105 protein-coding genes and 8 pseudogenes (2 of these 113 cut by a window edge) are annotated in these 112,166 nt (G+C 64.3%); 49 read left to right on the forward strand and 64 right to left on the reverse strand.

Features of this window, described 5'->3' with window-relative positions:
* From AC2ITM_RS23360 to AC2ITM_RS23420, 13 genes are all read right to left on the reverse strand, one after another.
* Positions 1-562 carry the beginning of an NAD(P)/FAD-dependent oxidoreductase gene (locus tag AC2ITM_RS23360; RefSeq protein ID WP_486470782.1) on the reverse strand. Its footprint begins 638 nt before the window's first position, so 562 of the gene's 1,200 nt are visible here — the first part of the coding sequence; it begins with the start codon at positions 560-562; its stop codon lies off the left edge, out of view.
* Between the two features lie 2 nt (positions 563-564).
* Positions 565-753, reverse strand: coding sequence for a ferredoxin (locus AC2ITM_RS23365; RefSeq protein ID WP_486470783.1), 189 nt, complete (start codon positions 751-753; stop codon positions 565-567).
* A 10-nt stretch (positions 754-763) separates the two neighbouring features.
* Positions 764-2,068 carry a cytochrome P450 gene (locus AC2ITM_RS23370; RefSeq protein ID WP_486470784.1) on the reverse strand — a complete coding sequence of 435 codons (1,305 nt, stop codon included), beginning with the start codon at positions 2,066-2,068 and terminating at the stop codon, positions 764-766.
* Between the two features lie 215 nt (positions 2,069-2,283).
* Positions 2,284-2,964, reverse strand: coding sequence for a TetR/AcrR family transcriptional regulator (locus tag AC2ITM_RS23375; RefSeq protein ID WP_486470822.1), 681 nt, complete (start codon positions 2,962-2,964; stop codon positions 2,284-2,286).
* A 48-nt stretch (positions 2,965-3,012) separates the two neighbouring features.
* Positions 3,013-3,792 (reverse strand): GntR family transcriptional regulator, encoded by a 780-nt coding sequence (locus tag AC2ITM_RS23380; protein WP_486470785.1) that lies wholly within the window; start codon positions 3,790-3,792, stop codon positions 3,013-3,015.
* A gap of 180 nt (positions 3,793-3,972) precedes the next feature.
* Positions 3,973-5,580, reverse strand: a complete 1,608-nt coding sequence (locus tag AC2ITM_RS23385; protein WP_486470786.1) for a class I adenylate-forming enzyme family protein — start codon at positions 5,578-5,580, stop codon at positions 3,973-3,975.
* Positions 5,581-5,602: 22 nt separating this feature from the next.
* Positions 5,603-6,544, reverse strand: coding sequence for an alpha/beta fold hydrolase (locus AC2ITM_RS23390; RefSeq protein WP_486470787.1), 942 nt, complete (start codon positions 6,542-6,544; stop codon positions 5,603-5,605).
* Positions 6,545-6,748: 204 nt separating this feature from the next.
* Entirely contained in the window at positions 6,749-7,450 is a 702-nt protein-coding gene (locus AC2ITM_RS23395; protein ID WP_486470788.1) for an ABC transporter ATP-binding protein, read from the reverse strand.
* On the reverse strand, positions 7,450-8,214 hold the full coding sequence (locus AC2ITM_RS23400; protein ID WP_486470789.1) for an ABC transporter ATP-binding protein: 765 nt from the start codon (positions 8,212-8,214) through the stop codon (positions 7,450-7,452). The genes AC2ITM_RS23395 and AC2ITM_RS23400 overlap by 1 nt, the downstream gene beginning before the upstream one ends.
* Positions 8,214-9,191 (reverse strand): branched-chain amino acid ABC transporter permease, encoded by a 978-nt coding sequence (locus AC2ITM_RS23405; protein WP_486470790.1) that lies wholly within the window; start codon positions 9,189-9,191, stop codon positions 8,214-8,216. Before AC2ITM_RS23405 ends, AC2ITM_RS23400 begins: the two co-directional genes overlap by 1 nt.
* 3 nt (positions 9,192-9,194) lie before the next feature.
* Complete coding sequence (locus AC2ITM_RS23410; RefSeq protein ID WP_486470791.1) at positions 9,195-10,118, reverse strand: branched-chain amino acid ABC transporter permease; 924 nt, start codon at positions 10,116-10,118, stop codon at positions 9,195-9,197.
* Between the two features lie 112 nt (positions 10,119-10,230).
* Entirely contained in the window at positions 10,231-10,632 is a 402-nt protein-coding gene (locus tag AC2ITM_RS23415) for a PaaI family thioesterase (protein ID WP_486470792.1), read from the reverse strand.
* The gene (locus tag AC2ITM_RS23420) at positions 10,629-11,636 is read right to left on the reverse strand and encodes a zinc-binding dehydrogenase (RefSeq protein WP_486470793.1); all 1,008 of its coding nucleotides are present in this window, start codon (positions 11,634-11,636) and stop codon (positions 10,629-10,631) included. Before AC2ITM_RS23420 ends, AC2ITM_RS23415 begins: the two co-directional genes overlap by 4 nt.
* A 220-nt stretch (positions 11,637-11,856) precedes the next feature.
* Here AC2ITM_RS23420 and AC2ITM_RS23425 point away from each other — a divergent pair, with 220 nt between their 5' ends.
* Both AC2ITM_RS23425 and AC2ITM_RS23430 read left to right on the forward strand, forming a co-directional pair.
* A complete protein-coding gene (locus tag AC2ITM_RS23425) occupies positions 11,857-15,486 on the forward strand; it encodes a hydantoinase B/oxoprolinase family protein (protein WP_486470794.1) in 3,630 nt (1,209 codons plus the stop codon).
* 263 nt (positions 15,487-15,749) lie between these two features.
* A complete protein-coding gene (locus AC2ITM_RS23430; RefSeq protein WP_486470795.1) occupies positions 15,750-16,919 on the forward strand; it encodes an ABC transporter substrate-binding protein in 1,170 nt (389 codons plus the stop codon).
* A gap of 103 nt (positions 16,920-17,022) precedes the next feature.
* Here AC2ITM_RS23430 and AC2ITM_RS23435 read toward each other — a convergent pair whose 3' ends face one another.
* Positions 17,023-17,367: a helix-turn-helix domain-containing protein gene (locus AC2ITM_RS23435; RefSeq protein WP_486470796.1), complete on the reverse strand. Its 345-nt coding sequence runs from the start codon at positions 17,365-17,367 to the stop codon at positions 17,023-17,025.
* Positions 17,368-17,650: 283 nt separating this feature from the next.
* Between AC2ITM_RS23435 and AC2ITM_RS23440 the strand changes: the two are divergent.
* Together AC2ITM_RS23440 and AC2ITM_RS23445 are read left to right on the forward strand one after the other, a co-directional pair.
* Positions 17,651-18,055, forward strand: a pseudogene (locus tag AC2ITM_RS23440) (IS110 family RNA-guided transposase); the annotation flags it as partial.
* Positions 18,056-18,639: 584 nt separating this feature from the next.
* Positions 18,640-19,191, forward strand: coding sequence for a hypothetical protein (locus tag AC2ITM_RS23445; RefSeq protein ID WP_486470797.1), 552 nt, complete (start codon positions 18,640-18,642; stop codon positions 19,189-19,191).
* 127 nt (positions 19,192-19,318) lie between these two features.
* On the opposite strand, the gene AC2ITM_RS23450 is transcribed toward AC2ITM_RS23445, so the two are convergent.
* Positions 19,319-20,095 (reverse strand): recombinase family protein, encoded by a 777-nt coding sequence (locus AC2ITM_RS23450; protein ID WP_486470798.1) that lies wholly within the window; start codon positions 20,093-20,095, stop codon positions 19,319-19,321.
* A gap of 477 nt (positions 20,096-20,572) precedes the next feature.
* Between AC2ITM_RS23450 and AC2ITM_RS23455 the strand changes: the two genes are divergently transcribed.
* The 3 genes from AC2ITM_RS23455 (at position 20,573) to AC2ITM_RS23465 (ending at position 22,999) form a co-directional block, all read left to right on the forward strand.
* On the forward strand, positions 20,573-21,127 hold the full coding sequence (locus AC2ITM_RS23455) for a hypothetical protein (RefSeq protein WP_486470799.1): 555 nt from the start codon (positions 20,573-20,575) through the stop codon (positions 21,125-21,127).
* A gap of 91 nt (positions 21,128-21,218) precedes the next feature.
* Positions 21,219-22,151 carry an IS5 family transposase gene (locus tag AC2ITM_RS23460; RefSeq protein ID WP_486466497.1) on the forward strand — a complete coding sequence of 311 codons (933 nt, stop codon included), beginning with the start codon at positions 21,219-21,221 and terminating at the stop codon, positions 22,149-22,151.
* A gap of 173 nt (positions 22,152-22,324) precedes the next feature.
* On the forward strand, positions 22,325-22,999 hold the full coding sequence (locus AC2ITM_RS23465) for an endonuclease/exonuclease/phosphatase family protein (protein WP_486470800.1): 675 nt from the start codon (positions 22,325-22,327) through the stop codon (positions 22,997-22,999).
* A 351-nt stretch (positions 23,000-23,350) separates the two neighbouring features.
* Here the strand turns inward: AC2ITM_RS23465 and AC2ITM_RS23470 are convergent, their stop codons facing one another.
* The 5 genes from AC2ITM_RS23470 to AC2ITM_RS23490 form a co-directional block, all read right to left on the reverse strand.
* Positions 23,351-23,626, reverse strand: coding sequence for a hypothetical protein (locus tag AC2ITM_RS23470; RefSeq protein WP_486470801.1), 276 nt, complete (start codon positions 23,624-23,626; stop codon positions 23,351-23,353).
* Between the two features lie 376 nt (positions 23,627-24,002).
* The gene (locus AC2ITM_RS23475; protein WP_486470703.1) at positions 24,003-24,965 is read right to left on the reverse strand and encodes an alcohol dehydrogenase catalytic domain-containing protein; all 963 of its coding nucleotides are present in this window, start codon (positions 24,963-24,965) and stop codon (positions 24,003-24,005) included.
* Between the two features lie 8 nt (positions 24,966-24,973).
* The gene (locus AC2ITM_RS23480) at positions 24,974-25,642 is read right to left on the reverse strand and encodes a type 1 glutamine amidotransferase domain-containing protein (RefSeq protein ID WP_486470702.1); all 669 of its coding nucleotides are present in this window, start codon (positions 25,640-25,642) and stop codon (positions 24,974-24,976) included.
* Positions 25,639-26,751: an alkene reductase gene (locus AC2ITM_RS23485; RefSeq protein ID WP_486470701.1), complete on the reverse strand. Its 1,113-nt coding sequence runs from the start codon at positions 26,749-26,751 to the stop codon at positions 25,639-25,641. Before AC2ITM_RS23485 ends, AC2ITM_RS23480 begins: the two co-directional genes overlap by 4 nt.
* 11 nt (positions 26,752-26,762) lie before the next feature.
* On the reverse strand, positions 26,763-27,263 hold the full coding sequence (locus tag AC2ITM_RS23490; protein WP_486470700.1) for a lactoylglutathione lyase family protein: 501 nt from the start codon (positions 27,261-27,263) through the stop codon (positions 26,763-26,765).
* Positions 27,264-27,360: 97 nt separating this feature from the next.
* Between AC2ITM_RS23490 and AC2ITM_RS23495 the strand changes: the two genes are divergently transcribed.
* The gene (locus AC2ITM_RS23495) at positions 27,361-28,245 is read left to right on the forward strand and encodes a LysR family transcriptional regulator (protein WP_486470699.1); all 885 of its coding nucleotides are present in this window, start codon (positions 27,361-27,363) and stop codon (positions 28,243-28,245) included.
* Here AC2ITM_RS23495 and AC2ITM_RS23500 read toward each other — a convergent pair.
* Both AC2ITM_RS23500 and AC2ITM_RS23505 read right to left on the reverse strand, forming a co-directional pair.
* Positions 28,242-29,123 carry an NAD(P)-dependent oxidoreductase gene (locus AC2ITM_RS23500; protein ID WP_486470802.1) on the reverse strand — a complete coding sequence of 294 codons (882 nt, stop codon included), beginning with the start codon at positions 29,121-29,123 and terminating at the stop codon, positions 28,242-28,244. The genes AC2ITM_RS23495 and AC2ITM_RS23500 overlap by 4 nt on opposite strands.
* Before the next feature lie 42 nt (positions 29,124-29,165).
* Positions 29,166-29,681, reverse strand: a complete 516-nt coding sequence (locus tag AC2ITM_RS23505; RefSeq protein ID WP_486470697.1) for an SRPBCC family protein — start codon at positions 29,679-29,681, stop codon at positions 29,166-29,168.
* A gap of 87 nt (positions 29,682-29,768) precedes the next feature.
* On the opposite strand from AC2ITM_RS23505, the gene AC2ITM_RS23510 reads away from it, so the two are divergent.
* Positions 29,769-30,710 carry a LysR family transcriptional regulator gene (locus tag AC2ITM_RS23510; RefSeq protein ID WP_486470803.1) on the forward strand — a complete coding sequence of 314 codons (942 nt, stop codon included), beginning with the start codon at positions 29,769-29,771 and terminating at the stop codon, positions 30,708-30,710.
* A gap of 23 nt (positions 30,711-30,733) precedes the next feature.
* Positions 30,734-31,666: an IS5 family transposase gene (locus AC2ITM_RS23515; RefSeq protein WP_486470804.1), complete on the forward strand. Its 933-nt coding sequence runs from the start codon at positions 30,734-30,736 to the stop codon at positions 31,664-31,666.
* Between the two features lie 65 nt (positions 31,667-31,731).
* Here AC2ITM_RS23515 and AC2ITM_RS23520 read toward each other — a convergent pair whose 3' ends face one another.
* Both AC2ITM_RS23520 and AC2ITM_RS23525 read right to left on the reverse strand, forming a co-directional pair.
* Entirely contained in the window at positions 31,732-32,295 is a 564-nt protein-coding gene (locus tag AC2ITM_RS23520) for a PIN domain-containing protein (RefSeq protein WP_486470805.1), read from the reverse strand.
* The gene (locus tag AC2ITM_RS23525) at positions 32,295-32,762 is read right to left on the reverse strand and encodes a helix-turn-helix domain-containing protein (protein ID WP_486470806.1); all 468 of its coding nucleotides are present in this window, start codon (positions 32,760-32,762) and stop codon (positions 32,295-32,297) included. The genes AC2ITM_RS23520 and AC2ITM_RS23525 overlap by 1 nt, the downstream gene beginning before the upstream one ends.
* Positions 32,763-33,011: 249 nt before the next feature.
* Here AC2ITM_RS23525 and repA point away from each other — a divergent pair, with 249 nt between their 5' ends.
* The 5 genes and pseudogenes from repA to AC2ITM_RS23550 form a co-directional block, all read left to right on the forward strand.
* Positions 33,012-34,196, forward strand: a complete 1,185-nt coding sequence (gene repA / locus AC2ITM_RS23530; RefSeq protein WP_486470807.1) for a plasmid partitioning protein RepA — start codon at positions 33,012-33,014, stop codon at positions 34,194-34,196.
* A complete protein-coding gene (gene repB / locus AC2ITM_RS23535) occupies positions 34,189-35,121 on the forward strand; it encodes a plasmid partitioning protein RepB (RefSeq protein ID WP_486470808.1) in 933 nt (310 codons plus the stop codon). Before repA ends, repB begins: the two co-directional genes overlap by 8 nt.
* Positions 35,122-35,336: 215 nt before the next feature.
* The gene (gene repC, locus AC2ITM_RS23540; protein WP_486470809.1) at positions 35,337-36,509 is read left to right on the forward strand and encodes a plasmid replication protein RepC; all 1,173 of its coding nucleotides are present in this window, start codon (positions 35,337-35,339) and stop codon (positions 36,507-36,509) included.
* A 261-nt stretch (positions 36,510-36,770) separates the two neighbouring features.
* The gene (locus AC2ITM_RS23545; RefSeq protein ID WP_486470829.1) at positions 36,771-37,169 is read left to right on the forward strand and encodes a hypothetical protein; all 399 of its coding nucleotides are present in this window, start codon (positions 36,771-36,773) and stop codon (positions 37,167-37,169) included.
* Positions 37,075-37,572: pseudogene (locus AC2ITM_RS23550) on the forward strand (transposase); the annotation flags it as partial. The gene AC2ITM_RS23545 and the pseudogene AC2ITM_RS23550, both read left to right, overlap by 95 nt.
* Before the next feature lie 247 nt (positions 37,573-37,819).
* Here the strand turns inward: AC2ITM_RS23550 and AC2ITM_RS23555 are convergent.
* A pseudogene (locus tag AC2ITM_RS23555) lies at positions 37,820-38,053 on the reverse strand (YnfA family protein); the annotation flags it as partial.
* A pseudogene (locus AC2ITM_RS23560) lies at positions 38,053-38,280 on the reverse strand (transposase domain-containing protein); the annotation flags it as partial. The pseudogenes AC2ITM_RS23560 and AC2ITM_RS23555, both read right to left, overlap by 1 nt.
* Before the next feature lie 43 nt (positions 38,281-38,323).
* Between AC2ITM_RS23560 and AC2ITM_RS23565 the strand changes: the two are divergent.
* Together AC2ITM_RS23565 and AC2ITM_RS23570 are read left to right on the forward strand one after the other, a co-directional pair.
* Positions 38,324-38,643: pseudogene (locus AC2ITM_RS23565) on the forward strand (transposase).
* Between the two features lie 498 nt (positions 38,644-39,141).
* Entirely contained in the window at positions 39,142-39,465 is a 324-nt protein-coding gene (locus tag AC2ITM_RS23570; protein ID WP_486470823.1) for a hypothetical protein, read from the forward strand.
* Here AC2ITM_RS23570 and AC2ITM_RS23575 read toward each other — a convergent pair.
* Positions 39,401-40,624 carry an IS110 family RNA-guided transposase gene (locus tag AC2ITM_RS23575; protein ID WP_486470810.1) on the reverse strand — a complete coding sequence of 408 codons (1,224 nt, stop codon included), beginning with the start codon at positions 40,622-40,624 and terminating at the stop codon, positions 39,401-39,403. The genes AC2ITM_RS23570 and AC2ITM_RS23575 overlap by 65 nt on opposite strands.
* A gap of 238 nt (positions 40,625-40,862) precedes the next feature.
* Between AC2ITM_RS23575 and AC2ITM_RS23580 the strand changes: the two genes are divergently transcribed.
* Complete coding sequence (locus AC2ITM_RS23580) at positions 40,863-41,039, forward strand: integrase core domain-containing protein (protein ID WP_486470811.1); 177 nt, start codon at positions 40,863-40,865, stop codon at positions 41,037-41,039.
* A gap of 8 nt (positions 41,040-41,047) precedes the next feature.
* On the opposite strand, the pseudogene AC2ITM_RS23585 reads toward AC2ITM_RS23580, so the two are convergent.
* Positions 41,048-41,305, reverse strand: a pseudogene (locus AC2ITM_RS23585) (IS66 family transposase); the annotation flags it as partial.
* 261 nt (positions 41,306-41,566) lie between these two features.
* Entirely contained in the window at positions 41,567-42,499 is a 933-nt protein-coding gene (locus tag AC2ITM_RS23590) for an IS5 family transposase (protein ID WP_486470812.1), read from the reverse strand.
* A 95-nt stretch (positions 42,500-42,594) separates the two neighbouring features.
* Here AC2ITM_RS23590 and AC2ITM_RS23595 point away from each other — a divergent pair, with 95 nt between their 5' ends.
* Positions 42,595-43,101: a DUF1403 family protein gene (locus tag AC2ITM_RS23595; RefSeq protein ID WP_486470824.1), complete on the forward strand. Its 507-nt coding sequence runs from the start codon at positions 42,595-42,597 to the stop codon at positions 43,099-43,101.
* A gap of 41 nt (positions 43,102-43,142) precedes the next feature.
* Here AC2ITM_RS23595 and AC2ITM_RS23600 read toward each other — a convergent pair.
* Positions 43,143-43,238 (reverse strand): annotated as a pseudogene (locus AC2ITM_RS23600) (ParA family protein); the annotation flags it as partial.
* A gap of 54 nt (positions 43,239-43,292) precedes the next feature.
* Between AC2ITM_RS23600 and AC2ITM_RS23605 the strand changes: the two are divergent.
* The 7 genes from AC2ITM_RS23605 to AC2ITM_RS23635 all read left to right on the forward strand — a co-directional run bounded on the left by AC2ITM_RS23605 (position 43,293) and on the right by AC2ITM_RS23635 (position 48,239).
* Positions 43,293-43,712 carry a hypothetical protein gene (locus AC2ITM_RS23605; RefSeq protein WP_486470813.1) on the forward strand — a complete coding sequence of 140 codons (420 nt, stop codon included), beginning with the start codon at positions 43,293-43,295 and terminating at the stop codon, positions 43,710-43,712.
* An 11-nt stretch (positions 43,713-43,723) separates the two neighbouring features.
* Positions 43,724-44,389 carry an IncC plasmid conjugative DNA transfer DtrJ family protein gene (locus AC2ITM_RS23610; protein WP_486470814.1) on the forward strand — a complete coding sequence of 222 codons (666 nt, stop codon included), beginning with the start codon at positions 43,724-43,726 and terminating at the stop codon, positions 44,387-44,389.
* A gap of 193 nt (positions 44,390-44,582) precedes the next feature.
* The gene (locus AC2ITM_RS23615) at positions 44,583-45,005 is read left to right on the forward strand and encodes a hypothetical protein (protein WP_486470815.1); all 423 of its coding nucleotides are present in this window, start codon (positions 44,583-44,585) and stop codon (positions 45,003-45,005) included.
* Positions 44,974-45,255 (forward strand): type IV conjugative transfer system protein TraL, encoded by a 282-nt coding sequence (locus AC2ITM_RS23620; RefSeq protein ID WP_486470816.1) that lies wholly within the window; start codon positions 44,974-44,976, stop codon positions 45,253-45,255. Before AC2ITM_RS23615 ends, AC2ITM_RS23620 begins: the two co-directional genes overlap by 32 nt.
* On the forward strand, positions 45,252-45,896 hold the full coding sequence (locus AC2ITM_RS23625) for a TraE/TraK family type IV conjugative transfer system protein (RefSeq protein ID WP_486470817.1): 645 nt from the start codon (positions 45,252-45,254) through the stop codon (positions 45,894-45,896). Before AC2ITM_RS23620 ends, AC2ITM_RS23625 begins: the two co-directional genes overlap by 4 nt.
* Complete coding sequence (locus AC2ITM_RS23630; RefSeq protein ID WP_486470818.1) at positions 45,893-47,455, forward strand: hypothetical protein; 1,563 nt, start codon at positions 45,893-45,895, stop codon at positions 47,453-47,455. Before AC2ITM_RS23625 ends, AC2ITM_RS23630 begins: the two co-directional genes overlap by 4 nt.
* Complete coding sequence (locus AC2ITM_RS23635; protein WP_486470825.1) at positions 47,391-48,239, forward strand: TrbC family F-type conjugative pilus assembly protein; 849 nt, start codon at positions 47,391-47,393, stop codon at positions 48,237-48,239. Before AC2ITM_RS23630 ends, AC2ITM_RS23635 begins: the two co-directional genes overlap by 65 nt.
* A gap of 198 nt (positions 48,240-48,437) precedes the next feature.
* Here the strand turns inward: AC2ITM_RS23635 and AC2ITM_RS23640 are convergent.
* The 5 genes and pseudogenes from AC2ITM_RS23640 to AC2ITM_RS23660 all read right to left on the reverse strand — a co-directional run.
* Positions 48,438-48,788 (reverse strand): annotated as a pseudogene (locus AC2ITM_RS23640) (relaxase domain-containing protein); the annotation flags it as partial.
* On the reverse strand, positions 48,785-49,894 hold the full coding sequence (locus tag AC2ITM_RS23645; protein ID WP_486470819.1) for a type IV secretion system DNA-binding domain-containing protein: 1,110 nt from the start codon (positions 49,892-49,894) through the stop codon (positions 48,785-48,787). The gene AC2ITM_RS23645 and the pseudogene AC2ITM_RS23640, both read right to left, overlap by 4 nt.
* 275 nt (positions 49,895-50,169) lie before the next feature.
* Entirely contained in the window at positions 50,170-51,615 is a 1,446-nt protein-coding gene (locus tag AC2ITM_RS23650) for a c-type cytochrome (protein ID WP_486470820.1), read from the reverse strand.
* Between the two features lie 2 nt (positions 51,616-51,617).
* Positions 51,618-53,228, reverse strand: coding sequence for a GMC family oxidoreductase (locus tag AC2ITM_RS23655; protein WP_486470649.1), 1,611 nt, complete (start codon positions 53,226-53,228; stop codon positions 51,618-51,620).
* A 24-nt stretch (positions 53,229-53,252) separates the two neighbouring features.
* A complete protein-coding gene (locus AC2ITM_RS23660; RefSeq protein WP_486470650.1) occupies positions 53,253-53,807 on the reverse strand; it encodes a sugar dehydrogenase complex small subunit in 555 nt (184 codons plus the stop codon).
* Between the two features lie 291 nt (positions 53,808-54,098).
* Between AC2ITM_RS23660 and AC2ITM_RS23665 the strand changes: the two genes are divergently transcribed.
* Positions 54,099-55,109, forward strand: a complete 1,011-nt coding sequence (locus AC2ITM_RS23665) for a LacI family DNA-binding transcriptional regulator (protein WP_486470651.1) — start codon at positions 54,099-54,101, stop codon at positions 55,107-55,109.
* A 376-nt stretch (positions 55,110-55,485) separates the two neighbouring features.
* Positions 55,486-56,817 (forward strand): IS4 family transposase, encoded by a 1,332-nt coding sequence (locus AC2ITM_RS23670; RefSeq protein ID WP_486470652.1) that lies wholly within the window; start codon positions 55,486-55,488, stop codon positions 56,815-56,817.
* Between the two features lie 192 nt (positions 56,818-57,009).
* On the opposite strand, the gene AC2ITM_RS23675 is transcribed toward AC2ITM_RS23670, so the two are convergent.
* Both AC2ITM_RS23675 and AC2ITM_RS23680 read right to left on the reverse strand, forming a co-directional pair.
* Positions 57,010-58,491 (reverse strand): NAD-dependent succinate-semialdehyde dehydrogenase, encoded by a 1,482-nt coding sequence (locus tag AC2ITM_RS23675; RefSeq protein ID WP_486470653.1) that lies wholly within the window; start codon positions 58,489-58,491, stop codon positions 57,010-57,012.
* The gene (locus AC2ITM_RS23680; RefSeq protein ID WP_486470654.1) at positions 58,484-59,992 is read right to left on the reverse strand and encodes a flavin-containing monooxygenase; all 1,509 of its coding nucleotides are present in this window, start codon (positions 59,990-59,992) and stop codon (positions 58,484-58,486) included. The genes AC2ITM_RS23675 and AC2ITM_RS23680 overlap by 8 nt, the downstream gene beginning before the upstream one ends.
* A 161-nt stretch (positions 59,993-60,153) precedes the next feature.
* Between AC2ITM_RS23680 and AC2ITM_RS23685 the strand changes: the two genes are divergently transcribed.
* The 5 genes from AC2ITM_RS23685 (at position 60,154) to AC2ITM_RS23705 (ending at position 66,883) form a co-directional block, all read left to right on the forward strand.
* Positions 60,154-61,329: a serine hydrolase domain-containing protein gene (locus AC2ITM_RS23685; RefSeq protein ID WP_486470655.1), complete on the forward strand. Its 1,176-nt coding sequence runs from the start codon at positions 60,154-60,156 to the stop codon at positions 61,327-61,329.
* Positions 61,330-61,727: 398 nt separating this feature from the next.
* On the forward strand, positions 61,728-63,620 hold the full coding sequence (locus AC2ITM_RS23690) for a TRAP transporter permease (protein WP_486470656.1): 1,893 nt from the start codon (positions 61,728-61,730) through the stop codon (positions 63,618-63,620).
* Between the two features lie 28 nt (positions 63,621-63,648).
* Positions 63,649-64,659, forward strand: coding sequence for a TAXI family TRAP transporter solute-binding subunit (locus AC2ITM_RS23695; RefSeq protein WP_486470657.1), 1,011 nt, complete (start codon positions 63,649-63,651; stop codon positions 64,657-64,659).
* A 102-nt stretch (positions 64,660-64,761) separates the two neighbouring features.
* On the forward strand, positions 64,762-66,036 hold the full coding sequence (locus AC2ITM_RS23700; RefSeq protein WP_486470658.1) for a DUF1254 domain-containing protein: 1,275 nt from the start codon (positions 64,762-64,764) through the stop codon (positions 66,034-66,036).
* Positions 66,037-66,085: 49 nt separating this feature from the next.
* Entirely contained in the window at positions 66,086-66,883 is a 798-nt protein-coding gene (locus tag AC2ITM_RS23705; RefSeq protein ID WP_486470659.1) for an SDR family NAD(P)-dependent oxidoreductase, read from the forward strand.
* A gap of 19 nt (positions 66,884-66,902) precedes the next feature.
* On the opposite strand, the gene AC2ITM_RS23710 is transcribed toward AC2ITM_RS23705, so the two are convergent.
* Positions 66,903-67,547 carry a TetR/AcrR family transcriptional regulator gene (locus tag AC2ITM_RS23710; protein ID WP_486470660.1) on the reverse strand — a complete coding sequence of 215 codons (645 nt, stop codon included), beginning with the start codon at positions 67,545-67,547 and terminating at the stop codon, positions 66,903-66,905.
* A gap of 176 nt (positions 67,548-67,723) precedes the next feature.
* Between AC2ITM_RS23710 and AC2ITM_RS23715 the strand changes: the two genes are divergently transcribed.
* The 5 genes from AC2ITM_RS23715 (at position 67,724) to AC2ITM_RS23735 (ending at position 74,343) form a co-directional block, all read left to right on the forward strand.
* On the forward strand, positions 67,724-68,920 hold the full coding sequence (locus AC2ITM_RS23715; RefSeq protein ID WP_486470661.1) for a CaiB/BaiF CoA transferase family protein: 1,197 nt from the start codon (positions 67,724-67,726) through the stop codon (positions 68,918-68,920).
* Positions 68,921-69,002: 82 nt separating this feature from the next.
* The gene (locus AC2ITM_RS23720) at positions 69,003-70,070 is read left to right on the forward strand and encodes a zinc-binding dehydrogenase (protein WP_486470662.1); all 1,068 of its coding nucleotides are present in this window, start codon (positions 69,003-69,005) and stop codon (positions 70,068-70,070) included.
* Positions 70,071-70,313: 243 nt separating this feature from the next.
* On the forward strand, positions 70,314-72,173 hold the full coding sequence (locus AC2ITM_RS23725; RefSeq protein WP_486470663.1) for a SulP family inorganic anion transporter: 1,860 nt from the start codon (positions 70,314-70,316) through the stop codon (positions 72,171-72,173).
* Positions 72,174-72,256: 83 nt separating this feature from the next.
* A complete protein-coding gene (locus AC2ITM_RS23730; protein WP_486470664.1) occupies positions 72,257-73,426 on the forward strand; it encodes an acyl-CoA dehydrogenase family protein in 1,170 nt (389 codons plus the stop codon).
* 77 nt (positions 73,427-73,503) lie between these two features.
* Positions 73,504-74,343 carry a TetR family transcriptional regulator gene (locus AC2ITM_RS23735; protein ID WP_486470665.1) on the forward strand — a complete coding sequence of 280 codons (840 nt, stop codon included), beginning with the start codon at positions 73,504-73,506 and terminating at the stop codon, positions 74,341-74,343.
* A gap of 45 nt (positions 74,344-74,388) precedes the next feature.
* On the opposite strand, the gene AC2ITM_RS23740 is transcribed toward AC2ITM_RS23735, so the two are convergent.
* The 7 genes from AC2ITM_RS23740 to AC2ITM_RS23770 all read right to left on the reverse strand — a co-directional run bounded on the left by AC2ITM_RS23740 (position 74,389) and on the right by AC2ITM_RS23770 (position 82,637).
* Complete coding sequence (locus AC2ITM_RS23740; protein WP_486470666.1) at positions 74,389-75,477, reverse strand: 3-hydroxyacyl-CoA dehydrogenase family protein; 1,089 nt, start codon at positions 75,475-75,477, stop codon at positions 74,389-74,391.
* On the reverse strand, positions 75,474-76,661 hold the full coding sequence (gene bktB / locus AC2ITM_RS23745) for a beta-ketothiolase BktB (protein ID WP_486470667.1): 1,188 nt from the start codon (positions 76,659-76,661) through the stop codon (positions 75,474-75,476). The genes AC2ITM_RS23740 and bktB overlap by 4 nt, the downstream gene beginning before the upstream one ends.
* Positions 76,662-76,763: 102 nt before the next feature.
* A complete protein-coding gene (locus AC2ITM_RS23750; RefSeq protein ID WP_486470668.1) occupies positions 76,764-78,197 on the reverse strand; it encodes an aldehyde dehydrogenase family protein in 1,434 nt (477 codons plus the stop codon).
* A 119-nt stretch (positions 78,198-78,316) separates the two neighbouring features.
* A complete protein-coding gene (locus AC2ITM_RS23755) occupies positions 78,317-79,978 on the reverse strand; it encodes a flavin-containing monooxygenase (protein WP_486470669.1) in 1,662 nt (553 codons plus the stop codon).
* Between the two features lie 23 nt (positions 79,979-80,001).
* Positions 80,002-80,820 carry an ABC transporter ATP-binding protein gene (locus AC2ITM_RS23760; protein WP_486470670.1) on the reverse strand — a complete coding sequence of 273 codons (819 nt, stop codon included), beginning with the start codon at positions 80,818-80,820 and terminating at the stop codon, positions 80,002-80,004.
* 11 nt (positions 80,821-80,831) lie between these two features.
* Entirely contained in the window at positions 80,832-81,575 is a 744-nt protein-coding gene (locus AC2ITM_RS23765) for an ABC transporter permease (RefSeq protein WP_486470671.1), read from the reverse strand.
* 45 nt (positions 81,576-81,620) lie between these two features.
* Complete coding sequence (locus AC2ITM_RS23770) at positions 81,621-82,637, reverse strand: ABC transporter substrate-binding protein (protein ID WP_486470672.1); 1,017 nt, start codon at positions 82,635-82,637, stop codon at positions 81,621-81,623.
* Positions 82,638-83,371: 734 nt separating this feature from the next.
* On the opposite strand from AC2ITM_RS23770, the gene AC2ITM_RS23775 reads away from it, so the two are divergent.
* Both AC2ITM_RS23775 and AC2ITM_RS23780 read left to right on the forward strand, forming a co-directional pair.
* Positions 83,372-84,661: an alkyl sulfatase dimerization domain-containing protein gene (locus AC2ITM_RS23775; protein WP_486470673.1), complete on the forward strand. Its 1,290-nt coding sequence runs from the start codon at positions 83,372-83,374 to the stop codon at positions 84,659-84,661.
* Between the two features lie 38 nt (positions 84,662-84,699).
* Positions 84,700-85,794: a Zn-dependent alcohol dehydrogenase gene (locus AC2ITM_RS23780; RefSeq protein WP_486470674.1), complete on the forward strand. Its 1,095-nt coding sequence runs from the start codon at positions 84,700-84,702 to the stop codon at positions 85,792-85,794.
* On the opposite strand, the gene AC2ITM_RS23785 is transcribed toward AC2ITM_RS23780, so the two are convergent.
* Positions 85,718-86,749, reverse strand: a complete 1,032-nt coding sequence (locus AC2ITM_RS23785; RefSeq protein ID WP_486470675.1) for a TniQ family protein — start codon at positions 86,747-86,749, stop codon at positions 85,718-85,720. The genes AC2ITM_RS23780 and AC2ITM_RS23785 overlap by 77 nt on opposite strands.
* A 155-nt stretch (positions 86,750-86,904) precedes the next feature.
* On the opposite strand from AC2ITM_RS23785, the gene AC2ITM_RS23790 reads away from it, so the two are divergent.
* A complete protein-coding gene (locus AC2ITM_RS23790) occupies positions 86,905-87,837 on the forward strand; it encodes an IS5 family transposase (RefSeq protein WP_486466467.1) in 933 nt (310 codons plus the stop codon).
* A gap of 75 nt (positions 87,838-87,912) precedes the next feature.
* On the opposite strand, the gene AC2ITM_RS23795 is transcribed toward AC2ITM_RS23790, so the two are convergent.
* The 9 genes from AC2ITM_RS23795 to AC2ITM_RS23835 form a co-directional block, all read right to left on the reverse strand.
* Positions 87,913-88,563, reverse strand: coding sequence for an aldo/keto reductase (locus AC2ITM_RS23795; RefSeq protein WP_486470676.1), 651 nt, complete (start codon positions 88,561-88,563; stop codon positions 87,913-87,915).
* Between the two features lie 358 nt (positions 88,564-88,921).
* A complete protein-coding gene (locus AC2ITM_RS23800) occupies positions 88,922-89,323 on the reverse strand; it encodes a Rid family hydrolase (protein WP_486470826.1) in 402 nt (133 codons plus the stop codon).
* Between the two features lie 42 nt (positions 89,324-89,365).
* Positions 89,366-90,166, reverse strand: coding sequence for an alpha/beta fold hydrolase (locus AC2ITM_RS23805; RefSeq protein ID WP_486470677.1), 801 nt, complete (start codon positions 90,164-90,166; stop codon positions 89,366-89,368).
* A 4-nt stretch (positions 90,167-90,170) separates the two neighbouring features.
* Complete coding sequence (locus AC2ITM_RS23810) at positions 90,171-90,941, reverse strand: ABC transporter ATP-binding protein (protein WP_486470678.1); 771 nt, start codon at positions 90,939-90,941, stop codon at positions 90,171-90,173.
* Entirely contained in the window at positions 90,938-91,750 is an 813-nt protein-coding gene (gene rutD, locus AC2ITM_RS23815; protein ID WP_486470679.1) for a pyrimidine utilization protein D, read from the reverse strand. The genes AC2ITM_RS23810 and rutD overlap by 4 nt, the downstream gene beginning before the upstream one ends.
* Positions 91,751-91,766: 16 nt before the next feature.
* The gene (locus AC2ITM_RS23820; RefSeq protein ID WP_486470680.1) at positions 91,767-92,600 is read right to left on the reverse strand and encodes an ABC transporter permease; all 834 of its coding nucleotides are present in this window, start codon (positions 92,598-92,600) and stop codon (positions 91,767-91,769) included.
* A complete protein-coding gene (rutC, locus tag AC2ITM_RS23825; protein WP_486470681.1) occupies positions 92,597-92,989 on the reverse strand; it encodes a pyrimidine utilization protein C in 393 nt (130 codons plus the stop codon). The genes AC2ITM_RS23820 and rutC overlap by 4 nt, the downstream gene beginning before the upstream one ends.
* Positions 92,982-93,722, reverse strand: coding sequence for an isochorismatase family protein (locus tag AC2ITM_RS23830; RefSeq protein ID WP_486470682.1), 741 nt, complete (start codon positions 93,720-93,722; stop codon positions 92,982-92,984). Before AC2ITM_RS23830 ends, rutC begins: the two co-directional genes overlap by 8 nt.
* 3 nt (positions 93,723-93,725) lie before the next feature.
* Complete coding sequence (locus tag AC2ITM_RS23835) at positions 93,726-94,733, reverse strand: ABC transporter substrate-binding protein (RefSeq protein ID WP_486470683.1); 1,008 nt, start codon at positions 94,731-94,733, stop codon at positions 93,726-93,728.
* 118 nt (positions 94,734-94,851) lie between these two features.
* Between AC2ITM_RS23835 and AC2ITM_RS23840 the strand changes: the two genes are divergently transcribed.
* The gene (locus AC2ITM_RS23840; protein WP_486470684.1) at positions 94,852-95,775 is read left to right on the forward strand and encodes a LysR family transcriptional regulator; all 924 of its coding nucleotides are present in this window, start codon (positions 94,852-94,854) and stop codon (positions 95,773-95,775) included.
* Positions 95,776-96,041: 266 nt separating this feature from the next.
* On the opposite strand, the gene AC2ITM_RS23845 is transcribed toward AC2ITM_RS23840, so the two are convergent.
* Positions 96,042-96,440, reverse strand: a complete 399-nt coding sequence (locus AC2ITM_RS23845; RefSeq protein ID WP_486470685.1) for a hypothetical protein — start codon at positions 96,438-96,440, stop codon at positions 96,042-96,044.
* 116 nt (positions 96,441-96,556) lie between these two features.
* On the opposite strand from AC2ITM_RS23845, the gene AC2ITM_RS23850 reads away from it, so the two are divergent.
* From AC2ITM_RS23850 to AC2ITM_RS23870, 5 genes are all read left to right on the forward strand, one after another.
* Positions 96,557-97,489, forward strand: a complete 933-nt coding sequence (locus AC2ITM_RS23850; RefSeq protein WP_486466497.1) for an IS5 family transposase — start codon at positions 96,557-96,559, stop codon at positions 97,487-97,489.
* Between the two features lie 269 nt (positions 97,490-97,758).
* Positions 97,759-99,153 (forward strand): MATE family efflux transporter, encoded by a 1,395-nt coding sequence (locus tag AC2ITM_RS23855; RefSeq protein WP_486470686.1) that lies wholly within the window; start codon positions 97,759-97,761, stop codon positions 99,151-99,153.
* Positions 99,150-99,581, forward strand: coding sequence for a glyoxalase superfamily protein (locus AC2ITM_RS23860; protein ID WP_486470687.1), 432 nt, complete (start codon positions 99,150-99,152; stop codon positions 99,579-99,581). Before AC2ITM_RS23855 ends, AC2ITM_RS23860 begins: the two co-directional genes overlap by 4 nt.
* Positions 99,582-100,054: 473 nt before the next feature.
* Positions 100,055-101,050: an AAA family ATPase gene (locus AC2ITM_RS23865; RefSeq protein WP_160897104.1), complete on the forward strand. Its 996-nt coding sequence runs from the start codon at positions 100,055-100,057 to the stop codon at positions 101,048-101,050.
* Between the two features lie 3 nt (positions 101,051-101,053).
* Complete coding sequence (locus AC2ITM_RS23870) at positions 101,054-103,384, forward strand: S8 family peptidase (RefSeq protein ID WP_311136201.1); 2,331 nt, start codon at positions 101,054-101,056, stop codon at positions 103,382-103,384.
* A 669-nt stretch (positions 103,385-104,053) separates the two neighbouring features.
* On the opposite strand, the gene cas2e is transcribed toward AC2ITM_RS23870, so the two are convergent.
* Together cas2e and AC2ITM_RS23880 are read right to left on the reverse strand one after the other, a co-directional pair.
* Positions 104,054-104,461: a type I-E CRISPR-associated endoribonuclease Cas2e gene (cas2e, locus tag AC2ITM_RS23875; RefSeq protein ID WP_486470688.1), complete on the reverse strand. Its 408-nt coding sequence runs from the start codon at positions 104,459-104,461 to the stop codon at positions 104,054-104,056.
* The gene (locus AC2ITM_RS23880) at positions 104,436-105,053 is read right to left on the reverse strand and encodes a TetR/AcrR family transcriptional regulator (protein WP_486470689.1); all 618 of its coding nucleotides are present in this window, start codon (positions 105,051-105,053) and stop codon (positions 104,436-104,438) included. Before AC2ITM_RS23880 ends, cas2e begins: the two co-directional genes overlap by 26 nt.
* A 262-nt stretch (positions 105,054-105,315) precedes the next feature.
* Between AC2ITM_RS23880 and AC2ITM_RS23885 the strand changes: the two genes are divergently transcribed.
* Positions 105,316-106,425, forward strand: a complete 1,110-nt coding sequence (locus AC2ITM_RS23885) for an alkene reductase (RefSeq protein WP_486470690.1) — start codon at positions 105,316-105,318, stop codon at positions 106,423-106,425.
* Between the two features lie 80 nt (positions 106,426-106,505).
* Positions 106,506-107,156 carry an NAD(P)-dependent oxidoreductase gene (locus tag AC2ITM_RS23890; protein ID WP_486470691.1) on the forward strand — a complete coding sequence of 217 codons (651 nt, stop codon included), beginning with the start codon at positions 106,506-106,508 and terminating at the stop codon, positions 107,154-107,156.
* 104 nt (positions 107,157-107,260) lie between these two features.
* Here the strand turns inward: AC2ITM_RS23890 and tnpC are convergent, their stop codons facing one another.
* The 6 genes from tnpC to AC2ITM_RS23920 form a co-directional block, all read right to left on the reverse strand.
* Positions 107,261-108,703, reverse strand: coding sequence for an IS66 family transposase (gene tnpC, locus AC2ITM_RS23895; protein WP_486470692.1), 1,443 nt, complete (start codon positions 108,701-108,703; stop codon positions 107,261-107,263).
* A gap of 54 nt (positions 108,704-108,757) precedes the next feature.
* The gene (gene tnpB / locus AC2ITM_RS23900) at positions 108,758-109,105 is read right to left on the reverse strand and encodes an IS66 family insertion sequence element accessory protein TnpB (RefSeq protein ID WP_486470827.1); all 348 of its coding nucleotides are present in this window, start codon (positions 109,103-109,105) and stop codon (positions 108,758-108,760) included.
* Positions 109,105-109,527, reverse strand: a complete 423-nt coding sequence (locus tag AC2ITM_RS23905) for a transposase (RefSeq protein WP_486470693.1) — start codon at positions 109,525-109,527, stop codon at positions 109,105-109,107. The genes tnpB and AC2ITM_RS23905 overlap by 1 nt, the downstream gene beginning before the upstream one ends.
* A gap of 106 nt (positions 109,528-109,633) precedes the next feature.
* Positions 109,634-110,956, reverse strand: a complete 1,323-nt coding sequence (locus tag AC2ITM_RS23910) for an NAD(P)/FAD-dependent oxidoreductase (RefSeq protein ID WP_486470694.1) — start codon at positions 110,954-110,956, stop codon at positions 109,634-109,636.
* Between the two features lie 99 nt (positions 110,957-111,055).
* The gene (locus tag AC2ITM_RS23915; RefSeq protein WP_486470695.1) at positions 111,056-111,943 is read right to left on the reverse strand and encodes a LysR substrate-binding domain-containing protein; all 888 of its coding nucleotides are present in this window, start codon (positions 111,941-111,943) and stop codon (positions 111,056-111,058) included.
* Positions 111,930-112,166: the end of a LysR family transcriptional regulator gene (locus AC2ITM_RS23920; RefSeq protein ID WP_486470696.1), read on the reverse strand. Its footprint extends 675 nt past the window's final position; the window shows 237 of its 912 coding nt (coding positions 676-912); its start codon lies beyond the right edge, outside the window — the gene reads right to left on this strand; its stop codon occupies positions 111,930-111,932. Before AC2ITM_RS23920 ends, AC2ITM_RS23915 begins: the two co-directional genes overlap by 14 nt.

The raw sequence follows: 112,166 nt of genomic DNA on the forward strand, positions 1-112,166 counted from the left end.
GCACGAGCGCCCGCGCCATGGGCCGGTCCGCCTGGTCGATCACCGTCACTTCCAACCCGCGCTGGCGGGCCGAGGCGGCGACCTCGCAGCCGATGAAACCGGCGCCGAGGATCACCAGGCGCTGTCCCGGCTCCAGTTCGGCGCCCAGCCGTTCGGAATCCGCGATGGTGCGCAGCACATGCACCCCGTCCAGGTCGGCGCCGGGCAGCGGCGGCAGGAAGGGGGTGACGCCGGTGGCGATCAGCAGCCGGTCATAGGCCAGCGTCGCGCCCGAGCCGAGCGTGATCTGGCGGCCGGGAATGTCCAGCGCGGTGGCCGGGCTGCCCAGGTGCCAGGTGACGTCCAGATCCTCGGCCAGGGGAAAGGCCAGTTCCGGGCGGCTCTGGGCCCCGGTCAGGATCTGTTTCGACAGCGGCGGACGGTTGTAGGGCAGATGGTCTTCCGCGCCCACCACGGCGATTTCCCCGCCGTAGCCGTTTTCGCGCAGGGCCTCGGCGGCCCGCAGGCCCGCCAGAGAGGCCCCGACGATGACAAAGCGGTCAGCAGCAGCAGGCGCGGCCATGGTCATTCCACCTTGATGGCCAGCTGCGGGCAGGCCTTGGCGGCCTTTTCGACGCGCGCGCGGTCCTCTTCGGGGACCTCGGTCTTGTAATCGAGGTCGTCATCCTCGGTGAACCAGAATTCCTTGGGTGCGACGAAGACGCATTGGCCGTGGAATTCACACAGGCTCATGTCGACGGTTACCTTGGGCATTTGAACCTCCTCAGGCTTCTTCGGTTTGCGGGATCGGATCGAAGGCGACATGCAGGGTCTGGAAGCCGCGCACGCCGTAGAGCGGGTTGCGCACCGGGGGCTTGCCCTCAGCCAGGCGCAGGTTGCGGGTGCGCGCCAGCAGCACCTTCAGCGCGATCAGCCCTTCGCGGCGGGCGATGGTCTGACCGGCGCAGGCGTGGATGCCGCGGCCGAAGGCCATGTGCAGCGTCTCGCGGTTGTCGCGGTCGATATCGAGCACCTCTCCGTTCTCGTAGAAGGCCTCGTCGCGGTTGGCGGAGCCGAAGTTGAGCATCAGCTTGGCGCCTACGGGGATGGTGACATCGCCCAGCTCGACGGGTTCCAGCGTGATCCGGTACATGGCCTGCAGCGGAGCCTCGTGGCGCAGGGATTCCTCCAGCAGGTTCGGGATCAGGTCCGGATCGGCGCGCAGCCGGGCCTCCAGTCCCTCGGTCGTGGCGATGGCGTAGACGAGGTTCGAGATGAAGTTGATCGTGCTCTCGTTGCCGCCGACCAGCACCTGGGAGCAGATATTGACCACCTCGGCATCGGTCAGCGGGCGTTCGTCTTCCGGCTGGTCGAGGAGCTTGCCGATGAAGCAGTCCGAGCCGCTCTCACGCACCTTGGCCATTCGGTCGAGCACGAAATCCTCGAAGACCAGCGTGTCGAGGGCGGCGTTCATCACCGTCTCTTCCGGCACATGGCCGGTAAGGGCGGCGAAGAAATTGTCCGACCAGCCCTTCATCCGGTAGACTTGTTCCTCGGTGACGTCGAAGATCATGCTAACCAGGGCCATCGGCAGCGGGATGGAGAACTGGTTGACCACCTCGAATTCGCCGCTTTCGATGAAGCGGTCGATGAAACCGTTGACACGGGCTTCGATGGTCGGGCCGAAGGCGCGCAGGGTGCGGGCCGGGGCCAGGGCGCGCTGTGCCACCTTTCGATGGAAGGCATGGACGGGCGGGTCCGCCAAGATCAGCGTGCGTTGGCGCGGCAGGGCGCGGGAGCGTTTCAGCACCTCCAGCGCTTCCGGGTAATCACGGTAGGCATTGCCGCTGGACAGCGCTTCCTTCGAGGTGAAATGCACGGGGTTGCTCAGCACCCAATCGACATCCTCGTAGCGGCTGACGATCCAGATGTCCTGGTCCGGCAGGTACTTCACCGGCTCCTCGGCGCGGATCCGGGCATAGGCGGGGTAGGGGCAGTCACGGGTTTCCGGATCCAGCAGGGAGATCTCCTGACTGGAAGAGGCGCCGGAAAAGGGGCAGCTCGCTTTGACGCTTGCTTCTTCTTGCATGGCTCTGGCCTTCCGTTTGGGGCGCGCGTGATCGGGCTTCTCCAAGAAACCGACCGTCGCGTCGGTCGGTACGCAAATTGGGTAGACTCAACCGGGCTAAGCTGTCAACGCTCACGTGCAATCAGGTCGGAAAAACTGGCTTCAGGCGCGCAGGAATCACCCACAGGTCCGCAGGATTGCCCTGCGGAAACCTGGGGGCCGGAAAGCGGTGGGGTTCAGGCTGCCGAAGCCGGCGTGACGCCCTGGCTGAGCATCATCCAGAAAGCATCCGCGATCTGCCGGATGTCGTGATTCCCGTCAGGCCGGAACCAGAAATAGGCCCAGCCGGTCATCCCGTCGAGCGCCAGCATCATCAGGTGGCTGTCGACTTCGGGCCGGACCTCGCCATTCCGCTTGGCGCGGTCGATGAGCGCGCGGACCCGGTGACGGTAATCCTCGGCCATGCGGGTCAGACCGTCGAAATCGCCGGAGCTGACGATGGCGCGTTCCTGCCAGGTGACGGTGAAGAGCGCCTGATGCTGGGCCACGGTCTCAAGCCGGGAGGTCACGTAGTCGCGCAGCTGGTTGCCGGGGCTCTCGTCCAGCTCCTCGACACGGCGCAGGTGTTCCAGCAGGAGTTCACCGGACAACCGAACGATGGTCTGCAGGATCGCTTCCTTGCCGGGCCAGTGGTGGTAGAGACCGGCCTTTGAGAGACCCACCGCGGCAGCGATCTCTGCCATGGAGACGGCGGCGAAGCCACGCTCGCGGAACATTGCCGCGGCCGCATCGACGGTGCGCCGGTGGTTTGACTCTTCCTCCGCCAGGTAGTGCTGGAGGGTGACCGTGGGCGGCGCGGTTTTGGTGACGAGGGCGATGAGACCTGACCTTGTTCCGGGAAGGGGCGGGCGGACGATAGGAGCGGCGCGGCGGTCCTGTCAATTGCCGCCCCGGCGGGACGGGGCCTAGCGAACGAATTCCTGGGGGGTGGACCGCAGCGGCTCACGCGCCACGACGAAGGCCGCGACACGTTCGCTGAAGAGCTGGGTGTGACGCTTGCTGAGCTCGTCCAGCGTGTCACCATCGCGGTCCCGGATGAGCTGGATCATCTGCTTGTGCTCCTGATAGACCCGCGAATAGTAGGTCTCGTAATGCAGGGGCTCTTGGCTGGCTTCCTCGAACATCAGGTAGGTCAGGCGGATGCTGTAATTCAGCGCGGCCTCGTAGGCCTCCGCGAGGAATCCGTTGCCCGCCGCCTTGCCGATGCGCATGTGGAACTGGTGGTTCATCTCCGTCATCGTCTTGTGGCTTCCGGCGGTGGCGGCCGCGTAATAGGCCTCGTTGATCCGTTCCAGGTCGGCCAATGCCTCTTCGGTCCGGCGCCGGGCGGCCAGCCGGAAGACTGCCGCCTGGTAGAGGTCGAGCGCCTCGAAGAGCCGGGGGATCTCGTCGATGTTCACGACTTCCACGAAATGGCCACGGTTTGCGGAGAACCGCACCAGCCGGTCCGACTGCAGCCGTATCAGCGCCTCGCGGATCGGGGTGCGAGAGACGCCGAAGCGTTTCTCCAGCAGGGATTCGTCCAGGTATTCGCCCGGCTGGGCCTCGAGCGTCAGGATTTCGTCGCGCAGGGTGTCATAGACGGTCTGGGTGGCCATGCCGCGCGGGCGGCCCCGTTTCGAGCGCTTCTCGATATCCTCGAGATTCGGGATATCCTTCTGTTTCGAGGCGGCAGCTTTGGCCATTCGGAACCCTTTCCGGAGACATGGAGGTTCAGGATACCGGATCCGCCGGAGGGGCGACACCGGAAAGACGGGCCGGCGCGCGCCGTGGCCGGAGAGCTGCGGCATTGCAGGGCAGATGGATGCGCACCCCCGCCCCGGGGACGGGCGGGGGCACTGCGTCCGGGGCCGGGGAGAAGGCGCTCAGACGTTTTCCTCTTCTTCCTCCAGCTTGCGCCGGATGTCGGAGACCAGCACTGGCTTGATGATCTTGCGCGTCGGGGTCATCGGCATCTCGTCGACGATTTCCAGCCGTTCGGGCCAGCGCATCTTGCCGATGTTGAGCCTGTCGAGGAAGGCGCAGATATCCGCAAGCTCCAGCGTCTTGCCGTCCTTGAGGGCGACGTAGGCGCAGATCCGTTCGCCCAGCACCGGGTCGGGCATCGGCACCAGGGCCGACTGCACGATGGCCTCGTGGGAATCGAGGATGCTCTCGATGTCGGACGGATTGATCTTGATGCTGCCGCGGTTGATGATGTCCTTGGAACGCCCGGTGATCATGATGTTCCCGGCCTCGTCGAGCGAGGCCAGGTCGCCGGTGCGGAACCAGCCATCCGCGGTGAAGGCGGTGGCATTAGCATCCGGGTTCTCGACGTATTCGTTGAACATCGAATAGCCGCTGATCTGCATTTCACCCTCTTCGCCAACTGGCAGGATCTGCCCCTCGGGCCCGACGATGCGGATATGCATGCCCTCGGCCATCTTGCCGACGGTGGCATGGCGGATTTCGGGCGGATCGGTGGGATCGGTCTGGGTGGTCAGCGTCAGCTCGGTCATCCCGAAGAGATTGCCGACGCGACCGTTGGGCAGGTGCGCCTCGAAGGCTGCGGCGACCTTGGGTGGGCAGATCGAGCCGCCGACGATCACGTCGCGGACCGTCACCGGGGGCTTGCGCTCCATCGCGCCGCTCTTGAGCGTGGCGGCCAGGTGGGCGGGAGCCGAATAGACCACCGTCGGGGCCAGCTCCGTCAGGTATTGTGCATAGACCTCCGGCGTGAAGAGCGGGACAGGCACGATGGTCGCGCCCACGTAGATCGCGTTGCCGGCGCAGCTCAGTCCGAAGACGTGGGTCAGCGGCGGGGCGATCATCACCCGGTCCTCCTTCGTCATGGAGAGCATGGAGGAGAAGAGCCGGGCGTTCTCGGTCATCACCGGGGCGGTACGCAAGACGGCCTTGGGCGCCGAGGACGTGCCGGAGGTGAAGCACATCACGCTGTCGATCTCCCCGGCCGGGGCCGGGGGGATCTCTTCCGTGACGTGGTCGGTGGAAAGGGCGGCAAAGGCAATGTGGCCGGCGTCATCGGGTGCGCCCACCACGATCACATGCTCGAGGCTCGGGATCTGGTCGGCCAGAAGCTGCATGGTCGCGGGGGCATCGTATCTGCCCACCTTGGCGGTCACGATGGCGCAGGGCTTCGCGAAGGTCATCAGCGGCCGCAGCTCCTCCTGGCGGTAGGGCATGTGCAGGGTCGTCATCACGCAGCCGGTTATCTGGCAGGCGAAGTAGGTGACCACGAACTCCGGAGAGGACGGCAGCTGGATCGCCACGCGGTCCCTGGTCCTCAGACCCAGCTTGCGGAAGCCCGCGGCCAGGCCGCGGGCATTGGCCAGAAGCTGGGCGTAGGTCAGGCTGCCGTGATCGGCGGTTTCCACCGCCAGCGCATCGGGCTGGTGCTCCGCCCAGTATTCCAGAGCTTGCAGAAGGCTTTCGAACCGGGGGGCTGCGGGTGTGGTCCCTGTCGGACATGTCATTGTCGTGTCTCCCTTGCGCGTTTCAGGGCTGGGTCCGGGCAGGTGCGCTGTCCGAGGCCGGTCTGGTGAATTCCATGATATGCCGGGCACAAAGGTCCGGCTGCTGCATTTGCATGAAGTGGTTGGTGCCGGGCACGGCACGGACCGGATAGCCGAAGTGGTCGGACAGGCAGTCCGACATTTCCGGCAGGTTCGGCATATCGTGCACGACTATATCGCCCACGATGATCTGGATCGGGACATCGACGGCAGAAAGCCCGTCCCAATAGCCTTTCAGGACCTCGGTATCGAAGTTGCGTGCCTCGGCCGCCGGGGTCAGGACCAGTTCCCAGGGCTGCTCCGGATCTGCGCCGCTACGGGTCATCGTGGCCTTGGCCAGCATCTCCAGCGCGGCATCAGGGATCCCGTTGAAGGTCGATGCCCGGCGGAAAGAGGCGGCCAGCTCGCCCGGTGCGGCGAAGTTCGAGCGACGGCGGGCGGCGCGGGCGGCCATGGCGCCCTGCACCTTGTCGAACCGCGCGCTCAGGGCGGGATCGGGGACCGGGGGCACAGGCGGCTCGAAGAGCGTGAGAGAGGCCCACGGCCGCGGAGTCAGCGACTGGGCGATCAGGGTGCAGGCAGAGGCCATGGAGTGGAAGGCGCCATGCGTTTCCTTCGGGCCGTATGTCGCCTCGATCGCGTCGAAGATCTGAGGGATATCGGCGATGTAGCGCGGCCAGGGGTTTTCCGGATGCGGGCCACGCGGGCTTTGGCCGTGGTTGCGCAGATCGAAGGCAATGACTTCGAACTGCTCTGCCAGTGCACGACCGAAGTCCCGGAACCCGTCGATCGCCAGGCCGTTGCCATGCGAGATCAGGATCCGGCGCCCAGCTTCCCCTCCCCAGCGACGAAAGGCGATCTGCGCTCCGTCGTCCATTCGGGCGACGTGGATGTCCTCGATCTGCAGGGGGGTCAGCACGGTCATCGCGGGTCCTTCCGATTCCTTTCAGCCCGGGAGTCAACTGGGCTTGGTAAATATTTAAATACGGCAAGTATTTTAAACACAAGGTGAAGCTTCGTTTCGGGGCCTTGCGGCGGGAGCTTCGTGGTCAGGCGCGGAATTTTCAGGCGGTCCGGGGCGCGTGGCGGTCCCGGACCGGCCCGTCACGGAGCGTCACGCCCCGTCCCGTCACAGGCTCAGGAACCGGCGCGCCTGGCTGCCCGGGTCTGCCAGCTCGGCCGAGCCGCCGGTCCAGGCCAGTGTCCCGCGCCGCAGGATGTTGTGGCTGTCGCCCAGCTTGCAGAGCGGCCGCAGGCTCTTGTCGATCACGAGGATGGTCAGGTCCTCGGCCTTGAGCGCGTTCAGGGCCGCCCAGATTTCCCGACGCACGACCGGGGCCAGCCCCTCGGTCGCCTCGTCGAGGATCAGGAAGCGCGGCCTGGTCATCAGAGCGCGACCGATGGCCAGCATTTGCTGCTCACCGCCCGAGAGGAGATTGGCAAAGGAGGTCTTGCGCTCCGCCAGGCGCGGGAAGAGGTCGTAGACCATGCTCTCCTGACGGGCACGCTCCTTGCCGCTGCCGGCGCGGGCGGTGGCGATCAGGTTTTCCACCACCGTGAGGGTGGGGAAGACCTGCCGCCCCTCGGGCACCAGGGCCACGCCCTTGCGGGCGATGCGATGCGGCGGCAGCCCGTTGATCCGCTCGCCGTCCAGGACGATATCCCCGGTGATCCGGCTGGTCAGGCCGAAGAGCGTGCGGATGGTGGTGGTCTTGCCCATGCCGTTCTTGCCCAGCAGGGTGGTCACGGTGCCGGTCTTCACCTCCATGGAGAGGTCGAACAGGACCTGGCTGTCCTCGTAGCTGGCGCAGACGCGATCGAGTGTCAGCATCAGAAATCCTCCTCGTCCGAGAGATAGGCGACCTGCACCGCTTCCGACGAGCGGACCTCGTCCGGGGTGCCGGTCATCAGGACCGTGCCATCCACCATGACCGTGATCCGGTCCGCCAGGCTGAAGACCGCGTCCATGTCGTGCTCGATCAGCAGGATCGGGGTGCGGCCGCGCAGGCGCTGGCGGATCATCTCCACCAGCGCCTCGGCATCTGCGGTGGAGAGCCCGGCAAGCGGTTCGTCCAGCAGCAGGACGCCCGGTCGGGCAATGATCGCCATGGCCAGCTCAAGCCGTCGCCGGTCGCCGTGGGACAGCGCGGCGGGCAGGGTGTCGGCCTTCGCGGTGAGCCCGAAATCCTCCAGCACCTCGGCCACTTCACCGGCATAGCGCCGCTCCGCGCCGAAGGTGACGAGGTCCATGAGCGACAGGCGTGCCCGGTCGCGGGCCTCGAGGCTCATCAGGATGTTGCGGCGCACCGGCACGTGCTGGAAGAGCGCGGTCAGCTGGTAGGTCCGCAGCAGCCCCTGCCGGGCCCGCTGGTAGGGGCGCAGGTGGTTGATGTTGCGGCCCCCCAGCACGACGTCGCCGTTGTCGGGGGTCAGCTCTCCGGAGAGGACGCTGACGAGGGTGGTCTTGCCGGCCCCGTTGGGCCCGATCAGCGCGTGGATCTGGCCGGGGTCGAGGGTGAGGTTCACCTTGTTGAGGGCCCGGATTCCGCCGAAGCTGACGGAGATCCCGGAGAGGTCGAGTGCGGCGGTGGTCATCAGTGGGCCTCCTCGAAATCGGGGGTGTTGCGGGGGCCGCGGCGCAGCAGCCGGTCGACCAGCCCGCCGAGGCCGCCGTGCAGGAAGAGCACGACAAGGACCAGAAGCGGCCCGAAGAGGATCTGCCAGTGGTTGGTGTAACCGGCTAGGACATGTTCGATCAGGACGAAGGCGAAGGCACCGTAGACCGGCCCCATGCGCAGCCCGACGCCGCCCAGGATGACGATGGCCAGCAGCTCTCCCGAGCGCTGCCAGTTGGCGTAGCCTGGAGAGGCGAACTCGGACTGGTTGGCCAGCAGCAGCCCGGCCAGGCCGCAGACCATGCCCGCCAGGACGAAGGCCAGCAGCCGCGTGCCCATGACGTGCAGCCCGAGCGCCCCGGCCCGTTGCGCATTCTCCCGCGTGGCGATCAGGCGCAGCCCGAAGTCCGAGTTCACGATGGCGGTCACGGCCCAGATCAGCAGCACGGCAATGACCGCGACAAACCAGTAGAACTGCCAGGAGGACCAGGGATCATAGGCGCCGAAGAGGGTCGAGCGCTCGTTGATCACCAGCCCGTCGTCGCCACCGAAAAAGGAGGAGGAAACGGCGGTGTAGTAGAAGATCTGCGCCAGGGCGAGGGTGATCATGATGAAGTAGACGCCGGTGGTGCGCAGGGCGATCAGCCCCATCACGCCAGCCGCCAGCCCGCAGACCAGCAGCACGGCCGGGACATGGATCCAGAGCGCGGTGATATCGGCATTGGCCAGCAGGCCGACCGTGTAGGCGCCCAGCCCGATGTAGACCGCGTGGCCGAAGCTGACCATGCCGCCGAAGCCCAGGATCAGGTTCAGGCTGGTCGCCGCCACGGCAAAGATCAGCGCGCGTTCGTACATCGTCAGCACGTAGGGATCATCGGTGAGCAGGGCGACCACGGGGCCGATGGCCACCGCGATCAGCGGCACCAGGAGAGATTGCAGGTCGAGTGTCTTGCGCATGGCTCAGCTCCGCTTCTGCATGGGCACTAGGCCCCCGGGACGGAAGAACAGCACCAGCGCCATGAGGATGTAGATCAGCATGGAGGAGAGCGCCGGACCGGCTTCGCTGGCGACGTTGGGCGAGAAGACCAGCGCCAGGATGTCGCGCAGGAAGGCGCGGCCGATGGTGTCGATGAGCCCGACGATGATCGCCGCCAGCAACGCCCCGTTGATCGAGCCCAGCCCGCCGATGACCACCACGACGAAGCTCTGGATCAGGATCGCCTCGCCCATGCCCGGCTGCACCGACAGCAGCGGTGCGGCAAGCGATCCCGCCAGCCCCGCAAGCAGCGCACCCAGCCCGAAGACCACGGTGTAGAGCAGGCGGATGTTCACCCCCATGACCGAGACCATGGTGCGGTTGGTCGCCCCGGCCCGAACCAGCATCCCGATGCGGGTGCGGTTGACCAGCAGGAACAGGGCCACGGCCACGGCGATCCCCGCCGCGATCACCAGCAGCCTGTAGGAGGGGTAGGCGATCCCGAAGGGCAGGGAGACCTGGCCCGACAGCGCCGCGGGCAGGCCGGAGAAGATCGGCACGCTGCCCCAGATCAGGCTGACCGCCTCGTTGGCGAAGAGGATGATGCCGAAGGTCACCAGCACGTGGTCCAGGTGGCTGCGGCTGTAGAGCCTGCTGACCAGTGTCACCTCGAAGATCACGCCGATGGTGAAGACGGCGAGGCTGGACAGCAGGATCGCCAGGGCGAAGCTGTCGACAAGCTGGAGGATGGTCACGGAAAGGTAGGCCCCGATCATGAAGAGCGAGCCGTGACTGAGGTTGATGAAGTCCATCACCCCGAAGATCAGGGTCAGGCCTGCGGCGATCAGGAACAGCAGCACTCCCAGCTGAAAGCCGTTGAGCACCTGCTCCGCTATGAGAGCGGTCATGGGTATCCTCTCTGTCGGTTCGGCTGTTGTCAGCCTGTGTTATTGGGTCTGTCTGTCGGGGTCGGTCCGGGATCTGCGTCCCGTTCGGGTCCGGCCCCTGCGGGGAGGGTCTTCAGAGTGCGGCGAACTGGCCGCCGGACTGCGCGATGGCCTTGCCCCCCTGCAGGACCGTCGCGCTGCAGAAGGTCAGGCTGCGCCCGGGCTTGAGGATGGTGCAGACCACCTCGAGCAGCGCGCCGGGGCGCCCGGCGCGCAGGAACTTCATCTCCTGCGCGACCGTCACGCAGTCGCGGCCGAAGGCGCGCCTGGCGGCCTCGTACATGCCCACGTCGCACAGGGTGGACAGCACGCCGCCATGCAGGATGCCCTGCGGATTGGCGGCGCGGTCCTCGCAGTCCAGCCGCAGGATCACCCCCTCCGCTGTCACCGCGATCTCCGCCGCGCCGATGAAGTTCATCAGCCCGTCGTCCCGGCGGAACGGCGCGAAGGCCAGGAGATCCCCGGTGGCCTTCATGCGGCGCCGACCGTGACGACGGCCTTGCCCAGGATTTTGCGGTCCTCGATGTCCTGCAGGCCCTGCATCAGTTCCGCGAAGGGCATGGTCCGGGTGACGTTCGCCACTGCCTTGCCCTCGGCCAGCAGGGACAGCCACCAGTCGGCCCCGGCCCGCATCTTCTCCAGCGCCTCGTCGAAATGGATGTCCAGCGGCGCGCCCATCACGGTGAGGTTGTTGTAGAGCAGGTAGTTCGCCTTGGCCGAGGGGATGTCGCCCGAGGCGAAGCCGACAATGACCAGCCGGCCGCCGAAACCCAGCCCGCGCAGGCCGGCGATGAACATGGAGCCGCCCACGGTATCGACGATGACATCGGCACCCCGGTCATCGCCCCAGGCCTTGCGCACGGTCTTCTTGAAGAAGCCCTTCAGCCCGTCCTCGCTGCGGTCGGCGATGACCAGCGCCTGGTCGGCGCCGCTGGCACGGGCCAGCTCCGCCTTCTCCTCCGAAGAGACGACGGCCACGACCGAGGCGCCGAGGTTGCGCGCGACCTGCACCGCCGCTGCCCCAACGCCGCCGGCTGCACCGGTGACCACGACCCGGTCACCGGCCTTGACGCCCGCGCGGATGGAAACGGCGACGAAGGCGGTGTTGAAGACGGTGATCGCGCCCGCCGCATCCACGGCAGAGACGCCCTCTGGGCGATGGAAGACGCGGCTGACCGGCGCCAGCACCTTTTCCGCGAAGGCCCCGCTGAAGGTCTGGGAGACGACCTTGTCGCCGGGCGCGAAGCCGGAAACGCCTTCGCCCACGGCCAGCACGGTACCGGCACAGTCGCGGCCCGGGATGAAGGGCGGCTCGGGGCGCTTCTGGTAGAGGCCCTGGACCATCAGCAGGTCCGGGTAGTTCAGGCCGATGGCCTCGTTGGCGATCAGAACCTGGCCAGAGGCCGGCGTCGGATCTGGCATTTCCGTCAGGGCATGTGTGCCCGGCTTGCCATAGGCGGTCAGTTGGTAGGCCAGCATTGCCATCTCCCATTGTATACTGTGCGTATTTAATAATCACGCTACACGGATTGCACCCTCGGTCAAGCGCTTCCGGGGCAATCACCGGCATTCCTAGCTTGTTTAAATACAGCAAGTATAATAAATGGGCAAGCAGGACGACAAAAGCTTCGTCCCGGCCGGTCCGCCGCAGGGAGGGACCGGGACAACAGGTTCAGGGGCCCGTCCGGGGCCTGCCAACATGAGGAGACTGACCGTGTGGCAATTCTGGGTAGATAGGGGCGGCACCTTCACGGATATCGTCGCGCGGACGCCGGAGGGCGCGCTGAAGACGCACAAGCTGCTGTCGGAGAATCCCGAACAGTACCGGGACGCCGCCGTGCAGGGGATTCGCGACCTGCTCGGCATGGCGCCCGGAGAGCAGATCCCCCCGGGGTCGATCTCTGCCGTGAAGATGGGCACGACCGTTGCCACCAACGCCCTGCTGGAGCGCAAGGGGGATCGGACCCTGCTGCTGACCACCCGCGGCTTCGGCGACATCCTCCGCATCGGTTACCAGAACCGCCCGCGGATCTTCGACCTCCACATCCAGCTTCCGGAGATGCTCTACGAAAGCGTTGCCGAGGTCGACGAGCGGCTGGACAAGGACGGCCAGGTGCTTGAAGCCATCGACCTCGCCGGGGTCGAGGCCGCCCTGCAGGCCGCCCACGACGATGGCATCCGCTCGGTCGCCATTGCCTTCATGCATGGCTACAAGAACCCCGCGCATGAACAGCAAGCCGCTGAGATTGCCCGCAAGATGGGCTTCGATCAGGTCTCTGCCAGCCATGAGGCCAGCCCGCTGATGAAGCTGGTCAGCCGCGGCGACACCACCGTGGTGGATGCCTATCTCTCGCCGATCCTGCGCCGCTACGTGAACCAGGTGCGCGAGGCGCTGGACGGCGGCCAGGACGACGGCAAGCAGCTGCTCTTCATGCAGTCGAGCGGCGGGTTGACCGATGCCTCGATGTTCCAGGGCAAGGACGCGATCCTCTCGGGCCCCGCAGGCGGCGTCGTCGGCATGGTCAAGACGGCGGAACTGGCCGGCCATGACAAGCTGATCGGCTTCGACATGGGCGGCACCTCCACCGATGTCTGCCACTACGCCGGCAGCTACGAACGCTCCTTCGAGACCGAGGTCGCCGGTGTCCGCATGCGCGCGCCGATGATGAGCATCCACACGGTCGCCGCCGGTGGCGGCTCCATCCTGACCTTCCGGGACGGCCGCTTCCAGGTCGGACCGGAAAGCGCAGGCGCAAACCCCGGGCCCGCCTGCTACCGCCGCGGCGGTCCCCTGACGGTGACCGATTGCAACGTCCTGCTGGGCAAGCTGCAACCGGATCACTTCCCCCGTGTCTTTGGTCCGAACGCCGACGAACCGCTCGCCGTCGACGCCGTGCGCGAGAAATTCCGGGCCATGGCTGAGCATATCGCCCGCGAAACGGGCGATCCGGTGATGCCAGTCGAGGAGGTGGCCGAGGGCTTCCTGCGAATCGCGGTGGAGAACATGGCCAGCGCGATCAAGAAGATCTCCGTCCAGCGCGGCTACGACGTGACCGGCTACACGCTGAACAGCTTCGGCGGCGCCGGTGGCCAGCACGCCTGCCTCGTTGCCGACACCCTGGGCATGAACCGGGTCTTCCTGCATCCCTTCGCGGGCGTCCTCTCCGCCTACGGCATGGGCCTGGCGGAGATCCGGGCGATGCGCCAGGCGCAGTTCAACAAGCCGCTGACCGACGCTTCGGTCTGCGCCGCAGAGAGCTTCCTGGCCGGGATGGGCGCCGAGGCCGTCTCCGAAGTTGCCGGGCAGGGCGTGGAGCGCGACACGATCACCGCGCTCAAGGTCGCGCATCTGCGCTATGCTGGCTCGCACCTGGCGCTGGAGGTGCCCTTCGGCTCCGCCACGGAGATGCGCACCGCCTTCGAGGACACCCACCGCTCCAAGTACGGCTTCGCCGAACCGGACCGCGACATGGTGATCGAGACGCTCTCCGTCGAGGCCATCGGCCTAGCTGAGGCGGTGAGCGCGCAGCGCAGCGCGCCAGTCGAGGGCACGCCCGCGCCGCATGACCTGGTCGAGATCAGCTTCGGCGGGGCGCATCGCAAGGCGCCGCTCTACCGCCGCGAGGAGCTGCTCTGCGGCCAGACCCTGATCGGTCCCGCGATCATCACCGAGCCCACCGGCACCAATGTCGTCGAGGACGGCTGGAGCGCCACCATCGACGACCTCGGCAACCTCGTGCTCGACCGCACCATCCCGCGCGGCGCCGCCGAACGGGTCAGCACCGAGGCCGATCCGATCATGCTGGAGGTCTTCTCGAACCTCTTCATGTCGATCGCCGAGCAGATGGGTGCCACCCTTGCCAACACCGCCTTCTCGGTGAACATCAAGGAACGGCTCGATTTCTCCTGCGCGCTCTTTGACCCGGATGGGGAACTGGTGGCCAATGCGCCGCACGTGCCGGTCCACCTGGGCTCGATGGGCGAATCGGTGCGCACGGTGATCCGCGAGAACGCCGGGCAGATCCGCGCCGGGGACGTCTTCATGCTGAACGCGCCCTTCAACGGCGGCACGCACCTGCCGGACGTGACCGTGATCACCCCGGTCTTCGACGAGGCGCAGGAGAAGATCCTCTTCTACGTCGGCTCGCGCGGGCACCACGCCGATATCGGCGGGCGCACCCCGGGCTCCGCCCCGCCGGATTCGACCCATATCGACGAGGAAGGCGTGCTGATCGACAACTTCAAGCTTGTCGACCGGGGCACCTTCCGCGACGCCGCCACCCGGGCGCTTCTGGCCTCCGGCCGCTATCCCTGCCGCAACATCGACAACAACATGGCCGACCTTGCCGCGCAGATCGCCGCGAACGAGACCGGCGCGCAGGAAGTGCGCAAGATGGTGCGCCAGTTCGGCATCGACGTCGTGCAGGCCTACATGCGCCACGTCCAGGACAATGCCGAGGAAAGCGTGCGGCGCGTGCTGGGCGCGCTGAAGGACGGGCACAACGTCTACAAGCTGGACAGCGGGCTGCAGATCGAGGTGGACATCAAGGTCGACCGCGACGCGCGCGAGGCCGTCATCGACTTCTCCGGCACCTCGGAGCAGGACCGGGGCAACTACAATGCCCCGATCTCGATCTGCCATGCGGTCGTGCTCTATGTCTTCCGCACGCTGGTCGGGTCGAACATCCCGATGAACGCGGGGTGCCTGAAGCCGCTGAAGATCCGCGTGCCCGAGGGCACGATGATCAACCCGCGCTACCCGGCCGCCGTGATCGCGGGCAACACCGAGGTCAGCCAGTCCATCGCCGATGCGCTTTACGGCGCGCTTGGCGTGATCGCCGGGTCCCAGGGCACGATGAACAACCACATCTGGGGCAACGAGGTCTTCCAGAACTACGAAACGATCTGCGGCGGCACCGGCGCGGGCCCCGATTTCGACGGCACCAGCGCCGTGCATTCGCACATGACCAACACCCTGATGACCGATCCCGAAGTGCTGGAATGGCGCTTCCCGGTGCGGATCGACGAATTCTCGATCCGGCGCGGGTCGGGCGGGGCGGGGCGTCATCGGGGCGGCGACGGCATCCGGCGCAAGCTGCGCTTCCTGGAGGGCATGACCACCACGGTGCTGACCTCGCACCGGGTCGTGCCGCCCCAGGGCGCGGCGGGCGGTGCGCCCGGGCAATGCGGCCGGAACGCCCTGCTGCGGGCCGACGGCACGGTCGTGGAGCTGAAGGGCAATGACGCGATCGAGGTCGTGCCGGGCGATGTCTTCCTGATGGAAACGCCCGGTGGCGGCGGCTACGGCCCGGTCGGGACGGAGGGCTGAGCCCCACCCCGGCGCGCCGGGACGGAGCATGCAGGGAAGGGCCGCGGCAGGAGGATGCCGCGGCCCTTTGCCTTGTCCCGCAGGGCAAGGACACGCGCAAGGACACTCAGGCGACCCTGCATATTTTTACGGCAGGGTCAGGGCCCCGCCCTTCCGCCCCCGGGCGAAACATTGACCCGGCCGATGGCGGGACTTGACGGAACGGCAGTTCCCGAAATTAAAATACACACAGAATAAAAATAGATCCAACAAGGGAGCTTTCCATGAAAAGCACAACGAAGCGCGTGGCACTGTCGCTTGCGGTCTCGGCGGGGCTTGTCTCCGCCGCGGCGGCGGACCCGGTGAAAGTCGGCCTGATCTTCTCTCTCTCCGGTGCCGGTGCGGTGCTGGGCAAGGAGATGCAGCAGGGCGCGGACCTGGCCTATGAACAGCTGGGCGGCAAGCTGGGCGGCGAAGAGGCGGAGCTGATCTACGAGGACGATCAGCGCAAGCCCGACATCGGCAAGCAGGCCGCGGAGCGGCTGATCCGGTCCGAGAAGGTCGAATTCGTCATCGGCCCGAGCTATTCCAACGTGATGATGGCGGTGCACCGGCCGGTGGTGCGGGCCGATGCCATCCTGCTGTCGCCCAACCCTGCCCCGGCGCCGCTGGCGGGCGAGGAATGCAACCCGAACTATTTCGCGGTGCCGTTCCAGAACGACCAGCCGGCCGAAGCCGTCGGCACCTACCTGAACGATCAGGGCGTCAAGACCGCCTATATCATGGCCCCGAACTACCAGGCCGGGCGCGACCTGCTGGAAGGCTTCAAGCGCACCTTCAAGGGAGAGATCACCGGCGAGGTCTATACCTCCCTCGAGCAGACCGATTTCTCGGCCGAGCTGACCGCGCTCAAGGCGGCCGGGCCGGAAGCGGTCTTCGCCTTCTACCCGGGCGGGCTGGGGATCCAGTACGTAAAGCAGTACGACCAGGCCGGCATCAAGGCGGAGACGCCGCTCTACACCGCCTTCACCATCTTCAACGGCGCGTCCCTCGACGCGATCGGCGAGGCGGGCATGGGCGTCTACGGCTCGACCCAGTGGACCTACGACCTGGAGAATCCGGCGAACGTGCAGTTCGTCCAGTCCTACCAGGAGAAGTACGGCACGCTGCCCTCCGCCTTCGCCGCCATGGCCTATGACGCGATGCGCCTGATCGACGGTTCGATCACCGCCGCCGGTGGCTCGGAAGACCTCGACGCGGTGCGCGCGGCGATGAAGACGGCACCCTTCGAGTCGGTGCGCGGTGACATCTCCTTCAACACCAACAACCACCCGGTGGAGAACTTCTACCTCGGCCAGGTGGTGCAGTCCGAGGACGGCAAGTACGTGCTGGCCAACAAGGGCACCATCGTCGAGGACATGCCCGACAGCTACGCGGCCCAGTGCAAGATGTGAGAGCGGCGCAAGATGTAAGAGCGGCGGACCCTTCGGGGTTCTGGTGACAGGAGGGCGGCGGCCGGAGGCGATCCGGCCGCCGCCTGCCGTTCCGCGGTCCGGCTCATCTCGGCTGCCGGTCGCGCCGCGCCGCCGAAGGCGCCGTGCCGAACTGCCGCCGGTAGCTGTCTGAGAAATGCGCCTGGGTGGCGAACCCGGTCATCCGGGCGATCTCCGCCAGCGGCATCCCGGTCGAGGCGATCAGTTCGCGGCCGGTGTCCAGCCGGATGCGGCGGTAGGCTTCCATCACCGAATGCCCCAGTTCCTCGTGGAAGCGGCGCTGCAGCTGGCGGGCGGAGAGGCCCGAGAGGCTGGCGATCTGGTCCAGCTGCAGCGGATCGGCCACATGGGTCTCCATCAGCTCCAGCGCCGCCGAGACCGCCCGCGGCAGGTTGCCGTAACGCGCCACGATGGAGGCGGTCTGCGGCGCGTCCGCGCCCCGGATGTCGGTCTGGATGAACCAGTCGGAGATCCTCTGGGCGAGGGCATCACTCCGTCGGCGTTGACGCCGGACCTTGCCGTCGAGTTGGGGCAGAGATTGCCGGCCACGCCGAAGAGCCAGGTGAAGATTCCCAATCTCGCAAAGCTGTTCGTCACGCACTTGATTGTAAGCGATGGGGTGGACGCCCCCCGGCGGCATCGATTGTGCCATGGTGGCGGGTGTTGAAGCACCGCTACGGAAGGGAGCGTCCATGGGAGAGGTTAGCATCATCGGCCTGGATTTGGCCAAGAACGTGTTTCAGGCGCATGGCGCTTCGGCGGATGGGTCTGTTGTGTTTCGCCGCAAGCTGTCGCGAGCGCAGCTGCTGAAGTTCATGGCGGCACAGCCGCCTTGTGTGGTGGCGATGGAGGCCTGTGCCAGCTCGCATCACTGGGGTCGGGCTATCGGCGATCTCGGCCATGAGGTGCGGCTGATTCCGCCCGCCTATGTGAAGCCCTTCGTGAAGCGGCAGAAGAACGACATGGCCGATGCCGAGGCGATTGCCGAAGCGGCATCGCGACCGACGATGCGGTTCGTGGCTGTGAAGAGTGAGGCCCAACAGGCGGCCGCAATGGCCTACCGGACCCGCGACCTTCTGGTTCGTCAGCGCACGCAAGCGTCATGAGATTGGCCGGTTCCAGGCCTACGTGACAGACTGGGAACAGCGCGAATATTTCGAGATGTTCTGAAGTAGGGACAGGGCAAGCTGGCAAGGTAGAGACCACACAGCAGGGTCAGTAGCGCCAGCGGGCGGCCCGAGATCCGGAACGCCAGCCATTCAGCCGCAAGGGTGATGCCCAGCCAGCTGAGAGGCGGGGCAAGCTGCACCTTGTTGAATCCCGCGCCGGTCGACCAGCCGTCGGCCAGCAGAACCTGCAGGGCCTCGATGGGGCCCCTGCGCCGCGGCGGCCATCTCGCCCACGCAAGGTGATCCACCTGCAAGAGCAGCCCCTTGCCGTCGTTAACGCCACGCACAGCCTAAGGCCGCTCCCAGCCCCTCCTGGCGCCGACCGCCCAAAGAATGCGCATGGCATGTCCTTTCGCTTCCGAACCGACGAAACGCCTCCTGAAGCGCCCGGTGTATCCACACTCAAATAGCTGAAATTATGTAATTTTTTACCTTGCTCTAGACTCCCTGCGGCACCATTCTGAGGGCCTTATGCGGCTACACGCTGCCCTCAGATCGCCACAGGAGGCACCATGGAACTCACCCTGAAATCGCTGAAGCTCTACGCGTCCCTGTCTGAAGAGACCAACTGCTACTCGGCCACGCTCTACTGCGACGGCAAGAAGGTGGCCCTCGTATCCAATCGCGGGCAGGGCGCCTGCGATGACCAGCACTGGCTCGATGCCGACGCCAAAGCCCGGATCACCGCCGCATTCGCAGCCCTGCCGGAAGTCCCCCTCGGCCCCCCCGAGGCGGAGGGATTGATGGTGCAGCCTGACCTTGAGGACTGGTGCGCTAACGAAATCGAAAACCTCGAAGTCCTCAACAAGATCGCGCGGTCGGCCAAGAGGAAGACCCTGTTGGTGGCCGGGGGCCAGCTCTGGGAACTGGCCTTCGATCCGGCCCGGCTTGATCAGCCCCATCCGCAGGGCGGCACGTTCAAGGACCAGATTGCGGCCCTGCACCCGGACAAACAGATCGTGAGCGGACTCGACAAGACCAAGATGCGAGCGGCGCTCGTCAGCGCCGGGCTGTGCCGGGAAATCGACCTCTCTCCGCAGGCAAGCCTCCGCACAGGGAACTGAGGGCACCCGGGCAGACTTGCCCGCTTGGCCCAACGACTTGCCGCGTGACGTGGGTAGAGCCGGGCGCTTCGCCCGGCTCTGTGCTGTCCAAACCCTGCATATGTGCAGTACCTGCTGTGTTCAGGCGCTACAGGCTGCCCAGATCCACAGGCTTCAGCGCGAAATTGTAGACCTCCGGCGACGGCAGCGCGGCTTGCCCGTAGGCGCGTGGCCCGATGAAAGAGTATCGCTTGTAAATCTGTCGGATCCGCTGCTGCCCCCAGATGGTGCGGCCCCGCTGCGGCTTCTTACGCTCCATCTTGATCCCCAGGGCAGTGAAGCGATCGGCGATCTGCTGGTAGGTCAAGCCTTCCCCGCGCAGCGCTTCGATCATCGCGCCCAAATCGGCCGAGCGCCGATCTGCCTCCAGCTTTGAAGCCAGAGCTGACCGGCTCCCGCACTCCGCAGCGCGATGCCTGTTCTTCTCGTGAGCGAACCCGAACTTCTTCCCCCGGAGCGCCGCTTGCTCCAGGGCGGCCTTCGTGCGCTGCGAAATCGCCAGGGCTTCCCCCTCCGCGACGGCGGCCATGATCTGCATCGTCATCTTGTTGGCCGCCGGCAGGTCGCAGGCCTCGATCTCAAGCTTCGGGTCCAGGAGGAGCGTGGCAATGAAGTGGACGCTCCGCGCCAGGCGGTCGAGCTTGGCGATCAGCAGCACGGCGCCCTGCTGGATCGCCAGCTCGATCGCCGCCGCGAGCTGCGGGCGATCCGAGCGCTTGCCGGATTCAATTTCGGTAAAGCTGCCGACGAGCTGCGCGCGCCGGCTTTCGACATGGAGGGTCACAGCGCGCTGCTGCGCATCCAGGCCGAGCCCGGATCTGCCCTGCTCCTGAGTTGAGACCCGGTAGTAGGCGACGTAGCGCATGGCAAACCTCCAAATTTCTCTCCTTATATAATAGCATCCGGTCGGATGTAATTGTACGATTTCTGTCCTCCGCCCCGAAATTCACCTGGGAGCCCTGTCAAAAAAGCTAACGAGAAGCCTTTAAGTGACATTTTTGCACCAAGTATGCACTTTGAAATTTTTCAGAATATTTTCATTGCTTTTTCAGGTTCGCTAACGCCAGAAGCTCACACCGCCATGCCGGGCCTTCCAGCCGCACCCAGGGCCACGAGCTGCATGCACACCCCTCCCGCAGCATCAGCCCCTAGGCGCAAATCGGCGAATTAGAGAAATTCGGCGAGGCCAATTGAGTGAGCGAAAATCTGCTATTACACAGAATCGAAATAAGCCATCAAAAACCGCGAATTTTGCAAATTTCCACCACTCAATTACACGTTCGCTATTGAATATATTATCCCCAGATGCGAGAATATAAGACTCTCGCTTTAGGGGAATGACATGCCTGAAGAGCCCGCACTCATGCACCTCGCAATTGCGAAATTTCACGAAGCCGCAAAGGCGTCATTCAATTCCGCAACATTGCGCCGCTCCATCCTAATCCCAAAGGATTTATATTCCGCGACCTGCTATGTATCAGCGGAATTGTCGGCGAGCGCAGACCACCCCAAGCGCAGAATTGCTGCGGCCATTCCCGTGCATTGGAGCCACGACAAATCTCAGATTTTCAGTGCAAATGCTGTCTTCGAAACGGCTGGCCCGGAAGAGCGCTCATGCCCGCCCTACATCCTGGAGGATCTGACGCCGACCTCTAACCCACAGGCCGCCGCCTGGCGCCACGAATGTGCCAGGCAGCCATGGCATTACGAAATCGTCGTTCGCCGGTCGGAGGAGGGCAAGACGAGCCTCCTGCTGGTCATGGCCTCCGCGACGCAAAGCGTGCTGCTGAAGCAGGGCACCTGCGAGGACGAGGACATCTTCCATTCAGCTTTGGAGGCCATGCTCGTCGAGCACCCGATGGCAGAAATCAGCCCGCTCAAGCCCCCCAGAAAGTGACACCCCCGCAGTTTCCCCCTTCCGGGGCGTTGTTGCAGAACTCAGCCGGTGAAGGATTCACATCGGGAATCCATGCGGTTAGACGCGCTGCATGAGCAAGCCCAAGCCCGCCCGCTACCACACGACAAACTGGTCTACCTACAACGATGCGCTCAGGAAGCGCGGGTCACTGCTGATCTGGCTGAACAAGGAGATGGCCTGGCACGCGCCGCATGAGGGACGCCCAGGGCGCCCGCCAGTTTTCTCGGATGCCGCGATCCAGTTCTGCCTGTCGATCAAGGTGCTGTTCAAACTGCCGCTCAGACAGACAGCCGGGATGGTCGCGAGCCTCCTGCGGCTCGCAGGACTGGACTGGCCCATTCCCGACTACTCGACGCTGTGCCGTAGGCAGAAGACCCTCAAGGTGCAGATCCCCTATCGTCGTGCCGACGGGCCGCTGAATCTGCTGGTGGACAGCACCGGCATCAAGTTTCTTGGCGACGGCGAATGGCAGGCCCGCAAGCATGGTGTTCAGGGTCGTCGCCAATGGCGCAAGGTGCATCTGGCAATGGACACTACCACTTCGGATATCCGGGCCGTTGAGTTCACCCCCAGCCGGGAAGGCGACAGCCCCATCCTGCCAGACCTGTTGGGCCAGATCCCCGAGGACGAGGACATCGGCACCGTGACTGCGGATGGCGCCTACGATACCCGCCGATGTCACAGCGCCATCATCGCACGCGGCGGCTCGGCAATCATACCGATCCGAAGGAACGGTCGGGCTTGGAAAGAGGACTGCCCGGCTGCCAAGGCGCGCAACGAAACCCTGCGCGCCACACGTCACTACGGCCGGGCGTTCTGGAAACGGTGGACCGGATACCACGCTCGCAGCCGCGTGGAGGCCAAGATGCGCTGCATCAAGTCCTTCGGCGAGCGCATCGCTGCAAGGGACCCCGATCGCCAAACCGCCGAAATCCACATCCGCGTCGCTCTTATCAATCGCTTCAACGCGCTCGGCACCGCCGAGGTTGTTCGCGTGGCCTGAGCCTGAACGGGAAAGGGGCACTCACGTCTCAGGCCGCCTTTCTGCAACAACGCCCCCTTCCGGCACGGAGCACCGGAATGAACAAATTTCTGCTTTTCCTATCAATTTCTTCTCTTCTGGGGACGGCAGCCCAGGCAGCTGAATTCAAGGTCGCCACCTGAAACCTGGAGCAATTGGCTGGCAGCCCGGGCGCCGGATGCCCCCCCCGCAGCGCGGCCGACTATGAGAAAATTACCTCCATCATCGAGCAAGTCGGCGCTGAGGTCTGGCTGCTCCAGGAGATCGAAAACCAGGCCACCCTGGAAAGAGTTTTCCCGTCTGGCTGGACCTACTTTGTTGAGAAACGGACGCCCCAGGGCAGCCTTCGTTGCTCAAAGGGGGGCCAGAAAAGGACCCCAATTCGCACGGCCATCGCCGTCCGCTCGGACCTCCCGGCGCACCGCCAGGAGGACCTGAAATTTCTGGATGTCGGGGGCAGGGGGTGGATGCGACACGGGACGGCCATTGATGTAGACATCGGCCAGCAGCGCCTACGACTGGTCAGTGTGCATCTGAAATCTGGCTGCTTTGAAGGAACCTCCTCTGAGGCCTGCGCGCAGCTGTTCACGCAAATCCCCTACCTGGCTTCCTACGCTTCTGAGGTTGATGAAGGCGGACTACCAGTAATCATCGGGGGCGACTTCAATAGGCGACTTGGCACCCCGAACGATAGCGCTTTTCATACGCTTTCCTACAATGCCGAGTTGGGAATAGCCCTCGCGTCCCCCTCTGGCACATCCAAATATGGCTCTAGGAAAATCGTCCTATCGACTACATTCTGGCGAGTGGCCGCGCCTCCTATAGCATGAACGTCACGGCAAGCTATGAGGTGACACCAAACGGTCGTTTTTCTGAATGGCCTTCAGATCACTGCTCGGTTGTGACACCGTTCGATGTAATGGAATGAATCAGTTCTGGCGGAACGCTTCTCCTGACTTTTTCGATTTGTCTTGCAGCGTTCGAAACAGTATTCGTTCCAGCCACTCCACTTATCGACTTGTGCAGTTTGGGAAATTCCACCAATCGCTAGTGCAATTTAGCGCAAGGCGGGCAGCGCCTCAAAATTCCGAAGTTCTCGAATTATGTATTTCATAGTTATTACAGGTCCTTGAGCTGATTTCACCTCAGCTGTCTCCGTCTGCATTTCCACTGTCGCCCCCTCATGAGGGCGAAAATACCTCCTGCAACCAGGCATCGACCTCCTTCACTAGCCGCAGCGGGTTGTTGCCCTGACAATGCGCATCCGCGCCGGTGTCGGCCTCAAGGACCACCAGCCGCTTTCCGGCCAAAGGGATGGCCTCGTGCCAGCCTTTCGGCTGGCCATTCCAGACTGCGCCCTCCTGTGCGCCAAGCACGGACAGGAACGGCACCGTGACGGCGCCCGGATCGACGGTAATCCCCTCCCAACGCTCCGCTAGTTCGGACACGGTGAACACACCCGCTTTCCACATCAAAACCTCGAAATTCCGGTGCTCCGCTTCGGAGGGGGAAGCGCGCGCCCTCATCGACGGGAAGCGTCGGGCCTGAACTTGAATGGACGGCTACGGCGGTTGCTGATCTCATGGTGATCGCCGATCACATTTCGGGCGACAATCCAGATGCTGACACGGCTCGTATGGATGAAATCCATGCGAGGCGCGCTTGGCGGTCCTCGCATCCCCGACGCGGTGGTCCCGAAGATGCAGATGGGATGCGTGACCTGGTTGTTCGTCCGACCCGCTGGGTGGCTGAGGCCGAGAGCCCGGCAGCGGTGCTGCAGGCGGCCCGGATGTGGCCGTGATGACGGGGGCGTCGCTGACGCCCGGTTTTCCGTCACAGGGTTACAAGTGATTTCCCGGAAAAATCACGATATTTCAGAGATTTCAGGCTGTGCGGAAGGCGGTCAAAATCTGCGCTGCGACGGGCCTCGGCAACAAGGTCTGAGGACAGAAGTGCCTCGAAGATCTCGCGGCTTGCCGTCCGCAGCTTCTGCCAGTCCCGGTCTTCGCCATGGACATGCAGCGCGCCCAATGCCACCTCGTGCAGCGAGATGCATCTGCCGAACGGGTCTGACGGCCAGCCGGGGACCCGGCCCTGCACGCAGATCAGATGGCCATTGGCCCGCAGCCGCGCCGCCAGATCCTTCGCTTCCTCAGGCCCTCGCAGATCCACGGCGGCTGACTGGCTGGCCTCGGGCACCTGTCGGTCCCAGGGCAAGACCTGCGCCCCGACGCCGGCCAGTCTTTCGTGGTGGCGCGGGTGGCATTGCGCCGTGACTTCCCAGCCTGCCTTCAGTGCCAGCTGGGTCAGATAGAACCCTACGGCCCCCCCGGCCCCCGCCACCAGCAGGTCTTCGGGGCTGGCCGGCAGCTTCGACAGCGCAAGCCAGGCCGTCAGCGCGGGACAAGGCAGGGCCGCGGCCTGCTCAAACGTCAGGGCATCTGGCAGCGGCAGCAGCGCACGCGCCGCGACCGGGGTGATCCGGGCAAAGCTGCCCGGACCGCCCAGCCAGGTGTGATAGGCCACGCGCTGTCCGATCCAGCTGTCCGGCACATTCGCACCCACGGCGATCACCGTGCCGGCCCCGTCGCAGCCCGGCACCTTTCCGGGCTGCCAGGAGGCGCTGCCCAGCACCTTCCAGTCGACCGGGTTGAGGCCGATGACCGCGTTGCGCACCAGGACCTCGCCCGGGCCGGGCAGGGTCACGGGCAGCTCGGCCAGCACCAGCGCGCATGGGTCATTCCCATGCTGCCAGGTCCAGGCCATGTGGCGGTCAGGCAGGGCGTCGGCGGTCATCGGGGGGCTCATCCTTTCAGGACCGTGATCAGCGCCCGGCCGGTGCTGCTGGCCGATTGCGGGTTCTGGCCGGTCACCAGCCGCCCGTCGACGGCGGTGGTATCGGTCCAGTCGGCGCCGGGCTGCATATCCGCGCCGAGGCTTGCCAGTTTCGTGGACAGCAGGAACGGCACCACGTCCTGAAGCTCGACCGCGCGTTCCTCGGCATCAGTGAAGGCCGCCACCTTGCGGCCCGCGACCAGCGGCGTGCCGTCCGAGAGGGTGACATTGGTCAGCGCCGCCGGGCCGTGGCAGACCGCGCCGACCGCACCGCCCTGTTCCCAGATCGCGCGGGTGACGTCATTGACCGCCGTCGAAGTCGGGAAATCCCAGACCGCGCCGTGGCCACCGGCGAAGAAGATCGCGCTGTAATCGGCCGGGGTCACATCGGCCAGTTTCTGGGTCGAACGGATCGCGGCCCGGAACAGCGGATCGGCCCAGAACTGCGCGTTCACCGCGTCGTCGAGGTCGAGCCCGTCCACCGGCGGCTCGCCGCCCTTGATCGAGGCGAAGGCCACGGGCAGATCGGCCGCGAGGAATTCCTTCAGCGGGTGGGTGACCTCGGAGAGGTAGAACCCGGTCGGGCCATGACCGGCCTTGTCGCCATGCGAGGTCATCACGATGAGGATCGGTTTCATTGCGCGTCTCCTTTCGCGGAATAGGTCGGCCAGTCGGTATAGCCCTTTGCGGTGCCGCCGTAATAGGCATCATGATCGACCGGGGTCAGCGGCCAGCCGTGGCGCAGCCGTTCGACCAGGTCGGGGTTCGAGGTGAAGGGCGCCCCGAAGGCGGCGATGTCGATCAGGCCGTCGCCGATCATCGCGTTCGCGCGTTCGAGATCCATGCCGCCCGCGAGGATCAGCACACCGGAGAAGGCGGCGCGGAATTTCGCCAGGAAGCCTTCGGGCATGGCCGGCGCACCGCGGCTGGCCTGGTCCATGATGTGGATGAAGGCCAGGCCGCGCTTGTCGAGTTCCGCCGCAAGCGTCAGGAAGGTCTCTTCCTCGCCCTCGAAATCGCCCAGATCATGCAGACGGCCGAAGGGCGACAGGCGGATGGCCACCTTGTCGGCACCGATGCGGGCGATGCAGGCATCGACCACCTCCAGCGCGAAGCGGATGCGGTTTTCCACCGACTGGCTGCCATAGGCGTCGGTGCGGTCGTTGACGGCACCGTTCAGGAACTGCTCGACCAGATAGCCGTTGGCGCCATGGATCTCGACCCCGTCGAACCCGGCCTTCACGGCGTTTTCGGCGGCATTGGCAAAGTCTTCGACAACCCGGGCGATCCCCGCCTGGTCCAGCGCCTCGGGTTTGGAGGCAGGCACGAAACCGGCGCTGCCATCTGGCGTATAGCCGAAGGCAGAGGAGGTTTCCGCCTGCTGCCCGGTGGCGCTGACCGGGGCCTTGCCGCCGGGCTGAAGCGAGGTGTGGCTGACCCGGCCGACATGCCAGATCTGGGTGAAGACCGCCGCGCCCTGGTCATGGACGGCCTGCGTCACCGGGGCCCAGGCCGCGACCTGCTGGCCCGACCAAAGGCCGGGGCAATCAACAAAGCCCGAGCCCTCGGCCGAGATCACCGTGCCCTCGGTCACGATCAGCCCGGCACCGGCGCGCTGTGCGTAGTAACGCGCGTTCTCGGGGGTGGGGACGTTTTCGGGGCTGCGCGCGCGGGTCATCGGCGCCATGGCGGCACGGTTCTTCAGGACCAGCTTGCCCAGCTGGATCGGGGCGAAAAGATCGGTCATGGGGAGGCCTTTCAGTTATAGGCGCCGGCGGAATAGGTCAGCTCGTAGCTGTGGGAGTAGAGCTCGAAGACGATGCCGAAGGGGTCTTCGACATAGACCATGCGGTAGGGCTTCTGGCCGGGGAAATACTCGCGCACCGGCATACGTTGCTTGCCACCCGCCGCGACGATCCGGGCCAGCAGCCCTTCCAGATCGGGGTCCTGGATGGCGAAGTGGAAGAGGCCCGTCTGGCGATAGGGCAGGTTGTTCTCGGGCTTGTAGGCCTCGGAGAACTCGAACAGCTCGAAGCCGATGCGGTCGGCGGTGGACAGATGGGCGATGCGGAACTTGCCCCAGCCGGGCCCGAAGACATCGTCGCACATGATGCCGATGTCGCTGTCGTCCTGGGCGATCTCGGTCGGTTCCATGATGACGTAGAAGCCCATGACATCGCGGTAGAACTCGACGGCGCGGTCAAGGTCTGGCACGGACAGGCCGATATGGGAGAAGGTGCGGGGCGTGGTTTTGGTCATGCGTATCCTCAAAATCTTTGACCGATATCTGGGGTGACAGCTGACATCTTTCAAATTATTGTTTTTACTCAAAATCATAACAAAACGATTCAGGTGAATGCTGCACTCAACTTGGCTGGAAACTTTTGTAACCCTCTGCGATGTCGGCCATTTCACCCGTGCAGCGGCGGCACTGAACATGACCCAGCCCGGCGTCAGCCAGCATGTCAAAAAGCTGGAAGAGCAGGTCGGCCAGTCTCTCATGTCGCGTGACGGCAAGAGCTTTACCCTCACGCCGGCCGGCGAGACGGTGCGCGCGATAGGTCAGCGCCGCCGCGATGAAGAGCGCGCCTTGCGCCAGAGCCTCAGGTTCGACGACCCGGCCAAGGGGGAGGTCAGTGTCGGCTGTTCGGGATCGATCGCCCTGCTGCTTTATCCCTGCTTCCTCACGCTCATGGAGGCCTCGCCAGGCCTTGACCTGATGCTGAACGCCGCCCCAGAGGCGCGGATTGTCGAGGGCGTCCTCGATGGCTCGCTGGATCTTGGAGTGACCAGTCATCCGCCGGTCCACCCGCGGCTGGAAGGCGCGCGCGCGGGCCAGGACGCGCTTTGCCTGCTGCTGCCGAAAGATCATCCCGCTCCACGCAGCCTGGCCGATCTCGATGCGCTTGGGTTCATCGCCCATCCCGACGGCTTTGCCCATGCCGACGAACTTCTCGGCTGCAATTTCCCGTCCGAATATCGCGGGGCAGACGCCCTTGTCCGGCGCAGCTTCGTGAACCAGATCGGGCAGATCCCGGAACCCGTCGTGCGGGGGATTGGATATACCATCCTGCCCCGCAGCGGCGTGGATACCTTCCGTGACAAGTCGCTGCTGTCCATCGCGGAACTCGCGCAGCCCGTCCGGCATGATCTTTGGCTGATCCAGAGGAAGAACCGCGTTCTTGCTGCGCGAACTGACCGTTTGCGCAGCAAGATTGCCACTCTGCTCGACGCGCTTTAGGCCGGCTTGCCGGTGTGCAGCTTGACGATGGCGGTCATGTTCTCTTCGCCAAGTCCGGCCTCGATGCCTGCTGCGAAACGGTCGCGCAGCAAGGATGTCAGCGGCAAATCCCCTTCCGGCATCAGGGATGCGGTATAAGCCATATCCTTGCGGATCAGTTCGACCGGGAATTGCGGCGCATGTTGCCCGGTGCGCATCATCTGCGTCAGATAGCCTGCTGCGGGTGCCCAGGCCGAGATCTTCGAAAGCGCCGCGAAGGCGAGATCCAGATCCGTGCCCTGTGCCTGCATCATCGGCAGAAGCTCCGCCCAGGCCGCGACCTGCGTCGCCAGCATGGTGTTGGTGACCAGCTTGACGATGGCCGCCGCTCCGATCGGACCGACGTAGTGGAAGGAAGATCCAAGCGGCGCAAGGAGTTCGGCCGCCGCTGCCGTATCCTGAGCCGATCCCCCGAGAAAATAGAGCAGGGCACCGGCATCGGCCTGCGGACGTGATCCGGAGACCGGCGCCTCGGCCGGACGTCCGCCGGCGGCAAGAACGGCTTGCGACCAGGCTTTGGCCCTTTCCGGCGTGATGGTCGAGCTTTCGATGGCCAGCGCGCCGGGCGAGACTGCGGCCAGTGCCCCGGTGTCCAGGTCTTCCCAGACCTCGTGGGAGGCCGCATCGTCCCGCACCATGCTGATCACGGCGTCGGCCCCCTGTGCCGCGTCGCGCGGTGTCCGGGCAAGAGCGGCGCCGAGACGGACAAGGTCGTCTGCCCGCCCGGGCGTCCGGTTCCAGACCGTCACATCATGACCCGCATCCAGAAGATGACGCGCCATCCGGCTGCCCATGGCGCCAAGGCCGAGAAAGGCGATTTTCGACATGATACTCTCCATTGAGCGGGGCGGCGGCCGTCGCGCACCGCCCCTTGATCGGGGTTACGCCTTGGCGGCGCGAGCGGCGGCGACCAGACCGACCAGCCAATCCTGGTGGCCGTTGATCATCGGATTGGGCCGGGCCTGTGCCAGTTCACGCGCGGGGGCACCGTTCTGGGTTTCCTGGGTCAGAATGCGCACGCGCCCCTCCGACAGGTCCTCGATCAGCCAGGCATGATGCACGTCCAGCCGGTCGGCGGCGCCTTCTTCGCCCGCCCAGCCATGCCAGGCGATCCGCGCCGGCTGGCCCTTGACCGGTGCCACGCATTCGACAACGCGGGCCGGCACCGGAAATCCGAAGGTACGGAAGAAGAAGCTGTTGCCCAGAGCCAGTTCCGGCCCCTTGCCGTCATGGATCTCGACGTCGGAGGCATTGTCGTAATAGTCGGGCCAGCGCGACGCGATGGCAAGGAAGGGCCAGACGTCAGCGGTGCTCAGACCGGTGACGATCACTTCGTTCGAGACGAAGTTGTCGGTGAAGCCGGGAACAAAGCCCGCGGGCCAGATGATGTCGGACATGGGTCTCTCCAGTGTTCAGTTTCTGCTGGAGATATGGAGGGGCGCAAAATATAAATCCAATCGCATATCATTACATCAGATATAAGAATGGCCGATATCAAGACCTTTGACCTCAACCTTCTGCGCGTCCTGGATGCGTTGCTCGACACGCGCTCGGTCAGTCGCGCGGCGGAAAAGCTTGGCGTGACGCAGCCTGCGGTCAGCGGCATGCTGGCGCGGCTTCGCGATGGCTTTGACGACCCGCTTTTCGTACGAACGCAAAGGGGGGTGCTGCCCACACCGCGCGCCGAGGCCCTGGGCGCACAGGTCCGCAAGATTCTGGGAGAGGTCGAACACGTCCTGCAGGCCGAACGCTTCGACCCCGCCAGGGCGTCTTTCACGTTGCACATCGCCGCCACGGATTATGCGCAGCGCGCGGTCCTGCTGCCGCTTCTGGACCGGATCCGCGCGCAGGCCCCGGGCATACGTCTGGCCGTGCGTCCGGTCGCACCGGACTTTGCCCGCCAGTTGGCCGAGGGGGTTCTGGATCTGGCGCTGGTCACGCCCGAAATGACGCCCGATACGCTGCGGGCGCGAAAGCTGTTCGACGAGGACTACGTCGTCATCGCGCGCGCGGATCATCCAGGCCGCGACCAGCTGGACGATCTGGATGTCTTCTGTGCCCTTGATCATGCGATCATGTCCCATGATGGCAGCGCCTTTGCCGGGCCGACGGACGCCGCGTTGCAGCAGTCTGGCAGAAGCCGCAACGTCGTCGTCAGCGTGCCGAATTTCACCATCCTGATCGATCTCATCCGCCGATCTGATCTGATCGCCCTCGTGCCAAGCAGGTTGGTGGTCGAGGAGCCCGGCATCTTCACGGCCCCGCCACCCCTCGTGGTGCCCGGGTTCCGCAAGATCCTCGCCTGGCATGAGAGGCTGCAAGAAGACGCTGCGCAGAAATGGGTTCGCGACCGTCTGGCTGAATGCGTGGAGGTCTATCATCATGGCGGCGTTGTTGCCCAAAGGGGCGAGGGATTCACCTCGTGAATCCAATGTAGTAGCCGGAAGGTATGAGCAGACCTCCGAAGACGACCTACAAGACCACCAACTGGCAAAACTACAATCAGGCGCTGAGGCAGCGCGGATCACTGACAGTTTGGTTCGATCCCTCGATGCATTGGGAAGCCATTCCGTCGGGGCGTCGCGGCCGTCAGCAGGCCTATAGCGACGCTGCGATCCAGGCCTGCCTCACCCTCAAGACACTCCTCGGGCTGCCGCTCCGCCAAGCGACCGGTTTCGTGGCGAGCCTGCTCGAACTGTCCGGGCTCGGCTGGTCCGTGCCGGACTTCAGCACTCTGTCACGTCGCCAGAAGACCTTGAACGTGACGATCCCGTATCGCGGTTCCAAGGGGCCGCTGCATCTGCTCGTGGACAGCACCGGCATCAAGGTGGAAGGCGAAGGCGAGTGGCACACGCGCAAGCATGGCGGCTCGAAACGAAGGGTCTGGCGCAAGCTCCACCTCGGGATCGATGAGGAAACGCTGGAGATCCGGGCAGTCGAGGTCACCTCCAGCAATGTCGGCGACGCGCCGATGCTGCCGGACCTGCTTGCCCAGCTGCCCCCGGATCAGGAGATTGCCACCGTTACAGCAGACGGTGCCTACGACACGCGCGCCTGCCACGACGCCATCGCTGACCGCGGTGCGGCAGCAATCATTCCGCCCCGCCGCAACGCGAGACCCTGGAAGCCGGACACGGCAGGAGCCCGAGCGCGCAACGAGATACTGCGGACGTCAAAGCATCTTGTCCGGGCGCTGTGGCGGAACTGGAGCGGCTACCACCGACGTAGCAGAGTGGAAACGAAAATGAACTGCGTAAAGCTACTCGGACAGAAGCTGATGTCCCGCGACTTCGACCGCCAGGTTGCCGAAGTTCAGATCCGTGCGGCGGTAATGAACCGCTTCACTGCCCTCGGCATCCCGGTCACCGTGGCACTGGGATAAGTGTGTCCGGAGAAAGGGGAACTGCGGTCATCATCTGATTTGTGCAACAGCGCCCCGCCCCGATGTCAGATCAGCGCTACCCAACCCCGCAGTAGCTCGGCGCTTTGGACCAGGCCAATGCGCTCCATCCGGTCCAGTAGCTCGGCTCCGGTCATCGTCGGGTTGCAGAAGCTTTCGCGCATGCCGCGAATGGCCGTGACCGCCAGCGGTGGCGACAACTCGATCGTGGCGGCGATGAAGGCATCGGGCGTCAGCAGCTCGACCTCGAAGGCGGCAAGGGCTGCTTCGGGAAAATCCTTCACGTTCGACGTCACCAGAACGTCCGCCCGTGCGCCAATCGCCGCTGCCAGGACATGGCGATCATCCGGATCGGGCAAGTTCAAGAGCGCCTCAATGGCACGGTCCTGCCGCACCATGGCCTCGGGGAAGATCTGTTCCATCATGGCCCGGCGGCGGCCATTGGCGATGTCCTTGCGGGCGAAGGCAACGTCGACCTCGTCGAGGATCCGGGCGCTCCAACAGGGTTTCAGCATCCCGGCCTGCGCCAGGTGCAGGATGATGTTGCAGGTCAGCCGGCTGTAGATGACATTCGCGTCCAGCAGCGCGGTAAAGCCGTTCGGATGGTGCATCAGATCAGGTCGTCGTCCTGGTCCATCTGCGCCAGCGCAGAGAGCCCCTCGTGCCGCGCCGCATCGCGACGGGCGCGGTAGGCGAACAGGTCCTCGGCCAGGATGCGGCGGTGCCGGCCGACCTTGTGGAAGGGGATCTCTCCCTCTTCCAGCAACTTCACCAGGAAGGGTCGCGAGACATTCAGATGATCGGCCGCCTGTTTCGTCGTCAGTTCCGCCTGCACGGGAACCAGAGAGAACCCCTGCCCGCTTGCCACCAGCCGCAGGACTTCAAGCAGCGCCCCCGAGATCGCCGGCGAGAGCGTCACCGGGCTGACCCCGCCCGCCGCGTCAGACAGGTTCAGCCGCACTTCTCCGGCAGCATCGCGCTGCGAGGCGAGAATGCGTACCAGCTGTTCGGCATTCTGGCTTTCCAGCGTATTCGGCAGGCGGTCGACGAAACTATCGGTCCGATGTGCAAGGCCCATGGGTGGCTCCTTTCCCAGTCTGCCTTCGATATATCAAGTGAAATAAACGAAACAAGCGAAATAGTCGAAACCGCTCCCCCTGCCCCGCGCGCCATGTTAGCCTGGGCGAAACCGGCCACAGCGCAGCCTGCGCGCATCGCAAGTCCCTGTTTGGCTGAGAAATTGCTTGCGCGACTCCGGGGAAGACGTTCATAGTCTCGGAAAATAGTGCGTGGTGTTTAAAAAACCGCGCCCACGGAACGGGCACAGATGAGCGACACTGAGCAGGACCTAGACATTGTCATCGGGCAATATGCGGATCTTCTTGCGGCGAACCTGCACGCCCAGAGAGAAGCGCATTTCCCCCCCGATGCCCAGAAAAACATGCGCAGCCTGACCAGTGGCGAGGCCTCTGAACTGCTGGGCATCGACCACACCTACCTGCGCAAGTTGCACCGCGAGGGCAAGATTACCGAGGTCGAGATGACCGCCGGGAATCACCGCCGCTATACACTGGATGACATCTGGTCGATTCGTCAGACACTTGAGGGCCACACCAAGAAGCCCGGAACCTATATCCCCGGCCGGCGTGCGGGCGATGCACTCCAGGTGATCTCTGTGGTGAACTTCAAGGGCGGCTCGGGCAAGACGACAACCTCGGCGCATCTGGCGCAGCGGCTGGCGCTGACCGGCTACCGGGTGCTGGCGATCGATCTCGACCCTCAGGCCTCGCTGTCGGCCCTGCACGGCATCCAGCCCGAGATCGACCTGATGGAGGGGGGCACGCTTTACGACGCGGTCCGCTACGACGATCCGGTGCCGATGCGTGACGTGATCCGCAAGACCTACATGCGTGGCCTCGACCTGATCCCGGGCAACCTGGAACTGATGGAATTCGAGCACGAGACCCCGGCCGCCATCGCCAAGGGCGGCGCCCGGGCCTTCTTTGCCCGGGTCCGCGATGCGCTGGACGCGGTCGATGAGGATTACGACGTGGTGGTCATCGATTGCCCGCCACAGCTGGGTTTCCTGACGATGAGCGCGCTGAGCGCCTCGACCGGGGTTCTGGTAACGGTGCATCCCCAAATGCTGGACCTCATGTCGATGAGCCAGTTCCTGCGGATGACCTCGGACCTGTTGGGCATCATCCGGGACGCCGGGGCCAATCTGCGCTTTGACTGGCTGAAGTTTTTGCCGACCCGCTACAAGGTAGGCGACGCACCGCAGACCGAAGTGATCGCCTTTATCCGCGGCCTCTTCGGCCGGGCGGTGATGACCAACCAGATGGTTGAATCCACGGCAATTTCCGACGCGGGCCTGACCAAGCAGACGCTTTACGAAGCCGAACGCAAGGATTTCACCCGCAGCACCTTTGATCGCGCCATCGAGGCGATGAACGCCGTCAACGACGAGATCGCGCAGCTGATCCAGAAGACCTGGGGGCGTCATGTCTAGAAAGCCGCGCCTTGGCGCCGTGAACCCGGCGCTGAGCACCCTGACCCGCGCCGCCGATGTGCAAGAAGCGCGCAAGTTGCGCACCGGCATCGCCGAGCTTGACCCGGCGCTGATCTCGGTCGAAGGCCGCCTGGATGATCGGCTGCTACTGGATGTCGCCGCGCTGAAAGAGTCCATCCGCGCCAATGGCCAACGGGTGCCGATCCTGGTGCGCCCGCTGGGCCCCGATCGCTACGGGTTGATCTACGGTCGCCGACGCCTGACCGCCTGCGCCGAGCTGGGCCTGAAGGTGCGTGCCATCGTCACCGATCTGGATGACGGCGAGGCGCTGAAAGACCAGCTGCTGGAGAACCAGGACCGCGCTGACCTGAGCTTTGTCGAGCGTGCCCTGGTGGCGCAGTCTTTGCTGGAGGGAGATCACCTGCCGGCCGAGATGCGCTCTGTCACGGCTGTGGCCGAGGTGATGAACCTGACGCGCGCCGGGGTGTCGCAGCTGGTGAACGTGGTCAAGGGCGTGGGCCCGGACCTTCTGATGGCCATCGGCGCCGCGCCGGGCATCGGCCGCCCTCGCTGGGAAGAGCTGAAGAAGGCCCTGACCGAGGCCCCCGAGGATCATGACACCCTGATCGGCATCGCCAGCACGGTTCGCGCAGCGGAGGGCAGCTCCGGCGATCTGTCGGACCAGGCCTTCATGGCGGTTCTGAAGGCCGTGACAAACGCACCCGCGGCCCCTGCCCGCGTGGCCGCTGCCCCGCTGGAGATCTCTGGCGTTGGCACCGCCACCGTAAAACGCAGTGCCCGCGGCAGACGCCTGAAGCTGGACCTTCAGGCCAAGGACGCGGGCTTTGCCGGCTGGCTGGAACGCCATGCCGGTGACCTGATCCAAGACCTTCACGCGCGCTGGAAAGAGCGCACGGAAGACTGAGGCAACCCGAGCAAATGAGACAAGGAGGCACGTAACAGGCAAAGAAAAGGCCCCGAGAAGCAAGCTTCGTCGAGACCTCTCTTGGTTTCGTCACAGGGCAAAACAGCCAAGCTAGAAATCAGTTTTCGCACCTCTGAAGATAGTGGCTGGCCCTGTTCTCTGCAAGCGCATTTGCGCTTTGCGGGCCGTGTTTCTTTTGTCTTCGTGAAAATTTCATGGACTACGTTCCGTTTTCGCCGTTCAAGCGGCCGATTTCCCGCGCCCATCTGCAGGTGGTTGATCCTGTCGAGGCGTCCCACCCGGTCAACAAGTGGCATCTCCTGCGCGAACTCTCGAAGGCGCAGAGCGCCTTTGGCCTGACCGAGCGCGACCTGACCGTCCTGCAGGGGCTGCTGAGCTTCCATCCGGAGACGGATCTGGATACGTCAGGGCCGCTCGTCGTTTTCCCCTCAAACAAAGCGATCTGCGAGCGGCTGAACGGCATGGCCAATTCGACCATGCGCCGCCACCTGGCCCGGCTGGTCGAGGCCGGTGTCCTGATCCGCCGCGACAGCCCGAACGGCAAACGCTATGCCCGCGGGCGGGGCGAAGACCGCATGGCCTTTGGGTTCGACCTGTCTCCCCTGCCCCGGCGCGCCGCCGAAATCGAAGCCGCCGCGGAAGAGATCCGCACCCAGGAAGAGCGACTGAAGCGCCTGCGCGAGACCATCGGCCTGATGCGCCGGGACCTGGCCGCCATCGCACTGTTCGGTCTCGGACACAGTCCCGACCTGATGATCTGGGCCGATCTCCAGGATCTGGTGGACAGCACCGCCAGGACCATGCGCCGCAAGCTCTCTCTGGAAAATCTGAACGAAATGGCCCGGAGACTGGAAACCGCACTGGAGGCCGCCAGAGATCAGATTGAACCGCTCGAAACGGTTGAAATGAGCACCTGTGACGCCCAAAACGAGCAGCACCAACAGAATTCATATAAAAACTGCTTTGACTCTGAACCCGACAAGGAAAGCACAAAGCCTGAAGACATCGAAGGGAACACAGACACTACGGAGCGTGACCTGCCAAGAATACCTCTGGCGCTGGTCCTGAAAATTTGTCCCTCGATCAGCGATTTCCACGATGGACCGATCCGTCATTGGCACCAGCTCTATCATGCTGCCTGTGCAGTCCGACCTGCGATGGGGATCAATACCGCTGCATGGAATGATGCGATCCGGATCATGGGGCCAGGGCAGGCGGCCATCGTCCTTGCCGCGATGCTGGAGCGGTTTACCCAGATCCGGACCCCTGGTGGCTACCTCAGATCTCTGACGGCAAAATGCGCAGAAGGCACTTTCACCTGCGGACCGATGGTGATGGCACTCATGGCACAGCGTCAGGCGGCGTAACAGCTGTTACACCTTGGGGCAAATCCAAAAAATGGACGCTTTTGGGGAACCCAATGAGCATCAACTTTCACGCAGAAACGCACCGTAACAGCTGTTACGCCCAGGCGTTCTTCACACGTCAGTCTCTCTGTCAACCGATCCCCATTGACGTCGCACAGCACGCCGGTATCTGAGAAATGTCGCTATGGAGACGGAGAAAGATAGGAACATCATCGCCTTGTCACCCATCCTACAAAGGATCGCAGGTGATGGAGGGACCGCATGAAGGACGAGGCTGCATTCCGGCTCTGGTTCGCCCAGCAGAAGGGGCAGGCGGAGGCAACGGTAGCCTCCCCGATCAGCCCACTGCGCCGTGTTGAGGCCGCCATAGGGGGGCTAGATTCTGTTCTGGCGGAGCGGGACATGGCATCGTTGCTGGAAGTGTTCACCTATTCTGCCGAAGATGAGCACGCAGGGCCTGCGAGCCCTTCCCCGGTGGAGATTAAGGGCGACCTCAGAAATGACCTGGCCCGCATCCGCCAGGCGCTGGCGCTTTACGATACCTTCCTTGCGACACCGAACCGGGCATGCCATGCTGCCGCGGCTGGATGCTCGGCTAGCTCTGTATCAGCACTTCCTGGAGCTCGACCGACGGGTCAAACGCGCCGCCAGTCGGGATGAGGTCTGCATGCGCATGATGACTGTGCCCGGGGTCGGCCTGATCGCGGCTTTGACTTTCAAGGCGGCGGTCGATGACCCTGCGCGGTTCAAACGATCTCGCACCGTGGCGGCCCACTTTGGCCTGACGCCCCGACGTTTCCAGCCTGGTGAACACGACAACCCAGGCCGGATCTCGAAAGCCGGGGATCGAGACGTGAGGGCGACGCTTTACGCCGCCGCCAATGCCTTGCTCATGCGAACTATGACCGGGTCCCAGATCAAGTCCAGGGGCATGCGCTTGATGCGCACCAAAGGACGCCGCCGTGCGGTTGTGGCTGTTGCGCGCAAACTGGCCGTCCTGCTCCACCGTATGTGGGCGGATGGCACCGAGTTCTGTTCAGAAAGGGTAGAGGGCTTGGCATGATCTAAACGCCAGAGACCAATCTGAACGGGATCGTCCTCATCGGACGAGGTTCGTGGATGAAGCCGAAAAAGTCTGCTGCGCCACCAAGCGCGTCTCAAAGCGAGGCTCTCCACAACCAATCCGACACATGCGTGCAGCGATGCCCTACGTGGCATCAACCAGACTGCGAAGAGAAGCGTGACCCGGATGAGTGACAAAGATCACAAACAACAAGGAAAACGAGCTTAACCCAAACGCCCAATTAGAGAAGCCAGGCGATAGATGCTGCGATGTATATGCCGCCGTAGGCTGCATTTGCGCGACCGGCAAACTCGACCTCAACCCGCGTCAGCAAGTATGCGAACAGAGCGAGGGAGATGGCGCCCGGGATAAGCCAGAGGGCAGAGCGGTCAAGCCGTAGCCAGGCCCAGAACGCGAAGCATCCCGCGATCTCGGCGAGAGCAGCCAGCGCATACATGCCGATAGAGACGAAGACGCTCATCATGGGCGAGCTGTGCTCCACTGCCACGGCAGCAGTTCGTCGAGGCGGTTGATTTTGTGATCATGGATGCGGTCGAGGATGTCGGCGAGCCAGGCCTGCGGATCGAGCCCGTTCATCTTGGCGGTTTCGATGAGCGTCATAGCCCATGCCAGTATTTCGCCACCGCTGTCGGAGCCCGTGAAGAGCCAATTCTTCCGCCCGATGCCGATCGGGCGCATGGCTGTATCGCCCCAGTGAAAACCTGCTCATGCTACAAGGGAGAACGTAGCAATGAGTATGACGATGGACGACAGCATCAAACGGTGGACGGCGAAGCGTAAGACAGCGCTCGTGATCGAGATCATCCAGGGCAAAACGACCGTGTCGGAGGCAAGTCGATCATTCGACCTTACACCCTCCGAGATCGAGGGCTGGGTCGAAGACGCGAAGCGGGGTATGGAGAATTCCCTGCGCGCCAACCCGCTCGCGACATCCGCGAGCAATACGAGAAGCAGCTCCGGGACCTGCAGGAAGCCTACGGCGAGGCTATGCTGGAGCTACGGGCCCGAAAAAAGCTTCAGGCCCTGCTGGATGCGCAGGACGGGAATTGATCCGTTGCATCCAGCAGGGCCTCCTGGCGGAGGGCGTTGCGGTGTCGATCGCCAAGCTCTGCACGTGGTTCGGCATTCCCCGGCGCACGGTCTACTACAAACCGGTGAAAGCCGCGCCGAAGGTCGATCCCCGCTTTGCCGATCCGATCAAGAAGATAATCGAGGAGGAGCCGTCCTTCGGCTATCGGACCGTGGCCTGGCTCCTGGGCTTCAACCAGAACACGGTGCAGCGGGTTCGGCATCTCTCTCGGACCGATGGCGTTCGATGCCTCACTCCAGATCAAGGGCTGGCAAGTTCGCAAGCGCGCCGTGGGCATGCGGCCCCGCATTCAGGCTGTTCCGTCTGCCGCAGCTGCGCCGAACGAGAGATGATCGACCGATCTCGCCCGCATCTGGACCGGCAAGGACGGCTGGGCTTCACTGGCGTTCGTCGGGGAAACGATCCCCCGGATCGTTTCCTGACCCTCCTCACTGATCGACTGCCACACGCGCGAACTGCTGGGCTGGCACCTATCGAAGTCCGGCAAGGCGACGACGGCCAGCGCCGCCCTGGAGCATGCGCTGATCGCGAGGTTCGGCACCTTGGGCCGGGTCGAAGAGGAGTTCCTGCTGCGCTCGGACAACGGTTTGGTCTTCACCAGCCACCACTTCACGGCCATCGTCCGCAGCTACGGGCTGAAACAGGAGTTCATCACCCCTCACTGCCCGCAGCAGACGGATGTAATTGAACAGCCCCTTTCTGCAGCGGAGTGGTCCTTCAACTGGGGCCAGCGGGGCTTGCAGGCTGGTATCGCCTGCCCGTTCTCTGCCAGTGCTGCATGATCCGCCGGTAAGCCTGCTCGGCATGCTCGGCACCAGCTTGATCTGCCTGCCTCAGTTCCGGCTTGTTGTAATCACAGGCAGCGCCGCGCCGGCCACGCTGCGGCTCAGCGCCGGCCGCCAGCTCCAGCTTGCGCATCTTGCGCGCCAGCAATGTGGGGCGGCCCCAGGCATAGTCCTCGGCCTTGGACAGCATGTGCCACATCAGAACGGCGAGCTTGCGGACCACGGCAACTGCGCCAACATGCGCACCCCTCCGCGCCTTGACCCGTTCATAGAAGGCACGGAGTGGCCCGGGGCTGCGCACGGCTTGCCAAGCTGCCTCGACCCGCAGATGACGTGCGTCGCTCCGGCCGCGTCTGGTAATCCGCCCATGATAGGCCGGGCCATCGCCGGATTGCCGAACGCTCGGATGCAATCCCAGGTAGGCTGACAGGTGATCGGCCGAGGCAAAGCGGTCCACGCGGCCGATCGCGGCCATGACGCCGACCGCCACCACCATGTCGACACCCGGGATCGTCATCAACCGCAGGACATCCGCGTCAGGCATGGCTGCGCGGGCGATGTCCGGCTCGACCAACCGCTGCGCCGCCGTCTGCCGATCATATTCCTCGATGTGCCGGATGATCGCCGCGCGCTCATCCGGAGGCACCTCCTGCGCCAGAACCCAGGCGCGGCCCTTGCCGCCAAAGAGATCCAGCTGCGGACAGCGCGGCACGAGATGCGCATGAAGGATGGACTGCGCGATGGCCTTCAGGCGCACCCGGCTCTTCACCAACTGGTTGCGCCGCGTCACCTGACGGCGCCGCGACTGCGTCTCGGCATCCGGTATCCAGACCTCGGGCAGGAACCCGGCGGCGTAGAGCTGCGCCAAAACACGGGCATCTATCTTGTCCGTCTTGGTCTTTGCCCGCGCAATAAGGTGGACCTGCAATGGGTTTGCAACCGCGACCCGGGCCACCTTCGGCGCGAGGATCTCGACGACGGCCGCGGCATTGCCGGTTGCTTCGACGACGACATGGTCTGTCGGCCGGAGGCTTGCAGCGAAAGCCGCCAGCTTTTCTCGTGTCATATCCACGCGACCAAGCCGTCGCGTCATTCCGTCTTCCAGTGCCACCGCCTCGGCAAAGACGCGGTGGATATCCAGTCCGATGATGCGCATTTCGAACTCCTCCTGTTGGCAAGGAGGGAGCAGGCGGGCACGCGGCATTTACAGATCCGTGCTCAGGGCCACATCCGGGCGAGCCGCAGGGGCGACCATATAACGGCACGGGCTCTCGGCCCACTGTTGTAGCTCGGTCTGCCCGCACTCACGTGCTCCCGATGCCCCAGACCCCGGATCCCAACACAGTAGCAGATCCGGTGCACGAAGCACCGCCTCCATCATGCCGGATAACGGCATGGTCGAGCGCGTCATCCGGACACTGAAGGAACAGTGCGTGCATCGACACCGCTTCGTAAGCATCCAACATGCGATGCGCGTGATCGGTGACCGGATCGCCTTCTACAACAACCGCCGCCCTCATCAGGCGCTTGCCATGCGCACGCCTGCCGAGGCATTCACATTAGCGGCTTAACCTGAGCAGATTCCGCTGGGTCGATACATGGCGCGCTCGGCCGGGTTGTTGTCGACGCCGACGCGGCCGTCTTCGAGGAAGCGATTGAAGGAAGACCAGCGACTGAGGCCGTAGCGGATGAGCGAGTTGTCCGCAGTCACGGCACGGGCGTACTCGCGGGCGGTGTCCACCAGTTGGTTCAGCGTGCCAGATCCAGCGACATGAGAGGGCAGGGCCAAGGCTTTCCTTGTGATCTCTGTCGTCGCTGCGCGCATTCTCATGCTCATCAGAGGGCGTTAACGTCGATTTCTCGGTCTCTGAGGACATATTTCACTGAATCCGGCAATGAAATTGAACTGCTTTCAGTATAACATTTATGCCCGATAATGGAAGTTTATTGGACATAATGGGGATCGGCAAGGCGGGGCGGTTTATGCATGATATTGTGGACGAAAGCGCCGCAAGAGACTAGTGTTCTGACATGACATACCAGCGGCGTTGTTGCAGAAAGGCGGCCTGAGACGTGAGTGCCCCTTTCCCGTTCAGGCTCAGGCCACGCGAACAACCTCGGCGGTGCCGAGCGCGTTGAAGCGATTGATAAGAGCGACGCGGATGTGGATTTCGGCGGTTTGGCGATCGGGGTCCCTTGCAGCGATGCGCTCGCCGAAGGACTTGATGCAGCGCATCTTGGCCTCCACGCGGCTGCGAGCGTGGTATCCGGTCCACCGTTTCCAGAACGCCCGGCCGTAGTGACGTGTGGCGCGCAGGGTTTCGTTGCGCGCCTTGGCAGCCGGGCAGTCCTCTTTCCAAGCCCGACCGTTCCTTCGGATCGGTATGATTGCCGAGCCGCCGCGTGCGATGATGGCGCTGTGACATCGGCGGGTATCGTAGGCGCCATCCGCAGTCACGGTGCCGATGTCCTCGTCCTCGGGGGTCTGGCCCAACAGGTCTGGCAGGATGGGGCTGTCGCCTTCCCGGCTGGGGGTGAACTCAACGGCCCGGATATCCGAAGTGGTAGTGTCCATTGCCAGATGCACCTTGCGCCATTGGCGACGACCCTGAACACCATGCTTGCGGGCCTGCCATTCGCCGTCGCCAAGAAACTTGATGCCGGTGCTGTCCACCAGCAGATTCAGCGGCCCGTCGGCACGACGATAGGGGATCTGCACCTTGAGGGTCTTCTGCCTACGGCACAGCGTCGAGTAGTCGGGAATGGGCCAGTCCAGTCCTGCGAGCCGCAGGAGGCTCGCGACCATCCCGGCTGTCTGTCTGAGCGGCAGTTTGAACAGCACCTTGATCGACAGGCAGAACTGGATCGCGGCATCCGAGAAAACTGGCGGGCGCCCTGGGCGTCCCTCATGCGGCGCGTGCCAGGCCATCTCCTTGTTCAGCCAGATCAGCAGTGACCCGCGCTTCCTGAGCGCATCGTTGTAGGTAGACCAGTTTGTCGTGTGGTAGCGGGCGGGCTTGGGCTTGCTCATGCAGCGCGTCTAACCGCATGGATTCCCGATGTGAATCCTTCACCGGCTGAGTTCTGCAACAACGCCCATACCAGCCCGCCACCGTACCGAACGACCTGAGCAACCTGCCCCGGTTGCCCGGCTGGCGCACCGCAATGCGTGCGGAAACACTTGAAACTGTGGCCTTTCGGTCCGGGGCGGCGCTGACGGTACTCGATCAGCTGGTCAGCGATCCCAAGTTTGGCGTGCCGGTAAAGCTGCTTGCCAATCGGCTGGCGCTTGACGCGGCGACGGCGACTTCCAAGCTGGAAGGCCGCCTCGCGCGGGAGGTGGATATCCGCGACGCTTGGCACCTGACACCGCCCGGCGAGGCGCGGGGGCCCGATGGTGATCTATTGGCCTTCTGGCGTGATGCCGTTCGCCTTCGCGCAAGCGGAACTGGTGAAATCGCGAAACTGGTAGGTGCAGACTTCGCGGGGGAGGTAGGCGTCTGGCTGGCCGCAGGCCAAGAGCGTGCCCGGACCCGTGGACCGTTGGCAGGCTGCATTGCGGTCATGGTCACGCCAAAATCGGGGCCCTTGGCCGCGGATCTCTTGGCGCGGAATTTCATGAGAGACTGCTGACGGTCCGTGTCTACGGCCAAGACACGACAACTCTTCCTATCGTTAGCCGCGTTCTTCTGTGCCAGGGAGCCGAGGATGCTCAAGACTGTTGTCGTTTTTCCGACGCCACCTTTGGTCGAATAGACGGAAATCATCATGGCGATTTCTCCGAGGGGGGGAAAGGAAGCTTCGCAGAGCCATTATCGGTCTGCGTGAGTGCCGACTGCACCGTCGCATTTAACTGGCGAATTGACAACTCTGTTTCCGTCCGCGTTGTCCACGTTGTCCGCGCTGTCCACGTTGTCGCGGCAGAGGCCCGAGGGATCTCCGCGTCTTCGGTCCTGCGCCAGGTCGGCCTGACCTACTATCCGAAGATCGGAGGTAAGGCCGGCCTGCTGACCGTCCTCCATGCGCTTTTGGGCGACGATGCGACCGCAGAGCTGGCCCGCTGCACGGGGATGTCGGAGCGTTCGGTGATCCACGCGATCTGTCATCAGGGTGCGCGGTATGAGCCGCATTTCCGTGTCCTGGCGGTGGCCCTTACCGCGATCGAGCGCTCCGGTGCGAAGGTCGGCCTGCACATGATCGACGGGACGGTACATGCGGCTCTCGATCAGGCGATGGCAGCCTGAAGGGCATGACGATGGCCGACGCTACGGGACAGACCTCCTACGACAAGTTCTTCCTCGTGCGCGTTGGCTTTTTCGTCACGCTCGTGCTGCTGTGCAACCTGATTTTCGCGACGCTGGCCTACACCTTCTTCTGGCAGCGGCCTCTCTACGAAGCCCTGGAGAAGGAGCGAGCCGGGTTCGATACCACCTTCAATTCCCGGGTACACAACCTCATGCGCTTCACCGGCGACAGCCTCTACGACACGCTGCTCGTCCACAGCCATATCGAAAGTTTCGCCTACACCAAGCTCCGCAATCCCGACGCATCCGACTATGCCGGGGCCGAGGTCGCCAAGCTGGAGGTCACCGGGCGGATCCTGGACAACTTTTTCGACTACTGCCTGCTGCTCGCTTATCGGGCAGGTTTCCTCATGATTTCCATGACCTATGTCGGCTGTCTTTTGGTGGCGGTCTCTATCCACGGCGTGATCGACCGGCAGAGGAAGCGCTATGCCTTCGGAGACACCCCGATGATCGCGAACCTCTGGGCCCGGGCGACGCTGACCTATGCCGTGCCGATCTGCTTCATCCTGTGGACCTTGCCCTTTGCGATGAACCCGATCCTGCTGATCGGCAGCCTGGTTGCTTGCGTGGTTGGCTACGCGACCTTCGCCTTCAGCCTTCCGAAGATCGCTTGACGCCGGTCTGAGCGGGACCACGGATCTATAACTGGCTTATACATTTTGGATAGGAAATTTTAAAAAGGCTAATTCGCCAGTTAATACTTGCGCGACCTCAGATTTTTGGTAGACCTCTCAGGTGAGGACAGTTGAATTTCTTCTGCCGGCCATTTAGCGCCTAGGGGTACTAATCGGATTCGCCGGGGAAACCATGCTGACCACGACCACGAGATTGATTTACGAGCAAAGCAGCACGGAGACATTCATCGCGCACGTCATTCGCGTGCCGACTGAAAGCCCGCGTTCACACCGCTACTTCATTGGGGTGTCGAAGGCATCAGGGGAGCCGGTCGGACTGGTGACGATCCAGAGCGGGGACTCGCTCAGGAAGTGGAAGAGGCTGATGGCCGTCGAGGAATACCTGAGCGTTTTGAGTGAGCGCCTTGCATCCCTCATGGTCATTCCGACACCCAACCCTGCCCCCCAAGTCGTTGAAATGCTGCTCCAGCAGTACAATCTGGACGCAGCCCACCCCAACGCTCCTCTGGAAAGCGACCGAATGTTCCTTCTGGCTGCTCTGCGCAAGCGGAGCGACAAAGGACATGGAAAATCATCGGATTCCCCAAACCCTTGATGCCCCCCCGCTGGCGTTGATCTTCAACGCCAGCCAGCTCTTCTCCTTCGTCGGGTTCGCAGCTGTTGGCGTGGTGGTCAACCATCCCTTCTATGCCGCGATCCTCGGCATCCTCTTCGGGTCGTTCATCAACAAGTGGAACGACAAGAAGGCCGACGGTTTCCTCCGTCACAAGCTCTACTTCTTCGGCATTCCGATCCTGTCTGGCCGCCGCCATCCCAACGGCGTCGAACGGGAGTTCCGCCCGTGAAGCGCCCCAAGGTCGAAAAGACGTTCCGGCAGGTCCGCGCAGACAACGTGCTGCTGAAGATGGGGCTGGGCTCTGCCGTCCTCGCCGCCTCAGTCTTTGCGATGATCGCGATGACCCGCGACGAAACGGTGATCCTGGCGCCGCCCTTCCAGGACGAAAACATCACCTTCACCAACGGCCGGGCCAACCGGGAGTATTACGAGGCCTGGGCCTGGTCGATCTCGATGCTGGCCGGCAACCTGACCCCTGGCAACGCGGCTTTCGTGCGTGGCCAGCTCCAGCGGATCTCAACGCCTGCCCTCTATGGCAAGCTCATGAACGTGATCGAGATCGAGCTGGAGAACATCGTCCGCGACAATGCGGTCGTGACCTTCTCGCCCCGCGAGCTGGTCTATGACCCGGAGCTGGAGCGCTTCTTCGTGGTCGGGCGTCAACAGATCGGTGGCCCCGGCGTGCGCAATGCGATCGAGAAGATCGTCACCTACGAGATGGGCTTCACCATGGAGCGCCACCGCGTCTACCTGGCCGACTACGCGATCTACGAAGGCCGCCCGATGACGGCCAAGGTTCGCGACAGCGAGTTGAGCCAGATGGAACAGCGCGAGGCCGCGGCGGCCAAGTCGACGGAGGTCACGCAATGATCCGGCAGATCCTTGTCGCCGGTGTAGCGGCCTCTCTTCTGTCCTCCACCGCCCTGAGCGCGCAGGAGCGGATGCGCTCTCCAGGCTATACCGGGCGCGAGGCTGTCGAAGTTTGCTATGCCTGGGAAACCGGGTTCGAGTTCACCCGTTGCGAGCGTCTGCCGATCCCCGGCCAGACTGGCGCGATGGGGCAGACCTACACCCTTGCGGATGGTTCCAAGCGCACGCTGACCCAGGACCCTCGGGTAAAGGCCGGCGACATCGTGGCCGCAGCAGCGGACGCCGCAACGCCGGGGTCCTCCCTGAATGAGGTGGTTGAGGCGGACCCCAATGCCCGGGCCTCCGCCAGCTGCGAGATCGGCGCCGCGGCCCGCAATCGTCAGCAGGGCGAAGGCACGTCGCCTGCGGGCGAGCCGGCGCCTGTTGCAAGCGGCCCGGCGCAAGGCGCCCTCGGCACCGCGCCGGTTTCTGCAGCAGTGCCCAGCCAGCCCGAGCCCCAGCCCGAGAAGGAGCTGGAGGACGACTTCGTGCTCCCGAATGTGGTGCCCACGACCCCGGGTCGCTCCGAGATCCTGCCGATGGCGACAGGCCATCTGAACCGGATCGAGACACCATTCAGTGACCCGATGGTGCGGACCTCCGCAACCGCCGATGCGCTCAATGTCGAGTTCGACCAGCAGTTCATCTACGTGTCCGTCACCCAGCCGGTGACCCTCTTCATCCATCAGAAGGGCTACCCGGATCCGGCCATCGTCGTGAGCCTGGTGCCCAAGCGCATCGCGCCGCGTCAGGTCAAAGTGACCCTGCCGAGCGAAACGATGAAGCAGGTTCAGGCCCATGCGGCTGCCGTGAAGGCCGCTGCCGCCAAGGCTGCCCCCGCCTCTGCGCCCTCCAGCGCGCCCAAGCCCAACAGCGCCGGCGTGCGCCGGGTCTCCGCGCCGAAATCCGTCGGGACCATCCCCGAATACGTGCAGATGTTCGCACAGGGCAGGGTCCCCCGTGGCTTCAGCCAGGTCGGTCTCAGCGGCTACAGCATGGACATGTTCTGCAAGAGCATTCACGGGGTCACCTACACCCTGCGCCAGGGCGCCGCTGTCGTCTCGCCCGAGTACGTGATCGTGCGCGGCATGGTCGAAGCGGACCGGCAGGTTGAGCTCGATGAGCGCAGCTGTGCCCAATACCCCGGCACGCTTGCGGTTGCCTATTCCCGGCCTCTGAGCTGCAGATTGTCGGGAGGGTGGTATGGGCGTTCTGAGGCCGGTTCTGGCGGCTGCCTCCGCTCTCCTGCTCTTGCCGCCCGTGGCAGGGCAGGCGCAGACCTACGCGCTTCGGGGCGCGGATTTGCTGCCGCGCCAAAACTACGATTTCGATCTGCCCACCGCCGAATCCCTGACGAAGCCGCCGGGCTATGGCGACTTCCTGGGTATGGCCGAGGAAATCCGGCGCTCCTCCACCTCCATCGTCATGAAGGACCTGCGCGAGCGCGGGGTCGAGATGGGCGGTTTGCCGGAGGGGGTCTCGGCCGCAGATGCGCTGGCCCGCGCCCCGGGGCTGACTGAGCTGCCTGCTGGCTTCCGCGCCACCATCCTGATCAGCACCGCGATGGGGGAGGGGGCAATCGTCGACCTTCTGAACCGTTACCGGCTGCGCAAGGATGTGCGTTTCGTTTTCCGGGGCGTGCCGGAGGGCATGTCGGTGCCCGAGTTCGCCCTGTGGATCCGCCGGCTGGTCGCTCCCAATGACGAGCGCATCGAGGACCTGAACATCAACCTCGATCCGGATCTCTTCACGCTGGCAGGGGCCGAGCTGGCGCCGACCATGATCCTGGAGGACCTGAACGCGCCGGACCCGGATCTGGCAGTGGGCAAGGATCTGGGTGCGATCGTCGCCCGGGCCGTCGGCTGGACGGATCCGCAGTGGCTCTACGACCAGTACAAGGCAGGGCGCAGCGAGATTGCCGGGGGCAATGCCGTTGTGGTCTCGGAGGAGGATCTCCGCGTGCGGGCCGAGCGGGAGGCCACGCGGGCGGCCGCACGTCTGACCCGCGACCCGGAGGTGCTCAAGCAGCGCTACTGGTCCCGGCTGGCCAAGGGCCTGGCGCGCAGTCCGGTGACCCCGGCCAGCGTCGAAAGGGAAAGGAAGCTCGTGTTCGTCTTCCAGGCGAAGGAAGCGATCAAGGATGCTGACGGCAAGGTCCTGGCCTTTCCCGGCGAAATCTTCCAGCCCCGGCAGGTTCTGCCCTTCGACCGCCGGATCTTCGTCTTTGATCCGGACGTGACGGGGCAGGGCACTTCGGCGACAGCCGCGCGGATGCGGCAAAGGCGAAGGCGAGTGATGCTCTGAAGGAACAGGCGGCCCTGTCCGCGAATATTCCGTTGATCCGCGTGCCGCCCGAGGCGACCGTAACGGACATTCGAGAGACCCTGCGCGAGATCCTGAAGCCAGAACGATCCGCGAGCAGCACCGCCAGCGAAGCGCCGAGGAGCAGGGTAAAATCACGAAGGAGAGAACGATGAAGATCAAGCACGCGGCCCTGTCCCCGCCAACCAGGGCCAGGATCGAGACCGACTTGGAGGCGGAGAAAGTCAGGTCGATGCCGGGCCGGTGCTGGCGGTCCCCGTCCACGAAGCGCCCCAGCTCCTGTCCCTCCTTCCACGCGCCCTTGTCATCTTTCTCGGTCGGAGGAGCATGGCCGTTGAGCATGTCCGAGAACGTCTGGTCGTCTACACGCCCTGCAAATTCGTCCTGACCCTTTTCGACCAGCTCCTCCGCCGCCTTGCCGAACCAGGCCGCCGCAGCTTCGGCTTCGGGGGAGCCGGCGATGTAGTAGCCCTCGGCCTTATAGTAGCCGCTGGCCGCCGCGCCGGTGGACACGTTGCTGGCGGACATCATAGCAGCGTCCCCTTCTCATCCATCAGGCTCTCAAGCGGATCCTGCGGAGAGGCAGTCGGCGCCTTTTCCGGAGCATCGCCGGGCGGCGGGGGCGCCGGGCGGCGTTCGGCCTCTGCCGGAGGAGAAGCGCCGGACGGCCCTTCCTCGGGCCGGAGGGGGACCACGTTGCGGGGCGCATGCCCACTTTCCGCCCAACGGCGGACGGCCTGATAGGTTGGCGGAACGGCCTTTCTTCCGCCTCGGTCTCTGGCCGTCCGATGCCCCATCATGGACGACAGGTCAGGGGTCACCCGGTAGATCGGCTTGTCTTCCCCGGCCACCCGCTGCCGGTAATAGTGATCCCAGAGCACTTCGGGCGCGGCCGCGTCCAGGGGGCTTTCCATGCGCCCCGAGTTGGGATTGTAGGTTGGCACCAGCCCGTCGGCGCGCCACTTCTCGAAGGCGGCCAGCTGGTCGGCGGGGGCCCAGTTCTGGAACAGGCGGCTGCGTTCCTGCTGCACCTGATTAGCAAGCCCGGGCGCGAAGTGTGCGGCGCGCGAGTCTTGCGGGGCAGGGGAGGGCAGCGTGGTCCTGGGGTTCATCCCGTCTAGGTCGAAGCCCCCGCCATGGTACTTCACGAACTTCTCGGCCCGAGGCGCGATCTGTACGGGGGCGAATGTAACCTGTGCGGTGGGCGCGTCGTAGGCGAAGCGGATGTAGGCCTCGAATTGCGGCAGAGCCTGGATCTCCGAGGCGGTCACGATGGGGCGCTCGACCCTCTGGGTCACGAAGCTCACGCCGTCCCGGCTTTCGTGGGCCCCGAAGGACAGGTTTTCCCGCTGTTCCAGAATGTCCTCGAAGCCGAGGCTTTCCGAGAAGAGCCTGGCCGTGCGGGCATCCGGCGTGTTGAACACGATCCGGTTGTTGAGCGTGCCGGCGATGCTCTGCGCTCCCTTCTCGCCGTAGATATCCTCCAGCTGTGAGAAGACCTGATACCCGAGGACGAAGGCGCCGCCGAATTGCCGGATTTCGGCCAGCTTGCCGATGAGGAAGGGCAGGCGGTTCAGGGTCGGCACTTCGTCCAGGAAGAACCACAGCGAGGGGTCTCGTTTTTCCGCGCAAGTCATGGGCGCCCCGAAGCCATGCGCGCTCGACGCCCGAGTGACCGCGGAACGAGACGAAAAGCGCCGGCCACCAGAAAAGGGCCACGCAGCCGGCGCTCGACAACGTCTGGAGCACGCCTGGGGCGACCCAACAGCCCCCGCCGACCGCACGATCCGGCTAATCAGGCGGGATCGGTGAATAGGCCGGGCTCAAGGGTTTCGTATGGCCGACCGGTAATTACGGCCGCACCCGCCCGGAAGCGGATGCGGCATGAGTTGTCGCGTGATGCGCGGGCCACTTAGCCGCGGCGTTTGCGGCGGCTCGCAACCCCAGTCCCCGCAAGGATCAAGAGCACCATGACGATGAGCGGCCCCCAGAAGACCCACGCACCCAGGCGGGCGAGGAGCGGCACCGGGCCACCTGCACGCAGGGTGGCAACAGTGTCGGGGCTGGCGGCCGCCTGCGGATTGCCGAAGGTATTGGCGACATAGGTGACCACGGCCGAGACCTGCGCATCGGTCATATCCCGCGCGAAGCCCGGCATATAGGTCGACTTCCCGTCCCATTTTCGGCTCACGCCATCCAGCACTGTCATGACCAGATTGTTGGGCGTCGCAGCTCCTACCGCCGAAGAGCCCTTGAGCGATGGGTAATAGCCGTCTTCGCTACCCTGACCGCCAAGTTCGTGGCAGCTCGAGCAGGCCGCGTCATAGAGCAGCGCGCCGTTGGTCTCGTCCTTGAAATCGCTGCGGCTCGCATCATCCGCCTTGAAGGCGGGGCGGGCGGCATCCGCCTCGGCCAGCGTCTTGGCGGCGGAACCCGATACCGAGCCATAGGGCTCTTTGGTGCCATCGCCATAGGTGAAGGCGGCCTTTTGCGGCGCGGGGCCCACAGCATCGGGCTTGGCGGGCACCTGCTTGAGATAGGCCGCGATCGAATGGGCGTCCTCATCGGTCAGGTATTGCAGGCTGTGCTCGACGGCTTCCGCCATGCTGCCAGCCGCGATCCCTTTTCCGGCAGCCTGACCGGTCTTGAGGAAGTCCGCGATCTCGTCTTCCGACCACTGGCCGAGCCCGCTGACCGGATCGGAGGTCAGGTTGGGCGCCACCCAGCCGCGCAGGTCGGCACCGGCCAGATAGTTGCCGGCCTCGCTTGCCATGAAGACGTTGCGCGGGGTGTGGCAGGACGAACAATGGCCCAGAACATCGGTCAGATAGCGCCCGCGGGCGATCTCGGGGGATTCGTCCTTATGCGGTGTGAAGGGCTCGCCGCGTGCAAACAGCAGGTTCCAGCCCGTCATCAGCCAGCGCTGGTCGAAGGGGAATTCGAGCTTGGTGACCGGCGCATCGGCAGGGGTGTCCACCGGTTTCACCTTCTGGGTGAAATAGGCATAGAGCGCGGCCATATCCTCGTCGGTGATGCCCGCATAGGCATCATAGGGCATGGCCGGATAGAGATGTTTGCCCGACGGCGTCACCCCGTGGCGCACGGCCTTGGCGAATTGCGCCTCGGTCCAGCCCCCGATGCCATCGTCCGAGGGGGTGATGTTGGTCGACCAGATCGTGCCCATGGGGCTGTCGACCGCGTAGCCGCCAGCAAACGGCGCGCCACCTGTCGCGGTATGACAGGCGGTGCAGTCGGCGGCGCGGGCGACATATTCGCCGCGGGTCGCCAGATCGTCTTGTGCCGCCGCCGTAAGGGGGGCGGCGACGAGAAGCACCGGAAGGAGGGGAAGGATACGCATGATCACAGCTCTTTGCGGATGATCGCGGCGCTGCGCAGGGAAAGCGCGCAGCCGGTCATCGTGGGGTTGTTGGCAGCCGAGGCGGGCATGACGCCGGTCGTCGCAAGGAACAGGTTCTCGTGGTCGTGGGTCCGACATTCACCGTTCACGACGGAATCCGCCGGGTTTTCGCCCATGATCACGGTCCCCATCGGGTGATCGCGGTTTTCGTATTCGGTGATGTTCTTATGGAAGATTTCGGCACCCAGCAGTTCCTGGAAGCGGTCGAAATCCTGCTTGACCACTTCCATACCGGCCAGGGCGTAATCGCCCGGCTTGTAGTAGGTGGTCATCGTCGGCAGGCCGAAGTAATCCTTGTTGGTCGTGCTCAGGCCGACATGGTTCGCCGGATCCGGCAGCATTTCCACGTTGGACGAGAACCCGATGATCCGCGCCGACCAATCCTCGATCTTCCGGTCGAGTTCGGGGCCGATCACCCCTTGTTCAAGGAGCTTTGAGGTGATGCCGTAATTGGCGGTATAGTTCCCGATCTCGTAGCGGATACAGGCGTGATCGCGGCGGAACGCCCCGTCGCGACGGCTCATGATATCGCCCTGCTGAACCGGACCGCGGCCCATCCAGAGCGGTTCATCGGCTAGAAGCTGGAGGCCAAAGGCGTTGTGGTCCATCAGGTTGCGCCCGACCATCCCCGAGGAGTTGGCCACATCCGACAACAGCAGCAGGCGCGGAGTTTCAAGCGCATGGGCCGCGATCATGACATAGCGCGCGGTAAGGCGGATGCTTTCCTTTTGCGGCGTATAATAATGGACGGCGGCGATCTTCTTGCCGTCAGGCGTCTTCTCAAGCTTGTAGACGACGGCATTCTCGATCAGCTTCGCGCCGGCGCGCTCGGCTTTGATCGAGCTGTCATTGCCCGAGTACTGCGAACCGATCGGGCAGATGGGCGAGCAGTTGTTGTTGCCCACACAGGCGGGGCGCCCGTCATAGGGGTCTGTGGCGCGGCCATTGGGCTGATAGGTGAAGTTATAGCCGCCCTCTGCCACACGCTCTGCCAGCCGTTTGGACGAATAGCCCATGGCCTGCTTCTTGATCGGGAAGGGGGCCGAGCGCGGCGGATAGGAGGCGCCGCCATGGCCGGAATAATCGGCCTCGTCATCGCCCGACACGCCCATCTCGATCTCGGCCTTCATGTAGTAGGGTTCGAGATCATCATAGGAAATCGGCCAGTCGCGGCCGTGGCCATAGGTCGATTGCAGCTTGAAGTCGTTGGGAAGGTTGCGCCAGCAGGCCCCGCCCCAGTGCCAAGTGGTGCCCCCGACGAGGCGAAGCATGCCTGGGCGATAGTCGACCGGACCCTGCGACTCGATATAGCCCTCGGTGTAGGACGTCGGGGCCCAGGGTTCGTTCGGATAGGGAATGTTGCGGTTGCCGCCATTCGAATAGACATTGGCATTCGAGCGGAACGTCTCGAGGATCTTCCAGCGGGGGACGCGGGGGCCTGCCTCGAGGAGGATGACGGATTTGCCGTTGCTGGCGAAGTCATGGGCGGCGAGCGCCCCCATGGCGCCTGCACCTACGACGATCACGTCTGCATCGTAATCTTGGGTGGACATATAAGGGAACCTTACCAGGGGAAATCAGCGCGGGGTCACGCCATGGGGCGGCTTGGCCCAATGGCCGGGGCCGGCGCGCGAATAGGTGGGGATAACGGTGACATCGGCGGTCGGCGCCCACATCAAGGCGTCTGCGTAGGTGACGAAGCTCGAGGCGGTTTCCGAGAAGTTATCGACGGTGCCGACGCGCCCCAGATACCATGCGCTGACGATCGCCACGGCCGTTTCCTTGAGAGAGGCATCGCGCAGGACTGTCGCCTCGGGAAGCTGCGCGAACTGGTCGATACCGGCCTGCGACAGGGCCGTCTCCAGAGCGGTGAAGCGATCTGCAAAGCCGTCATGACGTTGAGAGAGAGCGGACCAGGCGCGCGATGCGATCTCATCACGGATCTCGGCATGGCCTGTCAGCAGGCGCGAGATGGCCATGAAACTTTCCGGCACATCACCGGCCGGCGCCACCTGTGCCAGTGCGCTGTCAGCCAGGCCGCCGGCCAGCCACGCCGCAGGCCATGCAGCGGCAAGGCCACCCACAAAGCGCCTTCGGTCTATGGATCGGGGGAGTGTATCGGTCGGTTTCACGTTGTCTCCACGAAATGACGTTATGTGAGCGCTCTCATTTTTTATGACAGAAAACCTCAACTATTTGATTGCTAGAAGATTCTCAATGAGAGCGCTCTCTTTATGGTACGAATACGGGGGTGCGGCAAGTTGCGTCTTGACGAAACATCAAAACAAGGGCTGCAAGAAGGGGCTCGCTTTGTAGAGTTTCCGCAGGAACAGTCGCAGCGACCGGGGCCCGTCGCGGCAGTGGGGCATGCATTTCCTGTGATCTATCTTCCGGCCTGACGGCCGATTGGCTATGACTTGAATGTGAAAAAGAACCTGCCCTCGATCACTCTTGATGACGTCGCGACTGCGGCCGGCCTGTCGCGTGCGCAGGTCAGTCGCGCCCTGCGCGGAGATCCGGGTGTGCGCGACGAGACCCGGCGTGAGGTACGCAAGATTGCAAGCCGGATGGGCTATGTGCCCAATCTGGCTGCACGGTCTCTGGCCTCTAACAGCCAAGCCAATATTGGCATTCTGATCGGCGAGCCCCAGAACCCGTTTCAGCTCAAACTCGCAAATGCCTTGGATGCCGCTCTGGCGGAGGCGGGGCTTGATGCGACGATCTCACTGCGCGGTCAGAGCGATCAGTCGGCCGAACGTGAGACAGAGCGGATGAGAGGAATGCGCGTGGCGGGACTGATCCTCGTCGCCGTGCCGCGTGCGGCTGATGTGGTGCACCGTATCGCGCAGCAAATTCCTTCCGTCTTCATCGGGGAGCGGATCGTGGGAAAAAGGCTCTCATCGATTTGGCCCGACAACACGCAAGGTATCCGCGCGGTCGTCGAACATCTGGTCACTCTGGGGCACAAGCGCATCGCCTTTATCGGCGGCCGCGACAATCCGAGTGCAGAAGGGCGGCTGGCCAGCTATCTGACGACGATCGGCGAGGCGGGCCTTGTCCCTATCGTTGCGCAGGGCGATCACACCTTCCGGTCCGGACGCGAAGCCACCAAGTTCCTGCTCGAGATGCAACCTGCGCCGACGGCGATCTGTGCCGGAAATGATTTTTCGGCGCTCGGTGTCATGAGCCGCCTGCACGAGTTGGGGCTACGCGTTCCTGCCGATATCTCTGTCACCGGCTTCGATGACATCGCGTTTGCGGACAGCACCCATTTCGGGCTGACGACGGTCCGACAGGATGTCGAGCGGCAGGCAGCTCTGGCTGTGACAGAGATCCAGCGATTGATCGGCGACCCGCAGTCGCGGGGGATGGGCTACGAACAACCCGTCAGCTTCCTGGTGCGCCGCACGGCCGGCCCGTGTCCATTAGACTGAGGCGCGCGACGGTAGGGGACGCACGGTTGAGGGAACAATCGCTCTCCAAAGCGGCAGGCATAGCCAATCGTGCCTCCCAACTTCGACAGCTCCGGCGCCAATTTGGCGGGTGTGACTGCATGTACTGAAGGGATTTCAATTAGTTAGCAGCGAAGAAAGCACCGAGTCCAGCATATCATGTAGTCACACGCTATACGACTATTTGCGCTGCGGGATTGCGTAGTTCAGTGGTATCTTCGCTACACAGTAAGCATCCGGCGTAGCTTGAAGTTACCCACAAGTCGTGCGGCGATTTGATTCACCCACGATACTTGGTCTTGCTCGCAGCGACTTCATCATGATTCGTCATGTGGCACCGAATGATTGAGGTGCGGGCATGGGGCAGAATTGGGTGGAAACGGAAACCGCCGGTTGCGATCTGGGGGACACCCGGCTGAACCGGCGGCTTGGGGCATTGCTCGAAGCTCTCGGGGAGCGGCCAGGGAAATCGCTGCCCACTGCATTCCAGGACTGGTCGAATACCAAGGCGGCTTACCGGTTCTTCTCCAACGGGAGTATCAGCGAAGACAAAATCCTCGAGGGGCATTTCGCTGCCTCCGCCCTGCGCATCCGGGCCACCGATGGTCCCGTGCTGATCCTGCAGGACACTACGGAATTCAACTTCAAACGCGCCGCGCCGGAAAAGATCGGGTTCACCAAGGTCTCGACCGGGCGCAAGCTGAAGGAAGGCCGCTACCAGAAGCATGCGATCTGCGGACTCCTGATGTACGCCAGCCTGGCGATCACGCCGGACGGTTTGCCCCTCGGGATGACAGCCGCCAAGTTTTGGTCGCGCTCCAAGTTCAAGGGGACCGCGGCGCTCAAGCGCAAGATTAATCCGACCCGCGTGCCCATCGAGCAGAAGGAGAGCATGCGCTGGCTCGATAACCTGCGCCTGTCCACCGAACTGGCAGGTGCGCCGAAGCGCTGCGTGCATGTCGGCAACCGCGAGAGCGACATCTACGAACTCTACTGCCTGGCCGAGGAGCTCGGGACCAACTTACTCGTTCGGAGCTGCGTCGACCGCCTGGCGGAGGATGGCGGCACGACCATCGCCAAAGTCATGGCGCAGGTGCAGTCCAGCGGCACCCATGAGGTGCGGTTCCGGGACTCGCAAGGCAATGACCATTGCGCGGTGCTGTCTGTCTGGCAGGCCACCATGATCGTCCGGCCGCCTATCGGAAAGCAGCGAAAATACCGGCATCAGGAGCTCCAGATCATCCATGCCGAGGAACTCGACCCGCCGGAGGGCCGGACGCCCGTCATCGGGAAGCTGATCACGAACCTGCCAGTGGCGAGCCACGCGGACGCTGTACACAAGCTCGAATGGTACGCACTGCGCTGGAAGATCGAGACCTTCTTCCGGACTCTGAAGACCGGCTGCCGGATCGAGGAACTGCGCCTCGCGACTGCCGGGCGCCTGGCCAACTGCATCGCGTTGTGCTGCGTCCTGGCCTGGCGTGTGTCATGGCTGGCAATGCTCAGCCAAGATGCACCGGCGGCGGACCCTGCCGCCGTTTTCACGGAGGACGAGCGCCACCTGCTCGACCAGGCGACGCCTGACAGGAAGCGCCTGGTGCCGCGCGACCTCCAATTCTACGTCAGGGCCGTCGCGCGTCTCGGAGGCTACCTCGACCGCGCTTCCAGGGGCCACCGGGGACGACGGTAATCTGGCGTGGCTTCTCCCGCCTCGCCGACCTCGTTGAAGGCGCCCGTCTCGTAACACCGCCGCTGGACACTCGTGGGTAACTGCAAGATCAATCGGTCGGTTACGTTTGGTGAAAGCGTCTGGCCAAATCCGTGATGGCGGAACGGGTGGGGCCGGCCCGGGATCCGGCCAGGCCCCATAGCTCAGGTGCGGTTACTGACTCTCGGTCACGAATTTCGTATCCAGATAGGAGTCGATCGCCTCGGGCCCGCCTTCCTGGCCGTAGCCTGAGTCGCCGATTCCGCCAAAAGGTACCTCGGGCAGGCCGATGCCGATGTGGTTGATCGAAATCATGCCCACGTTCATCTCGGTCTTGAGGGTCTGAGCGGCCTCTATGCTGCCGGTGTAGGCATAGGAGGCAAGCCCGTAGGGCAGCCGGTTGGCCTCCGACACGATGCTGTCGAGATCGCGCATCCTGTTGATGACGGCCACCGGGCCGAAGGGCTCCTCGTTCATGATCATCGCATCGGTGGGCGCGTCGACAAGGACCGTGGGCGACAAGAACCAGCCGGCATTGCCGATTGCTGTGCCCCCGGTCGCAAGGCTTGCGCCGCGCGATATGGCATCGTGGATCATCTCGTCCAGGGCACGCATCCGACGGTCATTGGCCAGCGGGCCCATGTCTACATCGCCCAGGCCGTTGCCGACCCGCAGCGCCCGGGACGCGTCGACGAATTTCTCGATGAACGCATCGGCCACGGCGTCCTCGACAAGGAACCGGGTCGGCGACACACAGACCTGGCCCGCGTTGCGGTACTTGTGCCCGGCAAGCTGGGTTACCGCCCGGTCGATGTCGGCGTCCTTCAGGACGATGGCGGGCGCGTGGCCGCCCAATTCCATCGTGTTGCGTTTCATGTGGGCCCCGGCAAGCGAGGCGAGGATCTTGCCGACCCGGGTCGAGCCGGTGAAGGACAGCTTGCGAATGACCGGATCCGCGATCAGGTACTCCGAGATCTCTCCCGGATTGCCGAAAATCAGGCTCATCACGTCGGCGGGCAGGCCCGCGTCGATGAAGCACTGCACGAACTTGGCCGGCGATGCCGGGGTTTCCTCGGGCGCCTTCACGATGATCGAGCAGCCTGCCGCCAGCGCCGGGCCGACCTTGCGGGCGATCTGGTTCAGCGGAAAGTTCCAGGGCGTGAAGGCGGCGACCGGGCCGATGGGCACGCGGACCGCCTGCTGGTTCACCGCCAGGCTGCGGGAGGGGATTACCAGGCCGTAGGTGCGCTGCGCCTCGCCGGCGAACCAGTCCACGGTATCGGCCACCACGGAGGTCTCGATCCTGGCCTGGCCAAGCGGCTTGCCGTTCTCCAGGGTCATGGTCACGGCAATGTCGTCCAGCCGCTCGCGGATCAGTGCCGCAGCGCGGCGCATCACGCCTGCGCGCTCCAGCGGAGAGGTCCGCTTCCAGAGATCGAACCCGCGGGCGGCGGCGGCCAGTGCGGCGTCCAGATCGGCCGTAGAGGCCTTTGCCACCCTGCCGATGACATTGCCGGTAGCGGGGTTGAGGACCTCCAGCGTCGCGCCTCCCTCGGCGTCGCGCCAATCCCCTGCGATGAACAGCCGCGTGTCCGGATAGGCCGTCTCTGCGGCGGCCACGCGTTGATCCAGGGTGAAATCGGTCATCTCAGTCATATTTGAAAACCTCGTCATTCAGGTCGATGGCGGCGAATTCTTCTTTCTCGACCCAGTAGTCCTGTTGCAGTTGCCATTCGTCGGCCGCGCCCCGCTTCGGCAGCAGGTGCTGGCCGCGCAGCAGGTAGCCGGGATTGAAATCTTCGGCATCGGCCCAGTCATGGACCGGCATGTCCGCCTGTTCCGGACGCAGGGCAGGCATCACAGAGGCCTTCTGATGCCCCTGCATGTGATCGAGCAGCCGCACCACGAACCGCGCGATCATTTCTGCGCGCAGCGTCCAGGAGGCCCGGAAGTAGCCCATGACCCAGACAAGGTTCGGCACCCCGGTGAACATCATGCTGCGGTAGCCGATGGTGTCGTGAAAATCGAGCGGCGCGCCGTCGATGGAAAAGGCCACGTCGCCGAAGGCGCAAAGCTCGAATCCGGTGGCGGTCACCACCACGTCGGTCTTCAGGACATCGCCGGAGGCAAGCCTGATCCCCTCGGGCACGAAGCGCTCGATCCGGTCCGTCACGACCGAGGCCTTGCCCTCCTTGATGACCTTGAACATGTCGCCGTCGGGGATCCGCGCGACGCGCTGGCGCCAGGGCAGGTAGGAGGGGGTGAAGTGCTTGTCCACGTCAACGATATCGCCGATCTCGTCCCGGATGGCGCCGATCAGCTCTTCGCGGACAACTTCGGGTTCGCTGAAGCAGCGCTTCTGGAAATCGCGGTTCTGCATCAGCGTGTCGCGGCGGACGATCTCGTGCACCCATTCCTCGGGAATCTCCAGCCGCCGCAGACGGTCTGCGGTCGCATGGGCGTTGGGAAGCGAGATGAAATAGGTGGGCGAGCGCTGCAGCATGGTCACATGCGCCACTTGGTCCGCCACGTTGGGCACCAGGGTCGCCGCCGTCGCGCCGGAGCCGATCACCGTCATGTGCTTGCCGGTGCCGTCGAAGGCCTCGGGCCAGGACTGCGGGTGGATGACCTCGCCCGCGAAATCCTCGAGGCCGGGCCATTCGGGCGTATAGCCTTCGCCGTGGCGGTAGTAGCCCTGGCACATCCACAGGAAGCGGGTCTTCAGGGTGCGGCTTTCGCCGGCCGCGCGGTGGGTCAGGGTAACGACCCAGAGCTTCTCGACGGACACCCAGTTCGCCGTCTCGACCCGCCAGCCGAAATGCGTCCGTTCCTCCAGCCCGTACTCCGCGAGGGTTTCCTCCAGGTAGGTCAGGATCTGCCCGGCCGTGGCGATGGGTTTGCCCAGCCAGGGCTTAAAGCTGTAGCCGAAGGTGTAGAGGTCGCTGTCGGAACGGATGCCCGGATACTTGTGCGTCTTCCAGGTGCCGCCGAAGCTATCCTGCTCATCGACGATCAGGAAGCGGTCGCCGGGGCGCTCGCGTTTCAGGTGGCAAGCGGATGCAATGCCGGAAATCCCGGCGCCGACGATCAGCACGTCGAGCGGCTCCACGCTGTTTTCAAGCCGCGCTGCCGCGGTGATTTGGGTCTGCTGGTTCACAGGATACTCCTCCTAAAACTCTCCCGCAGGGCGGTTTCCCGCACCTTGTCCTCGCGGAAAAGATAAATCAGTTGATTTATTGAAGTCAACAGAGTGTAACTAGGCGCGTGCCCGGCACCTGTGCGAAAGCGGGTGGGCGCCGGAAGGGAGGAAGGGAAATCATGTACAAATACACGGAAAAGCTTGATGCGACGCTGGACGCGGCCCTGGCGGAGAAACGGATCGTCGGGGCGGTTCTGACCGTCGCCGAGGGCGGCGGACAGGTCTACCAGCGTGCGATTGGCCGGGCCGATCGCGAGCGCGGGATCCCGATGCATGCCGGGGCCCGATTCCGCTTGGCTTCGGTCAGCAAGCCGGTGCTCTCCGCGCTGTTCATGGCCCTGGTCGAGGACGGAACCTTCGATCTTGCCGCGCCGATCACAGATTTCCTGCCGGACTTCCGGCCGCGCCTTCCCGGTGGAGGGGTGCCGGTCATCACCCTGCATCACCTGCTGACCCACAGCTCCGGCCTGGGCTACCGTTTCCTGGAAAGCGAAGAGGGACCCTATGCGCGGGCCGGTGTCGCCGACGGGCTGGACCAGCCCGGATTGGGGTTTCGGGAAGGCCTTGCCCGGCTGGCGTCGGCTCCGCTCTATTTCCGGCCGGGAGCGGGTTGGCGATATTCTCTGGGGCTGGATGTCCTGGGTGCGGCCGCCGAAGCGGCGACGGGCAGATCCCTGCAAGCGCTTCTGGATGAAAGGATCAGCCGGCCTCTGGGCCTGTCCAGCCTCGCGTTCCACGTCGACCCGGCTGGCGATGACCTGGTGCGGCCCTATGTCAGCGACCAGCCGGAGCCGCACCTGCTGGGCGAAGGCGAAAGGGTGCCGCTTTGGGAAGAGGGCGGCGTCCGATTTGCCCCATCCCGGGTCCATGACCTGGCTTCATTCCCCTCTGCGGGTGGCGGGCTTGTCGGCACGGCGCCGGACCTGCTGCGGGTCTTCGGCGCGATCCTCTCCGGTGGTGACCCCATCCTGCGGCCCGGGACGGTGGCGCAGATGATGCGGAACCAGTTGCCGGAGGGCATGCACACGATGCACGGACCGGGCTGGGGCTTCGGCTACGGCTGGGGCGTGATGGTCGCGCCGCAGGGCCCGGCTGCGCACCTGCCCTGCGGGCTGGTTCGCTGGGGCGGGGTCTATGGCCATTCCTGGTTCATGGATCCGGCGCGGGCGCGGATCTGCCTGCTTCTGACGAACACCAGCTACGAGGGCATGTCAGGCCGTCTCGCCGAAGAGGTGCCGCGCGCCTTCTATGGCTCTCCGGCAGAGGTCACCGGCGACGGCCCGTCACCTGCCTGACCCGCGCGCGTCCGCGGTTAAGGCGGGTCCTGCGGCCAGCTAAAAGGCGCTGCGCTGCAGCATATCGCCGGCAGGCTTTGCGGGCATGCCGGGGTCGCTGCACACGGCGTGGAGACGTGGTGACGAATCCGTGCGCGCGACAGAGAGGCGCGGGTCAACATAATGGGCGGAGCTCCGTGTCTTCAAAACAGACTTTGGTAAACAAAAGAAATTAAATGATTAAAAACAACCTTGACAGCTTGCGCACCTTTTTACACTTTGTAAGTCAAGTGATTTGATTTCGGCGCGGAGGAGCGCCTTGGTCAGGTCAGTTCGTTCCGTTAACGTCGCTGTTTCCCCTTGAGGAGGGGGGTGCAGAAGCGTCCGGCGTGGAACGGACCTGAGTGGGAGGAAAACTGGTGATAGCGAAAATCGTCTCCGGGGCGCTTGCCCTGGCCTTGGCCGTCCTTGCGATCTACGTCGCGGGTTTCGGTACGTTCGACAGTGTCCTGGTCTCTGCGCTGGCAGTCTGGCTGGGCGCGACGGCGACGCTGCTGCGCGGCTTCGACACGCCCTTCGCGAAGCCCTTCGGGGATCGCTTTTCTTGGGGGATCGGGATCCTCCTTCTGGCAGCGATCAGCTGGGCCGTCTTGATCTGGGTCCAGATCATGTGGTCCCAGGAACAGTTCCTGATCGAGATCACCTTTTGGCAGCACGTCACCGCCTGGATTGGCATTGCCGCCCTCGCGCTGATGACGCTGGCCTTCTTCGGGCTTCCGATCTTCCTGGTGATCCTGGCCTGCGCCGCCTATATCCTGCTACCGCGCTGGATTGGCGGGGCAGGGGACGACTGGGCGCGGGTGGCCGAGGCCATCTGGTTTTCGACCGATGGCGTCTTCGGCCAGCCGGTCGAGGTGGTGAGCCGCACGGTCCTGGTCTTCATCGCCTTCGGCGCCGTCCTGCAGGTCGGCGGCACGGGCACCATCCTGCTCAAGATGTCCTTCGCCCTGACCCGCAAACTGGTCGGCGGCCCGGCCCATGCGGCGATCGTCGGTTCCGGCCTCTGCGGCACGCTCAGCGGTGCGGCCGTAGCAAACGTGGTGACCACCGGGGTCGTCACGATCCCGATGATGAAACGCGCGGGCTTCCCACCGCGTTTCGCCGCAGCGGTGGAGGCGGCTGCCTCGACCGGCGGGCAGATCATGCCGCCGGTGATGGGGGTCGTCGCCTTCCTGATGGCGGACATGACCGGCATTCCCTACGTGAAGATCATCGTCGCGGCCCTGATCCCGGCGCTTCTCTACTACGGGTCGCTCTTCGTCTCGGTTTACCTCGAGGCGCGGCGCCTGGGCATTTCGGGTGCCCCCCGGGCAGAGGACGGCGCGCCGGAGGGCGATGTCGGTACGCGCCTCACTCGCAAGGACTGGATCGGAAGCCTGGCCTTCTGGCTGCCGCTCGGCCTGCTGGTCGTCAGCCTGATCGGTGGGCGCTCGGCGCAGGGCGCGGGCTTCATGGCGGTGATCGCCGCCACCATCGTCTCGCTAATCGTGTTTCCCGAATTCCGGTCGCCTCGCAAGTGGCTGGAAGCTCTGCTGAGCGCCGGCTACACCTCTGCGCAGATCATGGTGATCGTCGCGGCCATCGGCTTCGTGATCGGGACCATGAACATGACTGGCGTCGGCCTGCGCTTTGCCGAGGCGATCCTGTCGGCATCCGGCGACAACCTGCTGTTCAGCCTGATCTTGGTGATGCTGGGCTGCATCGTGCTGGGCATGGGGGTGCCGACCGGGGCCGCCTACCTGATCATTGCCGTGATCCTCGGGCCGTCGCTGCAGAAGCTGGGGCTGCCGATGGTGGCCGCGCATCTCTTCATCGTCTATTTCGGCGTGATGTCGGCAGTGACGCCGCCGGTGGCCCTGGCCGCCTTCGCCGCCGCGCCCATCGCCGGGGCACGACCGATGGAAACCGGCCTCGTGGCGCTACGCCTGTCGATGGCGGGATTCATCATCCCCTTCATGTTCTGCTTCCACACCGACTTGCTGCTGATCCTTGATGATTTCAGCCTGATGGGCCTGATCTGGGCGCTGATCGTCTTCGCCGTCGCCATCTGGGGCCTGGCCAGCGCCGCCAGCGGCTATGACCTGACCCGCCTGTCGCCGGTGGAGCGCGTTCTCCGGGTTGCACTCGCCTGCGGGGTGGTGGTGCCCGACCTGATGATCGCGGGTCCGGCCACGGCCCTGATGCTGATCTTTTTCACGCTGCATCGGGTGCGGCCGAACATGCTTGGCCGCCCCATCGCAACCGAAGACTGAACTGAGCTGAACGCGGGGAGGAGCCGACGTGAAACTTGCAAACCTGATAATCGCTGGTGCGATGATGATGGCCGTGTCGCCCGTCATGGCAGCCGAAGAGCTGAAGATGGCAACCATTGCGCCGGGAACCACGACCTACCGGACCACGACGACCTTCGCCACGATCGTCAACCAGAACCAGAACGATTTCTCGATTGTCGTGGACGCCACCGGGGCGGTTCCGAAACACATGATGGAACTGACCCAGGGCAAGCTGGACATCGCCGTCAGCTCTCCGGTGATGTTCGACTTCATGCAGACCCAGACCGGCATGTTCGAGAAGATCCCGTCGGCACCGGAGCTGTCGAAGAAGATCCGCCTGCTGATGTGGTTCCCCTACGGTCAGAACCATATCGTTGTGCGCGCGGATTCCGACATTCACACCCTGGCCGACATCCGCGGCAAGAAGGTCTTTCTGGGCCCGCCTGGTGGTGGCGCCTGGAGCGCATCCTACGACTGGCTCAAGGCGGCCAGCGGCCTGGACCTGAACAAAGGAGATTACGACGCCTTCAAGGGCAGCTGGGCCTCCGGCATGCAGGCCTTCCAGGACGGGCAGATCGATGTCTACATGGCGGGGGCGGTGGCGCCGGCGCCGTCGATCGAACAGCTGGCGGTGACCCAGAAGATCCGGCTGCTGGGCCTGAACAAGGCGGAATGGGAGGCAAGCGCGCCCGCCCATGCCTTCATCGACGCGAATATCGGTCGCGATATCGGCGTGATCCGCAAGGGCATCTACGGCGACAATGTAGAGATGTCCGACGACATCTACGCCCTGTCGAACCGGCTGGCCCTGGTGGTGTCCGCGGACATGCCCGATGACCGCGCCTACGCGATCATGAAAGCCTACTGGGACAATGTCGATGCTGCGGCAGAGACTTCGCCCTGGCTGAAGGACATCACTTTCGACTATGCGGTGTCCGCCGGCGGCATCAAGCTGCACCCGGGCGCATTGCGCTACTACGAAGAGCGCGGCATCGCCGTTCCCGAGGCCTCGCGCTGACCTGACATCCGACAGCAAAGCCCCGGGCCGCAAGCGCCCGGGCTCCAGCGGCCGCACCCCGCCTGTCGAGGGCGGCAAGGCCGGCCCATCAAAGGATACCTCATGACCACCCCCGACAAAACACACCCGCTGTTCATCGCCGCGAAAGAGGCGACGATCTTCATGATGCCGCTTCTGAACATGGAAGCCTTCCGTCGCCGCTGCCTGGCCGAGACCCCGAGCAACAGCTTTGCCCATGGCCGGACGCTCTTCGATCACACCAACCGGGTGGTCACGACGCCGAACAACGACACGCTCTATTCCATGGCCTGGGTCGATCTGCGCGACGGGCCGGTGACGCTGACCATGCCGCCTTCCGGGGGGCGCTACATGACGCTGGCGCTGATGGACATGTACACCAACAACTTCACCGTGCTGGGGGATCGGACCTCCGGGGCGCAGGGCGGGGTCTTTACCGTCGTCGGCCCCGAGGTCTCGAGCGCCGGTTTGCCAGAGCCGGTGATCCGCTCTCCCACGCCGCTGTGCTTCGCCTTTGGTCGGGTGCTGGTGAACGATGCCGATGATCTTCCGGCGGCCTGCGCAATGCAGGACCGGTTCGGTATCGAGGGCCCGGTGGTGACCCGCCCGGTGCCCGCACCGGTGGGGGACATCGATCGCAACGCCGACTGGCGCAGCTATTTCTCGCAGGCGGCGGTGCTCTACGCCTTCTACCCGCCCCGCGCGACCGACTGGGCAGCGGTTCGCCGCATGGCGCCCCTTGGCCTGGAGGATTTCGATCCGGATCGCTTCACCGCCGAAGAGGCGGCCCTGATCGAGGCCGGTGTCGCCGCGGCACGGGCAGAGCTGGATGGGGCGATGATCTCGAAACAGGGGGCGCGGCAGGGCTGGCAGGCGCCGCCGGACAGCCAGGGCGATTTCAAGCAGGACTACATGCGCCGGGCCGGGGTCTCGATCTTCGGGCTTCTGGCGTTGCCCTGGCAGGAATCCACCTGTTTCACCGGCACTGTCTTCGGCGGTCAGCGGCTGGACGGGCGGGTGCCGATGAAGTGGCACCTGCCGTCGCCCGACACGATCGCGGTGGACGCCTTCTGGTCGCTGACCATGTACGAGGCCACCGCCGATGGCGAACGCTATTTCACCCAGAACCCGATCAACCGCTTCGCCATTGGCGACCGGACGCCGGGGCTGGCGCTGAATGAAGATCGCTCTCTGGACATCTGGATCAGCCACCAGCCGCCGGGCGAGGACCGTGACAGCAACTGGTTGCCCGCGCCGGAGGGGCAATATTCGCTGCTGCTGCGTTGCTACCACCCGCGACCGGAGTTCTATGCGAGCAACTACAGCCAGTTGCCCGAACCCCAGGTCGTGACCTTGTGAAGCCGGTTGTCGCAATCGGTGCAAGCCAGTTTCAAAACGGGGAAACAAGATGAGCAGATTGACGGGGAAAACCGCCCTGGTGACCGGGGCCGCCGCAGGGATCGGCCGCGCCGTGGTCGAGCGTTTCGTCGAGGAAGGCGCACGCGTCTATGCCACCGACATGAATGAAGCCGATGTCAAAGCGCTGACCGCCGCGCTCGATCCCGACGGGACGGGCCGGGTGGTGGGCCTCGCGCATGACGTGGCCAGCGAGGCCGCCTGGGAAAAGGTCATGGACCAGGTCGACGGCGGGCTCGACATCATCGTGAACAATGCCGGGATAGGCGGCTATGCCCCGATCCGCGGCTGTTCGCTGGAGTTCTGGCGCCGGGTGATGTCGGTGAACCTGGACGGCGTGTTCCTGGGCTGCCGCTTCGCCGTCGAGGCCATGCTGAACGGCGGCGACAGTGCCCCGACGCAGGGCGGCGCGTCGATCATCAACATCTCCTCTGCCTATGGCCTGGTGGGGCGCAGCGGCTCTCCGGCCTATAGTGCCAGCAAGGGTGGCGTGCGGCTGCTGACCAAGTCGCTGGCGCTGGAGGCAGCGCAGAACGGCTGGAATATCCGGGTGAACTCTGTCCACCCCGGCTTCGTGCAGACGCCGATGGTCACCGGCGCGATCCAGCAGCGCAGCAAGGCGGGGGGCAAGGATTCCATGGACCTGGACAGCCTTGCCCGGATGCATCCCATCGGCCGCGTGGCGACCCCTGCGGAGATGGCCAATGCCGTGCTGTTCCTTGCTAGCGCCGAATCGAGCTTCACCACCGGCGCCGAGATGGTGGTGGATGGCGGGCTTACGGCCGCCTGAGGCAGTTCCGGGACACTGTTCAGGCCGCCGAGGGATCGGTGGCCTGGGCGCCCTCGTCGGACTGCGGATGGGCGATCCCGCGCAGCATGCTTGCAAAGACCGCCCGGGCGCGTTGGTCAAGCTCGTCCAGCGGGATGCCGGTTTCGCGGGCCGCCTGTTCCCGGAAGATGCAGTAGCCCTTGTAGGCCAGCGAGGTCATCACATGGGCAACGATGGGATCGGCATCGGCGGGCAGCTTGCCCTCGGCCACGTCCCTGTCCAGGCTGCGGCGCGCATGGTCGATTTCCGGAAAGATGCGGAAATCCTCGTCATTGTCCTGCGCCAGGAGCGACTCCAGCTTGGCAAGCTGGGGCTGGGCCAGGAAATGGTCGAACATGGCCGCCCGGCGCTCCATGAAGCCCAGCTTGCGCAGCTCCTTCCGGTTCGGCTCGCTGGCGGCCAGCATGTCGGCGATGGCCGTGCGCAGAAGCGCCTCGCGGGAGCCGAAGTACTGGTAAATCTGCACCCGGTTGACGTTGGCGAAATCGGCCACCTCGCTCAGCGTCAGGCCCGCCAGCGGTCCACGGGTCTCAAGCAGTTCCAGCGCCGCCTTCTGCAGGTCTGCCTGGGTGTCCATGCGCGACTTGCGCGGCGATTTTCGGTTGTCGGTCTTCTTCGTGGCCATGCGGTGCAGCTGTCGGTCCCGGATCAAGATGGTTCCGGCAACTATGGTCATGAATTTACAAAATGTAAACGCAGATTTCCGGCACTTATAATTCACTTGACTGAAAAAGGGGATTGCGCCGTGAGCCGCATCAATATAACAACTTGTAACTACATTTTGTAACTGGGGAGGAAATCGTGACGGATCTGCCATTGAAGGGCGTGCGCGTGCTAGATGTTTCGGCCGTTCTCGCCGCACCGGTCACCTCGACGTTTCTCGGCGATTTCGGCGCCGAGGTCGTGAAGATCGAAGAGCCGGGGGTCGGCGATTTCACCAGGGGCAGGGCGGCCACGCCCGGCGGCCGGTCGCCGCAATGGCTGCAGGAGGCCCGCAACAAGAAGTCGGTCACCCTGAACCTGCGGACCCGGGAGGGCCAGGCGCTGCTCAAGCAGATGATCCCGCATTTCGACGTCATGGTGACAAACTACCGTCCGCCGACGCTGGAACGCTGGGGCCTTGGGCCCGCCGATCTGGAAGAGCTGAATCCGCAAGGGATCTTCGTCTTCATCACCGGTTACGGGCTGGACGGGCCCTATGCGGGGCGCGGTTCCTTCGATCGGATCGCCAGCTCCTTCTCCGGCCTGACCTATACCAGCGGCGAGGCCGATGGCGACCCGCTGCGCTGCGGCTACGCGGTGGTGGACTTCATGTCGGCCTACCTGGCGGCCTTCTCCGTGGTGACTGCGCTCTATCATCGCGACATGCAGGGCGGCAGCGGGCAGGTCATCGACCTGGCGCTCTACGAAGGCGGACTGCGCGCAACCGAGGAATCGGTCATCGACTATTCGCTGACCGGCGCGATCCGGGGGCGGACGGGCAACAGCAGCCCCTTCATGGTCCCGGCCAGCGATTTCACCACGGCGGATGATCGCCGGATCTCCCTGCACGCGGCGACCGACACGCTGTTCCGCAAGCTGGCGGGGCTGATGCAGTGCAAGGAATTCCTCGAGGATCCGCGCTTTGCCACCCGCGCCAGCCGGATGGCCCATCCGAACGAGATCTACGGCAAGATCGCCGATTGGGTGGCCCGGTTCGATGCCGATGACGTCGTGACCCGCCTGAACGAAGCCGGGGTGCCCTCGGCGCCGGTGATGAACGTGGCGGACCTGTTCCGTGATCCGCACATCGCCGCGCGGGGCAACCTGCTGGCGGTCGAGGACGAGGAATTCGGTGAGGTGCGGATGGTCGCGCCCATCCCGAAACTGTCCAAGACGCCGGGTCGTGTGCGCAGCCTCGGCCCGAAGCTTGGCTCGCATAACGAGGAGATCCTGTGCGGGTTGCTGGGCCTGGGAAGCGAAGAGGTCGCGGCACTGTCCGCCAAGGGCGTGATCTAGGCCCGGATCCGGGCTGCATCGGGCTGCCTCCGGGGTCGCAATCGACCACTGAGGAACGGCCGGGAAGGGAAGAGGAAGAAGAATGTCGATTACCGCGAATGTCGTCGTGCAGGTGGAGAAAGAGGGCGCCCTCGAGATCCGGGAGCTGTCACTGCCCGATCCCGGTCCGCACCAGGTCGCCGTGCGGATCCTGGCCACCGGCCTGTGCCAGAGCCAGGTCTGGTGGACCCATCAGCCGCGCCAGCGCCCGGTCCTGTTCGGCCACGAGGGCTATGGCGTTGTCGCCGCGAAGGGCAGTGCCGTCCGGGGGCTGAGCGAAGGCGATTACGTGCTGGTCACTTGGCTGCCGCGCCTGGGCCCGGACGGCCGGATGCCCGAGATCTCGACCCTGGACGTGGGCGGCGGCCAGACCGGCGCCGCGCCCAATGTCTTCACCTGGGCGGACTATACCCTTGCGGATGAGCTCTATGTCCGCAAGCTGACCGGCTCGCACAGCGCCGCGACCGCCATCGTCGGCTGCGCGGTGATCACCGGGGCCGGGGCCGTGATCAACTCGGCCGGAGCGAAGAAGGGCGACCGGGTCGCGGTCTTCGGTGCCGGCGGCGTCGGGCTTTGTGCCACGACGGCGGCCAGCATCCTTGGCGCGGACGAAGTCGTGGCCGTCGACATCTCGGACGAGAAGCTGGCCTTCTCCCGTCGCTTCGGCGTGACCCAGACGGTCAATTCGCTGAACGGTGATCCGGCGCGGGCGATCCATGACCTGCTGCCGGGGCGTTGCGGTTGCTGCTCGGGTGCGGATATCGCGCTGGATTGCGTCGGCCTGCCGCAGACCACACTGCAGGCCTACGGCAGCCTGCGCGATGGCCGCGTCGGGATCGAGCGGGGCGGGAAATGCGTGGTCGTGGGGCTGCCCAAGGCCAATTGCGACCTGCCCGCGCTGGACATGGTGATGCGCGAGAAATCCGTGGTGGGCAGCCTGGCCGGCTCCTGCCGTCAGGAGCAGATCGACGAATTCGTCGACTGGTACCGCGACGGGCTGCTGGACCTGGATGCCATGATCACCGACCGGATGTCCTTCGAGGAGATCATCGAAGGGACCGCGAGGCTGGAGCGCGGCCAGATCGAGGGTCGCGCCCTGGCGATGATCTGAGACCCGGGCCCCTGCGGCCCGTCGCGGTGGCTGCTCCGCATCCCGGATGCGGCGCGGCCACCACGCCATCCTTCCCGTCCCGGGGACCGGCAAGGCGCCGTCCCCGGGCCCGGGGACAAAAGAGTCTGACGACGAAAGTTCCGGGGAAAGAATGACTGTCCAAGCACCCAGGTCTCCGGCCTGTCCCGCAGAGGGCGGGGAGGCAACCTCTCCGAAATGCCGCGCAGGCAAGAGGTGGGCCTCATGATCGCGCCGCGTTTCGATCAGCGGCCGGTCTGGCTGCAACCTGCCTGGCTGCGGCGGGGGCGCATCGGCCCGGCGGATCTGCGGGCCGACCTGCTGGCCGGGCTGACCAATGCCGCGATGGTCCTGCCCCAGGGCATCGCCTTCGCGGTCATCGCCGGGCTGCCGCCGGAATACGGGCTCTATACCTCGATCATTCCCGCGGCCGTCGCCGCCTTCTTCGGCTCTTCCATGGTCATGGTCTCGGGCGCGACCACGGCGCTGTCGGCGCTGCTGTTCTCCAGCCTCTCCGGCCTCGCCCCGCTGGGATCGGCGCAATATGTCAGCCTCGTGCTGGTGTCCACGCTGCTGGTCGGCGTCTTCCAGTGCATCGCCGGGCTGGCCCGGCTGGGCCGGCTGGTCAGTTTCGTGTCGCATTCCGTGCTTGTCGGCTTCACCGCCGTCGCGGCGCTGCTGATCGCGATCAGCCAGCTTTCCGGGGCGCTCGGGATCGATGTCGGGCCCGGCGGCACGGTGATCGAGCGCCTGCTGGACCTGGCGCAGCATATCGGCGGGATCGATGCCCGGGCCGTTGCGGTCGCCTCCGTCACCCTTGCGGTGCAGGTGCTGGTGGCACGCTACATCCGCTGGCTTCCCTCCTTCATCGTGGCGCTGATGGCCGGCACCCTCGTGGCCTGGGGCCTCGGCGGGGCAGAGGCGGGCATCCGCATGATCGCGCCCATCTCCACCCCGTTGCCGCATTTCACCCTGCCGGAACTGACCTTCGCCCATATCGCCCTCGTCGCCCCGGGCGCCGCGGCCATCGCCATGCTCGGCCTGGTCGAGGCGATCACCATCGGGCGCGCCTTCGCCCATCGGCGCGGCGAGGACTTCGATGCCAACCGCGAGATCATGGGCCAGGGCCTGTCCAACGTGATCGGCGGGTTCTTCCAGTGCTATGCCAGCTCCGGCTCCTTCACCCGCAGCGGCGTCAACGCAGAGGCCGGTGGCCGCACGCCCCTGGCCGCGATCTTTGCCAGCCTGTTCCTGGCCCTGGTGCTGCTGGCCTTTTCCTGGGCCATCGTTCTGATCCCCTATCCGGCCATCGCCGGTCTGATCCTCTTCGTCTCCTGGCGGCTGATCCGGATCGACGAGATCCGCCATATCCTTGTCTCCAGCCCGGCCGAGGCCACGGTGCTGGGCCTGACCGTCGCCGGCGGGCTCTTCGTCTCGCTCGAGGCCTCGATCTACGTGGGCGTGATCGCCTCCTTCGCGGTCTTCATGTGGCAGAGCGCCCGGCCCGAGCTGGTGGTGATGGCGCCGACCGCGATCCGGTCCGGGCGGCGCAAGTTCCGCAATGCGCGGCTGCACGAGCTGCCGCAATGCCCGCAGCTGGTGACGATCCGGCTGGACGGGCTGCTCTACTTCGGCTCGGTCGACCATGTCTCGGCGGCCTTCCGCGAGATCGAGGACAACAGCCCCCGCCCCCCCGGCATCGTGCTGGCCCTGAAGGGCGGCGGCTCCGTCGACCTGGCCGGGGCCGACATGCTGATCCACGAGATCCGACGCGCGCGGCGGCGCGGCAGCCTGTTCCGGATCGTCGCGCTCTACCCGCCGCTGGTCCGCGATCTTGAGCGCTACGGCGTCGTGGCGGAGCTGGGTGAGGACAACCTCTTCGTCTCGAAGGGCGACGCGATCGATTCCGCGATCCGCTCGGTCAAGCCCGAGATCTGCGCCACGTGCCGCGCCCGCGTGTTCCTGGAATGTGGCGAATTGCCCGGCGCCCGAACCCATGCGGGAACCGGCGCGCGGGCGGAGGACCCGGCGGAACGGATGGCAGGAGGACGGCGGTTGGCTGCAAGGGCCGAACCGGCAGAGTGAAGGAACCGGCCGGAGGCCCGAACGCGAGGCATTCCGGGGTCCGGCATCGGCGCGGCGGGACGGTCCCGCCAGGGAGGCAGAGCATGACATCACCGAAGGATATCGCCTTCGAAACGGCCCGCCAGGAGCTGCGCGACTGGGTGCAGCGGGTCGCGATCCCCAACGAGGCGCGCGTCGCCGAAGCGGACGAGATCCCCGAGGACTTGGTCGCGCAGATGCGCAGCCGGGGGTTCTTCGGCTGGACCATTCCCCAGGACCATGGCGGCGCGGGCTACGGGATGGAACAGCTGGTGCTGATGAACCTGGAGATCGCCCAGGCCGCGACAGCCTTCCGCGCTCGCTCCGGCACCAATACCGGGATCGCGGTGGCCGGGCTGGTCGCGGATGGCACGGAGGCGCAGAAGCGCCGCTACCTGCCGACCCTCGCCCGGGGAGAGATCACTGGCTGCCTCGCCCTGACCGAGCGCGAGGCGGGATCGGACGTGCTGGCAATGACCACCACTGCCCGGCGCGATGGCGCGGAATACGTGATCGACGGATCCAAGGCCTTCATCACCAATGCGCCGATCAGCGATCTCTTCACGGTGATCGCCCGCACCGGCGAGGCGGGATCGCGCGGCAGCCGCAACTTCAGTGCCTTCCTGGTCGAGAAGGGGACGCCGGGCCTGAGCACCGGCCCGGCCTATCGCAAGATGGGCCAGGAGGGGTCTCCGGTCTCCGAGGTGCATTTCGACCGCTGCCGGGTGCCCGCCGCGAACTTGATCGGCGGGGTCGAGGGGGAGGGCTTTGCCACCGTCATGACCGCGCTCAACCGCCAGCGGATCAGCCTGGCGGCGCTCTGCACGGGCTTGGCGATCCGGCTGTTGGACGAGATGGCCCGGCACGCAACCGCCCGCCATCAGTTCGGCCGGCCCATCGGTGCCTTCCAGCTGGTGCAGGCGATGATCGCTGACAGTCAGACGGACATCCACGCGGCCCGGGCGCTGATCCTGGACACCGCGCGGCGGTGGGACGCCGGCGAGGAGGTGATCATGGAGGCCTCGATCTGCAAGTATCATGCCTCGGAAGCCGCCGGACGGATCGCCGACCGGGCGGTGCAGGTGCTGGGAGGGGCGGGCTACGTGGCCGATTACAGCCCCGTGGAGCGGCTGTTCCGCGAGGCGCGGCTGTTCCGGCTCTACGAGGGGACCAGCCAGATCCACCAGCTGAACATCGCGAAACGGACCCTCGCCACCTACGGGCTGACGGACTAGGCCGGAGCTGCCGTGGACATTGGCTCCGGACCGGCATTAAATCACCTGACAGACGTTTGATCCGAGGTACCCAGCCCATGCCCCCTTCTTCGCGCAATCGATCCGAAGTCGAAGCGGCTGCCGGCAAGTCCGACGAGCGCAGTGCTGACCGCAAGGAGCAGCGCAGCCGCGACACGCGCGAACGGTTGCTGCTGGCGGCCGAGCGTCTTTACGCAGAGGAGGGGATCGGCGCCGTGTCGATGCGCCGGATAAACAGCGCCGCTGACCAGAAGAACGTCTCTGCCCTGCATTACCATTTCGGCTCGCGCGAGGCGATCATGGAGGCGATCTTCGACTACCGGATGAGCCGGGCCGGACAGCGCCGCCAGGAACTTCTGGAAGAGCTGATCGATCGCGGCCAGAAAAAGGACGCGCGCGCGCTGGTCCACGTGGCGATCTGGCCATTGGCCGAGCAGATCATGAACGATGCGCAGCCGAATTACTTCGTGCGGTTCCTCGCCCAATCGCACCGGCTGCCGCAGTTTGACAGCTGGCTGTTGGTTCGTCACCGCAACCGGCAGTCGATCATGCAGGTCTATCTCATGATCATGCGCCTCGGGACGGGGCTGCCGCGCTCGATCCTGCATACCCGCGCCATCATGTCGCTGCGCCATGCGATCTACATGCTGGCCGACCTCGACCGGCTGATAGAGGAACGCCACGCGGAGGTCCGCGACGAGATGGTGGCCTTCTATGCCAACGACCTGATCGACATCATCACCGCGGATCTGATGGCCCCGATGTCCAAAGCGACCGAAAGTGCCTATGCGGCTTTGCAGCCCTTCGGGGGCGGACCGGAAGTGGCCCTTTTCGGGATGGACACGCTGCAGGCGCACCAGCGCCGGACCGCGCGCCGCCGGCAGAAGGCGCGCGGATAGATCGCCCCGCTCATGGCACGCCGGTGGCCCGGCAGGGCGGTTGCCTCAGCGCGCAGCCGCGATCCCCGTTGCTGTCCCCGCCACCCCGAGGCTGGCCAGGGCGGCGTCGCGGCCGGCCCGGCCCTCTGCCGCCATCATCGCCACGGGGGGGCGCCCGAACTTCAGGGCCTGCACCGCGCCCATGTCCAGGGTCTCGGGGGTCGCCACCTCTTCTGCCAGCAGTTCCGACACGGTCAGGAAGACCGAGCCCTTGAGCCGCAGCCGGATCCTCTCGCCCGTGTCGGGCATGACCGGTTCCGAAGGCTCGGTGATCGTCCAGCTGCCCCCGGTTTCGGCAAGGCGCACTAGGCATTGCGCCGGGGTGTAGTACGGGCCCAGGGGTTCGAGGTTGCGCAGGGCATGGTGCATGACCGGCAGGCCGACAAGGTTCATCGTGGCGAAGGGGCCGATCGGCACCCCAAAAAGCGCGCGGCCGACCGCGTCGATCTGCGCCGGGGTGCCCAGCCCGTCTTGGCAGCAACGGGCGGCTTCGTTGGCATAGGGCAGGAAGATCCGGTTGACGGCAAAGCCGCGCTGGTCGCGGCAATGCAGCACGGTCTTGCCGGTTTGGGTCAGGAAATCGCCCAGGGCCGCGACGGCGGCGCTGCCGGTCGCGTTGCCACGCACCAGTTCCACCACCGGGTTGACCTCGGCCGGGTTGAAATAGTGCAGGCCCAGGAAGCGCTCGGGCCGAGTCAGGCTGCCGGCCAACTCGCCGACCCGCAGGCTTGATGTGTTGGTGGCGATCACGCAGTCCGGGGGCACCAGCTGCTCAAGCTCCCGCAAAAGCCGGTCCTTGACCGCCAGGTCCTCGTACACCGCTTCGATGACCAGCTGCACGCCCGCGACGCCGGCCATGTCGGTCGAAAGGATCAGTCCGCGCGCGACCGACCGGGCCTTGTCCGGGGACATGCGCCCCCTGTCGACCTGGCGTTCGAGGTAGCGGGTCAGGCGGTCGCGGGCCCGCTCCAGACTGGCTTCCGAGGGATCTATCAGCAGGGTTCGCAGCCCCGAGGCGACGGTGCTGATGGCGATGCCGCCGCCCATGGTGCCGGCTCCGATAACGGCAAGCCTCTTGATGGAATCCAGGCTCATCGTTTCAGGTTCTCCACTACAAGGGCAATGCCCTGCCCGCCGCCGATGCACATGGTCGCCAGGCCGTAGCGGCCGCCGGTACGCTCCAGCTCGTGCAGCAGCTTCACCAGGATGATCGCGCCGGAGGCGCCGATCGGGTGGCCCATGGCGATGGCGCCGCCGTTGGGATTGACACGCTCGGGATCCAGGCCAAGCCCCTTGGTTACCGCGCAGGCCTGTGCCGCGAAGGCTTCGTTACTTTCGATCACGTCCAGGTCGCCGACCGCCAGCCCGGCCCGCTCCAGCGCCTGACGGCTGGCCGGGATCGGGCCGAGGCCCATCACCTCGGGCGCCACCCCGCCCAGGCCGGTGGCGACGATCCGAGCCATCGGCGTGGCCCCCCTTGCCCGCGCGGCCTCTTCCGACGCCAGCACCAGCGCCGCCGCCCCGTCGTTGAGCCCGCTGGCATTTCCGGCGGTCACCGTGCCGTCCTTGCGGAAGGCCGGGCGCAGCGCGGCCATGTCCCGGGCAGAGACGTCCGGGCGGATCATCTCGTCGGTGGCAAAGCTGACGGTTGCGCGGCGCGAAGTCACCTCGACCGGCAGGATCTGGACATCGAACCGGCCCTCCTGCCGGGCGCGGGCGGCGCGACGGTGGGACTCGATGGCGCAGGCGTCCTGGGCGGCGCGGTCGATCCCTTCCCGGGTGGCGACGTTTTCGGCGGTGATCCCCATGTGGCCATTGCCGAAGGGATCGGTGAGCGCGCCCAGCATCATGTCGACGGCACCGACATCGCCCATCTTCGCGCCGAAGCGCGCGGCGCTCATCAGGTGGCCTGCGCGGCTCATGCTTTCGGCGCCGCCGGCTAGGGCCACGGCGGCATGGCCCAGCACGATCTGCTCATAGGCCGAGATCACCGCCTGCAGGCCACTACCGCACAGCCGGTTCAGCGTCAGGGCCGGGCTTTCGGCGGGAACGCCCGCACCCAGGGCGACGACCCGGGACAGGTACATGTCCCGGGGTTCGGTGTGGATCACGTTGCCCATGAAGGTCTGCTCGATCGCCTCCGCCGCAAGACCGGCGCGGGCGATGGCCGCGCGGGCCACAAGGCTGCCAAGCTCGGTCGGGGCGATGGCGGACAGGGAACCACCGAAGGTGCCGATGGCGGTCCGCATGCCGCTCAGGATCACGACGGATGGGGTCATTTTCTTTCCTTTCCTCTCCTGTCCCCGCGCGGGTGGCCCTGCGCGGGGATCTTTCCTGTCGTTCCGGATCATCGGCCCCGTTCCTGGCCGGTTTCTGGAGGCTCAGACGCCGTCCCAGATGGCGGGCAGCGGACCGTCCTGCATACGAATGGTCACGCGTTTCGTCCGGGTGCAGCCGTCCACCGCATCCATGCCGAAGGCGCCGCCCAGGCCGCTGTCCTTCCAGCCGCCGAAGGGCAGGCCGGAATCCATCACCAGCGTCGTGTTGCCATGCACCACGCCCGCCTGGATCGCCGACATCATCCGCAGCAACCGCGCCGAATCCCGGGTCCAGACATAGGCCGCCAGCCCGAATTCGGAGTTGTTGCACAGGGCAACGGCCTCTTCCTCGGTCGAGAACTCGACCACGCTGAGGACCGGGCCGAAGATCTCCTCTCGGTAGACGCTATGGTCCGGGGTGACGCCGGTGAAGATCGTCGGAGCGACGTAGAAGCCCGCCTCCTGACCCTTGGGCCTGTGGCCGCCATGGGCCAGCACCGCGCCCTGGGCGGTGCCCGATCCGATCAGGTCCACGACCCGGTCATACTGCCGCTTGCAGACCACCGGCCCGACCTGAGAGGTCATGTCCATCGGATCGCCGATCCGGACATTGCCCAGCCGCTCCTTCATCGCCGCCACGAACCGCCCGGCGATAGAGGCATGGACCATCAGCCGGGTCGAGGCCGCGCAGATCTGTCCGGCATTGGTCAGGACCCCGACCAGCGCAGCGCGCACGGCCGAGTCGAAATCGGCATCCTCAAAGACCACGATGGGCGACTTGCCCCCCAGTTCCAGCGTCACCTTCTTGAAGCTGTCGACGCCCGCCGCCAGCACCCGCCGCCCCGTCGCGGGCGAGCCCGTGAAGGAGATCCCCGCCACCGCCGGATGTGCGCAGAGCAGGTTGCCCGTCACGCCGTCGCCGGTGACCACCTGAAGCACGCCCCCGGGCATGCCGGCCTCCGCCCCCAGCTCTGCCAGGCGCAGCGCCGAAAGCGGAGAAAGTTCGGAGGGCTTGACGATCACCGCATTGCCGCAGGCCAGCGCCGGAGAGGTCCGCGCCAGGAAGGAATGCGCCGGGGCGTTCCAGGGCAGGACCACCGCATAGACGCCAAGCGCCTCGCGGACACTGTAGGACAGCCGCCCCGAGACATCGGCCAGCTGCTGACCGTAGATCTTGTCGGCCATCCCGGCCCAGTAGCGCGCATGACGGGAGGCGCGGCGGGTCTCGGCCAGGGCATCGCGGATCACTTTGCCCATGCAGGCGACATCCATCTTCGCGATGGCCTCGGCCTCCGCGTCAATCAGTTCGCCCCACTTCCACAGGATCTTGCTGCGCTCCTCGGGGGCCAGGCCGGCCCAGGTTGCCTGACCGGCGGCGGCGCGGCTGACGGCGGCGTCGATCTCTGCCTGGCCATGGCAGGGGACCGTCGCCACGACCTTGCCATTGGCGGGGTTGATCACTTCGACGCTGCGCAGCGCGCTGGTTTCGTCTTTCATCTTTCTGTCTCCTTGTCCTGACCGCGTGGCGGCATAACGTCTTCGGTCACTGCCGGACCCGGGGGTGGCAGCGTTGAAATCAGCTCTGTCCGGTCGGGTTCCGGCTGCAGCGGCGCGGCCTAGGCCTCTTCCTGCGCCTCGGCCCCTTGGGCAGCGAAGCTGTCCAGGAAGCGGATCCCCTCATAGTCCGCATCGCGGATCCGGTCGCAGATCCGGCGGAACTGGTGCACACCCCCGGCATAGGGCATGAACACCCTGGGCTTGCCGGGAATGTTCGCCCCCAGGTACCAGGAGGCCGCCTTCATGTAGAGCGTGCCTTCGGCGGCCTTCTGGACGGTCTCCATCCAGTCCGCCTCGGCTCCGGGGTCGGCCTCGACGACGCGGGCTCCCTTCTGCGCCATAGCGCGCAGCAGATCGGCCAGCCAGTTCACGTGTTGCTCGATCGAAACCACGACATTGCCCAGCACGGACGGGCTGCCCGGCCCGGTGATGGTGAAGAGGTTGGGGAAGCCCGCGGTCATCAGGCCCAGGTAGGACGTTGGCCCCGCCGCCCATGTGTCGCGCAGCCTCCGGCCATCCCGGCCACGGATGTCGATCCGGCCGAGCGCCCCGGTCATCGCGTCAAAGCCGGTGGCGAAGACGAGGTCATCGACCTCGAAATCGCCCTCTGCGGTGGTGAAGCCGGACGGGGTGATCGCGGCCAGCGGCGCGGCCTTCACGTCCAGAAGCTGCACGTTCGGGCGGTTGAAGGTCTCGTAATAGCCGGTGTCGATGCAGATCCGCTTCGCGCCGATCGGATAGCCCCGGGGGGTGAGCCGTTCGGCAATCTCCGGATCCTCGACCAGCCCGGCGATCTTGCGGCGCACGAAATCGGCAGCAAGGGCGTTGGACTCGTCGTCCGTCGCCAGGTCCGAGAAGATCCACATGAAGTCGATCCCGCCGCGCTTCCAGCCTTCTTCGAAGATCTCCTCGCGCTCGGCGGGGCTGACCGTTTTCGCGGGCTTCTCGCCCAGCGGGCGGATCGTCCCATTGGGAAACTGCTCGCGCGCGGTCCTGCGGATCGCGGCATAGTCGGATTTCCACGACCGCTCGACCGCCTCCGTCATCGCGCTGTTGCGCGCCGGGATGGAGAAGTTCGGCGTCCGCTGCAGGACATAGAGCTTGTCCGCCTGCCGGGCGATCTGCGGGATGGCCTGAGTGCCGGAGGACCCGGTCCCGATGACGGCGACCCGGCGGCCCGCGAAGGAGACCTGCTCCTTCGGCCAGGTCCCGGTGCGGAAGATCCGGCCCCCGAAACTGTCCAGGCCGGGAATGTCGGGAATGTCGCCGGAGGACAGGCAGCCGGTCGCCATCACGCAGAACCGCGCCGCGATCGCCCTGCCGTTCTCGCATTCCAGGTGCCACAGCCCGTCGGTTTCATCCAGCCGGGCGGCGGCGACCCGGGTGTCAAAGTCGATGTCCCGGCGCAGGTCGAAGCGGTCGGCAACATGGTTGAGATACTTCAGGATCTCGCCCTGGGTGGCGTAGCGTTCGCTCCAGCTCCAGTCCTGCTGCAGGTCCTCGTCGAAGGAATAGGAATACTGCATGCTCTCGATGTCGCAGCGCGCTCCGGGGTAGCGGTTCCAGTACCAGGTCCCGCCGACGTCCGATCCCGCCTCTAGGACGCGGACCGTCAGGCCCATGCCGCGCAGCTTGTGCAGCAGGTAGAGCCCGGCAAAGCCCGCCCCCACCACCACGGCATCCACCCCAAGGAGGCCGCCGTCTTTTTCGGGTATCGTCATGATCTTGCTCCTGTGGCCATCGCTTAGTGCAGCCGCGCCGACAGATCGTTCTCGAGCGCGCGAAATGTCTCTGTATGCACCAGGGTTTCGGGATTGCGGGGATGGTCAAAGCCGGGCTCCACCACCAGGTCGAAGCGGCCATCCTTCAGCAGGATGATGCGGTCGGCCATCAGCAGCGCCTCGGTGATGTCATGGGTCACGAACACGACGGTCTGACGGTGCTGGGTCCACAGGTCCATGAACTGCGAACGCACCTCCAGCTTGGTCTGGGCGTCGAGGGCCGCGAAGGGTTCGTCCATCAACAGCAATTGCGGCCTGGAAACCCAGGTGCGGGCCAGCGCAACGCGTTGCCGCATGCCCTGGGACAGCTGCCAGGGCATCTTCCGCGCCGCCCCTCCCAGCCGGACCCGTCCGAGCATCTCCTGCGCGCGTTCGGCGCGCTCTGCCGCGGCGACGCCGCGGATCTCCAGCGGGAAGGCGACATTGTGCAGGGCCGAGCGCCAGGGCATCAGCGCATCGCGCGCGAACATGAAGCCCATGTCGCGGCGCACCGCCCGCGGCGCCTTGCCCAGCACCGTGAGCGCGCCGGCGGTCTGATCGATCAGACCGGCAATGCAGTTCAGCAAGGTGGTCTTGCCGCAGCCGCTGCGGCCGACAAGGACCAGGAACTCGCCCTTGCGGACCTTCAGCGAAACATCGTCCAGTACCGTATGGGCGGTCCCGTCGGTCGGGTTGCGGAAGGTGACGGTCAGGTTCGTGGCCTCGATCAGGCTGTCCTGCGCAAGCGGCCCCTGCGGTGCGGCCTCCGGCGTGAAGGCGTCCATGCTTTCGAAATTTCCCATTGTCTCCTCCCTCACTGTGGTGCCTGCCAGTGCAGCAGCTTGCGTTCCGCCCATCCGGTCAGGGCGTTCATCATCCCGGCGATCACCGCCAGGACGATCAGGATCGCGTAGACCGTGGCCATGTCGAACTGGGCCGAGCGTGCGGCGATCAGTTGCCCCAGCCCATCATTCGCGCTGATCAGCTCAGAGGTCACGACGGCCAGCAGCGAATAGACGAGGCCCAGCCGCACCCCCGCGAAGATGCTGGGCAGGGAGACGGGCAGCAGGATCTTGAAGAATTTCTGCACCGGCGTGACGCCCATGACCTCGGCCATGCGCATGACGTCGGGATCGGCGCTTTTGACGCCGGCGCGGGCGTTCACGATCAGGATGAAGACGACCACGCTGAAGGCCAGGGCCACCTTGGCCTCTACCCCGAAGCCGAAGGCGATGATGAAAAGCGGCGCCAGGGCGACGCGCGGCATGCTGTTCAGCCCGCTCAGGACGGGCTCTACCGCACGTTCGACCCGTGGCATCAGCGCAAGGAGCAGGCCGATGGCGACGCCGATGACGCAGGACAGGGCCAGGGCGATGACCACCGCCTGCATCGTGGCCAGGAGGTTATCCAAGAGGACGCCGTCGTGCAGCAGCGTCAGGAACGAGGTCCAGACCTCGGCTGGGCTGCGGTTCAGGGACTTGTTGCCGATGCCCAGAACATTGACCAGCTGCCACAGCAGGACAAGGCCCAGGATGACGGCGACCTGACTGGTCGCCATGAGGATCTTCTGACGGTTCAAAGCGCGTGACATCCGGTGCCCCCCTCAGCGTCCGCTGCAGCTTTGGTCCACCATGTCGGCGAACGGCGGCGGGGTCATGGGATGCCCTTCTGACATCGGCATGAACTGCGCCTGCCGGGCCCAGCTCTCTTCGGTCCAAAGCGGCGAACGCAGGGCGCTTTTTGTGCTGTCCCAGACGCCGGCGGCCGTTTCCTCGTCGATGCCGAGGGTCTTGCCCACGTCGACCCGCATGGCCTGTTCGTTGGCCGGATCGACGGCAAAGTCATAGGCGGCATGCCAGGCACGGCAGTAAGCGGCCTGGGTTTCAGGATAGGCCTGCCGGAACGCGCAGGTCGACATCGGCCCGACCTGGATCATGTCCTTCAGGGTGGGGACGTCGCTGTCGAAAAGTCGTGCGACGACCTGGAAAGAGCCGGGCTTCAGCTTGCTTTCCAGCGGCGGGAAGGCGAGTTGCACATCGACCATCGCGTTCTCGAAGGCCGGCACGATGGTGGCCAGTCCGCCGGTCGCCACGAAGGTCACGTCCTTCTGGGGATCAAGCCCCGCATCGGCCAGCACGCTCGAGGCCCATTGCTCGGTTGCGGTGCCGCGCCCGACCACGCCGATCCGCTTGCCCTTTAGGTCTCGGATCGACTCCGGGAAGCCCTTGCCGATATTGGGCATTTCCAGCTCCGACCGGGCGATGAAGGAATAAAAGCCCCCGATCCCGGCGCCGAAATAGGTCAGGCATTCGCCCTTCTCGTGCAGATTCCAGGCGAAGATGGGCGCGGCCGAGGTGAAATCGGACGATCCGCCCAGCACGGAGGACACCATGGCAGAGCCATTGGTGACCTCGACGAAATGGCCAGTCAGCCCCTCTTTCTTCAGGAATCCTTCCCAGAGCGCCACGCGCTCGATCAGAGTCACCAGGCTGCCGGTAAAGACGGTCACGTTGATATCGGATTTCTCCGGAGCCGCTACGGCGCCGGTTGCCGACCCAAGTCCGATGACGCAGGCGGCGACGCAGACGGTTGCTTTCTTGAAGCTCTTGATCATGTCCATTGCTCCTCCGCTGGACAAGGTATTCAGATCGTCGAAGGGCGCGGGCCATCCCGGCCGCGCCCATCTTCGCCGTCCCTGCCGTTGGGCACCCGGGTGCCGGTCCGGTGCGGCCTCTCCATGGCGCGCAAAGGGGCGTTCCCTGCGGGCGGGGCCCGACAAGGATCCGTCAGGGCGATCCTGACGGCGCGGTGATGGGATGCCTGCGGTGTGCGGCGGGCCTTCGCCTGTCGGTACCGCGAAGACGTCTCCAGCCCTGTCGGTCTCCTCACCGATGTCGCCGGAAAATGCCGGTCTGACCGCGCCCTGCGTCCTCACGCTCTTCGGGCCCTGTCGCTCCGGCTCGCACCTGTACGGACGCGGCCTCCTCCCGCTGTACAAAGTGTAATTACATTTTGTTAAATCCGAAGCATGCTCCACGCAAGAAATTTTTTACACTTTGTAACAAGAGGGCGGGGCGGCAAGGGAACAGGAGTGTCAAATCATATGACTTAAGACTTGACTTACATTGTGTAAGATTGGATCCTTTGATCCAATGGATAATTGTTTCCTTTCCTTGCGTATACTTACGGATTTCGTCGCATCGAGGGGGGACAGGGATCGCGCCCCGTCCAGTGCGGATTGAGGGCCGGACAGATGCTGTTCGGGAGAGGATGCGCGCTGGTCAGAGGATCCCTCGTCAAAGGACGGATCAAGGCGCCCGGCTTGGGCGACCGACACGCAAAGGAGGAGATGATATGCCCAACCCGGAGCTGCTCGCGCAAGGTGCCCAGTTCGAGAAGTCGTTCCAAAGGATCGCCGAGGGCGTCTGGATGGCGGTCGGCTATGCCCTGTCCAATGTCTTCGTGATCGAGGGCGACCTGTCGCTGACTATCGTGGACACGACCGAAAGCACCGCGGCCGCCGCAGAGATCCTGGCAGAGATCCGCCAGCGGACCCGCAAGCCGGTCGAGCGGATCATCTACACCCATGGCCATCGCGATCACATCTGCGGGGCGACCGTCTTTGCCCAGGGCTCGCCACCGCCGATATACGCCAGCTCGGTCTTCGATCCGGACATGCTGGGCATCGATCCGCATCAGATCCGGCCGACAGAGGCGCTTTATTGGCGGACCCAGGCCCAGTTTGGCATGGGGCTGGATCCCCGGACCTCCCTGTCGCATGGCTGCGGCCCGGCCTCTCGGCCGATGCGCGGGTTGGGTGAGGGCTACCTGCCGCCGAACCGCTTCGTCGATGGCGAGATGGAGATCGACCTGGACGGCGTGCCGGCGCGGCTGGTCATGTCTCCGGGAGAGACAGATGATCACATGGTGGTCTGGCTGCCGGAGCAGAAGCTGCTGATCGGTGGCGACAACTGGTATCATGCCTTCCCCAATCTCTATACCATCCGGGGCACGCGCTTCCGCGATTTCGGCAACTGGGCCGACAGCCTGGCCTTCATGCAGACCTTCGATGCAGAGATCTTCGCCCCCGGACATACCCTGCCGATCCACGGGCGCGAGCAGATCCTCGATGCGCTCGGCTCCACCCGCGAGGCGATTCTCGAGGTGATGCGCCAGACCACCGAACTGATGAATCAGGGCGCCTCGATGGAAGAGATCGCGACGCGGGTCGCTCTGCCGCCGCACCTGGCCGCGAAACCCTGGTTGAAGGAATTCTACGGCAAGGTTTCCTGGTCGGCGCGCGGCTTTGCCCAGGGCATGCTGGGCTGGTACGACGGGAACCCGACCCATCTGGGGGCACTGCCGGACCGGACCCGGGCCCAACATCTCGCCGACCTCGTCGGGGGCGTAGACGCCCTGCAAGCCGCGGCGCAGGCGACAACGGACCTGCAGTGGAAGATGGAGCTGGCCGATCACCTGATCGCCCTGGGTCAGCCGGCCGAACCGCTCAAGATCGCCGCCATGGAAGCGCTGGCAGAGACGGAAATCAACGCCATCGCCCGCAACGTCTATCTCTGGGAGGCTGAGCGCCTGCGCAGCGGACGGGCCCGCAACGGCAAATCCCACACCGGTATCGCCGCCTGACGGCGGCTCTGGACCCGACGAGACAAAGGATCATCCCCATGCGTGCTGCCGTGCTCGAGGCGCCGAACCGTCCGCTTGTCATCCGCGAGGTGACGCTTGCGGACCCGAAACCGCAGGAAGTCATCCTGCGCACCGCCGCCGTTGGCCTGTGCCACAGCGACCTCCTGTTCATGGAAGGGCAGCGCGACATCCCCTTTCCCGCTATCGTCGGCCACGAGGTCGCCGGGATCGTCGAGCAGGTTGGCGCCCAGGTGCCGGGGCTGAAGCCGGGCGATCACGTGGTGGCCACCCTGACCGCCTATTGCGGCCATTGCCCCAGCTGTGTGACTGGCTTCCAAGTCCACTGCGAGGATACCTCGGTCAAGATGCCCTTCGGCGCGGCTGACAGGATCTTCGGCGCCGGGGGCAAGATCAACCAGATCATGAACCTCTCGGGCTTCGCCGAGAAGCTGCTGGTGCATTACACCAGCCTGGTCCGGGTCAGTCCGGAGATCCCGCTGGACCGCGCCGCCCTGCTGGGCTGCGCGGTGACGACGGGCACCGGCGCGGTCTGGCGGACGGCGAAGGTGGAACCCGGCAGCACGGTGGCGGTTGTCGGTTGCGGCGGCATCGGGCTGGCCACGATCAACGGCGCGGCCATTGCCGGGGCAGGGCGGATCATCGCCGTCGACCTGTCGCCGAAGAAGCTGGAGATGGCCCGGACCTTCGGCGCCACCGACCTTGTCGATGCCGCGCAATGCGATCCCTTGGAGGCTGTCCGCGATCTGACCGGCGGCGGCGTGGACCATGCCTTCGAATGCATCGGCCTGCCCCTCACCGCCCGCCAGACCGTCGAGATGACCCGCCCGCACAGCACCGCGACCATCATCGGCGTCTTCCCCAAGGGCACCGACATCAGCTTTCCCGGAGAGCTGCTGCTGAACCACCGGAAGGTCCAGGGGTCTTTCTTTGGCTCGGCGCTGCTGCCGGTCGACATTCCCCGGCTGGTCGATCACTATCTGGCCGGGCGGCTGAAGATCGACGAGCTGATCTCCAACCGGATCAGCCTCGATCAGATTAACGAAGGTTTCGAGGATCTGAAATCCGGCAACGTTGCGCGCAGTGTCGTGGTCTTCCCTGATGTCCTCCCCTGACGCGCCGTGCAGCGATACCCTCTACCGCGTCATGCGCATGCGGCTGTTCGAGTCGATCGAGACGGCCTACGTCTCCTCTGACGATTTCGCTGATCTGGCGTTGGAGCTCGAGGACACCTGCGGCGAATTCCACCTTCAAAAGGTCCTCTGCCTCCCCTCCCCCACCGGCCAAAACGGCATCGCACTTGCGACAGAAGGGACGCAGCAGGCCATTCAGCAGGCGAAGGGAAGGCCTCAGGTGACCGCGACAAGCACGGCAGCGGTCCAGGAGCATGGTCCGGTGCACCGGGCAAACCACCTGCTCCGCCAATCGCCAATTTGCCCGCAGATAAGCGTCGCGGCCGGCGGCGACATCCGCATCGAAACAGGCAAGGCAGACCGGTACAGTCTCGGTCAGAAACCAATCCTGCGGCCGATGAGGATTTCGGGACGCCAGTGACCTGCGCCGAAGCCGTTCGGGATCGATCCGGCAGGCCTTGGCGCAAAGCCCGAGCAACTCCATATCCGGCGCCACATCGTCAACCTGCCGCGCGCCTGCGTCCCTACCCCCCTCCCCAGCCAGGTGCACCATCAGCTCAAGGGGCTCCGCCCCGTAGCGCGCGGCAACCCGCGCCACCCAGGACGAAAGCAGTTCGTCCCGGAACGGACGCGGCGCGACGGGCAGTCTGGCCGCGCTGTGCGCCGCGCTTGCGGCTTGCACGACCCCCGCCACCACGACGTCGGCTGTCACCAACTCCGGCGGCAACATCGCTGAGCGCGCGGGAATGGTTACCACGTCGGCCCGCTCCACGGGCCGCCAGGGATACGATAGCGCGGTGGATCTGGGCCTTGCGGCCAGCATGGGGCGGGACTTCGGGGCCGGCGGCCTCGGGGTCGGTCTGCTGGGCTGGTTGGCCGCGCCAAGCGTGTCGACGGATTCCGTGCTGTTGGTGGAGTTGCCTCCCGGAACTGACATTGGGCCCTACGAGAAGAGGTATTCTGAGCTCTTCGTGAAAGCTGTCGGCTTTAATTCCGAGGGCTATTCGCCCGTTGTGGAGGCCAAATGGCGTTGTTGCAGAACTCAGCCGGTGAAGGATTCACATCGGGAATCCATGCGGTTAGACGCGCTGCATGAGCAAGCCCAAGCCCGCCCGCTACCACACGACAAACTGGTCTACCTACAACGATGCGCTCAGGAAGCGCGGGTCACTGCTGATCTGGCTGAACAAGGAGATGGCCTGGCACGCGCCGCATGAGGGACGCCCAGGGCGCCCGCCAGTTTTCTCGGATGCCGCGATCCAGTTCTGCCTGTCGATCAAGGTGCTGTTCAAACTGCCGCTCAGACAGACAGCCGGGATGGTCGCGAGCCTCCTGCGGCTCGCAGGACTGGACTGGCCCATTCCCGACTACTCGACGCTGTGCCGTAGGCAGAAGACCCTCAAGGTGCAGATCCCCTATCGTCGTGCCGACGGGCCGCTGAATCTGCTGGTGGACAGCACCGGCATCAAGTTTCTTGGCGACGGCGAATGGCAGGCCCGCAAGCATGGTGTTCAGGGTCGTCGCCAATGGCGCAAGGTGCATCTGGCAATGGACACTACCACTTCGGATATCCGGGCCGTTGAGTTCACCCCCAGCCGGGAAGGCGACAGCCCCATCCTGCCAGACCTGTTGGGCCAGATCCCCGAGGACGAGGACATCGGCACCGTGACTGCGGATGGCGCCTACGATACCCGCCGATGTCACAGCGCCATCATCGCACGCGGCGACTCGGCAATCATACCGATCCGAAGGAACGGTCGGGCTTGGAAAGAGGACTGCCCGGCTGCCAAGGCGCGCAACGAAACCCTGCGCGCCACACGTCACTACGGCCGGGCGTTCTGGAAACGGTGGACCGGATACCACGCTCGCAGCCGCGTGGAGGCCAAGATGCGCTGCATCAAGTCCTTCGGCGAGCGCATCGCTGCAAGGGACCCCGATCGCCAAACCGCCGAAATCCACATCCGCGTCGCTCTTATCAATCGCTTCAACGCGCTCGGCACCGCCGAGGTTGTTCGCGTGGCCTGAGCCTGAACGGGAAAGGGGCACTCACGTCTCAGGCCGCCTTTCTGCAACAACGCCCGTGCAAAGCGATCATGGGGTCTAAGTCGGCACGTTTCCCTTATGCCGACAAGCTATGAAGCCGCTTTCAGTGCGTAGGGGAGCGCTACACGGCCCCGATCGGGTGATGCTGATCCACCGGTCCAAGACTGGAGCCCTTGCCGGGCGAAACCAACGCATCGCAGATGGTCTCGTCCTCGGCGGACGAGGGTGCTGATGACCATGGCGTTGCTCATGACCCACCGCTGGGCTAGATGCTGCGGGGCTGCGGCCGGTCTTATCGGCGTAATCGGCCAGTTTCGCGGCGACCTCCAGCGTCTCGGGACGCCATTCGGCCTCCAGTATACGGGGATCGGGGCGGCTGGCGCGCGTGTCGGCACCAAGGGCCTCGCCGCTGCGGTACTTGCCCGTCAGGATGCCGCGCGCCAGCGGGCTGCAGCAGACGGTGCCCAGCCCAAGGTGCCGGGCAGCGGGGAAATGCTCCACCTCCGCTTTGCGGTTCACCAGGTTGTAGAGCGGCTGGCTGGCGACCGGCCCCTGGATCCCGGCTTCGCGGACCAGCTGCGCCACCTCCATCAGCCGCCAGACCTTGAAGTTCGAGACGGAGAAATAGCCGATCTTGCCCTCGCGGATCAGGTCGGCGAAGGCCAGCACCATCTCCGCGAGAGAGCCGCCGAAGTCGACTTTGTGCATGTGGAGGATGTCTATGTAGTCGGTTCCCAGCCGCTTCAGGCAGCCGTGTCGCCCCTCGCGGATTCATTTGCGCGGCATGCCGCCCCGGTAGGGGCCCGGCGCGCCGAAGGGGTTGCCGACCTTGGTCGCCAGCACCCTGTGATCCCGCTCTGCGGCGATGGCGCGGCCCACGACACGTTCACTTTTGCCCCCGTTATAGAGTTGGCGGTGTCGATGAAGTTCACCCCCGCATCCCGTGCGCGGTGGATGATCCGGGCAGAGGTGGCCTATTTTGTGGCGCCGCCGAACATCATCGTGCCGAGGCAGACGGGAGAGACCTTGAGGCCGCTCTGGCCCAGGCAGCGATGGTCCATGGCGATCACTGCGGGATCACGGCGGTGGTGGCGATTTCCACGAGGTATTCGGGCTTCACCATCTCCAGCTTGACGCAGAAGCGCGCGGGCAGGAGGTTGGGGAAATAGCTCACGTAGATCTCGTTGAAGGCGTGGTAATCGGCCAGGTCGCGCAGGAAGATCTGGTTCATGACCACGTCTTCCATCCGCGCCCCTGCCGTTTCCAGCACCACCTTGATGCTGTCCAGCACGCGGCGGGTCTGGACCTCGATGGCGCCCGCGCCGACGAGGCTGCCGTCGTAGGGATCAAGGGACAGCATGCCGGCGACGTAGACGTGGTTGCCGGCCTTGATGCCCCAGTTCAGGTGGTTCAGCCCGGTGGCGGTCTTGCCGATCGCCCAGCCTTCGGGGTTGATCGGCTGGTTCATCTTGGTGGTCATTTCGGGATCCTCGGGTGGTCTTGAAAGGGGTCAGGCGGTTGGCAGGGCCGACAGGAAGTCGAGCACGATCCGGTTGAAAAGGTCGGGCCGCGTCTCGGACAGGCTGTGCCCGCCGGTGGGGACGATCTGCAGCGCGGCGCCGGGAATGGCGCGGGCCAGCGCCTCGGAGTGGTAGGGCGGTGTCAGGATGTCGTCGCGGGCACAAAGGACCAGCGTCGGCGTGGTGATCCGGTCCAGCAGGGCGCTGGCGTCATGGGCCATGATCGCGTCGATGCGGGCCAGAACGACCTCTTTCGCGGGGTAGCCGGGCGCTGCGGCCAAAAGCGCGGGCGAGAGGCTCGCGGCCTGCGCCCGAACATGATCGGGCGGATAGATGAACAGCGCGCTGCCATGCACGTATTCCTCGATCCCGGCGCTTTCCAGCAGGGCGCGGCGCATGCGGAAGCACCAGTTGAAATGGGCATCCGACCGGGGCCAGGTGGCGTATTGCACCATGCCGCGCAGCAGGTCCGGGTGGCAGGCGGCCAGATGCTGGCCGATGGCCGCGCCGGTGGAATGGCCCACCAGCAAGGGGCGCTCAAGGCCCAGATGCGCGATCAGCTCCTCCAGGTCATGGGCCAGCTGCGGCACGGAGTAGGGCGGGGCGGGATGATCCGACGCGCCTGCGCCGCGCTGATCGTAGGTGATGACGGTGTAGTGCCGTGCAAACTCCGCCACCTGCGGGGCCCAGTAGGCGCCCACCCCGCCCAGGCCTGAGACCAGGACCAGCGGCGGCCCCTCGCCCGTGACCTCGTAGGCGGTGCGCAGCCCGTTCAGCGTAACCTCGGGCATCGGATCACGCCGCCTGGGAGGCTTGAAGATCCTCCCAGAGCTGGATGAATATCTCGTTGTAGCGCGGGTTGGAGCGCAGGGCGACGGGATCGCGTTCCGCGCGGGGGATGTCGACGACCAGCTCGCGCATCACGGTCGAGGGGCGCTGCGTCAGCACCACGATCCGGTCGGCCATGGTGATCGCCTCGCCGATGTCATGGGTGATCAGGATCGCGCTCTTGCGCTGTTCGGCGATGATCCGGGCGACGTCGGTCTGCAGCAGGGTCCGGGTCTGGAAATCCAGCGCCGAGAAGGGTTCATCCAGCAGCACCACCGCCGGATCGAAGGCGAGGGTGCGCATGATCGCCACCCGCTGGCGCATGCCCCCCGACAGGGTCGCGGGCTTGGCGTCCTCGAACCCTGCCAGTCCGTAGGCCTCGATCAGGCGGCGCGCGGTGACATAGCTTTCGGATTTTGGCACGCCGCGGATCTCGAGGCCCAGCACGACATTGTCGATCACGCTGCGCCAGGGCAGCAGCAGATCCTTCTGAAGCATGTAGCCAACGGAGTGCCCGTCCGTCTCCGACCCAATGGTGACGCTGCCTTGGCTTGGTTCAAGAAGGCCCGAGATGATGTTGAAAAGCGTCGTCTTTCCGCAGCCTGAGGGGCCGATCAGAGCGACGATCTCGCCGGGGGCGAGGGTAAAGCTGATCTCGCCGATGGCCTGGACGGGACCGGAGGGCGTGGGGAAGGTCATGCCTACGCGATCGGCAGAAAGGATGGCGGTCTGGGTCATTGGACAAGCTCCCGTGTCAGGCTGTCGTAGAAGGTGGCAAGCGCCGCCTCGAAGGTGTCGGGCGCGGTGTGGCTTGAGGCATGGCCGCCCCAGGGCAGCAGCTCGAACGCGCCGTTGCCCAGTCGCGCGGCGAGCCGCTCCGAAGCGGTCCACGGCACCAGCATGTCGTCCCGGGTGGCCAGGCACAGCACCCGGGACGCGACGCCGGCGAGGGCCGCATCCGAGGGCGCAAAGCTGCGGAAGGCCTGGATGCGCGACAGCAGGTCGTCCTTCACTGGCATATGCGCGGGCGCATGGGCGGCGGCGCGGCGCATCTCGCCATCGCGCTCCGAGATCCAGGTGGCCGGGTAAAGGAAGATCGGCTGGGCATCGACATAGGCCTCAAGCCCGCTTTTCGTCAGTAGCTCCGTGCGCATGTCGAAGCAGCGGCCCACATGGGGATCGGGCGCACCCCAGCCGTTGACGATCACCAGGCTTTTCACCAGCTCGGGCGCGTCAATGGCCAGTTGCAGCCCGGTGATGCCGCCGATGGCGTGGCCCATCACATGGGCGCTTTGCGCGCCCGAGGCACGGATCACCGCCCCCATGTCGGCGGCGAATTCGGCCACGCTGCGGGGGCCTGCGGGGCGGGTGCTGGCCCCTGTGCCCGCGTGATCGTAGGTGATGACGCGGAAGCGCCGGGAGAGGTCGTCGATCTGCGGCGTCCAGTAGCCGCCCGTGCCGCCAAGGCCCGAGGACAGGATCAGCGTTTCGCCCTCTCCGCGCACCTCGTAGGACAGGCGGATGGTGCCGTTGGTCGTGGTAGGCATGGTCTTTCCGTTCGCTTCAGGACTTCAGGAGGCGCCGTTCGCACCAGTCGATGGCGGCGTACATCAGCAGCGCGACGATCATCAGCGCAGCGATACCCAGCCAGACGGAGTTCAGGTCATAGAGGGTCCCGGCATAGGAGATCATGTAGCCAAGCCCGCTGTTGGAGGCGATGTATTCGCCCACCACCGCGCCGATCAGGGCAAAGCCCACGTTCAGCCGGAATGCCGAGACGATCCAGGGCATGGAGCCAGGCACGATCACCGTGCGCCAGGTCTTGAACCGAGAGGCCCCCAGCGAGCGCATCAGCTTGACCAGGTCGTCATCAACCTCGCGCGAGCCCTGCTGGGCGGCGATCATCGCGACGATGAAGGTGATCAGCGAGGCCAGTGCGATCTTCGACCCCAGCCCGATGCCAAACCAGATGATCACCAGCGGCGCTAGCGCGATCTTGGGCAGGCCGTTCATCGCGATCATGTAGGGCCGCAGCACCGCAGACCCCACCGGCGTCAACCAGAGAGCAAGCCCCAGTACGCTGCCCGAAATGGTGCCGATCAGGAAGCCCGCGATGGCCTCGAAGGCCGTCAGGGCGCTGTCGCGCAGCAGCGATCCGTTGGCGATCAGTTCGGCTGCCTTGGCGAAGATGCCGGAGGGGCGGCCGTAGATGTAGACCTTGATCCACTCCATCGCGATGGCGACTTCCCATAGGATCAGCAGCCCGGCCAGAAGTCCCACCTGCCAGGCCAGGATCACCGCCGGACGGGGCAGGGCCTGGCTCCAGCGGCGGGGACCGGGACGCACCGTGGGGCGGGCGGGCGCAGGTGCGCCCGTTCCGGTGTCCGCAAGGCTCATTTCGGCCCCCTGAGATGCGCGATGGAGGCGATCTCGATCCGCGCCTCGGGCTTGGCCAGGCCGACCTGCACGCAGTAGCGAGCGGGCTTGGTGCCGGGGAAGTACTCGGCATAGACTTCGTTGATCGCCTTGTAGTCCTCCCAGTCGCGCAGGAAGACGTGGTTGAAGACGACATCTTCGAACGTGGCGCCGGCTTCCGCCAGGATGGTGCGGATCGTCTCGAAGACGTGGCGGGTCTGGGCGGCGGCATCCTCGGGGAAGACGACGTTGTTGTCGGCGTCAAAGGCAAGGATCCCGGCGGTATAGACGATATTGTCGGAGAACATCCCCGGAGAGAACGGACCCAGCGGCGGGGCGGTGTCTTCGGGGATCAGGACGCGGTCATTCATGGGCGGAACCTCCGGCAGTGGTCTTGGCAAGGTAGTCGGTGAATTCTCCGGTGGTGGAGACCCAGCCGAAGAACTTCTCGGTGTTAAACAGCGTCGCGTCGTGGATTTCCTGGGGCCCGATCTGGTTGCAGGCGTCGTCCAGAAGCACGGCGAAATATTCCAGGTGGAAGGCGTCGCGCAGCGAAGTCTCGACGCAGACGTTGGTGGCAATGCCGCAGAAGACGATGTTGCGGATCCCGTGTGAGCGCAGCACGGAGTTAAGCTGCGAATTCCAGAAGCCGGAGTAGCGCCCCTTGGGCACAACGATATCGGCACCCTGCGGCTGCAGCTCATCGACCAGCGCATAGTCCCAGCCGCCCTTGGCCAGCAGCGTGCCCTGCAGTTCGGGCTTGGCGCGCATCAGCTTGAGGGCGTTGGATTTCCAGTAGTTGGGCGATTTCGGGCCGCCGGCTTCCTTCTGCTCCGGGTCCCAGCCGTTCTGCAGGAAGACGACCTGCATCCCGGCCTCGCGCGCGGCCGTCACCGTGGTGACGATATTATCGATCACGCTGCGCGCGCCGGAGATGTCGAAGCCCTGCAGGTCGACGTATCCCCCCGGAGAGGCATAGGCATTCTGCATGTCGACCACGACCACCGCCGTCTCCCTGGGGTCCATGCCCAGGGGTTCGGGGCGGGCGATGATCGCCGGGGCATCCTGGTCCCCTGCGATGATGGTGGGTGCTGCATCTTTCATGGATCAGGCTCCGAATTGGGCGGCCGCCGCTTCTGCGAAGGTCATGTCGGTCATCTGGGCGTAGGGCAGGCTTTCCTTGATCGATCCGCCGCCCAGCTCGAGGTCCATCGCGCTGTTCCATTCCTCTTCCGAGATGGTGGGAACGGTGGGGATCGCGACGTTGGAGGAGAAGAAGTTGGCCGTGGCGCTCTTCATGATCTCGGGCGAGACCTGCGGGAAGAAGTCGGGCTGCACGGCGGTCAGCAGCGAATGGTCCTTGTGCATTGCGGCCATGGCTTCGGCCAGAGCGTTGCAGAAGCCCTGCATCGCCTCGGGATTCTTGGTGATCGCTTCTTCCGTCGCCATGGCCGTGGTGAAGGAGGTGGGCCCGATCACGTCGGCCAGCGACAGCACCGGCTCCAGCCCGAAGTCCTGCACGCCAACCGAGACGTCCCATTCGAAGGCGGTCGCCACATCGGCGCGTCCATCCTTGACGGCGGTTGCCTGGGCGCCGGCGGGCAGCTCCAGGAAGGTGACGCCGGCCTCTTTGGGGGTCATGCCGAGCGCCTTCTTAATGGCGTAGGTCGGCACCTGAATGGTAGAGGACGGGAACTTCAGCGTGGCGATCGTCTTGCCCTTCAGATCCTCGATTGAGGAGATGCCGGAGCCGGGCTTAGCAATCGCCCACATGGAAACGCCACCGACGATCTTGGCGATGTTCTTGATCGAGGCGCCTTCGCGCGTCGCGTTCACCGACATGCCGGGGCTGGTCACCCCGATCAGCGAGCGGCCCGACAGCAGCATCGGCACCGGAAGGGAGATCCCGCCGGCCGAACTGATCTGCACGTCGAGGCCGTTCTTCTGGTAGAGCCCCATGTGGGCGGCCACGTAGAGCGGGGCGTACATCGCCAGCCGTGCGGCCTCTGAGACCGAGACTATGGTGCCTGCCGCGAAGGCCGGCAGCGAAAGCCCGGTTGCGCCTAGGGCGGCCCCGGCCGCGCCCGTCTTCAGAAAGGTCCGTCTGTTGAACATGATCGTTATCCCTGTGGTCTGCGCCCTGTTTGCCACCGCATGGCCGGGCTTCATGACCTCAGGGTTCGGATCTGCCTTTTGATTGTCAATTTACGGTAATTCGATATATATATTGGAAATGTCGATCAATGATGTGGATCTCAAGCATTTACGCCTGTTTGCCATGGTCGCGGAGACGCTGAACTTCTCCCATGCCGCTAGGGCAGCGGAGCTATCCCAATCCACCGTGAGCGGAATAATCAGGCAGTTGGAGGACGAGCTCGGCGTCAAGTTGATCGACCGGACCACCCGCCGCGTCGCCCTCACCCGGATGGGAGAGGAGTTCCTACCCGGCGTGCGCCGGATTCTCTCGGATGTGGACCGGCAGATGCAGAGCATGCGGGATCTGCGCGATCTGGATGGCGGTCAGGTGCATATCTCCTGCGTGCCCTCGGTCGCGATGAGGTTGGTGCCACGTGTAATCAACAGACTGCGTGCTACGCACCCCAACGTTGGTGTCAAAGTCTCGGAGGTGCCGCGTGGCCAAACCATGGAGATGGTGCGAACCGGGGAGGCCGACCTGGCCGTGGCCAACGAACCGCCTGATTTGTCGGAACTGGAAAGCATGCCGATCATGCGCGATGTCTTTGCGCTTGTTATGCGGCGTGATCATCCCCTAGCGATGCAGGATAGGGTGACTTGGGACGAGGCTGGCAATGCGGGACTTGTCATGATGGCGGCTCGCACAGGCATCCGGCTGGAGATCGAGCATGGTTTGCCGGCGGGAATGTTGCGAAACAAAGTGCGTTATGAGGCCGTAAATCCTGCCACGCTCCTGTCGATGGTCTCCCATTCTATCGGCGTTGCTCCCCTACCATCGCTTGCCTGGCCTGCGCCCAGCGATCCGGTCTTGACGGTGCGTCCACTAGACGGCCCACACGTTGAACGACAGCTTCACCTCATCTGGCGGCTCGACAGATCCCTGACACCCGCTGCCACCCTTTTTCGACACTTGGTCGTGGAAGAGGCTAAATCTGTGGGTGGTGACTTGCTATCAAAATGAGAAGTCGTACTGGAAAAGCGAAGACACTAAGGAACGCATCCAGACACCAGGCCTCCTTGGTCCATCAGTCGGCGTTCCGAGCAGACCGAGAACAGGATCTGCAGAAAGTGCGGGGCCACTGGTGAGCCTCAAGCTGTCTTCCCTAGTCTCACTTCCTCCCGAGAGACTGAAAAGGCCTACGGTGTCATGCACCGCAGGCCTTTTCTATCCAAGCAGGATCTTCCGATTGGACCTGAGCTGGCATGCACTCCGGCTTAGGTCCTAGATCACGCCTTCCTCCGCTCCAGATCCTGGGGCGCGAGGTATTCCGCCTCGGTCTCGTAGCGCGCGAAGCCCAGGCCGAAGCTCATTGCGGTGAACCAGAGCTGCCAGGACACCTTCGTGTGGTCCTCTTCGCCCAGAATGCGGCGCCCGGAGGTCGGGTTGACCCCGATGACATTCCAGCCCCACCGCCGGGCATTGTGCCCGTGCAGCGCCGCCGCCGCGTCGACCATGAGGCGCAGATAGCGGGTGTCCGGGACGGGCACGAGCTTCGAATTGAAGGCCATGATCTCCTGGTAGACGGCTTCGACCTGCGCATCCGACGGCGCCGGATCCCGCTCGGGATCGTAGAGGTGCCATTGCCCGGCCTCCTCGATGGCAGGCCACGCGAACACCGCATCCACAAAGGTTCCGCGTTCAGAACGCCGCGCTCAGGCTCAGATTGAACCGGACGGGCGTTGTTGCAGAACTCAGCCGGTGAAGGATTCACATCGGGAATCCATGCGGTTAGACGCGCTGCATGAGCAAGCCCAAGCCCGCCCGCTACCACACGACAAACTGGTCTACCTACAACGATGCGCTCAGGAAGCGCGGGTCACTGCTGATCTGGCTGAACAAGGAGATGGCCTGGCACGCGCCGCATGAGGGACGCCCAGGGCGCCCGCCAGTTTTCTCGGATGCCGCGATCCAGTTCTGCCTGTCGATCAAGGTGCTGTTCAAACTGCCGCTCAGACAGACAGCCGGGATGGTCGCGAGCCTCCTGCGGCTCGCAGGACTGGACTGGCCCATTCCCGACTACTCGACGCTGTGCCGTAGGCAGAAGACCCTCAAGGTGCAGATCCCCTATCGTCGTGCCGACGGGCCGCTGAATCTGCTGGTGGACAGCACCGGCATCAAGTTTCTTGGCGACGGCGAATGGCAGGCCCGCAAGCATGGTGTTCAGGGTCGTCGCCAATGGCGCAAGGTGCATCTGGCAATGGACACTACCACTTCGGATATCCGGGCCGTTGAGTTCACCCCCAGCCGGGAAGGCGACAGCCCCATCCTGCCAGACCTGTTGGGCCAGATCCCCGAGGACGAGGACATCGGCACCGTGACTGCGGATGGCGCCTACGATACCCGCCGATGTCACAGCGCCATCATCGCACGCGGCGGCTCGGCAATCATACCGATCCGAAGGAACGGTCGGGCTTGGAAAGAGGACTGCCCGGCTGCCAAGGCGCGCAACGAAACCCTGCGCGCCACACGTCACTACGGCCGGGCGTTCTGGAAACGGTGGACCGGATACCACGCTCGCAGCCGCGTGGAGGCCAAGATGCGCTGCATCAAGTCCTTCGGCGAGCGCATCGCTGCAAGGGACCCCGATCGCCAAACCGCCGAAATCCACATCCGCGTCGCTCTTATCAATCGCTTCAACGCGCTCGGCACCGCCGAGGTTGTTCGCGTGGCCTGAGCCTGAACGGGAAAGGGGCACTCACGTCTCAGGCCGCCTTTCTGCAACAACGCCATGTTGGGAACATAACCTGAAGATCCATCACTGCCCCGTATTGTCTAAAAGGCGAGTTCCTTGTAACGAAGCGACAAGGTGCCGGGCACCTGCCGCCTGCGGACGCGAGTCACGGTGAAGCCCGGAGCGAGACGACATCTCACCCTCGAAGCATTTCGCAGGTGGGTAATGCAGGCCCCCTCCAAATTCGAAATGCCTCTCAGGAGGAGTGAGCGATGTCTGTCGGACGCGCTACCAATACGCTTGAAAATCCTTTTCTGACCCTGCCGGTCAGACGACTTTTCTGGGCCAACGCCCTTCCCATGGCGGTGGTCATGTCGACCAGCGGCCTGCTAAACGTGGTCGACGGCATCTTTGTAGGACGGTTCATCGGGGCTCAGGCCCTTGCTGCTGTCAGTCTGGCATTTCCGGTGGTCATGCTGTTGACGGCATTGACCACCCTGACAGGTGGCGGCATGTCGAGCCTTCTGGCCCGGCACCTAGGCAAAGGGTCGCGACCCGAGGCGGAAGCCGTTTTCGCGGGAGCGCATGGGCTTGCCCTCGCTCTGAGTGCGGCCTTGCTGCTCAGCGCGCTGATATTGGGCCCGGGCATTGTGTCGTTTCTCGCAGCCGGAAATGAACCTGTCGCGGCGCCAGCAAGGGCGTATCTGCTGATCCTGATCTTGGGAGCGCCTGTGCAGTTCGGTCTAGGGCTGCATGCTGATGCGCTACGCAACGAAGGGCGATCAGGGCACATCGCGGTGTTATCGGTGATCGTGAACCTGCTGAACGTCGCTGCAAACTACATTGCGATCGTGCTGCTTGATCTCGGCATTGCTGGGTCGGCGATCGGCACGGTCGCAGCGCAGGCACTTGGCCTGATGCTGCTTTTTCTGGTGCGGAGCCGCGATCCCGCTCTTTTGCCGCTTGGTGTGCTCCGGCAGGCAAGCTGGCTGACAGCATGGCGGCAGATCCTGTCTTTGGGCCTGCCGCTCAGCCTGAGCTTCATCGGAATGGCGCTCGTGGCCAGCACCGTGCTTTTGGCCATCGGTAACACCGCCGCAGATCATGGAACCTATGTCGCAGCTTACGGAATTGTGACGCGTATTCTTGGCCTGGCCTTCCTGCCGCAGATGGCCATCGCATTGGCCACCCAGAGTATCACCGGAAACAACATCGGCGCAGGCCGAAAGGACCGGGCGGTCGCGGCCCTGAGGCTCGCTATCGGGTGCGCGCTCTTCTGGTGCCTGGGCGTGACACTGGCAGGAATGCTGGCAGGCGAAACGCTCGGCGCAGTGTTTTCCGAAGATCAGGCAGTGATCACGGCAGTTGGAGCCATCATACGCCCGATGATGGCGCTCTATGCCGTATCCGGGCCGATCCTTGTGGTTGCCATGCATTTCCAGGCTATGGGGCATCCGCTGCGAACCGCGGCTCTCACCCTGATCAAGCCCTGGGTTCTGACGCCAGCGCTTGTCGCCCTGCTGAATGCTCACTTCGGGATCCAAGGCATCTGGCTTGCGTTTCCTGTCGCAGATGCCGCTCTGCTTCTCGTGACTCTGACGATGGTTTTTCGGGGCCGCGTATTCAACGCAACCCTCACCACATCGCACTCCACGGAGGGAACATGACACAGCCATCTCTTGATACCGTCAAGGCGCAGGCAAAGGCTCTCCGGCAGGCACTGCAAGCCGGGGGCACTGTCATCACTCATGCGCAGGCCCTTGAACTGATCGCCCGGCAACACGGGGCACGAGACTGGAACACGCTGCATGCCCGGCTCACTCAGCGGAATGCACCACCCGAACTTGCCCTTGGTGATCGGGTGGCTGGGTCTTATCTAGGCCAAGCCTATACCGGCGAAATCGTTGCCTTGTCGGGGCCTGCCGGGCACCGGCAGGTGGACATCAAGCTCGACCAGCCGATTGACACCGTTCGGTTCGAAAGCTTTTCGAACTGGCGTAGCAGGATTCGTGGAACTCTCGACATTGAAGGGCGCAGCCATCGCAAAACATCGGATGGCTCACCGCAACTGATCGTTGAAAAGGCGCCGCCCTGATCTTGGGCGTGTGAGATGCAACTTCTGTTCGATCCAGAGTGTGGCTGGGTATTAGGCAGCGCGGCGATCGGCCGCTTTGTCCGCGGAGCCGACCTTGGCGTGCCAGGCCTTGCTGCACGACGCCTTGGATGACCGGTTTGGGGAAGCTGCACTGCAGCAGAGCCAGCTTGGCGAACGGCAGGAGAGGGCCGTCTCTGCCGGGCAGCCCCACTTGCCTGGGTGTCCAGGCCGCCACACCGCCGCATGACCGGTTCGAGCCCTGCTTACCAATGCCGCCGCGCCGCATCTCGCAGGTGCAGAAAGGCGGTCCTGATAATCCGGCCCATTGCGGCCATTCACACACCCACACCCCAACGTCCGAAGTGCGATATTCCGCTTGGTTTTCCGCTACAATGTCCGGGGCCATCAGGGAAACATCAACACTGGTCAGAAGCTGCCAATGCAGGTATCCTCAACCAAAACACGAGGCGAGCATGGCACGCGGTGAACTGGTAAAAAAAATGCTTGCGAGCTATGGCCACGAGGAAGAGTTCCGCGCGGTTGTCGAGCAAATTATCTCCGAAGAGGAGAAGAAGAACAATCGCGTGTTGGCGCGCAGCCTTCGAAAAACGTTGGACAATATCGGCACTGCAACGCGGTCTGCCGCCGGCCTTTCGCGCTTGGTGCCATTCCCGGATGAGGCCAATGACTTCATCCAGCGAATGGAGCCGGCGCACGGCCCTCAGGATATTCTGCTGTCTCCGGAGAACACTGAGCTCTTTCTCGGTCTGATCCGGGAGTTCCGGCAGGCAGACCGGATCAGGCGTCACGGATTGCCAGTGCGATCTAAGCTTCTTTTCTGCGGGCCGCCGGGGACCGGCAAGACCCTGTGCGCCGAAGTCTTCGCCAACGAGCTGGGACTGCCCTTCTTTCATGTCCGGCTCGACAGCCTGATTTCCTCTTATCTGGGCGAGACCGCGACGAATATCCGCAAGACGTTTGAATTTGCCCGCCGGCAGCCTTGTGTACTGTTTTTCGATGAGTTCGATGCGATTGCCCGCTCCCGTGAAGAGGCCGGCGAACACAGCGAACTCCGCCGCGTGGTCAACAGTCTGCTGATCTTCATCGAACAGATTCAGCCGGGCGGCTTTCTGATTGCGGCAACCAATCTGGACGGACATCTCGATCCGGCTGTGTGGCGGCGGTTCGATGAAATCGTCTGGTTCGATGCGCCGGACGCGGCGATGGTGCGCAAGTATCTGGTTCATGCTTTCCGCAATGTCCGGGCGTCGTTCGATCCGGTCGGTTATGCCGAGCAGCTTCAGGGGTATTCCTATGCGGACCTCGAGCGGGTCTGCGTCCAGGCAATGAAGCTGTCGGTCCTCGGCGGCAACAAGGCAGTTTCGGACAAGGACTTCCGTGAAGCGATGCGGGATGCGAGGCGACGGCTGACTCGCAAACAGAAGCTGGAAGCGCAGGCCGGGGAGTAGGTCGTGCCGCGTCATCAGCATCTGCCGCTGCTGCGGCTGCCGGAGACGATGGAACGGCGAAAAAACGGCTTTCCCGGGCCGACACCATCCCGCGATGGCGGCTATGGTGGCCGCGTTCGCAGGCAGGTCGAAGAAGCCGTCCGGACCCAGCAGGAAAGCCGGCCACTTCAGTTCGTTGATCCTTCGCTTATCCTGCGGGTGCAAATGCAGGGGATGCTGCTCGAAGCGGACTGGGAAGCGCTCGGACTAACGCTTCTGTCCAGCGACGAAGACCGCAACATTGTCCTGTTCTCATCCGAGGGCGATCTCTCCGCGTTTCTGCAACGGCTCGAAGCCTATGACGGGCCTGTTCCGGAAGGTCAGCGGGGAAGACGCTATGAAGGATTCGTCACGCGGATCGAGAATGTCGGCACACTGACGCCCCGCGACCGGCTCGGTGTCCGCCTCAGGGAAGCCGGTTTCAGCGAAGCTGATGACTTGGTAAGCGACGAGGTTTACACAGTCGATATTGAGCTCTGGGACTTTGGCGGACGGCCTGCACGGGAACGCAAGGCCCGGGAAATCGAGGACTTCATCATCGGCAGCGATGCGGAAGTCTTCGATGTCTACATAGGTCCGTCGATTACCATGATGCGAGTACGGGCTCCCGGACGGGTGCTGCGGCCGCTTCTGGCCGTGCCCGAGGTCGCATTCATTGATCTGCCGCCGGAGCCGGACCTCGAAGCGTCTGACTTTGTGCAGATGACCCTCGAGAACGCACCGGAGATTCTGCCGCCGGAAGCCGGCGCTCCGGTCATCGGCGTGCTGGACAGCGGTCTCAATGAACATCCGTTCCTAGAGGGGATCGTCGCAGAACGAAGAGCTTTCCCGGCTGAACTCGGAACCGCCGATGTCTGGGGCCACGGCACGCGGGTCGGGGGCGTTGCCCTGTTCGGCGACCTGAGAGACCGGCTGCGGAACGGAAGGCTGCAGCCAGTCGGGCGACTGGTTTCCGCGAAAGTGGTGCAGGACAACGGTGACTTTTATGAGCGCCGGACGCTCCCGCGTCAGATGCGCGAGGCAATCACTCAGCTGCACCGGGACTATAACTGCCGCATTTTCGTCATCTCGCTTGGAGACGTCCGTGCGCGTTACGAACCCGGTCGGGTCGGTCCCTGGGCGGCAACGCTCGATGAACTGGCACGCGAACTCGACGTGCTGATATTCGTGTCCGCCGGCAACCGTGCCCCGCGTGGCGGATCGTCAGTCGAGCAGGCCATCACGGAATATCCGGCATATCTGCTCGAAGCGGCGAACCGGCTCTGCGAACCGGCTGGAGCCAGTAACGTCATCACAGTGGGGGCACTGGCCAACGGGACCGGTCTCGGAGCAAGGCATGAACGGGATGCCCATATCCGGCCGATCACTCAGGCACTCGAGCCTTCTCCCTTCTCCCGCTCGGGCCCCGGCGCGGGAGGTATCCGCAAACCCGATTTCGCTGACATTGGCGGAACGCTGGTTTTTGACGCTCCCTCAGCCAGTCTGCAGTCGGCACCGCAAATTCCGGAAGCCGGCGTCATTACGCTGAACCATGAATTCACCAGGCAGCTCCTGACAAGCGGTAAGGGAACCTCCTACGCCGCGCCGATGCTCGCCAACAAAGCTGCGGAACTCCTGCGGCTGTTCCCAACAGCTTCCGCAAACCTGATACGGGCACTTCTTGCGGGGGCATCCAGCGTCCCCGATGCATGCGCCCGCCGTCTGGCAGGTATGGATGCGGCCGACCAGGCACGTGTCTGCGGCCTCGGGATGGTGGACACGCTGCGGGCCGCCTATTCCGACGATCACCGGGTGATCCTGTATGCGGAGGACCGTCTGAGCATCAACCATTTCGCGGTCTATCGCGTGCCGGTGCCGCCGGAGTTTCAGGGGAACGGCCGCAGAACCATCCGCGTCTCTCTGGCGTTCGATCCTCCTGTCCGGCGGACCCGAGCAGAGTACATCGGCACGAAGATGAACTTCCGGCTTCTGCGCGGCTGTCCCTCCGCCGAAGTGTTCTCTCACTTCCGCTCGAGAACGGCGGAGGAAGGTGATCCGCCGGACATTCCGAACAGGTTCAAGTGCGGCCTCGAGCCCGGTCCGAACAGCCGGGACGGGCAGACGCTGCAAACCGCAGCGAAGACCTTTGTCCAGGACACGGCAAGCTATGGCGATGAATATTATCTCGTAGTCCGTTGCGCCGGCGGCTGGGCCGAGCCGCAGGAAGTCGCCCAGAATTTCGCGATCGTGGTTGAGCTAGAGCACCAGTCTCCCATCCAGCTGTATGCAAGATTGAGACAGCGAGTGCGGGCATAAGAAGCCCGAAGAAGTCGGGAGCTTGCCAAGGCAAGTCACGCTTGCGAGCTTTTTGAAAGCAGACGTTCGCGCGATCAGCAGCGAAGGTCGGCTCTCCGCCCCTCCAGCAAAACGTCTCGCAAGCGCGGCACAGATCGAGGCGTTGCAGCGAATGGCAGGAAGGTCCGCACAGCTGACCTTGGCGTGCCAGAACATGCTGCACGATGCGACCGATGGCCGGTTTGGGGAAGCGGCGCCGCAGCGAGGCCGAACCTCGCGAAGGTCCGGAGAGGGCCGCAAATGCCTTTTCGCGGGGCAGTGGGATGCGGGTTGAGGAAGGTCCGCTGCCTTCGATACTCAGGCCATCGAAACATAAACATGGTTATGAAATTTGGCATCCTATCCCACTAGACTCGATGCATGGTTTCAGATCGAAGGCCTGTGACAACACCCTTGCACGAGGAGGCGCAGGTGCGGGTAAAGGTTGTCGGGCGAGGAGCCGCGGTCGATGAAGATCGATTCACTTCCGCGTGTGCGGGGAACAGAGCGCATAACGGACCGTGCTGGCAAAGCAGATCGGTTCATCCCCGCGTGTGCGGGGAACAGTCTTCGTGCAGAATATTGATCTACCGAGGTTTTCTCTTTTTCAAAGAATGTACCGTTCCACATGGACCAGTTGGTGACCTCTTGCTAGCCCGGATCCAGGGTGAAGCGAACCAGTTTCAGGCCATAAAGGCCCACCGGCACGCGGCGGTTTTTGCCGGCCGTTATGAAATCATATCCCTGATCGCTCGGCGCCTTCCAGATCAGAACTGCATCGCCCTCCTCTAGCCCACCGAGGACCTGATCCCAGATCATCTCTCGCGTGCGGCGCGAATAATCGCCGGACCGCCACGGTTTTGCCCGAGGCTGATTGTCGTTAGTTACGCGGCCATGGCCCAACCGGCCACCAGAACCGATGGCATCCTGTCGGTTAGCCGCTCTGCGCTCTGGCGCACCACCAGCGCACGTTCGGAGGTGGTAGAATCGGGCCGCTCCGACACGATACCCAGCCAGTTTCGATAAGCCCCGTTCAAACCAGAAGCGATCCGAAGACAACCTCTATGAACTGCCGAAGCGGCACATCACTCTTCTCCGTCCGCATCCGTAGCAGAGCCCCTTCCCAACTGTTCAGAAGAAACTCGGCCAACAGTTGGGCTGGCTGGCGGCTGGCGATGACGCCCTCCTCCTGCGCCTTACTTATGCATGCTTCGAACAATCCGCTCCACGTCTGGAAGTGGACTGTGAGGCTATCGCGGATGGTGTCGCTGTGGTCCGCCATCTCCAGGCTAAGATTGCCCATCAAACACCCGCGCACATAGCCAGCGTCCTGAAACGTCTGGACTCTCTCGTCGAAGTATCGCCTCAACCGCTGTAACGGCGGAATGGTGTCATCTTCGAGAATGCCGCGCAGCTCTTCGAGACCACTCCCAAAATAGAAATCGACAACCTCCTTTCCGAACGCCTCCTTGCTCTCAAAGTGATTGTAGAACGAGCCTTTAGGCACCCCGGCGGCGTCCACGATTTCCTTGATTCCGGTAGCCGCATAACCGTTCTCATGAAGCATGCCTACGCCCACACGGATAAGGTTATCTCGCGTGTTCGGATTGGGCTTTGGACCCCGTCGAGCTTGTTTGTTCTGCGCTGACATCAGGTGCTTTCCCCCGCTATATGACCGGTCATCTTGAGATCTGATTGAAAGAGGACTTTGTCAAGCATGAGGATCCATGCAGCGGAAGGCCGGAATCCTTTGTCTGCATCATAGCTACGACAGAGCCGTACCCCAGGGCGGGCTTGACAATTATAAGACGACCGGTCAATTTATATTCAGGCGCCGCCGATGAGTCGTCCTCTGGCGGACATCTCCTGATCCGCACCTCACATGCGGCCAACTACTGAAAAGGGTCCCTTCGATGTCTTCTCCTTCGCTTTTTTCGCCCCTTCGCATCGGTCGCTACGAGCTTTCCCATCGCGTCGTCATGGCTCCACTCACCCGCATGCGCGCGGGCGCGGGTATGGTGCCCAGTGAGTTTGCAGCCGAATATTATGGCCAGAGAGCATCGGCCGGCGGCCTGATCATCTCTGAGGCCACTCAGGTCGTTCCCGAGGGGCAGGGCTATCCGCAAACGCCCGGCATCCATTCCCAGGAACAGATCGCAGGCTGGAAAAAGGTGACCGATGCCGTTCATGCCAAGGGCGGGCTCATCTTCCTGCAGCTCTGGCATGTCGGCCGCTCGTCGCACTCGAGCTTCCAGCCCAATGGGAAATTGCCGGTCGGGCCCTCCGCTATCGCCATCACCGACCAGATTTCGTTGACGCCGGACTGGAAACAGGTCCCCTACGAGACCCCGCGCGCGCTGGAACTGGATGAAATCCCAGGGATCATCGAGGGCTATCGTCAAGGCGCCAAAAACGCGATGGCCGCCGGTTTCGACGGGGTCGAACTTCACTCTGCCAACGGTTACCTGATCCAGCAGTTCCTCGACGACAAGTCGAACAAGCGCACCGACATCTACGGTGGCTCCATCGAGAACCGCACCCGTCTGCTTGTCGAGGCTACCAAAGCATTGATCGAGGTTTGGGGCGAGGACCGGGTCGGCGTCCGGCTCTCCCCCTTCGGGACATATAACGATGTCGGCGACAGCGATCCGATCAGCCTCTATAGCTTTGTCCTGTCGCGCCTGAGCGAGCTCAATATCGCCTATGTCAGCTTCATCGAAGCACGGGCCGACGCCGGAATGGCCATCGACACGCCGCAAGGCGTCGATCAGCTTCGTCCCTTCTGGCACAAGCCACTCATTCTCGCGGGTGGGTTCACCGGAGAGTCTGCTGACGAGGCCATTCGTTCGGGGCGGGCCGACGCCGTAGCCTTCGGTCGTCAGTTCATCGCAAACCCCGACCTTCCGCACCGGCTCGAACTGAAGGCGCCGCTCAACAAGTATGACCGCTCGACTTTCTACGGCGGCGGCGCCTCTGGCTATGTCGATTACCCGGCACTCGATGTCGTTCAGAAGGCCCACTGACGGTTCATGACGTGACAAGACCGGGCGCGCTCCGAGCCCGGCTTTCCAACTCGCTTGCTCTATAGAATGGAATTCCGAACATGAAAGTTGTCGTTTTAGCGGCCACCGGCCAAGCTGGACGGACGATCCTCAGCGAGCTCATCAGCCGTGGGCATGAAGTCGTGGCCGTGGCGCGTAGCCCGGAAAAGTTTCCGCGCAGCATCGAATGCATTCGCGATGACCTCGGCAGCGCTGATCGCATCGCTGAGATCATCGCAGGAGCTGATGCTGTCGTCAGCGCATATGGACCTCCGAAAGACGACCAGCGCTTCTTCTCTGACGTTGCCTACACAGATATTCTGGCCACCATGGCAGAGCGGTTCATCACTGCGGTTCGCACAGCCGGCGTACCTCGTTTGCTCTTTGTAGGCGGTGCAGGATCCCTTGAATTCTCCCCTGGGGTGACCGTGCTGGATTCCGGTCACTGGCCTGAAATGCTATTTCCTATCGCGAAATCCCACATGAAGGCTTTCGCGGCACTAAGGTCCTCCGAAATCAACTGGACCTACTTCAGCCCCCCGATGAAAATCGAGCCAGGCGTCCGCACAGGAAAGTTTCGTTTGGGGGATGACGCCGCGATCTTCGATGAAGATGGTAGGAACTGGATTTCCTTCGAGGATTATGCAGTCGCTCTGGTCGATGAACTTGAAGCGCCTGCCCATGAGAGGGCGCGCTTTACGATAGGATACTGACGAAGCATCTATCATCGCGGACGTTCGGCCCAATCTAGCTTGGGGCAACCCTCAAACCGAGGGTTGCCGAATAAAAGTAACTGGTGTTTCCGCCCCACGCGTGTTCAGCTTGACGGGGTGAAGTTCCATGGCAGGAGCTCGTCGATCCGTCTGGCCGGATGACCGGCGGCGATCGCTTCGAGGATCGCCTTCAGATAAGCGAAGGGTTCCACGCCATTGACCTTCGCGGTGGCGATCAGGGAGGCGATGCGACCGTCGTGGAGGAAGGTCTGCAGTCCGCCCCAGTGGCGATGGATGTAGGTCAGCTTTTCACCCAGCCGCGACTTGGCCGAGATACGCAGGCGTTGTGCCTGCAGCCAATCACCGAACTCGGCCACGAGGGGCACGCTGCGGGTCTGGCGGGCCGACAGGCGCTGACCGGGGCCCATGCCGCGGATCTCGGCCTCGATGCGGTAGAGCTCGGCAATCCGGCGCAGTCCCTCGGCAGCGATCTCGGATCCATCCCGGTCGAAGACCTCCTTCAGCTTCCGGCGACCGTGTGCCCAGCAATGCGCGACCGTGATCGGCGCGCCGCCCTTGCGGGAGGGGCGCGTCAACCGATCGTAACCGGTGTAGCCGTCCAATTGCAGGATTCCGTCGAAGCCCTGCAGGATCTGTTCCGCGTGCGCGCCTGCGCGGCTGGGATGGTAGGTGAAGACGACACCGGGCGGATCCTCTCCGCCCCAACCGCGGTCATCACGCGCCAGAGCCCAGAGGTAGCCGGTCTTGGTCTTGCCCCGACCGGGGTCCAGCACTGGGGCGGTGGTTTCGTCCATGAACAGCTTGGTCGATCCTTTCAGGTGTTCGGTCAGCCGGTCGACCACGGGGCCGAGGTGGAACGCGGCTGTGCCCGCCCAGTCCGCCAAGGTGCTGCGGTCGATCTGGATGTCGGAGCGGGCAAGGATCTGGCTTTGCCTGTAAAATGGCAGGTGGTCCGCGAACTTGGACACCAGGACGTGCGCGATGGCGCCCTCGGTCGGCATCCCGCCTTCGATCAGCCAGGGCGCTGCGACAGCCTGAGTGACCCCGTCCGTGCAGATCCGACAGGCATACTTCGGCCGGATGTCGACCAGCACGCGGAGCTGCGCCGGGACGATGTCGAGGCGCTCTGTACGATCTTCGCCGACCCGGTGCATGCGACCGCAGCCACAAGGGCAATCGAGGCTCGCCGGTTCGATGACGCGCTCAATGCGCGGCAGATCCGCAGGCAGATGGCCGAGGTTGCGCTGACGCGTTCGGCGCGGCGTCGTGGTGGACGGCGCAGCCTGCTCCTTGCGGGTCTCGGTCTCGGCGATGGCCGTTTCCAGGTCCTCGAAGGCCAGCTGCCGGTCGTCCTCACTCAGCTTCTCGGAGCGTTTGCCATGCACGACATGGTTCAGCTCGGCCACGAGATGCTCCAGCCGCCGGTTCGCGTCCTTCAGCGCATCACGCTCCTGCAGCAGCGCCAGAACAGCGGCGCGCTGGCTCTCGGGGATCGCGGACAGGTCGATGGGCGAGGCGCTGGACATGGCCGGATGATACCGCGCTTCAGGCCGTACTGCGCGGATATTCCCCAGGCCGAGTCACTCTGCCACAGCCGGACGGCGCACTTCCAGCGATCGCACCCGGCGCCAGTCCAGGCCTGCGAACAGGGCCTCGAACTGCGCCCGGTTCAGCGTCATGGCGCCGTCGCGGATGGCAGGCCAGGTGAAGGTGCTTTCCTCCAGGCGCTTGTAAGCCATGACCAGACCGCTGCCGTCCCAGAACAGGATCTTCAACCGGTCAGCCCGCTTTGAGCGGAAGACAAATACCGTCCCCGTGAAAGGATCTTCGGCCAGCGTGGACTGGACCAGCGCTGCGAGCCCGTCATGGCCTTTCCGAAAGTCTGCCGGCTTCGTCGCCACCAGGATCCGCACGCCCTGAGACGGCATCAGCACGGCGTCATCCCGAGGGCATGAACAATCTCCGCGATGCGGACCGCAGGCGTGTCATGCGCCAACTCGATCACGACGCCGCCATGGGCAATCCGGATCGGGGGCAGAACAGGCCCTGCCTCATGCGTCCCAACATCTTCGGCAGGATCGCAGACCACGAGAGGCGAGAAGACCGGTTCGTCGGGAGCAGCGGCGGGCAGCACCAGCTTGCCGTCCTTCGCAAGCCGTCGCCATGCCGAAAGCTGATTGGGACGGATGCCGTACCGCTCGGCCACGGAGTTCACAGTCACGCCGGGCTTCAGCGTTTCCGAAACCGCACGGGCCTTGGCCCCATCCGGCCAGCGCCGATGACCCGAGGCATGGACCTCGACGCCCAGAGAATTGAGAAACGATCTGATCGCGCACATTGCGAAACGCACTCCCCATCATGAGATGCGTATCACTTCGCAATCGACGCCACACACGGCAACGTGGGCTACAGACACCGGTTACGATGAAAATGCCACGCACTCGCAGTCATAGCGACTAGATGTCGCCACCAGCGCTAGCCTGTTCGCGGCGCAGCCTCACCCGGGCGCCGAACGTGCGGATCGGGTCGGGCGGAACCCAGCTCGGACCTTTTGCAGACGTCAGGTAATGCAGGTTCGAGCTGCCGATCCCGTGAATGAAATCTGCCATGTAGTATCCAAGATAGGTGCCCTTTGCGACACCGACGCCGTTGCAGCCGCTCAGCGCGAACAGGTTTTCTCCCAGTTTCTGGAAGAGTGACTGATGGTTCAGGGTCATGTTGAGCATGCCCCCCCAGGTGAACTCGAAGGGAACACCAGACAGGCGCGGGAAGCGCGCCTTGTAGGATTTGCGGTGTTGCGCAATGGCCTGGCGCAGGCCATCGGGGTGCGCCTGCAGGCTGGGTTCGAAATGCAGCACGTTGCGCACGAAGATCCGCCCGTCCGAAGTGTATCTGACGGTGGTTCCGGCAGAATGCGCCGATGTCAGCCCCCAAGGCTCTACTCCGGCGAAATTCTCCTCGATCTGCCTGTCACTCAGCCGCTCGGTCAGACTGGCATAGGTGAAAATCGGTGCGAACCGCTGATGAACCAAGCCGAACTGTTCGGTGAATGAGTTGACGGCATGGACAAGAGTTTTCGCCTGGATGGTTCCGCCAATCGTGCGCAGAAGATGGGGCGCCCCATAGACGCATTCGACGACCGGACTTTTTTCGAACAGTGTCACCGACTTCGGTAGATTCTCGGCAAGCCCGCGGATCAAGGAGGCCGGATTTATCAGCACGTTCCCCGGCGTATACACTGCAGCGCGATAATAATCGGTGCCAAGTCGCTGCGAAAGTTCCCGCCGATCCAGGCGATCATGCTGGAAGCCGCAATCCTTCAGGGTTGATGCGAAATGGTCCAGCCCCTGAAGGTTGCGTTCTTCATGGGCACACATGTATTTCCCGGCGTCGTGCCAGCTGCAATCGATCCTGAAATCATCCTTGAACTTGCGCAGCCGATCGATGGCAAAAGTATTCAGCCCAAACAGACGCTTATCATTTTCGACGTCCGGCGGGGTGCCGTCCAGATTGTGAGGCACATCAATGACGAAGCCGGCATTGCGACCGGACGTCCCCTCGCCGACCCTCAAAGCATCGATCAGTGCGATTTTGGCGTTCGGATCGATTTCGGCCAAGCGAGTAGCAACAGCGACGCCGGTATACCCGGCACCGATGATGGCGATGTCAAAGTCATGATCCCCAGTCAGACGCTTGCCAATATGTTTATCACGGCCAGGCGACGTCTCAAGCCAACCGAGAGCACCGTCAATCTTAGGAAATTTTGTAATCTTAGTCATTTATGCCTCCAGACTTCGCGCCGAAATGGCGTATATTCCCCGTTTTCACAAACGAGAAAACTGCAGGCAGCATTCCATAATGGAATGCAGAAAATGAAATCAGACCGTACTTAAAAGCCACTTCTTGAACGTTTTGGCCGCGGGAGAGAGCGGCCTGTCGATGGCATGGGCAAGGTAGTCGCTATAGTCTGTTTCCATGACGTAGGGTCCAAGCTGGCGAAGGATGCCATTCTCGATCACCTCCTTCGCCATGAACTCCCATTGCAGCGCCACACCAGCGCCTTTGGCACAGGCCAAAGCCGCCAAACTTACCTGGTTGCAGATGAGCGACTCGACTTTCGGGCTGTAGGGAACATCGAAATGCGCGAACCAGTCTGCCCAGGTCCACCACGGCCATACTGCCGGATCCAGATCCACGAGGGGCAACTCCAGAATGTCCGACGGCGCGCGAATGTCCACGGGCGGGAACTCCGTGCTGCAAACCGGCCAAATTCTCTCTGAAAAGAGGTGCGAGAAATCGACCTTCTTCCACTCTCCCTTGCCATAGAGAATTGCGAAATCATGCGTCTCGCAGTTTCGCACTGACACGTCATTGCTGCCGGTGACATTGACCGAAATGTCGCCATGCAGCTTCTTGAACTCGACCAAGCGCGGGAAGAGCCAGTAGTGGGCGACGGCGCTCGTGCAGATGATGCTGACGGTCTTGGTGAGATGCCGCGCCTTGAGCCGCGTGATGGCCGCCGAAAGCGCCCTGAGCAGAGGCCCGGCCTCGTCGAGCAATTCCTGCCCCTCGGGTGTAATCCTGATCCCGTTTGCATGTCGTTCAAAGAGCTTGAGCTGCAGACTGTCTTCAAGGTTCTTGATCTGCTTGCTCACGGCGCTTTGCGTTACTGACAATTCCGCGGCGGCCCGGGTGATGCTGCCAGTCCGGGCAACGGCCTCGAAGACATTCAGTGCGTAACCACGTGGAATGTTATTTTCCGCCATGATGATAGACCTCCACGCATTCAGCCAGACGGTCGCGAACCCATTTCTGCGCAGCGTCTTCCTGCAGCCTCTCATGCCACGCGAGGATCTTGCGGAACCCCGGCACGACGAGCGGTGGCGGGGCGGTGAATATGCCGGGCTCGTCGATCACCAACCTGCTTGGCACGAGCGCGATGAGATCCGATCGGCGGATAAGATCAATCAGGATGGTGAAATTCGGCAC

This window comes from Pseudooceanicola sp. NS-SX9 (assembly GCF_057380705.1).

What these genes read in the sequence shown, in the direction of transcription:
- AC2ITM_RS23740 (WP_486470666.1), bottom strand. Translation starts at nt 75,477, where the DNA reads ATGAGCCTGGATTCCATCAAGAGGCTTGCCGTTATCGGAGCCGGCACC.
- AC2ITM_RS23430 (WP_486470795.1), top strand. Translation starts at nt 15,750, where the DNA reads ATGAAAAGCACAACGAAGCGCGTGGCACTGTCGCTTGCGGTCTCGGCG.
- AC2ITM_RS23630 (WP_486470818.1), top strand. Translation starts at nt 45,893, where the DNA reads ATGATCCGGCAGATCCTTGTCGCCGGTGTAGCGGCCTCTCTTCTGTCC.
- AC2ITM_RS23830 (WP_486470682.1), bottom strand. Translation starts at nt 93,722, where the DNA reads ATGAAAGATGCAGCACCCACCATCATCGCAGGGGACCAGGATGCCCCG.
- AC2ITM_RS23915 (WP_486470695.1), bottom strand. Translation starts at nt 111,943, where the DNA reads ATGGCGGAAAATAACATTCCACGTGGTTACGCACTGAATGTCTTCGAG.
- AC2ITM_RS23655 (WP_486470649.1), bottom strand. Translation starts at nt 53,228, where the DNA reads ATGTCCACCCAAGATTACGATGCAGACGTGATCGTCGTAGGTGCAGGC.
- AC2ITM_RS23490 (WP_486470700.1), bottom strand. Translation starts at nt 27,263, where the DNA reads ATGACCAAAACCACGCCCCGCACCTTCTCCCATATCGGCCTGTCCGTG.
- AC2ITM_RS23735 (WP_486470665.1), top strand. Translation starts at nt 73,504, where the DNA reads ATGCCCCCTTCTTCGCGCAATCGATCCGAAGTCGAAGCGGCTGCCGGC.
- AC2ITM_RS23390 (WP_486470787.1), bottom strand. Translation starts at nt 6,544, where the DNA reads ATGACCGTGCTGACCCCCCTGCAGATCGAGGACATCCACGTCGCCCGA.
- AC2ITM_RS23575 (WP_486470810.1), bottom strand. Translation starts at nt 40,624, where the DNA reads ATGCGCATCATCGGACTGGATATCCACCGCGTCTTTGCCGAGGCGGTG.
- AC2ITM_RS23700 (WP_486470658.1), top strand. Translation starts at nt 64,762, where the DNA reads ATGACCACCCCCGACAAAACACACCCGCTGTTCATCGCCGCGAAAGAG.
- AC2ITM_RS23720 (WP_486470662.1), top strand. Translation starts at nt 69,003, where the DNA reads ATGTCGATTACCGCGAATGTCGTCGTGCAGGTGGAGAAAGAGGGCGCC.
- AC2ITM_RS23880 (WP_486470689.1), bottom strand. Translation starts at nt 105,053, where the DNA reads ATGTCAGCGCAGAACAAACAAGCTCGACGGGGTCCAAAGCCCAATCCG.
- AC2ITM_RS23790 (WP_486466467.1), top strand. Translation starts at nt 86,905, where the DNA reads ATGAGCAAGCCCAAGCCCGCCCGCTACCACACGACAAACTGGTCTACC.
- AC2ITM_RS23810 (WP_486470678.1), bottom strand. Translation starts at nt 90,941, where the DNA reads ATGACCCAGACCGCCATCCTTTCTGCCGATCGCGTAGGCATGACCTTC.
- AC2ITM_RS23545 (WP_486470829.1), top strand. Translation starts at nt 36,771, where the DNA reads ATGAAGGACGAGGCTGCATTCCGGCTCTGGTTCGCCCAGCAGAAGGGG.
- AC2ITM_RS23385 (WP_486470786.1), bottom strand. Translation starts at nt 5,580, where the DNA reads ATGACATGTCCGACAGGGACCACACCCGCAGCCCCCCGGTTCGAAAGC.
- AC2ITM_RS23805 (WP_486470677.1), bottom strand. Translation starts at nt 90,166, where the DNA reads ATGCCCGAGGTTACGCTGAACGGGCTGCGCACCGCCTACGAGGTCACG.
- AC2ITM_RS23475 (WP_486470703.1), bottom strand. Translation starts at nt 24,965, where the DNA reads ATGACCGCCGACGCCCTGCCTGACCGCCACATGGCCTGGACCTGGCAG.
- AC2ITM_RS23645 (WP_486470819.1), bottom strand. Translation starts at nt 49,894, where the DNA reads ATGACTTGCGCGGAAAAACGAGACCCCTCGCTGTGGTTCTTCCTGGAC.
- AC2ITM_RS23615 (WP_486470815.1), top strand. Translation starts at nt 44,583, where the DNA reads ATGCTGACCACGACCACGAGATTGATTTACGAGCAAAGCAGCACGGAG.
- AC2ITM_RS23410 (WP_486470791.1), bottom strand. Translation starts at nt 10,118, where the DNA reads ATGACCGCTCTCATAGCGGAGCAGGTGCTCAACGGCTTTCAGCTGGGA.
- AC2ITM_RS23380 (WP_486470785.1), bottom strand. Translation starts at nt 3,792, where the DNA reads ATGGCCAAAGCTGCCGCCTCGAAACAGAAGGATATCCCGAATCTCGAG.
- AC2ITM_RS23750 (WP_486470668.1), bottom strand. Translation starts at nt 78,197, where the DNA reads ATGAAAGACGAAACCAGCGCGCTGCGCAGCGTCGAAGTGATCAACCCC.
- AC2ITM_RS23455 (WP_486470799.1), top strand. Translation starts at nt 20,573, where the DNA reads ATGCCTGAAGAGCCCGCACTCATGCACCTCGCAATTGCGAAATTTCAC.
- AC2ITM_RS23770 (WP_486470672.1), bottom strand. Translation starts at nt 82,637, where the DNA reads ATGGACATGATCAAGAGCTTCAAGAAAGCAACCGTCTGCGTCGCCGCC.
- AC2ITM_RS23910 (WP_486470694.1), bottom strand. Translation starts at nt 110,956, where the DNA reads ATGACTAAGATTACAAAATTTCCTAAGATTGACGGTGCTCTCGGTTGG.
- AC2ITM_RS23620 (WP_486470816.1), top strand. Translation starts at nt 44,974, where the DNA reads ATGGAAAATCATCGGATTCCCCAAACCCTTGATGCCCCCCCGCTGGCG.
- AC2ITM_RS23485 (WP_486470701.1), bottom strand. Translation starts at nt 26,751, where the DNA reads ATGACCGATCTTTTCGCCCCGATCCAGCTGGGCAAGCTGGTCCTGAAG.
- bktB (WP_486470667.1), bottom strand. Translation starts at nt 76,661, where the DNA reads ATGACCCCATCCGTCGTGATCCTGAGCGGCATGCGGACCGCCATCGGC.
- AC2ITM_RS23865 (WP_160897104.1), top strand. Translation starts at nt 100,055, where the DNA reads ATGGCACGCGGTGAACTGGTAAAAAAAATGCTTGCGAGCTATGGCCAC.
- AC2ITM_RS23840 (WP_486470684.1), top strand. Translation starts at nt 94,852, where the DNA reads ATGTCGATCAATGATGTGGATCTCAAGCATTTACGCCTGTTTGCCATG.
- AC2ITM_RS23820 (WP_486470680.1), bottom strand. Translation starts at nt 92,600, where the DNA reads ATGAGCCTTGCGGACACCGGAACGGGCGCACCTGCGCCCGCCCGCCCC.
- AC2ITM_RS23835 (WP_486470683.1), bottom strand. Translation starts at nt 94,733, where the DNA reads ATGTTCAACAGACGGACCTTTCTGAAGACGGGCGCGGCCGGGGCCGCC.
- AC2ITM_RS23890 (WP_486470691.1), top strand. Translation starts at nt 106,506, where the DNA reads ATGAAAGTTGTCGTTTTAGCGGCCACCGGCCAAGCTGGACGGACGATC.
- rutD (WP_486470679.1), bottom strand. Translation starts at nt 91,750, where the DNA reads ATGCCTACCACGACCAACGGCACCATCCGCCTGTCCTACGAGGTGCGC.
- tnpB (WP_486470827.1), bottom strand. Translation starts at nt 109,105, where the DNA reads ATGCCGTCTCAGGGCGTGCGGATCCTGGTGGCGACGAAGCCGGCAGAC.
- AC2ITM_RS23670 (WP_486470652.1), top strand. Translation starts at nt 55,486, where the DNA reads ATGGGGCAGAATTGGGTGGAAACGGAAACCGCCGGTTGCGATCTGGGG.
- AC2ITM_RS23445 (WP_486470797.1), top strand. Translation starts at nt 18,640, where the DNA reads ATGGAACTCACCCTGAAATCGCTGAAGCTCTACGCGTCCCTGTCTGAA.
- AC2ITM_RS23525 (WP_486470806.1), bottom strand. Translation starts at nt 32,762, where the DNA reads ATGGGCCTTGCACATCGGACCGATAGTTTCGTCGACCGCCTGCCGAAT.
- AC2ITM_RS23730 (WP_486470664.1), top strand. Translation starts at nt 72,257, where the DNA reads ATGACATCACCGAAGGATATCGCCTTCGAAACGGCCCGCCAGGAGCTG.
- AC2ITM_RS23800 (WP_486470826.1), bottom strand. Translation starts at nt 89,323, where the DNA reads ATGAACCAGCCGATCAACCCCGAAGGCTGGGCGATCGGCAAGACCGCC.
- AC2ITM_RS23885 (WP_486470690.1), top strand. Translation starts at nt 105,316, where the DNA reads ATGTCTTCTCCTTCGCTTTTTTCGCCCCTTCGCATCGGTCGCTACGAG.
- AC2ITM_RS23520 (WP_486470805.1), bottom strand. Translation starts at nt 32,295, where the DNA reads ATGCACCATCCGAACGGCTTTACCGCGCTGCTGGACGCGAATGTCATC.
- AC2ITM_RS23400 (WP_486470789.1), bottom strand. Translation starts at nt 8,214, where the DNA reads ATGACCACCGCCGCACTCGACCTCTCCGGGATCTCCGTCAGCTTCGGC.
- AC2ITM_RS23510 (WP_486470803.1), top strand. Translation starts at nt 29,769, where the DNA reads ATGGCCGATATCAAGACCTTTGACCTCAACCTTCTGCGCGTCCTGGAT.
- AC2ITM_RS23765 (WP_486470671.1), bottom strand. Translation starts at nt 81,575, where the DNA reads ATGGCGACCAGTCAGGTCGCCGTCATCCTGGGCCTTGTCCTGCTGTGG.
- AC2ITM_RS23650 (WP_486470820.1), bottom strand. Translation starts at nt 51,615, where the DNA reads ATGCGTATCCTTCCCCTCCTTCCGGTGCTTCTCGTCGCCGCCCCCCTT.
- rutC (WP_486470681.1), bottom strand. Translation starts at nt 92,989, where the DNA reads ATGAATGACCGCGTCCTGATCCCCGAAGACACCGCCCCGCCGCTGGGT.
- AC2ITM_RS23675 (WP_486470653.1), bottom strand. Translation starts at nt 58,491, where the DNA reads ATGACTGAGATGACCGATTTCACCCTGGATCAACGCGTGGCCGCCGCA.
- AC2ITM_RS23710 (WP_486470660.1), bottom strand. Translation starts at nt 67,547, where the DNA reads ATGGCCACGAAGAAGACCGACAACCGAAAATCGCCGCGCAAGTCGCGC.
- AC2ITM_RS23495 (WP_486470699.1), top strand. Translation starts at nt 27,361, where the DNA reads ATGCTGCACTCAACTTGGCTGGAAACTTTTGTAACCCTCTGCGATGTC.
- AC2ITM_RS23415 (WP_486470792.1), bottom strand. Translation starts at nt 10,632, where the DNA reads ATGAAGGCCACCGGGGATCTCCTGGCCTTCGCGCCGTTCCGCCGGGAC.
- AC2ITM_RS23395 (WP_486470788.1), bottom strand. Translation starts at nt 7,450, where the DNA reads ATGCTGACACTCGATCGCGTCTGCGCCAGCTACGAGGACAGCCAGGTC.
- AC2ITM_RS23785 (WP_486470675.1), bottom strand. Translation starts at nt 86,749, where the DNA reads ATGTCAGTTCCGGGAGGCAACTCCACCAACAGCACGGAATCCGTCGAC.
- AC2ITM_RS23685 (WP_486470655.1), top strand. Translation starts at nt 60,154, where the DNA reads ATGTACAAATACACGGAAAAGCTTGATGCGACGCTGGACGCGGCCCTG.
- AC2ITM_RS23590 (WP_486470812.1), bottom strand. Translation starts at nt 42,499, where the DNA reads ATGAGCAAGCCCAAGCCCGCCCGCTACCACACGACAAACTGGTCTACC.
- AC2ITM_RS23780 (WP_486470674.1), top strand. Translation starts at nt 84,700, where the DNA reads ATGCGTGCTGCCGTGCTCGAGGCGCCGAACCGTCCGCTTGTCATCCGC.
- AC2ITM_RS23505 (WP_486470697.1), bottom strand. Translation starts at nt 29,681, where the DNA reads ATGTCCGACATCATCTGGCCCGCGGGCTTTGTTCCCGGCTTCACCGAC.
- AC2ITM_RS23850 (WP_486466497.1), top strand. Translation starts at nt 96,557, where the DNA reads ATGAGCAAGCCCAAGCCCGCCCGCTACCACACGACAAACTGGTCTACC.
- AC2ITM_RS23515 (WP_486470804.1), top strand. Translation starts at nt 30,734, where the DNA reads ATGAGCAGACCTCCGAAGACGACCTACAAGACCACCAACTGGCAAAAC.
- AC2ITM_RS23365 (WP_486470783.1), bottom strand. Translation starts at nt 753, where the DNA reads ATGCCCAAGGTAACCGTCGACATGAGCCTGTGTGAATTCCACGGCCAA.
- AC2ITM_RS23795 (WP_486470676.1), bottom strand. Translation starts at nt 88,563, where the DNA reads ATGCACAAAGTCGACTTCGGCGGCTCTCTCGCGGAGATGGTGCTGGCC.
- repA (WP_486470807.1), top strand. Translation starts at nt 33,012, where the DNA reads ATGAGCGACACTGAGCAGGACCTAGACATTGTCATCGGGCAATATGCG.
- AC2ITM_RS23855 (WP_486470686.1), top strand. Translation starts at nt 97,759, where the DNA reads ATGTCTGTCGGACGCGCTACCAATACGCTTGAAAATCCTTTTCTGACC.
- AC2ITM_RS23775 (WP_486470673.1), top strand. Translation starts at nt 83,372, where the DNA reads ATGCCCAACCCGGAGCTGCTCGCGCAAGGTGCCCAGTTCGAGAAGTCG.
- AC2ITM_RS23580 (WP_486470811.1), top strand. Translation starts at nt 40,863, where the DNA reads ATGGTCGAGCGCGTCATCCGGACACTGAAGGAACAGTGCGTGCATCGA.
- AC2ITM_RS23760 (WP_486470670.1), bottom strand. Translation starts at nt 80,820, where the DNA reads ATGGGAAATTTCGAAAGCATGGACGCCTTCACGCCGGAGGCCGCACCG.
- AC2ITM_RS23860 (WP_486470687.1), top strand. Translation starts at nt 99,150, where the DNA reads ATGACACAGCCATCTCTTGATACCGTCAAGGCGCAGGCAAAGGCTCTC.
- repC (WP_486470809.1), top strand. Translation starts at nt 35,337, where the DNA reads ATGGACTACGTTCCGTTTTCGCCGTTCAAGCGGCCGATTTCCCGCGCC.
- AC2ITM_RS23405 (WP_486470790.1), bottom strand. Translation starts at nt 9,191, where the DNA reads ATGCGCAAGACACTCGACCTGCAATCTCTCCTGGTGCCGCTGATCGCG.
- AC2ITM_RS23460 (WP_486466497.1), top strand. Translation starts at nt 21,219, where the DNA reads ATGAGCAAGCCCAAGCCCGCCCGCTACCACACGACAAACTGGTCTACC.
- AC2ITM_RS23635 (WP_486470825.1), top strand. Translation starts at nt 47,391, where the DNA reads ATGGGCGGTTTGCCGGAGGGGGTCTCGGCCGCAGATGCGCTGGCCCGC.
- AC2ITM_RS23610 (WP_486470814.1), top strand. Translation starts at nt 43,724, where the DNA reads ATGGCCGACGCTACGGGACAGACCTCCTACGACAAGTTCTTCCTCGTG.
- AC2ITM_RS23425 (WP_486470794.1), top strand. Translation starts at nt 11,857, where the DNA reads ATGAGGAGACTGACCGTGTGGCAATTCTGGGTAGATAGGGGCGGCACC.
- AC2ITM_RS23370 (WP_486470784.1), bottom strand. Translation starts at nt 2,068, where the DNA reads ATGCAAGAAGAAGCAAGCGTCAAAGCGAGCTGCCCCTTTTCCGGCGCC.
- AC2ITM_RS23705 (WP_486470659.1), top strand. Translation starts at nt 66,086, where the DNA reads ATGAGCAGATTGACGGGGAAAACCGCCCTGGTGACCGGGGCCGCCGCA.
- AC2ITM_RS23420 (WP_486470793.1), bottom strand. Translation starts at nt 11,636, where the DNA reads ATGCTGGCCTACCAACTGACCGCCTATGGCAAGCCGGGCACACATGCC.
- tnpC (WP_486470692.1), bottom strand. Translation starts at nt 108,703, where the DNA reads ATGTCCAGCGCCTCGCCCATCGACCTGTCCGCGATCCCCGAGAGCCAG.
- AC2ITM_RS23450 (WP_486470798.1), bottom strand. Translation starts at nt 20,095, where the DNA reads ATGCGCTACGTCGCCTACTACCGGGTCTCAACTCAGGAGCAGGGCAGA.
- AC2ITM_RS23500 (WP_486470802.1), bottom strand. Translation starts at nt 29,123, where the DNA reads ATGGAGAGTATCATGTCGAAAATCGCCTTTCTCGGCCTTGGCGCCATG.
- AC2ITM_RS23480 (WP_486470702.1), bottom strand. Translation starts at nt 25,642, where the DNA reads ATGAAACCGATCCTCATCGTGATGACCTCGCATGGCGACAAGGCCGGT.
- repB (WP_486470808.1), top strand. Translation starts at nt 34,189, where the DNA reads ATGTCTAGAAAGCCGCGCCTTGGCGCCGTGAACCCGGCGCTGAGCACC.
- AC2ITM_RS23725 (WP_486470663.1), top strand. Translation starts at nt 70,314, where the DNA reads ATGATCGCGCCGCGTTTCGATCAGCGGCCGGTCTGGCTGCAACCTGCC.
- AC2ITM_RS23755 (WP_486470669.1), bottom strand. Translation starts at nt 79,978, where the DNA reads ATGACGATACCCGAAAAAGACGGCGGCCTCCTTGGGGTGGATGCCGTG.